At 69.0% G+C, this 115343-nt stretch carries 96 protein-coding genes, 1 tRNA gene, 3 pseudogenes and 1 riboswitch (1 of these 101 running past the window's edge); of the genes and pseudogenes, 63 read left to right on the top strand and 37 right to left on the bottom strand.

What is annotated here, in order from left to right:
- Nucleotides 1-165, top strand: partial view of a hypothetical protein gene (locus AC07DO_RS39045; RefSeq protein WP_479067141.1) — the 3' end only. 306 nt of this gene lie to the left of the window's left edge; 165 of the gene's 471 nt are visible here — the last part of the coding sequence; its start codon lies beyond the left edge, outside the window; the stop codon is at nucleotides 163-165.
- Nucleotides 166-280: 115 nt separating this feature from the next.
- Here the strand turns inward: AC07DO_RS39045 and AC07DO_RS39040 are convergent, their stop codons facing one another.
- A complete protein-coding gene (locus AC07DO_RS39040; protein ID WP_479067139.1) occupies nucleotides 281-691 on the bottom strand; it encodes a winged helix-turn-helix transcriptional regulator in 411 nt (136 codons plus the stop codon).
- Between the two features lie 100 nt (nucleotides 692-791).
- Here AC07DO_RS39040 and AC07DO_RS39035 point away from each other — a divergent pair, with 100 nt between their 5' ends.
- Nucleotides 792-1718 carry an alpha/beta fold hydrolase gene (locus tag AC07DO_RS39035; RefSeq protein ID WP_479067138.1) on the top strand — a complete coding sequence of 309 codons (927 nt, stop codon included), beginning with the start codon at nucleotides 792-794 and terminating at the stop codon, nucleotides 1716-1718.
- Nucleotides 1719-1772: 54 nt separating this feature from the next.
- Nucleotides 1773-2159, top strand: a complete 387-nt coding sequence (locus tag AC07DO_RS39030) for a nuclear transport factor 2 family protein (RefSeq protein ID WP_030552413.1) — start codon at nucleotides 1773-1775, stop codon at nucleotides 2157-2159.
- A gap of 57 nt (nucleotides 2160-2216) precedes the next feature.
- Here the strand turns inward: AC07DO_RS39030 and AC07DO_RS39025 are convergent, their stop codons facing one another.
- Together AC07DO_RS39025 and AC07DO_RS39020 are read right to left on the bottom strand one after the other, a co-directional pair.
- Nucleotides 2217-2618 carry a hypothetical protein gene (locus AC07DO_RS39025; protein ID WP_479067135.1) on the bottom strand — a complete coding sequence of 134 codons (402 nt, stop codon included), beginning with the start codon at nucleotides 2616-2618 and terminating at the stop codon, nucleotides 2217-2219.
- A gap of 86 nt (nucleotides 2619-2704) precedes the next feature.
- Entirely contained in the window at nucleotides 2705-2914 is a 210-nt protein-coding gene (locus AC07DO_RS39020; RefSeq protein WP_479067133.1) for a hypothetical protein, read from the bottom strand.
- 299 nt (nucleotides 2915-3213) lie between these two features.
- Here AC07DO_RS39020 and AC07DO_RS39015 point away from each other — a divergent pair, with 299 nt between their 5' ends.
- On the top strand, nucleotides 3214-5766 hold the full coding sequence (locus AC07DO_RS39015; protein WP_479067131.1) for a hypothetical protein: 2553 nt from the start codon (nucleotides 3214-3216) through the stop codon (nucleotides 5764-5766).
- A gap of 89 nt (nucleotides 5767-5855) precedes the next feature.
- Nucleotides 5856-6044, top strand: a complete 189-nt coding sequence (locus AC07DO_RS39010; RefSeq protein ID WP_479067130.1) for a hypothetical protein — start codon at nucleotides 5856-5858, stop codon at nucleotides 6042-6044.
- A gap of 4 nt (nucleotides 6045-6048) precedes the next feature.
- On the opposite strand, the gene AC07DO_RS39005 is transcribed toward AC07DO_RS39010, so the two are convergent.
- The gene (locus tag AC07DO_RS39005; RefSeq protein ID WP_479067128.1) at nucleotides 6049-8658 is read right to left on the bottom strand and encodes a GmrSD restriction endonuclease domain-containing protein; all 2610 of its coding nucleotides are present in this window, start codon (nucleotides 8656-8658) and stop codon (nucleotides 6049-6051) included.
- A gap of 805 nt (nucleotides 8659-9463) precedes the next feature.
- Nucleotides 9464-11650 (bottom strand): hypothetical protein, encoded by a 2187-nt coding sequence (locus tag AC07DO_RS39000; protein ID WP_479067126.1) that lies wholly within the window; start codon nucleotides 11648-11650, stop codon nucleotides 9464-9466.
- A gap of 290 nt (nucleotides 11651-11940) precedes the next feature.
- Here AC07DO_RS39000 and cutA point away from each other — a divergent pair, with 290 nt between their 5' ends.
- A complete protein-coding gene (gene cutA / locus AC07DO_RS38995; RefSeq protein ID WP_479067124.1) occupies nucleotides 11941-12267 on the top strand; it encodes a divalent-cation tolerance protein CutA in 327 nt (108 codons plus the stop codon).
- Between the two features lie 54 nt (nucleotides 12268-12321).
- On the opposite strand, the gene AC07DO_RS38990 is transcribed toward cutA, so the two are convergent.
- Nucleotides 12322-13566, bottom strand: a complete 1245-nt coding sequence (locus tag AC07DO_RS38990; RefSeq protein ID WP_479067122.1) for a helix-turn-helix domain-containing protein — start codon at nucleotides 13564-13566, stop codon at nucleotides 12322-12324.
- A gap of 128 nt (nucleotides 13567-13694) precedes the next feature.
- Here AC07DO_RS38990 and AC07DO_RS38985 point away from each other — a divergent pair, with 128 nt between their 5' ends.
- From AC07DO_RS38985 to AC07DO_RS38900, 18 genes are all read left to right on the top strand, one after another.
- Nucleotides 13695-14213, top strand: a complete 519-nt coding sequence (locus AC07DO_RS38985; protein WP_479067120.1) for an ATP-binding protein — start codon at nucleotides 13695-13697, stop codon at nucleotides 14211-14213.
- Entirely contained in the window at nucleotides 14171-14797 is a 627-nt protein-coding gene (locus AC07DO_RS38980; protein WP_479067118.1) for a hypothetical protein, read from the top strand. The genes AC07DO_RS38985 and AC07DO_RS38980 overlap by 43 nt, the downstream gene beginning before the upstream one ends.
- 121 nt (nucleotides 14798-14918) lie before the next feature.
- Complete coding sequence (locus AC07DO_RS38975) at nucleotides 14919-15386, top strand: hypothetical protein (protein WP_479067116.1); 468 nt, start codon at nucleotides 14919-14921, stop codon at nucleotides 15384-15386.
- 108 nt (nucleotides 15387-15494) lie between these two features.
- Entirely contained in the window at nucleotides 15495-16217 is a 723-nt protein-coding gene (locus AC07DO_RS38970) for an HAD family hydrolase (protein WP_479067114.1), read from the top strand.
- The gene (locus AC07DO_RS38965; protein WP_479067112.1) at nucleotides 16214-18070 is read left to right on the top strand and encodes a hypothetical protein; all 1857 of its coding nucleotides are present in this window, start codon (nucleotides 16214-16216) and stop codon (nucleotides 18068-18070) included. Before AC07DO_RS38970 ends, AC07DO_RS38965 begins: the two co-directional genes overlap by 4 nt.
- Nucleotides 18067-19017: a thymidylate synthase gene (locus AC07DO_RS38960; RefSeq protein ID WP_479067110.1), complete on the top strand. Its 951-nt coding sequence runs from the start codon at nucleotides 18067-18069 to the stop codon at nucleotides 19015-19017. The genes AC07DO_RS38965 and AC07DO_RS38960 overlap by 4 nt, the downstream gene beginning before the upstream one ends.
- Nucleotides 19018-19025: 8 nt before the next feature.
- On the top strand, nucleotides 19026-20483 hold the full coding sequence (locus tag AC07DO_RS38955; RefSeq protein WP_479067108.1) for a carbamoyltransferase family protein: 1458 nt from the start codon (nucleotides 19026-19028) through the stop codon (nucleotides 20481-20483).
- Complete coding sequence (locus AC07DO_RS38950) at nucleotides 20480-20746, top strand: carbamoyltransferase C-terminal domain-containing protein (protein WP_479067107.1); 267 nt, start codon at nucleotides 20480-20482, stop codon at nucleotides 20744-20746. The genes AC07DO_RS38955 and AC07DO_RS38950 overlap by 4 nt, the downstream gene beginning before the upstream one ends.
- The gene (locus AC07DO_RS38945) at nucleotides 20743-21795 is read left to right on the top strand and encodes a glycosyltransferase family protein (protein WP_479067105.1); all 1053 of its coding nucleotides are present in this window, start codon (nucleotides 20743-20745) and stop codon (nucleotides 21793-21795) included. The genes AC07DO_RS38950 and AC07DO_RS38945 overlap by 4 nt, the downstream gene beginning before the upstream one ends.
- A 96-nt stretch (nucleotides 21796-21891) precedes the next feature.
- Nucleotides 21892-22401, top strand: a complete 510-nt coding sequence (locus AC07DO_RS38940) for a P-loop NTPase family protein (protein ID WP_479067104.1) — start codon at nucleotides 21892-21894, stop codon at nucleotides 22399-22401.
- 31 nt (nucleotides 22402-22432) lie between these two features.
- Nucleotides 22433-23281 carry a class I SAM-dependent methyltransferase gene (locus tag AC07DO_RS38935; RefSeq protein ID WP_479067102.1) on the top strand — a complete coding sequence of 283 codons (849 nt, stop codon included), beginning with the start codon at nucleotides 22433-22435 and terminating at the stop codon, nucleotides 23279-23281.
- A complete protein-coding gene (locus AC07DO_RS38930) occupies nucleotides 23278-24039 on the top strand; it encodes a phosphotransferase (protein ID WP_479067100.1) in 762 nt (253 codons plus the stop codon). Before AC07DO_RS38935 ends, AC07DO_RS38930 begins: the two co-directional genes overlap by 4 nt.
- Complete coding sequence (locus AC07DO_RS38925) at nucleotides 24036-24692, top strand: histidine phosphatase family protein (protein ID WP_479067098.1); 657 nt, start codon at nucleotides 24036-24038, stop codon at nucleotides 24690-24692. Before AC07DO_RS38930 ends, AC07DO_RS38925 begins: the two co-directional genes overlap by 4 nt.
- Nucleotides 24689-25525 (top strand): aminoglycoside phosphotransferase/kinase family protein, encoded by an 837-nt coding sequence (locus AC07DO_RS38920; RefSeq protein ID WP_479067096.1) that lies wholly within the window; start codon nucleotides 24689-24691, stop codon nucleotides 25523-25525. The genes AC07DO_RS38925 and AC07DO_RS38920 overlap by 4 nt, the downstream gene beginning before the upstream one ends.
- A 37-nt stretch (nucleotides 25526-25562) precedes the next feature.
- Nucleotides 25563-26561: an NAD-dependent epimerase/dehydratase family protein gene (locus tag AC07DO_RS38915; RefSeq protein ID WP_479067094.1), complete on the top strand. Its 999-nt coding sequence runs from the start codon at nucleotides 25563-25565 to the stop codon at nucleotides 26559-26561.
- A gap of 31 nt (nucleotides 26562-26592) precedes the next feature.
- Nucleotides 26593-27714, top strand: a complete 1122-nt coding sequence (locus tag AC07DO_RS38910) for an adenosylhomocysteinase (RefSeq protein ID WP_479067092.1) — start codon at nucleotides 26593-26595, stop codon at nucleotides 27712-27714.
- Between the two features lie 5 nt (nucleotides 27715-27719).
- Nucleotides 27720-28271 (top strand): NUDIX hydrolase, encoded by a 552-nt coding sequence (locus tag AC07DO_RS38905; RefSeq protein WP_479067090.1) that lies wholly within the window; start codon nucleotides 27720-27722, stop codon nucleotides 28269-28271.
- A 34-nt stretch (nucleotides 28272-28305) separates the two neighbouring features.
- On the top strand, nucleotides 28306-29115 hold the full coding sequence (locus tag AC07DO_RS38900) for a 3-deoxy-manno-octulosonate cytidylyltransferase (RefSeq protein ID WP_479067088.1): 810 nt from the start codon (nucleotides 28306-28308) through the stop codon (nucleotides 29113-29115).
- A 300-nt stretch (nucleotides 29116-29415) separates the two neighbouring features.
- Here AC07DO_RS38900 and AC07DO_RS38895 read toward each other — a convergent pair whose 3' ends face one another.
- The 3 genes from AC07DO_RS38895 to AC07DO_RS38885 form a co-directional block, all read right to left on the bottom strand.
- Complete coding sequence (locus tag AC07DO_RS38895) at nucleotides 29416-30324, bottom strand: hypothetical protein (protein ID WP_479067087.1); 909 nt, start codon at nucleotides 30322-30324, stop codon at nucleotides 29416-29418.
- Nucleotides 30321-34892, bottom strand: coding sequence for an SNF2-related protein (locus tag AC07DO_RS38890; RefSeq protein ID WP_479067085.1), 4572 nt, complete (start codon nucleotides 34890-34892; stop codon nucleotides 30321-30323). Before AC07DO_RS38890 ends, AC07DO_RS38895 begins: the two co-directional genes overlap by 4 nt.
- 301 nt (nucleotides 34893-35193) lie before the next feature.
- Nucleotides 35194-35457, bottom strand: coding sequence for a zinc finger domain-containing protein (locus AC07DO_RS38885; RefSeq protein ID WP_479067083.1), 264 nt, complete (start codon nucleotides 35455-35457; stop codon nucleotides 35194-35196).
- Between the two features lie 1021 nt (nucleotides 35458-36478).
- Here AC07DO_RS38885 and AC07DO_RS38880 point away from each other — a divergent pair.
- Nucleotides 36479-36634 (top strand): hypothetical protein, encoded by a 156-nt coding sequence (locus tag AC07DO_RS38880; RefSeq protein WP_479067081.1) that lies wholly within the window; start codon nucleotides 36479-36481, stop codon nucleotides 36632-36634.
- A gap of 127 nt (nucleotides 36635-36761) precedes the next feature.
- Nucleotides 36762-37928 (top strand): hypothetical protein, encoded by a 1167-nt coding sequence (locus AC07DO_RS38875; protein ID WP_479067079.1) that lies wholly within the window; start codon nucleotides 36762-36764, stop codon nucleotides 37926-37928.
- 153 nt (nucleotides 37929-38081) lie between these two features.
- Here the strand turns inward: AC07DO_RS38875 and AC07DO_RS38870 are convergent, their stop codons facing one another.
- The 3 genes from AC07DO_RS38870 to AC07DO_RS38860 are packed head-to-tail and all read right to left on the bottom strand — an operon-like array spanning nucleotide 38082 to nucleotide 40223.
- The gene (locus AC07DO_RS38870) at nucleotides 38082-38687 is read right to left on the bottom strand and encodes a phosphatase PAP2 family protein (protein WP_479067077.1); all 606 of its coding nucleotides are present in this window, start codon (nucleotides 38685-38687) and stop codon (nucleotides 38082-38084) included.
- Nucleotides 38684-39913, bottom strand: a complete 1230-nt coding sequence (locus AC07DO_RS38865; protein WP_479067075.1) for an MAB_1171c family putative transporter — start codon at nucleotides 39911-39913, stop codon at nucleotides 38684-38686. The genes AC07DO_RS38870 and AC07DO_RS38865 overlap by 4 nt, the downstream gene beginning before the upstream one ends.
- Nucleotides 39876-40223 carry a hypothetical protein gene (locus tag AC07DO_RS38860; protein WP_479067152.1) on the bottom strand — a complete coding sequence of 116 codons (348 nt, stop codon included), beginning with the start codon at nucleotides 40221-40223 and terminating at the stop codon, nucleotides 39876-39878. The genes AC07DO_RS38865 and AC07DO_RS38860 overlap by 38 nt, the downstream gene beginning before the upstream one ends.
- Nucleotides 40224-40984: 761 nt before the next feature.
- Between AC07DO_RS38860 and AC07DO_RS38855 the strand changes: the two genes are divergently transcribed.
- The 22 genes and pseudogenes from AC07DO_RS38855 (at nucleotide 40985) to AC07DO_RS38750 (ending at nucleotide 69622) form a co-directional block, all read left to right on the top strand.
- Nucleotides 40985-44554: a LamG-like jellyroll fold domain-containing protein gene (locus tag AC07DO_RS38855; protein ID WP_479067073.1), complete on the top strand. Its 3570-nt coding sequence runs from the start codon at nucleotides 40985-40987 to the stop codon at nucleotides 44552-44554.
- Nucleotides 44555-44754: 200 nt separating this feature from the next.
- Complete coding sequence (locus AC07DO_RS38850) at nucleotides 44755-51165, top strand: RHS repeat domain-containing protein (RefSeq protein WP_479067071.1); 6411 nt, start codon at nucleotides 44755-44757, stop codon at nucleotides 51163-51165.
- Between the two features lie 121 nt (nucleotides 51166-51286).
- On the top strand, nucleotides 51287-51628 hold the full coding sequence (locus tag AC07DO_RS38845) for a hypothetical protein (protein ID WP_479067069.1): 342 nt from the start codon (nucleotides 51287-51289) through the stop codon (nucleotides 51626-51628).
- Nucleotides 51629-52172: 544 nt separating this feature from the next.
- The gene (gene istA / locus AC07DO_RS38840; protein ID WP_479067067.1) at nucleotides 52173-53822 is read left to right on the top strand and encodes an IS21 family transposase; all 1650 of its coding nucleotides are present in this window, start codon (nucleotides 52173-52175) and stop codon (nucleotides 53820-53822) included.
- A complete protein-coding gene (istB, locus tag AC07DO_RS38835; protein WP_479067151.1) occupies nucleotides 53816-54610 on the top strand; it encodes an IS21-like element helper ATPase IstB in 795 nt (264 codons plus the stop codon). The genes istA and istB overlap by 7 nt, the downstream gene beginning before the upstream one ends.
- A gap of 1104 nt (nucleotides 54611-55714) precedes the next feature.
- A protein-coding gene (locus AC07DO_RS38830; protein WP_479067065.1) for an IS5 family transposase occupies nucleotides 55715-56532 on the top strand; the annotation gives its coding sequence in 2 pieces (ribosomal slippage) (nucleotides 55715-56078 and nucleotides 56078-56532; 819 coding nt in all).
- Between the two features lie 70 nt (nucleotides 56533-56602).
- Nucleotides 56603-56788: pseudogene (locus AC07DO_RS38825) on the top strand (transposase); the annotation flags it as partial.
- 324 nt (nucleotides 56789-57112) lie between these two features.
- Nucleotides 57113-57730 (top strand): SMI1/KNR4 family protein, encoded by a 618-nt coding sequence (locus tag AC07DO_RS38820; protein WP_479067063.1) that lies wholly within the window; start codon nucleotides 57113-57115, stop codon nucleotides 57728-57730.
- A 308-nt stretch (nucleotides 57731-58038) separates the two neighbouring features.
- Nucleotides 58039-58605 (top strand): hypothetical protein, encoded by a 567-nt coding sequence (locus AC07DO_RS38815; protein WP_479067061.1) that lies wholly within the window; start codon nucleotides 58039-58041, stop codon nucleotides 58603-58605.
- Nucleotides 58606-59201: 596 nt separating this feature from the next.
- A complete protein-coding gene (fxsT, locus tag AC07DO_RS38810) occupies nucleotides 59202-61802 on the top strand; it encodes an FxSxx-COOH system tetratricopeptide repeat protein (RefSeq protein ID WP_479067059.1) in 2601 nt (866 codons plus the stop codon).
- 1068 nt (nucleotides 61803-62870) lie between these two features.
- Nucleotides 62871-63320 (top strand): hypothetical protein, encoded by a 450-nt coding sequence (locus tag AC07DO_RS38805; protein ID WP_479067057.1) that lies wholly within the window; start codon nucleotides 62871-62873, stop codon nucleotides 63318-63320.
- A 179-nt stretch (nucleotides 63321-63499) separates the two neighbouring features.
- Nucleotides 63500-63859: a hypothetical protein gene (locus AC07DO_RS38800; RefSeq protein WP_479067149.1), complete on the top strand. Its 360-nt coding sequence runs from the start codon at nucleotides 63500-63502 to the stop codon at nucleotides 63857-63859.
- Nucleotides 63856-64758, top strand: a complete 903-nt coding sequence (locus AC07DO_RS38795) for a hypothetical protein (protein WP_479067055.1) — start codon at nucleotides 63856-63858, stop codon at nucleotides 64756-64758. Before AC07DO_RS38800 ends, AC07DO_RS38795 begins: the two co-directional genes overlap by 4 nt.
- Before the next feature lie 22 nt (nucleotides 64759-64780).
- Complete coding sequence (locus tag AC07DO_RS38790; RefSeq protein WP_479067054.1) at nucleotides 64781-65488, top strand: hypothetical protein; 708 nt, start codon at nucleotides 64781-64783, stop codon at nucleotides 65486-65488.
- A gap of 17 nt (nucleotides 65489-65505) precedes the next feature.
- A complete protein-coding gene (locus AC07DO_RS38785; protein WP_479067052.1) occupies nucleotides 65506-66246 on the top strand; it encodes a hypothetical protein in 741 nt (246 codons plus the stop codon).
- 93 nt (nucleotides 66247-66339) lie between these two features.
- The gene (locus AC07DO_RS38780) at nucleotides 66340-66531 is read left to right on the top strand and encodes a hypothetical protein (RefSeq protein WP_479067050.1); all 192 of its coding nucleotides are present in this window, start codon (nucleotides 66340-66342) and stop codon (nucleotides 66529-66531) included.
- Between the two features lie 31 nt (nucleotides 66532-66562).
- On the top strand, nucleotides 66563-66976 hold the full coding sequence (locus AC07DO_RS38775) for a hypothetical protein (RefSeq protein ID WP_479067048.1): 414 nt from the start codon (nucleotides 66563-66565) through the stop codon (nucleotides 66974-66976).
- A gap of 25 nt (nucleotides 66977-67001) precedes the next feature.
- On the top strand, nucleotides 67002-67181 hold the full coding sequence (locus tag AC07DO_RS38770; RefSeq protein ID WP_479067046.1) for a hypothetical protein: 180 nt from the start codon (nucleotides 67002-67004) through the stop codon (nucleotides 67179-67181).
- A 12-nt stretch (nucleotides 67182-67193) separates the two neighbouring features.
- The gene (locus tag AC07DO_RS38765) at nucleotides 67194-67379 is read left to right on the top strand and encodes a hypothetical protein (RefSeq protein WP_479067044.1); all 186 of its coding nucleotides are present in this window, start codon (nucleotides 67194-67196) and stop codon (nucleotides 67377-67379) included.
- 274 nt (nucleotides 67380-67653) lie between these two features.
- Nucleotides 67654-68043 (top strand): hypothetical protein, encoded by a 390-nt coding sequence (locus AC07DO_RS38760; RefSeq protein WP_479067042.1) that lies wholly within the window; start codon nucleotides 67654-67656, stop codon nucleotides 68041-68043.
- Nucleotides 68040-68528, top strand: a pseudogene (locus AC07DO_RS38755) (SPDY domain-containing protein); the annotation flags it as partial. The gene AC07DO_RS38760 and the pseudogene AC07DO_RS38755, both read left to right, overlap by 4 nt.
- 71 nt (nucleotides 68529-68599) lie before the next feature.
- Nucleotides 68600-69622 (top strand): hypothetical protein, encoded by a 1023-nt coding sequence (locus tag AC07DO_RS38750; protein ID WP_479067040.1) that lies wholly within the window; start codon nucleotides 68600-68602, stop codon nucleotides 69620-69622.
- Here AC07DO_RS38750 and AC07DO_RS38745 read toward each other — a convergent pair.
- Nucleotides 69616-70702 (bottom strand): annotated as a pseudogene (locus AC07DO_RS38745) (IS630 family transposase). The gene AC07DO_RS38750 and the pseudogene AC07DO_RS38745 overlap by 7 nt on opposite strands.
- Nucleotides 70703-71611: 909 nt before the next feature.
- On the opposite strand from AC07DO_RS38745, the gene AC07DO_RS38740 reads away from it, so the two are divergent.
- A complete protein-coding gene (locus AC07DO_RS38740; protein ID WP_479067038.1) occupies nucleotides 71612-72001 on the top strand; it encodes a helix-turn-helix transcriptional regulator in 390 nt (129 codons plus the stop codon).
- Nucleotides 72001-73218, top strand: a complete 1218-nt coding sequence (locus AC07DO_RS38735; protein ID WP_479067036.1) for a site-specific integrase — start codon at nucleotides 72001-72003, stop codon at nucleotides 73216-73218. Before AC07DO_RS38740 ends, AC07DO_RS38735 begins: the two co-directional genes overlap by 1 nt.
- A 98-nt stretch (nucleotides 73219-73316) precedes the next feature.
- Here AC07DO_RS38735 and AC07DO_RS38730 read toward each other — a convergent pair.
- Nucleotides 73317-73390 (bottom strand) — tRNA-Pro (locus AC07DO_RS38730).
- Between the two features lie 97 nt (nucleotides 73391-73487).
- Between AC07DO_RS38730 and AC07DO_RS38725 the strand changes: the two genes are divergently transcribed.
- The 3 genes from AC07DO_RS38725 to AC07DO_RS38715 all read left to right on the top strand — a co-directional run bounded on the left by AC07DO_RS38725 (nucleotide 73488) and on the right by AC07DO_RS38715 (nucleotide 77261).
- Complete coding sequence (locus AC07DO_RS38725) at nucleotides 73488-74105, top strand: DUF309 domain-containing protein (RefSeq protein ID WP_479067034.1); 618 nt, start codon at nucleotides 73488-73490, stop codon at nucleotides 74103-74105.
- Between the two features lie 98 nt (nucleotides 74106-74203).
- A complete protein-coding gene (locus tag AC07DO_RS38720; protein ID WP_479067032.1) occupies nucleotides 74204-76294 on the top strand; it encodes an MDR family MFS transporter in 2091 nt (696 codons plus the stop codon).
- 97 nt (nucleotides 76295-76391) lie between these two features.
- The gene (locus tag AC07DO_RS38715; protein WP_479067030.1) at nucleotides 76392-77261 is read left to right on the top strand and encodes an alpha/beta fold hydrolase; all 870 of its coding nucleotides are present in this window, start codon (nucleotides 76392-76394) and stop codon (nucleotides 77259-77261) included.
- 89 nt (nucleotides 77262-77350) lie between these two features.
- On the opposite strand, the gene AC07DO_RS38710 is transcribed toward AC07DO_RS38715, so the two are convergent.
- The 6 genes from AC07DO_RS38710 to AC07DO_RS38685 all read right to left on the bottom strand — a co-directional run bounded on the left by AC07DO_RS38710 (nucleotide 77351) and on the right by AC07DO_RS38685 (nucleotide 85154).
- Nucleotides 77351-78868 carry a long-chain-fatty-acid--CoA ligase gene (locus tag AC07DO_RS38710; RefSeq protein WP_479067028.1) on the bottom strand — a complete coding sequence of 506 codons (1518 nt, stop codon included), beginning with the start codon at nucleotides 78866-78868 and terminating at the stop codon, nucleotides 77351-77353.
- A 182-nt stretch (nucleotides 78869-79050) separates the two neighbouring features.
- The gene (locus AC07DO_RS38705) at nucleotides 79051-80238 is read right to left on the bottom strand and encodes a thiolase family protein (protein ID WP_479067147.1); all 1188 of its coding nucleotides are present in this window, start codon (nucleotides 80236-80238) and stop codon (nucleotides 79051-79053) included.
- A gap of 240 nt (nucleotides 80239-80478) precedes the next feature.
- Nucleotides 80479-81699, bottom strand: coding sequence for an NAD(P)/FAD-dependent oxidoreductase (locus AC07DO_RS38700; RefSeq protein ID WP_479067026.1), 1221 nt, complete (start codon nucleotides 81697-81699; stop codon nucleotides 80479-80481).
- Entirely contained in the window at nucleotides 81696-83111 is a 1416-nt protein-coding gene (locus AC07DO_RS38695) for an FAD-dependent oxidoreductase (protein WP_479067024.1), read from the bottom strand. Before AC07DO_RS38695 ends, AC07DO_RS38700 begins: the two co-directional genes overlap by 4 nt.
- The gene (locus AC07DO_RS38690; RefSeq protein ID WP_479067022.1) at nucleotides 83111-84571 is read right to left on the bottom strand and encodes an FGGY family carbohydrate kinase; all 1461 of its coding nucleotides are present in this window, start codon (nucleotides 84569-84571) and stop codon (nucleotides 83111-83113) included. The genes AC07DO_RS38695 and AC07DO_RS38690 overlap by 1 nt, the downstream gene beginning before the upstream one ends.
- Nucleotides 84572-84659: 88 nt before the next feature.
- Complete coding sequence (locus AC07DO_RS38685) at nucleotides 84660-85154, bottom strand: MarR family winged helix-turn-helix transcriptional regulator (RefSeq protein ID WP_479067020.1); 495 nt, start codon at nucleotides 85152-85154, stop codon at nucleotides 84660-84662.
- 77 nt (nucleotides 85155-85231) lie between these two features.
- Here AC07DO_RS38685 and AC07DO_RS38680 point away from each other — a divergent pair, with 77 nt between their 5' ends.
- The gene (locus tag AC07DO_RS38680) at nucleotides 85232-85600 is read left to right on the top strand and encodes a VOC family protein (protein ID WP_479067018.1); all 369 of its coding nucleotides are present in this window, start codon (nucleotides 85232-85234) and stop codon (nucleotides 85598-85600) included.
- Here AC07DO_RS38680 and AC07DO_RS38675 read toward each other — a convergent pair.
- Complete coding sequence (locus AC07DO_RS38675) at nucleotides 85578-87008, bottom strand: MFS transporter (RefSeq protein ID WP_479067015.1); 1431 nt, start codon at nucleotides 87006-87008, stop codon at nucleotides 85578-85580. The genes AC07DO_RS38680 and AC07DO_RS38675 overlap by 23 nt on opposite strands.
- Nucleotides 87009-87217: 209 nt before the next feature.
- Complete coding sequence (locus AC07DO_RS38670; RefSeq protein ID WP_479067013.1) at nucleotides 87218-87988, bottom strand: GntR family transcriptional regulator; 771 nt, start codon at nucleotides 87986-87988, stop codon at nucleotides 87218-87220.
- Between the two features lie 591 nt (nucleotides 87989-88579).
- Between AC07DO_RS38670 and AC07DO_RS38665 the strand changes: the two genes are divergently transcribed.
- Nucleotides 88580-89908 (top strand): amidohydrolase family protein, encoded by a 1329-nt coding sequence (locus AC07DO_RS38665; RefSeq protein WP_479067145.1) that lies wholly within the window; start codon nucleotides 88580-88582, stop codon nucleotides 89906-89908.
- Between the two features lie 32 nt (nucleotides 89909-89940).
- Here the strand turns inward: AC07DO_RS38665 and AC07DO_RS38660 are convergent, their stop codons facing one another.
- The 13 genes from AC07DO_RS38660 to AC07DO_RS38600 form a co-directional block, all read right to left on the bottom strand.
- Nucleotides 89941-91443, bottom strand: a complete 1503-nt coding sequence (locus AC07DO_RS38660) for an FG-GAP and VCBS repeat-containing protein (RefSeq protein ID WP_479067011.1) — start codon at nucleotides 91441-91443, stop codon at nucleotides 89941-89943.
- A 113-nt stretch (nucleotides 91444-91556) separates the two neighbouring features.
- A complete protein-coding gene (locus AC07DO_RS38655) occupies nucleotides 91557-91829 on the bottom strand; it encodes a DUF3253 domain-containing protein (protein WP_479067009.1) in 273 nt (90 codons plus the stop codon).
- A 40-nt stretch (nucleotides 91830-91869) separates the two neighbouring features.
- Complete coding sequence (locus tag AC07DO_RS38650; RefSeq protein WP_479067007.1) at nucleotides 91870-92424, bottom strand: GNAT family N-acetyltransferase; 555 nt, start codon at nucleotides 92422-92424, stop codon at nucleotides 91870-91872.
- 33 nt (nucleotides 92425-92457) lie between these two features.
- Nucleotides 92458-93186 (bottom strand): SDR family oxidoreductase, encoded by a 729-nt coding sequence (locus AC07DO_RS38645; RefSeq protein ID WP_479067005.1) that lies wholly within the window; start codon nucleotides 93184-93186, stop codon nucleotides 92458-92460.
- Nucleotides 93187-93285: 99 nt separating this feature from the next.
- Complete coding sequence (locus AC07DO_RS38640) at nucleotides 93286-93579, bottom strand: hypothetical protein (protein ID WP_479067003.1); 294 nt, start codon at nucleotides 93577-93579, stop codon at nucleotides 93286-93288.
- A gap of 44 nt (nucleotides 93580-93623) precedes the next feature.
- Nucleotides 93624-93733, bottom strand: a riboswitch (SAM riboswitch).
- 22 nt (nucleotides 93734-93755) lie between these two features.
- Nucleotides 93756-95114, bottom strand: a complete 1359-nt coding sequence (locus AC07DO_RS38635; RefSeq protein ID WP_479067001.1) for a radical SAM protein — start codon at nucleotides 95112-95114, stop codon at nucleotides 93756-93758.
- 132 nt (nucleotides 95115-95246) lie between these two features.
- A complete protein-coding gene (locus tag AC07DO_RS38630; protein WP_479067000.1) occupies nucleotides 95247-96266 on the bottom strand; it encodes a Gfo/Idh/MocA family protein in 1020 nt (339 codons plus the stop codon).
- On the bottom strand, nucleotides 96263-97369 hold the full coding sequence (locus tag AC07DO_RS38625) for a Gfo/Idh/MocA family protein (RefSeq protein ID WP_479066998.1): 1107 nt from the start codon (nucleotides 97367-97369) through the stop codon (nucleotides 96263-96265). Before AC07DO_RS38625 ends, AC07DO_RS38630 begins: the two co-directional genes overlap by 4 nt.
- 38 nt (nucleotides 97370-97407) lie before the next feature.
- Nucleotides 97408-98271: a carbohydrate ABC transporter permease gene (locus tag AC07DO_RS38620; RefSeq protein ID WP_479066996.1), complete on the bottom strand. Its 864-nt coding sequence runs from the start codon at nucleotides 98269-98271 to the stop codon at nucleotides 97408-97410.
- Complete coding sequence (locus AC07DO_RS38615) at nucleotides 98264-99211, bottom strand: carbohydrate ABC transporter permease (protein ID WP_479066994.1); 948 nt, start codon at nucleotides 99209-99211, stop codon at nucleotides 98264-98266. Before AC07DO_RS38615 ends, AC07DO_RS38620 begins: the two co-directional genes overlap by 8 nt.
- The gene (locus tag AC07DO_RS38610; protein WP_479066992.1) at nucleotides 99208-100464 is read right to left on the bottom strand and encodes an ABC transporter substrate-binding protein; all 1257 of its coding nucleotides are present in this window, start codon (nucleotides 100462-100464) and stop codon (nucleotides 99208-99210) included. Before AC07DO_RS38610 ends, AC07DO_RS38615 begins: the two co-directional genes overlap by 4 nt.
- Before the next feature lie 66 nt (nucleotides 100465-100530).
- Nucleotides 100531-101673 (bottom strand): ROK family transcriptional regulator, encoded by a 1143-nt coding sequence (locus AC07DO_RS38605; RefSeq protein ID WP_479066990.1) that lies wholly within the window; start codon nucleotides 101671-101673, stop codon nucleotides 100531-100533.
- A 134-nt stretch (nucleotides 101674-101807) separates the two neighbouring features.
- Nucleotides 101808-102908, bottom strand: coding sequence for an amidinotransferase (locus AC07DO_RS38600; RefSeq protein ID WP_479066988.1), 1101 nt, complete (start codon nucleotides 102906-102908; stop codon nucleotides 101808-101810).
- 270 nt (nucleotides 102909-103178) lie between these two features.
- Here AC07DO_RS38600 and AC07DO_RS38595 point away from each other — a divergent pair, with 270 nt between their 5' ends.
- From AC07DO_RS38595 to AC07DO_RS38575, 5 genes are all read left to right on the top strand, one after another.
- Complete coding sequence (locus AC07DO_RS38595; RefSeq protein ID WP_479066986.1) at nucleotides 103179-104267, top strand: mechanosensitive ion channel family protein; 1089 nt, start codon at nucleotides 103179-103181, stop codon at nucleotides 104265-104267.
- 91 nt (nucleotides 104268-104358) lie between these two features.
- A complete protein-coding gene (locus AC07DO_RS38590; RefSeq protein WP_479066984.1) occupies nucleotides 104359-105285 on the top strand; it encodes a cation diffusion facilitator family transporter in 927 nt (308 codons plus the stop codon).
- Between the two features lie 177 nt (nucleotides 105286-105462).
- The gene (locus tag AC07DO_RS38585; protein ID WP_479066982.1) at nucleotides 105463-105900 is read left to right on the top strand and encodes a hypothetical protein; all 438 of its coding nucleotides are present in this window, start codon (nucleotides 105463-105465) and stop codon (nucleotides 105898-105900) included.
- Nucleotides 105901-106034: 134 nt separating this feature from the next.
- Nucleotides 106035-107171, top strand: a complete 1137-nt coding sequence (locus AC07DO_RS38580) for an aminotransferase class V-fold PLP-dependent enzyme (RefSeq protein WP_479066980.1) — start codon at nucleotides 106035-106037, stop codon at nucleotides 107169-107171.
- A gap of 138 nt (nucleotides 107172-107309) precedes the next feature.
- Complete coding sequence (locus AC07DO_RS38575) at nucleotides 107310-108305, top strand: esterase/lipase family protein (protein ID WP_479066978.1); 996 nt, start codon at nucleotides 107310-107312, stop codon at nucleotides 108303-108305.
- Nucleotides 108306-108319: 14 nt separating this feature from the next.
- Here AC07DO_RS38575 and AC07DO_RS38570 read toward each other — a convergent pair whose 3' ends face one another.
- Entirely contained in the window at nucleotides 108320-109693 is a 1374-nt protein-coding gene (locus AC07DO_RS38570) for a phenylacetate--CoA ligase family protein (protein WP_479066976.1), read from the bottom strand.
- 913 nt (nucleotides 109694-110606) lie between these two features.
- Here AC07DO_RS38570 and AC07DO_RS38565 point away from each other — a divergent pair.
- Nucleotides 110607-111410 carry a thioesterase II family protein gene (locus tag AC07DO_RS38565; protein ID WP_479066974.1) on the top strand — a complete coding sequence of 268 codons (804 nt, stop codon included), beginning with the start codon at nucleotides 110607-110609 and terminating at the stop codon, nucleotides 111408-111410.
- Nucleotides 111407-112207, top strand: coding sequence for an AfsR/SARP family transcriptional regulator (locus tag AC07DO_RS38560; RefSeq protein WP_479066972.1), 801 nt, complete (start codon nucleotides 111407-111409; stop codon nucleotides 112205-112207). The genes AC07DO_RS38565 and AC07DO_RS38560 overlap by 4 nt, the downstream gene beginning before the upstream one ends.
- A gap of 104 nt (nucleotides 112208-112311) precedes the next feature.
- Here AC07DO_RS38560 and AC07DO_RS38555 read toward each other — a convergent pair whose 3' ends face one another.
- Nucleotides 112312-113562, bottom strand: coding sequence for a cytochrome P450 (locus tag AC07DO_RS38555; protein WP_479066970.1), 1251 nt, complete (start codon nucleotides 113560-113562; stop codon nucleotides 112312-112314).
- Nucleotides 113563-113838: 276 nt separating this feature from the next.
- Between AC07DO_RS38555 and AC07DO_RS38550 the strand changes: the two genes are divergently transcribed.
- Nucleotides 113839-115343: type I polyketide synthase (locus AC07DO_RS38550; RefSeq protein ID WP_479066968.1), on the top strand; the 1505-nt coding region annotated here is incomplete at its 3' end.

Below are 115343 nucleotides of genomic sequence, written 5' to 3'. Positions count from 1 at the left end.
AGCACCTGGTGCAACCGATCCGGGCCGGTGAATTTTGACCTTGCGGCGAACGTCGTCGGCGGGTCCGACAACATCTGGGTCTACATGACCGACGAAAACCAGAACTACCTCAAAGGACAGACCTGCTACCGCAACATGAGCCACTGCGTCGACGGCCTGCACTGAAGCGCGTCGCACACACCGTGAACCGGTCGCGGACCGGGGCCGGTACCCCGGTTCCGGTCCGCGACCGCACGGACGGATGCCTCGGTGAAAGGCCGGCTCGTGCGGGCCGTCCCACCTATCCCCCGCCGTCCTCCCGATCGGCCGCTTCGTTGGCGCGGTCGATCTCGGTCATGTGCTCCTCCGCCCAGGTCCGCAGCCCCGCGAGCGCGACTTCCAGAGACTGCCCGAGCCCGGTGAGCCGGTAGAAGACCCGGGGCGGCACGGACGGTTCGACCCGGCGCACCACCAGCCCGTCGCGGGTCAGGCTGCGCAACGTCGTGGACAGCATCTTCTGCGAGATGCCGGGCATCCGGCGTCTCAGCTCCGCGAAGCGCACCTCCTCCGGTGCGGCATCGGCGAGCGTCTTCACGGCCATGGAGGTCCACTTCGTACCTATGCGGTCCAGCAACTGCCGCGTCGGACAGTGCGGATCGAACAGATCGCCGCGCGCCCCGCGACCGGCGGCCCGGGCTCCCTGGGCGGTCACCTGTGGCTCACCACCTTCCCTGAAAGTGCCGTCTAGGCATCGGTCGGACAGTTACCTACCGTTTGGTGGTCACCAAAGGTAACCACTCGGAGGAGCCGTCTTGCCCGTGACCACCACACACCGACTGCGCCGCATCACGACGAACGGGGTCGAACTCAACGTCGCGATCGCCGGGGCCGGACCCGCGGTTCTCCTGCTGCACGGCTTCCCGCACACCTGGCAGCTCTGGAGCGACGTCATGGGCCGACTGGCCGGACAGTACCGGGTCATCGCCCCGGACCTGCGAGGCTTCGGTGCCAGTACGCGAGCTGTCGAGGGGTACGACGCGGGCACCCTCGCCGCCGACGCCGAAGGGCTGCTCGACGCACTCGGCGAGCCGTCGGCAGCAGTGGTCGGCATCGACGCGGGCACCGCCCCCGCCGTCCTGCTCGCGCTGCGCCGCCCCGGCCGCGTCCGGCGCCTGGTCGTGATGGAGGCGCTGCTCGGCCGCCTGCCCGGAGCGGAACACGTCATCGCGGGCGGCGCCCCGTGGTGGTTCGGCTTCCACGCCGTCCCCGGCCTCGCCGAAACCGTCCTGGCCGGCAACGAGGCCGCGTACATCGACTGGTTCCTCGACTCGGGGACGCTCGGGCGAGGAGTACCCGACGACGTCCGTGCGGCCTTCGTCCAGGCGTACACGGGGAGCGAGGCCCTGCGCTGCGCGTTCTCGTACTACCGAGCCCTGCCCACCAGCGCGCAACAGATACAGGACGCCGGCGCGACGGCCCGGCTGACGATGCCCACCATGGCCGTCGGCTCTCACCCCGTCGGCACCGGACTCGAACGTCAACTCCGTCCCCTCGCCGATGACCTGGTAGGACACCAACTCCAGGACTGCGGCCACCTCATCCCCCTGGACCGCCCCGACGCGCTGTTCGCACTCCTTGCTCCCTTCCTCTCCGCCGACGCATGTTCTGGCCCCCTGCTCGACCGCGGTGTGGATGCCGTCGGGCAGGGAGGCGCCGAGCCCGCTACCCGCGATCAGTAGGCGAGGCCGTCGAGGGACGAGCGCGGTCCGCGAGGCGACTGGTATTACTGGTGCATGCAGGAAGAGCAGGAAGAGACCGCGCGGTCCGCGATCGACACGTTCATCTCCGCGTTCAACGCCTCGGACGACAGCTATGTGACTGCGCTGCTCTCCCAAGCGCTCACCTCGGACGTGGTCTTCTGGGGACCGTTGGGCCGCAGTGAGGGGATCGAGGCGGTCGAGCGGTTCGTGCTGGACATCCGCCGCCACCCAGCGGGGACCGGCACGATGGTGCGCTGTTCGGCGGTGGACATGCCGGACGAGTGGGCCCGGTACCAGTGGGTCTTCACGACGCCGGATGGAGGACCCCGCCTGGCGGGAACGGACGTCGTCCATCTGCGGCGGAGCCTCATCGACCAGGTCATCGTCTTCGCGGGGGAGATCGAGCCGTCCGCCTCCTGAGTCATGCTCCTCCGGCGCCGTCCTTCTCCTGAACCGGCCCCGTTCGGGGCTCCGGGCTTAACCCCAGCCGAGAGCAGCTTCACAACGCTTCGGTCGTGCGTGTTCGCGGCACCTTTCGCGCGGCGGTTGTCCCCCACACACATTCGGAGTGTTTCCGTTCGGCCCGGCCCGAGCCTGCGGTGGGCCGGATCCCGAGCGGGCCGGATCCCAAGTGGGCCGGATCCCAAGTGGGCCGAACTCGTCGAACGCGAAGACCCGGTCGGGGCAACGGTCCAGGACGTGCTCGATCTGGACGACGAATTCCTCGTCGGCCGCCACCAGCTGGGCGATCACCGGCACCCGATCCCCGCCGACCGAGGGCAGCAGCATCATCGCGCGCCGATAGCACACCGAGTTGATGCTGCCCCGGTGCACGATCTGCCGCAGCCGTTGCCCCTCTTGGTCGGTCAGTCCGCGCACGCGGACAGGCTCGGCCACCACGCCTCCAGCGGTCGGATCAAACGTCACCGCCTGTCCAACCGGTTACGACGACCAACCCGGCGAACCTATGCGGTCACACCTTCCTCGCTCGCTCCAGCGACCTTGCCGCCGACAAAGACCACGCCCAGCCCGAGTGCGGCTGCACCAGCAGCTGCCACCACCTTCATCCCCGCCCCCAGAAACTGCTTACTCTCGCTGTCTTGAGCCACCTTGTTCTTGGACAGGTTCCGCCCGTTCGGGGTACCCAACTTCCGCTTGATCGCTGCTTCGTTCACGTCGCCGATTCCCCGACTCCGTTCGTCGCGAGAGGCATCCCGATCTCGTATCTGGACATCCATGAGCTCGCAGGCTTCGGCAGTGCCCGCGAGCGGGATCCCCGCTATCAACGCCCACGATTTCGTCGGCAGTCCAGGTCCGCAAGCAGCTCACGCCGGGCTGGATCATAGGCGAACCGGGCCGCGCTAAGCTGCGCCCAGGTACCGGCCCGCCCCACCCTCCACCGGCCCGCGCCATCCCAACATCCCCCCACGCTCCCTAGTCCACCTGAGTAGCCCGCACCAGGAGCGTGCCGCCCTTGACCGCCTTCGACACCGATGACACCCGCAAGGTCCAGACCGCCGTACGCGGTGGCGAGCACGGCAGCATCCCTGTGTTCCTGCCGTACGAGCGGGACCTCGCCGACCGCCTACGCACGCAGCACGGACCGAACGCGTTCACCTGCGGCATCCTTCTCGGCGGCTGCGGTCGCGTCCTCACCCTGCGCGCCTGTGCCGACCGCAAGTCCCACTTCGCGCACCGCCCGCCGGTCGTCTGTCGCCGCCAGGCCACCGGCGCAGACAGTGCCGACCACCTCTACATCGGCGAAGCCGTGAGTGAGTGGCTGCGTGCCCAAGGCCATCAGAACGTCGCCCCGCAATACACCCAGCAGAAGAACCACCTTCCCGGCAGCGTGCAAGTCCGCTTCGGGTCCGGTCGGCAACGGCGCTGTCTCCACGTACAAATGGGCCGCCTCACGCATGCCCAATGGCAGAAGTCCTTCTTCCCACCGGCCGCTTCCACGGAGAGGGTGCCGGCCCTGCGTACCTACGGCCCCGACAGCGGCCTCTTCGAGTACGAACGTCAGGTCGCCGGATACGCACTGCGCTTCGCCTGCGAGACGGAGGGCAGCACACGAGTGGTCTACCTCGACACGATCCTTCCAGACCTGACCTGGGAGCGCGCGTCCCTCAGCCAATGCCGCATCACCGTCGCGGGTATCGTCACACCCTCGCTGATGCAGACCTCCGCCGGCATCACTCCCAAGCCGACCGCCTCAGCACCGGGATGCTCGACGTCTGCCCCGCCCCTCACCACCGATCACCGCCACCTGATCATTCCCGTACTGCCCGGCTCCATCGCCATCACCGGCGCACAAGTGCTCAGCACGGCGACAGCGCCGGGCAGACGCCTGTACGAAGCACAAGCCCAGGCTCGCGGATCCGCCGCATTCCCCGCCCGTATCGACGTACCCGACACAGAACTTGTGCCCGCCCTTGAACCTCACGCGATATACACGCTGACCGAGAGCACCGTGCTCATCGAGGCTCTCTCAGGGGCCACCGCACTCACACCAGGAACGGAACTTCGGACTCTGCGCGCAGACCGAGTCAAGAAGCTCTCAGCACAGCGGGCTGTTGCCTGGGATCTCCTCCAACCGTCAAACCCACCCGAGGACGCCCCAGAGCTCGAGCTCGTCCCACAGCCCGCAAAGAGCACACCATCCACCGATCACCATCGCGAAGCCGAACAAGCACCGGCAGCGCCGCACGTCTTCGCTCCCGACCCCGCACCCACCCCTGCCCAGCCGCCTGCATCCGCCGAACCAGCGGAGCTGGCCGAGCAGCTGACCGCGATACTCGTCCGAACGGCACGAGCAGCCACCACCATCCCGCTCGACGACCTCTTCGAACAGTGCGGGGCACAGGCCGCCGCCCTCGACGACTCTCAGCGCATTCGCTGTCTGACTGCCGTGGACAGCATCAACGCCCGCGAACACCGCCCCCTGCTCAGCTCACTCGTGACCGTTACGCCGGGCACGGACACGTTCCCCTCGCCCTCCGCCTTGTTCGCCCGCATTGCGACCGGCCTCGGCCTGATACCGAAGGCAACCCCGCAACGCGTCGCTCAGCTATGGAAAACACACCGCCTCGATCTCCACATTGCGCCCCCGTCACCTGGTCCGACTCAAGACGGCGTCAGCAAAGCCGGCTTGAAGACAGCAAAGAGAAAAGCCACTGCCAACCAAACCCAGCTCAAGGCCAAAGATGCCGCCGCCCAGGCGGAGCTCGACATGCTCACCGAGGAGTTCCACCAAGCCCGGGCCGCCAAAGACACCAAGAAGGCCACCGCAGCGCGTCGACGCATGCGGCCCATTGCCCTTCGCCTTGTCTCTGAACAGGCCCGCAGGTCCACGGCGGCGGTCATGGCCGAGGCCGCAAACTGGTGCCGCGCTCAGGACCCGGAGTGGTGGATCGACCCGGCCCTCAAAGAGATCAACACAATATTCGCCCGCCTGGACTCAAAGCGCGCCACTCTTACCAGCAGAGAGATTTCCAACGCCCTTGACACCGTCACACACCTGCGCGAACAACTCGATGCCCCCCTACCTCCGCGTGAGGAGAGCCGTCTACGCCGCTGGCTGTCGCACGCCACGTCCCTCCAGGAAGCAGAGCGCGCGGCTCAGGCAGAGCAGCTGACGCCGACACGTTCAGCACCCAGCGCCGCCGCTGCTCTCCCCGTAAAGGCAATCGATGCTCTCGCCCATGCCGTGCGACCCGTCCTCCAGAACGTCGCCCGGGACGGCACGACCATCACGTGGGGTGAACTACGCCGCCGCCTGGCCAACACGCTGCCCTGGCTCGACCACGACGGCCAGGTTGAACTCCTCGTCCGCGTAGACCACGACGCCCCCACCGACGAACCGCTGCTGTCAGTCCTGATCACCAGACGTGACCTGGCACTGCCAGAGACTTACGTACACGTACAACGTCGTCTGCATCGTCCGGAGGTTCCCACTTCAGCCCTGGAGATGCACTGGCGAATGGACGTCCTGAAGGCACAACAACACTGGCGACACAGTGCTCCGTGATCACTGGTCCCGTCCCGACTCTACGTCTGCCGAGAATGCCATCCATGCGACTCGGAAGCCTGGTCGATGGTGCGGCAGGATGAATACTCGTGCTGCTGCGTCTTGTCTACTCGACCGCCACCCACCAGTTCGGCGCGCTGCGAGTGCCTGGCATGAACGACCGTGACAAGGACGCGAAGATCCTCGCCCTACGCCACCAGCTCACCGCCCTTCAGCGAAAACCCGGACCGAACCGAACCAAGTTCGCTGCGGAGGGCTGGTCGTTGCCCACCACATAGGGTCTCAGGATTCGGGCGTCCACAGGCTGACGTCACGGCTGCCGATCTCAGTATCCACTGGCGTCGGCCGACATCCCTCGGTGAGGGCCACAGCATGGACGAACCACTCCAGCGCAGCACAGATCTCCTCGCTGTGTCCGGCGAAGACCTCCACGGGGAAGGACGGGCGCAGGTCCAGCTTCGCCTCGGCCAGGTCGATGCCTTCGATCTCGTTCAGCCGACCCATCAGCTCACGCCGCAGGGGTTCGTCGTCGAACGGGGGGCGCCGCTTCAGGTACTGGAAAACAACCTCGACCGTTCCGGTGACCGGGTAGATCGCGACGGGCCACAGTGTGCGCGAGCCCGATTGGCCGTTAGCCCTGAGAATCGGCGAGCAGCTGGTCTCGGCTGCCCTTCCGAACGCACGATGTCCGCCCTGCTGTTCCCAGAATCGCAGCGTGGCCAGAACGCCTTCTACGGTCTCGGGGGCCTGGTTCTCGCGCAACTGCGCCTCGAACCGGTTCTCCTCCGCTTCGTTGCCCCCGCCCTCGGTCGGGAGAGCCTCCTCCATAACATCTTTGCCCAGCAGAGTGGCCAGGTCGGTCGTGGTCAACCGCTGGGACCGTCGGGCCCGGTCCGCGCTGTCGAAGGCAACTCCCTCGGACTCGAGCAGCGTCCTCGGGTCTTCCATCCGCTGCCCGTCCGACCAGCGGAAGCCTGCCGAGATCCGGCCGTCGGCCGTCAGCACACGGTAGGCGCCGTGCACTCCGGCCTTGGACGCCAGGTGAGTGCCCACCGCGACAGCGTGGGTGCCGATCAGCGCGGCGACGTCACCATACGTCGTCCAGGTCCCGGCCGGCATCGCAAGGAGGGCCACGCGCAGTTCCTTCCAACCCGCCCATTCGTCGTCGGCGTGGACCAGCTCCTCGAGGGGACCGGGCCACAGACGCACAGCGCGGTCGGCCAGTTCGTCGGCGCGGACCAGAACCTCTGTTCTGCCCCACCGTTCCTGCGCCGCGATTGCCTGGTTCATGCGCAGAGCACTGGAGTCGAGGATCTCCTGCTTGCGGCGGAAAGGATGGTTCGACAACCGTGCATTGTCAGCGGAGAGCGTGAGGTTGCCCAGCGTGTGGACGACCAAGGCATGGACCTCGTCCGGGCTCTGACCGTCCTCGGCCTCTTCGGCGAGCAGGTCGAACCACTGGTGCGCCGGGCGCTGCGGCAGTACGTGCTCCACCGTGAGCTGCGCCTTGGCGTAGTCGACCGGCTCGCTGGCGCCGTAGCTCTCCTCCAGCCTGCGCAGCACCTGGAACCGTTGGTTGCTCCGCCCGAACTTGTAGAAGGGCCGGGTACGGATCGCCTCGCGGACAGCTTCGTCTCCGGGCCAGACGCGCGCTCCGGTCTTGTTCCGCGACAGGAAGCGGCGTACGGCCTCCGCCGGTGAGTCGCCCTCGCTCAGTTCCCGGGGCATCTCCATGAACACCCGGTTGCTGCCCGTCGTGGAGAGTCCGGCGAACAGACGCCGCACCATGTAACTCTCTGCATACGCCAGAGCCTCGGCTGCCTCAGCGGCGGTGGCGGCACCGACGTCGAGCCGGTCGAGCAGATGGAGCGCCAGAGGGTAGTGGGTCTGACCACCCCACCGGGACAACCGCTCCAGCACCTCACGCAGCTGCGCATCGGGCTCCCGCTCGGGGTGCAGGATGCGCATCAGGCGCTCGGCGCGTCCAGCCAGAGCCGCGATCTCCGCCTCCAGTGCCGTCTCGTCCGCGCTCAGCGGCTCCAAGCGCTTCTTCTGGTCGCGGTAGATCTCGCTCTGCTTGGCCCGGCTGCTCCCGGACACCACCAGATCGAGCCAGACCAGCAGTTCGAGGTTGGCCGGACCCAGCAGCTCCTGCATGGGTAGCCAGAGGTTGCGGTAAACCGCCTCCCCACGGGTCGGCAGACACATGAAGAGGTAGTTGCGCAGCAGGTCGCTCTGGCTCAGGCCGACACCGGTGTTGTTGATCGACTCGAAGATCCGGTAAACGTTGTCGCCCTCGGCGGCGGTGATCTCGACGATCGACAGCAGGCCGCCCAGTACCCTCTCCACCGCGTCCACCCACGCTTCGCCGCCACTCTCCTCACCTTCAGTGAGAGCACCCAGAAAGAATCTGTAGGCGGCGCCAATATTGCCCGCACCGCCCGCCCTGGGTGAGGTCTCGACACAGGCGGTGAAGGCGTCCCGGTCCGCCTGGGTCGGCAGCAGACGGTAGTGGTCCTCGCCGTCCCGGTACAAGTTGACCAGGAGCAAGTCGTGGATACGCGCGGCCTTCTTCTTGGCGCCGCGCGCCCGGTGCCTGTCCCGCAGTGCGGTGAAGGCGAGCATCAGCGTGGTGAGCCGCTGCTGGCCGTCGACGACCAGCCATCGCTGCATGCCACCCGCCGTGATCCGCCCGGGTGCCAGGACGACGGAACCAAGGAAGTGTGCCGGCGGAGGGCTTCCTTCCAACTGGTCCTCGACCAGCTCCAGCACGTCGTCCCACAACTGCTTCAACTCTGCCAGCTGCCAGCTGTATGTGCGCTGATAGAGCGGAACCTGGAACTGCTTCTCACCCTGGACGAGCTGACTGAACGTAGTCTCCTGAGCGTGCACTGGCGCCTCTCCCCAAGGTGTCCCGACCGGCTCACCATTCTTCCCCCATCGGAGTGCGGCGCTCAGGAGAACCGATCGACGCGCCCCTCCGTCGTCATGCAATGCCTACGTACGACCTGCGGTGGAAGGCGGCATTACCGAACGGACGGCGCTTCCACTCAGGTGCCCTGCCGCATCTCAGGTCGACCACCTCGGTTGTCGAAAGCCTCAGGCAGCAGCGACAGGCCCCACCTCTCCTGTCCCGCGACGTACAGCCACAGTGATGCCCAGCGCGATACCGCGACCAATCGGAGCATCCGCGTACCGCGCCCTACAGACGCGAGCGCCCACTTGCACCACGTCAAGGTGACCCACAGGAGCAGTCACACCGAGTGGACGTCCCCTCCGACCTGCACCGCACCTCGCCACAGGGTTCAGCCCCTGGATGACGTGTGCACCGAGGCACGGAGCCCTTTGCCTCGGACATCAGACCAGTCAGCGGAAATGCTCCCTGGGAGGATGGGGAGCCGCTTCCCGCTCCCGGAATTACACCCAAACACGAAGTAGGGGCCATCCGAAGATGGCCCCTACCTGCGACGTTTCCGTCGGGACGACAGGATTTGAACCTGCGACCCCTTGACCCCCAGGAGTGAGGACCATAGGAACTACCTGCACATATCAGGCAAGACTAGGACGCGGGACGTGCATCCCCGCGCACGCTGTTCAGGTGCGCGAGCACCGTGTGGTCCCCAACTGGTCCCCACGGCAATGACGCAGACCAGAGGGATTAACCTCTCGTGGAGGCTCCCAATCCCAACCCGACGTCTCAGGAGATCTCGTCCCGACGGGCCCTTTCGACCTTACGTTTGAGGTTCCTGATGGCCTCGTGCCACCGCCAGGAATCGCTGGTGTACCAGCCCTCTTCGTCGATCGGCTGCCAGTCCGCCAGTTCCTCCAGCTGTGAGAGCACCGTGTCGGCATCGTCGTGACTCCTGCCCCGGTCGAGTTGACCTGTGATGGCGTGGAGTCGGTGGGCGGCACGGTAGAAGGAGACCTGGCTGTCGGTCAGCCTGCGTACGGCGTAACCGCCACACTTGCCGCACCAGTCGAAGTCGTCTCTCACAAGCAAGTCAGTGACGGTCAGAAGATCGTCGTTGGCTGCGACACCGCGTTCCTTGGCGTGACGGCACAGTGGTGAGTGGCCCTTGCCTTCGGTCTGCGGATCCGCGTTCGTGGTGTAGATCTGGGCTACAGTCAAAGGCCCCAGAGGAAGACCGCTACCACGGTGCCACCGGTCAGCACCGGGTTGCCTGAAGGGCGCGAGGTCCAGCCGGTCGCTGGCGAGCGTCCCCTCCCACACGGCCAAGGGCAGCATCCGCTCGCTGCCTGCGTCGAGGGTTCGCAGATCGTGCACCCCTCGCGTCAAGGCGAGCAGGCGTAGGTTGCGTGCCCGATCGGCGTCGAAGTAGGTGTGGCGAACGGTCTGACGCGCGCCGTCGACGCCCCCGAACTCTTCGCCGAAGTGCAGATCGTGAGCGTCGCTGCAACCACCCGTCCAGTGACTCCCGCCCGCCTCGGGCTCGGAGCTGGCGGTCTGGGCCCATGCTCCGATCAGGCTCTCCGGAAGATCGGATGCACCTGCGACGAGAACTCCGCTCCACCCCTGCGCAAGCCGCCTCTCCACCACATCAAGGGGCAGGACTTCGACTCCCCCACTCACCGAAATGACAATGTAGAGCTGGTCAGAACTGCCAGTGAGGGTCCGCAGGGCGCGGATGTGTTCGGCGGTGACAGGTTGCCGGTCGAAGACCGGGGTGTCGTCGAAGATCCCGGGGCGGATTGAATTCGGCCGACCAGCTGGAATGCGACTCGGTTCGATCGCATCGGCCTCTTCGCGAGGCGGTTCGCACGCCACGTCGCTGGACGGGGCGTGCAGCCTTTCCGCGATGAGGGCAGGAACGTCAAGCGTGAGCGTACGGCGCCCCCAGTCCGCGCCCACGACCCACGTGGCCACAACACCCTGCGTCCACGAGTCCAGCCCTCCGAGCAGTCCTCCCCGCACCCCTCGCGCCGTCTCCTCAATGGCCTCGGGCAGGCGCACAGTGACGCGCTGCGTCGGCTTGCACTCAGTCGATGCAGCCAGAGCGCGAGCCTGGGCCTCCCAGGAGTCGATCAGACGTGCCGCCCCAGCCAGCGCATCGTCATGACCCTTCCGGTTGCTGCGGATGCCCTGCACAAGGTAGTGAGACATGTACGAGCGAGCTGGAGATCCCACCCAACTGCTCTCGGCCGCACTTTGCCACCGACACCACAGCGCGTTCAGCGCCGTGGAGATCTTGTCGCTGCTGCCCAGTACCGCGAAGGCCGGGTCCTCTCCGGAAAGCCGGGGCCGCTCCATCGTTGCCGCCGCCGCAGCCACGAGCAGTCCCGCCGGCTCGACGAACAGGGCCGCCTGAGAGCGCAAGGTCTCCAGGAACTCCGCCTTCGTCTCCAACGCCCGCTGCGCCCAGTCCTCAAGCCAGAGGAAGGAGGCGAGGATGGACTGAGCCCGGTGCAGGCTCTCCGCCGCCCCGTGCCAGTAGGAGAAGACCAGCCCCTGCAGGCGCTCCGCGTCCTCGCGCGCGTCCTCCCCGTCGTCATCCGTCGCCTCCGCATCCGAACGCAGTACTGCAGCGGCAGCTTCTACCTCTTCCTGTGCCCAGCACTCGTCCTCGTCAGGTTCGGTGTAGGACTGCAGCTGATGGAGCAGGCCCACTCCGCCGAGTGCCCGGAGGAACATCCCCAACGCGGTCGTCGGCCGTGCCCACGACCCCCACTCCGTGCAGCGAGAGCACAGCCGCCCCATCACCTCCGCGTCCAAAGCGACCTGTGCGGTCTTCACGTCTGACGTACGAAGCTGCCCGCACACTCTGGCAACGTGCAGTCTGGCGTTTTTCCCTCGGGCCGAGTACAGCGTGATCCGCGTGCCCTCAAACGGTCCGAGCGGCACATCAGCCAACAAGTATTCCTGCATGAACCTCCCCCAATCCTCCGCTTCGCCAGCTTAGAGCCGAGGACTGACGCACATCGCTGCATACGCGAGACTCGGCTCTCTCGCTGCCGAGGCCAAAGCCGCTGGTACTCAACTCGCTGCCTCCACAAGCGCGCAAGCGGCACGAACCTGCGTGCACGTGGCACCGGTCCCCAGGCGTGGTCCCCAAGTGATGGCACACGCAAGATAGGCAAGGCTGCGATGCGACCGACTGTCGGCGTGCACTGGTCGGCTGGATAGGGTCGCGGTACCCGAGCTGGAGAGGCAGTTGCATGGCCCACGAGATTGTGATCGCGCAGACAACCAGTGACGACGAGGACCAAGCGAAGGCGCTGGCCCGGGGCGCGGTCGAGAGCAAGCTGGCAGCGGGCGTTCACATTGATGCGCCGATCACCGCCTTCTACTGGTGGAAGGGGGAGGTCGAGACAGCGCAGGAGTGGCGGATCTCGTACATGACTACTACGGACCGTCTCCCGGCACTGGAGGCGTGGCTGCACGAGAAGCATCCGTATGACGTCCCCCAGTGGATCACGCTGCCCGTGACCGGAGGGTCGGAGGCGTACCTGTCCTGGGTGGTCGAGGAGGCTCATCCGCAGTAGGGCACGCCCCCCCCCCGGCACCTCACCGTCACCGAGCCTGCGCGCCATGATGGCTCACGACGCGAACGCCAGCAGGTGGCCAGCCAGGTCGCGCTCCGTGTCGGGGAGCCAGGCAGCGATGCTCTGCGCCCGCTGACGTCCCATGGTGTTCGGCTTTGACTCCGCTGCTGCTGCGAACTGGCGCGCGACGTAGACCCCGCGGTCTACGTCGCCGCCGCGCAGAAGCGCCGACGCCAGGTCCCCGAGCACCACGACTCCAGAGTCAGGCAGTTCCTTACCGAGGCGCTCGACCGCGGAGTCAGCTGTAACCGTCAGCTCTTGGCGCTTGAGCTCGCCGTATACCGAAAGCGCCAGTGAGTCCATCCGGTACGGCGTCACGAATCGGACCCAGGCCTGCTCACTCGTGTGATTCGCGAAATCATACGCGAATCTCGCCTGTTCCAAGGCCCGGAGAGCGCCAGCATCGTCCCCTGATTGAGCCGCTTCCTCCGCATACCGTCCCAATGCCCACGCCGCAGCGGTCGCGTTGCCATGCCCACGCACATCCTGAGCTGCCTGTGACAGCATCTCCAACGCCTTACCTGGGGTAGCGGCGCCGTAGCTCGCGTAGCCCAGCGCCAAGGCGCGCAAGGGTGGGTGCCCGGCCTCCTTCGCGCACTCCGAGGTCACCCGATAATAGGCAGCAGCCTTATCGTGTTCCCCCAGGTCCCAGGCGACCCATCCGGCAAGGGCTGCGGTTTCCCCCGCCGCAATGGTCAACGCTCGCTCGTGGCCGCCAGCGCGCGGAAGGGCCGCGGTGATCGCGTCCAAGTGTGACTCGACCCGGTTCTGCAGGCTGCGTGCACTTTCACTCAGCTCGTCCACATGCAACCCAGCCGCGTGATCGATGAGCACGGACGCGGACTCGGGGTCGATCCTGGCTCCCTTGCTGAGCGCGTAGGCGAGTCGACCCCAAGGCTCGGCAGCGGCAGCTGCGCCGACGACGGCGCCTCCCAGCAGCATTCGGCGCTTCACGTCGTCCAAGTCCTCCCCTTCAGCGTCGTCCTTCTTCCTCCGCCTGATCCGGGCGTCCTTCGCCTCCCGCAGGAGGGGCTCCAGCGGGACGCCGCAGGCCACAGCGATGTGCCCAAGCGTGTGGTTCGTAGGGATGTTCTCACCGTTCTCGTACCGACTGACCTCTCGGCGGCTCACCGTCGCCCGGCCCGAGGCCGTGTTAATCGCGTCCGCCTGCTCATCCTGCGATCGGTCCGCGTTGCGGCGCAGCTGACGGAGTAGTTCGGCGAACGGATCTACTGGCATGAGTGTGACCTCTGTCGGTGGGGGAATCCAATCCTGACCCCAACTCCCCCCAATTTTCCCCCCTTGACAAAGTTTTCCCCCTCAGGTTTCCCCTGTTCCGGATCGCGACACCACGGTGCGATGGGCGCATGACCACGCACCGGGCAGCAACGACTCCCCAACCTGGGATGGCTGACGGCGGACACACCGCCGCCAGCAGCGCACCGGCCGTGTCTCCGCTGACGTCCCGTGCCTTCGAGATGGTCATGGCGCCGGCGAGTATTCACGTCGCTCAGGCACGAGGCACCACAGCGGCCGTGCTGAGGCAGTGGGCTCTGTCGGACGCCCCGGCAGGAGATGCCCAGCTTGTCGTCTCAGAGCTGGTGACCAACGCGATCATTCACGGCTCTAGGGCTGTGGGGTTGCGGGTGCGGTACGGCAACCACCAGCTCCGTATCGAGGTCACCGACGGGAGCACCACCCCGGCCAAGCGACGACCCGCAGGGGCCAACGATCTGGGCGGGCGAGGGCTGCTCCTAGTCGCACGCCTGTCACATCGGTGGGGCGTGGCCGACAGCGGCCGGACCACATATGCGGTCATTCCCACTCTTACGGAGGCGCCCCCATGTCGCCGCACGCCGCAACCAACCTTGGATCCGACGTGTTGAGCCCTGTGGCCGACCGTGGTCTGGGTCTGGAGGTGCAGTCGTCCGGCAGCTGGCCGAATGCCGACAATGTCCGGACCCGGGGACGGCACAGCGGTCCAGACCCGTTTGAGCGCCAGTCCCGCAATGGGCAGCTCCAAAAGCTCCGCCAGCACTTCCATCGAGAGGCTGTCGGAAAGCGCGGTCGTCAAAGCAGCGACCAACAGCTTCGCGTCCTGGCATACAGCTTGGTGCCGAGTCCGGGGGCCAGCCCCGACGAGGACTGGAACACCCTCCATGCCGAGGCGGAGCAGCACGGCTACGCGATAGGAGCAAGGCTCCACGATGTTGCCGTACCCGTGCCCACGACGTACTTCCCCGGCTCGCGCGCGGGCCGGAGCGTCTACACGCCCCCCTGGCAGCGCCCTGGATGGAGGGAAGTCGAGCGACTGATCCGATGCGGATTCGCAGAGGGCGTGATCGTCCTCGACCGGCACAACATCAGCTCCGATGACGACGAGTACCACGCCGTGATCAAGCATCTGGGCGAGCGATACAAGGCGTTCGTACACCTCGTGATCCTCGAGGAGCCTACTGGGCCGACTTGAAGGCGTCCGCTGCGCTGGATGGACGAGAAGGGCTGGGGCTGGAGACAGATCAGCGCTCAGGTCCTCTTCATCGCTGCCGTGTTCGCCATCACCTACGACTTCACCTGATCAGGGGGCCACCATGACATTCGAGGGACACACCGACCGGGCGCCGCGGCTCCTGCCGCACCGCGAGCAGGGCGAGGCCCTCCTCGCCATCCAGGAGGCCGCCCCGGAACTGCCTAGCGAGGCCGGGATCGATCTCTTCGCCGTTCCCGCCGGCGAGGTGCAGCGTGGCGGCTTCGACCTCTCCCGCTTCCACCGGCTCTCCCGCCTGCCCACTTCGGAGGACGCAGCATCCCCGGATTCAACTGACCCCACGCGGTTCTTGGTCGACGCACGCCGTTGGTTGCGCCCTGGCGGGCAGGTGTACGTGCTTGCTCGTGTCTGGTCCGAGCGCGGCGGCGAACCGGACGAGAGGCCGTGGCAACGCGGCTTCGCCGAGGAACGAGTGCAAAACCTCCAGAGCGGGTGGGCCAAACAAGCACGTTGCTGGCTCGGCAGGCACACCGCACTGTTTCTCTCCGACCCGCGCCATCGGACCTTGTGACCGCCGGCACCAACGCGTCCACTCGTCAACCCGCGAACTCGAACCGGCCTCGGCCCTATGAGTCACGCCGCCTTGCTGCCCCTAGCCACCCTAATGAGGAGTACGACCATGCCCTTTCCCGCCCCAATACCACCGCCGACTCCGGCCGCGTCCGAAATCGCAGTCGGCGAGAGACGGCACGCCCACCGCGCGCAGCGGGCACTTCTCCTCGACCTCGACGGCGTCCTGCTCGACACCCGTCCGGTGATGCAGAAGGCGTGGCGGAGGGTCCAGGAGACCCACGGCATCACCCTTCCGTTCAGCGACTACGAGCGTCACCTGGGACGCGAGTTCGGCGACATCATGCAACGGCTGGGCCTCGCCGACATCGACGCAGTCCGCCGGACGTACGAGACGGAATCCGTCGCCGCCGCACACCTCGCACACGAATTCTCCGGCATTGTCGCAGTGCTCCATGCCTTCGTGGCCGCCGACTGGCGGCTGGGCGTGGTGACGTCCAAGCACGTCGACCGCGCCGCCCCGCTCCTGACACACCTCGGATGCCCCTTCGCCACCGTCCGCACCCCCGCTGGAGCGGGCCGGGCGAAGCCGGCCCCCGACCCCATCCTCCTGGCGCTGGTCGACCTCAGAATCGACCCCGCCGCGGCCGTGTACGTGGGGGACATGGCGGTCGACCAGGAATCGGCGGCCCGCGCCGGTGTCGCCTACGTCCACGCCGGGTGGGGATACGGGCAGCCCACCTCACCCGCACCCCAGGTCGTCGCTACACCGGAGGAGCTGCTGCAACTCCTAGGCACCGACAAGCCGTTCGTTGAGGGGAGCCTGGTGTGAGCACCCGCGCGATCGGTGGTCTGGGCCTGGTCCGCTCCGACTTCGCCGGCCAGCCCCGATGGGCTCTCGTCGGCAGCGGCGCCCTGGAACACGCGAAGACCGACCACATCCAGACCGGGGAACTGGAGACCATCCGCGTCGACCGGCAGGAGCTGCGCGCCCTCGTCGAGAAGGTCATGGACGCCTTGGAACGCTACAGCTCTGCGCTCGCCTCCACACCGGGTGGCGCTGGTTGGCTTCACGTCCAGCAGGTTCCCGTTCGGCGCTTCGTGGGCGAGATCGTGCGCAAGCTGCTGGCCCTGGATGCCTGGCAGCCGTTCGCGTCGGCTCCGGGGTCCCTGGCTCTTGCCCCGTACGAGGGACTCGTCGGACTTCGCACCAGCAGCTCGCGGGAGTACCTCGCGTACACCGTCACCTGGTCCGGCATCGCGTATCTGCTCGGGGCGGCGGCTCCGCACAACCCGATCCGCTCCGCTCAGTTACGCAACCGCTCCCCTGCCAGCACGGCGAACGCGGAGCCGAGCCCGCTCCCCTCCGGCCTGCAGCAGCGAGACGTCGTGGCGGTGTCCTGGACCTCCCGCCACGCTGCCACCCTGATGCCGGTTCTCGTCGAGCTGGAGCGCGACGGACGGACGAGCCTCCTGCTCGACCTCGCCACCGACCCGGCGGAGCGGTGCCTCGCACCGACGGCCACGGGCATCGATCTGCGCTCGGCGCCGAGTGGCCTCTTCACCCTCTCCGGCACCGCCGAGGGCCTGCACCTGCCCGACGACGGGCACCTCGTTCGCGTCAAGGTCCAAGGCCTCCAACTCGCCCGCCTCGTACGGCTCTTGTCCGTGCTCTTCGAAACCAGCGGCGGGTGCACCCAGCCGTCGTGGCAGACCCTCCTGCGAGCGGAGAGCTGGCTCGACGGCGTCCTGGCCGCGACCCGGCCGCACACCGTACTCCTGAGCAACGACACCAGCCCGCTGGGCGCACTGGCCGCACACGCGGCCGAGCGGCACGGCGCGAACACGGTCCACGCCCAGCACGGAGCGTGGACGGCAGAGTCGGTCGCCTGGCCGGCCCTGCACAGCCGCGACATCGTCGTCATGGGCGAACGCGACCTTCCCCTGGCACGAGCGTGGGTGCGCCACGCCGCCGCCGAGGTGCACGTGCTGGGACAGCCCCGCTTCGATGCGCTGGCCGGCCTCGGACGTGAGGCACAGCGGCGGTACCTGGAGAAGGTGCTGGTTCCTGGCAACCGCCGCGCCCCCGCCCGGATCGCGGTGTGGGCCTGCCAGCCGTTCAGCCCCGGGCATCTCAGGGCTCAGGCGGACCTCCTCCTGGACGGCCTGAGCGAAGCGGACGGCGACTGGGGCCTCGTCATCGCTCCGCACCCCGCTCAGGGCGCCGATGCCTTCGCCGCGCTGCTGAAGCGCGACGGCGGGCCGCTCGTGGCCGTAGCCGATCCGCGGGTCGGCGCGCGGGGTTGCCTCACCGGGGCCGACGCCCTTGCGAGTGCGTACTCGACGTGCGGGATCGAGGCCGCGCTGCTCGACGTCCCGGTCCTCGAAATCGGCACGCCGGGCGAACGCACGCTGGACCTGGCCGGCCACGGCCTCGCGACCCGGTGCCACAACGCCGTTGACGTCGCCGAAGCGCTCTCCGCCCTGCGTGAACCGGGTACGCCCACCGTCCCGAGGACGGCCCTGGACGCGGTGTGCCGGTGGCGCGGCGACAGCGCGGCCCAGGTCGCTCGCCTCATCACCCAGCGCGCCGAAGCCAGCGCCACATCATCCGAGCACGTCCACCACGATGCCTCCGGCGCGACCTCTGCGTCGCCGCAGGGCGAAGGAGTTCCTGCCCGATGACACACCTCACCGCCGACAGCATGGCCGAGCTGTTCTCCGGCGCCATCACGCTGGCCAAGTCCGGCGAGCGGGTCAGCCCTCGGGGCATGGCCACCCGGGAAGTCCGCGACGTCCACCTGCTGCTCACCCAGCCGCGCGCCCGGCTGCTCTACGCGCCCCCGGCCCGGATCGTGAACCCGGCCTTCGCGGTCGCCGAGACCGTCTGGCACCTCTCCGGCTCCGACGACCCGTGGATCTTCGACTACAACGCGCGGCTGCGACAGTACGCCGACAATGGCGTACTGCTCGGCGCGTACGGGCCCAGGATGCGGAACTGGGGCGGCAAGGTCGACCAGCTCGCCTGCGTCGTGGAGATCCTCAAGGAGGACCCCCACTCCCGGCGGGCCCTGATCCAGCTCTACGACCCGGCCCAGGACGCCGCTGGGCACAAGGACGTGCCCTGCACCCTCGGCTTCCGCTTCCACCTGCGCTCCGGCCGCCTGCACATGGCGACCATAATGCGCGGCCAGGACGTGTGGATCGGCATGCCGTACGACGTGTTCTTCTACACCGTGCTGCACGAGCTGGTCGCCGGGTGGCTCGACGCGGAGCTGGGTGAGTTTCACCTGCACGTAGGCTCGCTGCACATCTACGACAACCACGTCGAGCAGGCCGAGCAGCTGACCTCGCTCGCGGCGAGCCCGGTCATGCCCGACCTGAGAACGCCGTGGAAGGGTTTCGACGGCCTGCTCTACGAGGTCGAGGCCCGCGACGTGACCGGCCACCCCGGCTGGAACACGATGGCCGAGACGCTGCGCAGCTACCAGTTGTGGAAGAACGGACAGCGCAAGCAGGCGTGGCGGGCGGCCGACGGAATCGACGGTTCCCTTGGCCAGGCCCTTACCGCCTGGTACGGCGAGCTGGAACGTCGCTGGCCCAAGCCCTCCGCGACAGCCGGGGCGAGGTGACGTCCGCCATGAAGCGCACCCCTTCGGTCGTCCTCGGCCTGTGCTCGTACACCCACGACTCGTCGGCAGCCCTCCTGGTGGACGGCGAACTGATCGGCTTCGTCGAGGAGGAACGCCTCTCCGAGGAGAAGCACACCAAGCTCTACCCGGCTCGCGCCATCGAGTGGCTGCTCGGCCAGGCCAAGCTCACCGCCGCCGACGTGGACGCCGTCGCCTACAACTTCCAGCCCGCCCACTACCTCGCCGAATCGCCCGCCGCCCTGCGCCTGGCGCTCTCCCGGGCGACACGTGACCGGGCCCTGGCCCGAGCCCGCGGGTTCGCCCTGGTGGCCCTGCGCACCCAGCTCCGCCTGCACGTGATCGGCCGGCAGTTCCCCGCCGCCCGTGTCGTGCCGGTCCTGCACCACCGCACCCACCAGCTCACGGCCTTCGCCGCCTCGGGCTGGGACGAAGCCGCCGTGCTCGTGGTCGACAGCCTCGGCGAGCGGCAGACCACCACCATCGCCCACGGGCACACCTCGATCCGCCCGGTCACGCAGACCCTGGAAGCGATCAACGACCCGGCCTCGCTCGGCTACCTGTACGGCGCCGTCACCGAGCACCTGGGCTGGCTGCGGGGCGACGAGGAAGGCACCGTGATGGCGCTGGCCGCCCTCGGCGACCCCGCCCGCTTCCGCCACCTGTTCGCCAACGCCGTCCACACGACCGCGACAGGCTTCCACATCAACCCCGCCTACTTCCCCACGCGCACCCTCACCTCGGGATACGACCGCACGTCGCGCCGGTTCATCGCCGAGACCTGCCCCGAGCGGCACCCCAGCGAGCCCCCGGCCGAGGTCCACCAGGACCTGGCGGCGGCCCTCCAGGAGCGGACCGAGCAGGTCATGGTGCACCTGGCCCGCCGCGCCCGCGCTGTCACCGGCTCCTCGCGTCTGTGCGTGGGGGGCGGTGTCGCCACGAACTGCGTGAGCATCGGCAAGATCATCGAGGCGGGCATTTTCGACGAGGTGTTCGTGCCGCCCGCACCCGGTGACGCCGGTACCGCGATCGGCGCTGCCCTCGCCGTGCACGTCGACGTCCGCAGCCCGCGCCCGCTCGCCGGCATCGCCCGCACCTGCTACCTCGGTCCGTCCTACGAGGACCAGGCCCTCGACCTCACCCCCTGGCCCGGCCTCCACCAGAAGACCCTCGGCATCGAACCCGCAGAGTTCCTCGCCGACCAACTCGCCCACGGCACCATCGTCGGCCTGTTCCAGGGGGCCGTCGAAGCCGGGCCGCGCGCCCTGGGCAACCGCTCGATCCTCGCCTCCCCGCTGGAGCCCGGCGTCGTCGAGCGGCTCAACGCCACCGTGAAGTTCCGCGAACCGTTCCGGCCCTTCGCCCCCATGGTCCTGGCCGAGCGCGCCGACGAGTTCTTCACCCTCGGCCAGCAGGCGCCGTACATGTCCATGGCCTCCGGGGGGTGACGGACAAGACGCGCGAGCGCGTGCCAGCCATCGTGCACGCCAACGGCACCTCCCGCCTGCAGACCGTCACCAAGGCACAGAACCCGTTCATGCACGCCGTCCTGACCGCCTTCGGCCACCGGGCCGGGGTGCCCGTGCTGATCAACACGTCCCTCAACGTAAAGGGCAAGCCGATCTGCGGGACACCGGAGATGGCCCTGGACTGCCTGGCCAGCTCCCGGCTCGACGCCCTGTTCCTCGAAGGGCGGTGGATCACCAAGTGAGGATCGGATACAGCTTCTGGGGCTTCCTCGGCAACGGGGTCACCGACACCCCGGACGGGGGCCGCAGCCACCGCCGCCCCTTCATCGATGTTCTCATCGCCCGCGGTCACGACATCGTCTTCCTGCAGGCTGACCGCGACCGCCTCGAAGCCGGCGACGACCTCGGCGGCGCGTACACCTTCGACGACGGCCTTCCGGAACTCGACGCTCTGTTCCTGGAGTGGCGCTGGGCGATCACCGGCCGCAACACCACCGTGTGCGGGAGCGAGGGGCACAACTGCGACCTGCACCGCCAGGCCCAGCTCATCAACCACTACACCGTGCGGCACAGGGTGCCCACCGTGATCTGGGACAAGGACCGCACCCTGCGGGCCGAGAGCGTGTGGCGCCGCACGGCGCACACTCATGTCTGCGAGGCCGCCCTCGCACCGACCCAAGGCGCGCGCTCGTTGCTCTTCCCCGTCGCCGAGGGCCTCCTCGCTCAGGTGGACCCCGTGGCCCTCGCGGCACAGCGGCGGGACCTCGCGCTCGGCTACGTGGGCAATCAGTACGACCGCGACGAGTCCTTCGACCGCTTCTTCGCCCCGGCCGCCGCCGACGTCGAGCACCTGGTCGCCGGGAAGTGGACGAAGGCCGACCGCTGGCCGCACGTCCGCTTCGTGGGCCGGATTCCGTTCGAGGCCACCGCCGGCATCTACGGCCGGTCGCTGGCGACGGTGCTGATGCTGCCCGAGCGGTACGCCGCCGTCGGGCAGATGACCCAGCGTATCTTCGAGGCCGTGCTCGCAGGGTGCCTGCCGCTGGCCCCGGCGGACATCCGCTTCGCCGACCGGTTCGTCCCGCAGGAGCTGGTTGTGCGCTCCGGCAGAGACGTGATCGAACGTCTCTCCTACCTCCGCGAGATCGTCGGCACCCGGCAGCACGCCGACCTGATCGCCGCGTGCGTGGACCGCCTGCGTCTGTTCGGCCTGAGCAAGCAGGTCGACACCCTGGAATCCGTCCTGCACGGGCTCGTCCGGGCCACTGCGCCCGAGCAGGGAGTGGTCTGATGCAGACCACTCGGCAGGCCATAGCGCCTGGATCATCCGCACGTGTCCGGGAGGATGGCCCTGCCGGAAACCCGAACCTCTTTACGCTGGAGCACCATGAAGAAGGTCGCCATCGTCGGCTGCGGAGGCAGCGGCAAATCCCACGTGGCCCGCGAACTGGGCACGATCCTCGACGCCCCGGTCACGCACCTGGACGCCGCGTTCTACGACGACGAGTGGAACGCGCTGCCCATGGACAAGTTCACCGAGCTGCAACGCGAGCTGGTCTCGCAGCCGCGGTGGGTGATCGACGGCAACTACAACTCGACGCTGCAGGTGCGGCTCGAAGCTTGCGACACGGTGGTCCTGATGGACGTGTCGACCGTGGCGGCGCTCTATGGGATCTTCTCCCGGCAGATCCGGCACGGCGCGGGGCACAAGGGAAACGGGGTGCACAACCGCATCCACTGGGGCGTGATCAAATACGTCGCCACTTACCGGCGCAAGATGCGGCCCCGCGTGATGGCGAAGATCGAGGAGTTCGGCGACGGAGCAGAGGTGGTGCTGCTGGCCAACCGGCGCCAGACGCGCCGCTGGCTGCAGAGGGTAGCCGCCGAGCAGTCCTGAACGGCCCGCGCCCCCGGACAGGGGGTGCGGCATGAACGAGCCCAACCCGTTCCTGGACCCCGCCCGGCAGCAAGAGCTGTACGGGCGCGCCTCGCGGCTGGCCGGGCGGACGAGCGCCCTGATGCGTGCGAAGACCTCCGGCCACCCCGTGCCCGAGACGATCGTCAGCCTGGTGCAAACCCACCACGCCCAGCCGGATCGGCTCGGCGTAGTGCTCGACATCGGCTGCGGTCGCGGCACGAGCAGCCTTGTCATCGCCGAGCAGCTCCGGCCGCAGCGCGTCGTCAGCCTGGACGCCGCCCCCTCCCTGCTCGCCCAGGCCCGCGAGCGCACCAAGGAGCTGCCCGACACCACGGTGGACTTCGTCAAAGGCGACTTCCACGACCTCCCGCTGCCCGCCGGATCGTGCGACGTCGCCGTCGCCGCGTTCTGCCTCTACCACTCGCCGCAGCCCAAGGACGTCATCGCGCAGATCGCCAGGGTCCTCGCCCCCGGGGGCCTGGCCATGCTCGTCGCCAAGGGCCTCGACAGCTACCGAGAGATGGACCAGCTCATCGCCTTCTCCGGCCTCGACGCGCAGGCCGACAAGCACGAAAGCCTCTACACCGCCGCGCACAGCGACAACCTCGCCGACCTGGCCGCCTCCTCGCTCGACGTGATCGCCGTCCTGGACGAGGAGCACACCTTCACCTTCGACGGCCACGACCACACGGCGCAGTACCTGGCCACGAACCCCAAGTACGACCTCGCGCCCGGCCTATACGGCAACCCCGGGGCCCTGGCCGCGACCTTGCACGAATTCCTTCCGGACCAGCCGCTCACCACCAGATCCCTCATCACCTTCGTCGTCGCCCAGCCGAACGAAGGGCGACAGCCATGACCCTCCCGCCGTTCACCAAGCACTACGCGACACCGGAGCGCGCGGCGGGGGCGGTGCGCCACTACCGATGGATCAACGAACATGCGAAGCCGCTGCGGCAGCCGGCCCTCCACACCATCGGACCGGCCAGCCTGACGTTCGAACGGATCGAGGGCCGCTCCGTACGCCCCGTGGACCTCCCGCGCATGGCGGAACTGCTGGGCCACGCCCATGGCGCCGCCTGGGCCAGCGACCTGCAGTCCGTATCGCTGGGCACCCCGCACCGCTTCCAGGACGGCACGACGTTCGACGACTACCTCGGCCCCCGGGAGATCGCGCTCCGGCGACGCCACGAGCAGGGTTACCTGCCGAACCAGGTGGCCTTGTACGTGCTGCTCGGCCTGCTGGAAGAGACCGCCCAGGGGCCGTTCGCCTTCTACAAGGACAGCAACCCCCGGAATTTCATCATCACCAGCACCGGGGACATCGTCACTGTCGACACCGACGACCTGTCCATCGCCCCGATGGGATACGACCTCGCCAAGCTCATCGCGACGCTCCACCTGACGTACGGACCGCTAACGGACCAAGCCGTCAACGCCGCCCTGCTCGCGTACAACGCAGCGGCCGGAAGCTACGGCGCCCGGCTCGGCACCACGGACCGCGAACGGCTCGACGACTTCCTGGCCCTGCACGCCGTCCTGACCGCCCCGTACGTCGGGCACAACGGCTACCGCTACAGCTGGCCGCTCCGCTCCCATCTCCGAGGAACCTCATGATCACCACCGAACTCGTCTTCGTACGGCACGGCCAGGCCCAGTGCAACGCCGCCGGCCTCGTCGGGGGCCCGAACACCTGCACCGGACTGACCAACCTCGGGTACGCCCAGGCCGAACAGGCCGCGCGCCGCCTGGCTACCGAACACCTGAAGAAGCCCTTCGACATGGTCTACGCGGGCCCGCGGATTCGCCTCGTCCAGACCGGCGAGATCATCGCCCAGACGCTCCAGATTCCGCTGCGCTTTGACGACCGTCTCGACGGCCCAATCCACGGCGATGCCGACGGCAAACCTTGGGATGCGGTGAAGACAGCCGCTAACGGCGGCCCTCATGCGCATCCTGACACTCCCTGGGCCGCTGGCTCCGACACCTGGAACGGGTATCTGAAGCGCGCCAGCAAGAACCTGAGTCAGCTCATCGAGGAGAACGAGGGGAAGCGCGTCGTATTCGCCGCCCACGGAGAGACGGTGATCACCGCGCATACCCTGCTCCTAGGCATCCCGATCGGCTCGCCGGCAGGCTTCACGCACAACCACGCCTCCATCACCCGCTGGCAGCACCACCGCAACCGCCTGGGCCAGACCCGCTGGATGCTCGATCGGCACAACGACACCGAGCACCTCAGTCTCCTCACGCCGGAGCCGACCCCGTGATCGCGACGTCAAACGATCCCCGGATCCAACTGGCGCGCCGCCTCCTCGGCGCAGTCGAGATCACACCGGACCCTTTGCTCCCTCCCCGGGTCGTGCGCGTGGTGTCCGACGACGGGCATCACTTCGTCGCCAAGCAGCACGCCGAGACCGACCGGTACGCAGACGAACTCCACGCCTACCGGACATGGGGCACTCACCTGACCGGCCACGCACCGAAGTTGGTAGGCCGTGACGACGCCACCCGCACCCTTCTACTGACCGCGCTCGCAGGCGATCGGGCGGACACTGTGGCCCCTGACTCACCCGAAGAGGAACTCGCCCATCACGAGGCCGGCCACGTCCTCGGCAAGCTCCACCGGGCCACCTCCATGCCCCGGGGCGGCGCCGTCGGTGCAGCGCTCGCCGAGCGCCTCCAGAGCTGGATCGACCGGGCCGTTCACGCCGACCTGATCGACACGGTCGAGTGGAACTTGCTGAAACACCACGCGGCTATCCTGGGCAACAGCCTCATGGACGGCGCCGTCTGCCACCTCGACTACCAGCCGCGCAACTGGCTTCTCGGAGACGACTTCGGTGTCTGCGACTTCGAGCACATGCGACGCGACGCCCGCGTCCGCGACTTCGTGCGCCTCGAGTTCCGACGCTGGCAAGCCGCACCCCACCTCCGAACGGCATTCCTCGACGGATACGGGCGTCCGCTGACCGACGCCGAACGTCGCCTCCTGGAGTCCTTCGGCGCCATTGAGGCAGCCACCGCCCTGGTCAAGGGCCACAAGGAGAACGACCTCACTCTGAGCGCGCACGGCCGAACCGTCCTGTCCCGCCTCACCTGACCCCTTCCCCTTCGACCACGCCTCTCTGGAGATTCCCGTGCCGCAGCACGAGCAGCCCCCGACCCCCGGTGCCCCCCGCCGGGCCGTGGTGACCGGCTCCGCCGGATTCATCGGTTCCCACCTCGCGCACGTCCTCGTCCAGGCCGGCACCACCGTGATCGGCGTCGACCGTCGCGACCCGTCCACCGACCCCACGGCCGCCGCGAACCTCGCCGCCCTGCGGGGCCTTCCGGGATACCACCACGTCACCGCCGACCTCCTCCACTGCGCAATCGACCCTCTCCTGATCGACGCGGACACGGTCTTCCACCTCGCCGGAGTTCCCGGCGTACGGCCTTCCTGGGGTCCGCAGTTCGGCGACTACCTCGCGTCCAACGTGCTGGCCACCCACCGGTTGCTCGAAGCCTGCACCCGCATCGGCGTTCCGCGGCTGATCGTCGCCTCCTCGTCCAGCGTCTACGGGCCGACCGACGGCGGCGCGAGCGTCGAAGCCGACCGTCCGCAGCCGGCGTCACCGTACGCGGTGACCAAACTGGCCGAGGAACAGCTCTGCCTCGCCTACGCCGAGCGCCCCAGCGGTCCCAGCGTCGTCGCCCTGCGGTACTTCACCGTCTATGGCCCCCGCCAGCGCGCCGACATGTTCACCCATCGCGCCCTGCAGGCGGCACTGACCGCACAACCGCTGCGACTGTACGGAGACGGCCACCAGCGACGCGACTTCACCTACATCGACGACGTGGTCGCCGCCACGATCGCCGCTGCTATCGTGCCGACCGCGCAGGGCGCGATCAACGTGGGCGGCGGGTCGAACGCGTCGCTGTTGGAAGTGATCAACATCGCGACCAGCCTCATCGGCCGCGACATCCAGATCCAGCAGGACCACGCGCGCAGCGGCGACGTCCTCCTCACCCGCGCCGACCCCAGCCGTGCCCGAGAAGTCCTCGGCTGGCAGCCGCGAGTGGACCTCCACAACGGGCTGCGCGCTCACATGCAGGCTCTGGCCGCCCAGGTCCCCAACTACAGCCGAGCCGCATAGTTCCGCGCCCCGGAGCCCGAGAGGAGACGCAATGGAAAGTCCCGAGCGTGCACGGCTGGACGCCTTCTTCCGGCAGATCACCGCGCAGTTTCCCGCGAGCGGCGCGATCACGACACTGGTCATCACGCATCTGCTTCCCGAGCGGCCGGCGTTCCTGCGCGCCATGACCGCGGTGTCCACGGTCGGCGCCGTACTGCCCAAGCCCCGGTCGGTCCACCAGCCGACCCTCGACGCCATCCGCCGCACCCTCCCGGTCCACGACCTCACCCGGGAACGATTCACCGACGAGACCCAGGCTCTGGACTACTTGGAGGACACGGCCGGCGGCCGGGACGTCGTCCTGGTGGACATCGGCGGCTACTTCGCGGCGAGCCTTGACACCCTCGTGAGCAAGTTCTCCGGCCGCATCCTCGGCGTCGTCGAGGACACCGAGAACGGACACCAGCGGTACGCGGCGCTCGGCTCCCTGCCGTGCCCGGTGGTGTCCGTGGCCCGCTCCCCACTCAAGGACTGCGAAGACCACCTCGTTGGCCGGTCGATCGTGTTCTCCACCGACGCCCTCGTACGCGCCCGCGGGGACATCCTGACCAGCCGCAATGCCTGCGTCATCGGCTTCGGCAAGATCGGCCGGGCCATCGCCCAGACCCTGCGCGCCCAGGACCTGCGCGTCACCGTGTACGACAGCGATCCGATCAAGCGGGTGCAGGCGCACTCCCTTGGCTTCCGCACCAGCGCGTCCACCACCGAGGCGGTGCGCGACGCGGAACTCGTCCTGTGCGCCACCGGCAATCTCGCCCTGCGACAGGGAGACTTCACCGCATTGCGCAACGGCGCGTACCTCGGATCGGTGACCTCCTCCGAGGACGAACTCGAACTCGGCAGCCTCCACGACCTCTACCAACGCAGCACAGTCGAAGCCCAGTTGACGCGATACGAGGTCACCGGCCACTACTTCTACGTGCTCGCCGACGGCGGTGCCGTCAACTTCGTGCACGGCGCCGCCGTCGGCGCGTACATCCACCTCGTCCAGGCCGAGATACTCGCCGCCACCGCCGCGCTCAGCCACGCTCGCTTCCAGCCCGGACTGCACGAGATGCCGACGGTCGACCGCAGCGCCATCGCCAGAACCTGGCTCCACCACTTCGAAAGGTGACCCCAGTGGCCCCCTCCGTCCACCACATCCGCTCCGTCACCGAGTCATACCTCGCCCGCCATCCGGACGAGCGCGACTCCCTCATCCCGCTGTTCGCCGCGCTCGCCGCCACGGACGCCCCCACGAACCGCAAGACGTACCCCGCCCACGTGACCTGCAGCGCCATCCTCATAGACGGCGACCGGCACGTGCTGCACATCGTGCACAAGGCGTCCGGGAAAGTGCTGGCGCCCGGTGGCCACAACGAACCGGACGACCAGCACCTGCGCGATGCCGCCTTGCGCGAACTGCACGAGGAGGCCGGCATCCCGCCCAGTGCCGTCGTCCCCCTCTCCGGCTACGAGGACGTTCCCCTCGACATCGACGTGCACGCCATCGACGCGAACCCCTCAAAGGACGAGCCGGCCCACCACCACGTGGACTTCCGCTGGGCTTTCCACCTCGGCGCAGAGCACGTTGTGACGCTCCAAGAAGAGGAGGTCGACGGCTACGAATGGCGGCCGTTCACGAGCGCCACTTCAGCCAGCGTCCGCTCCAAGCTCGCTCTGCTGACCTGAAGTCCCACCCCTACCCGACCACCAGGAGGACGCCGTGGCCGCCACCACAGCCCAGCCGACCGGCGCCACACCGCGCCGACACATCGCCGTCATACCGTGCCGCTGGGGTGCTTCGCGCTTCCCCGGCAAACCACTGGCCCGCCTCGGCGACAAGCCGCTGCTCTGGCACGTCCACCAGCGGTGTCTGGAGGCCAAACGCCTCGACGGAGCCGTTGTGGCGACCGACGACGAACGCATCGAAGCGGCGTGCCGCCAACTGGGCATCGACTGCATCCGTACCGGAGAGCACCTCACAGGCACCGATCGCGTCGCGGAGGTCGCCGAGCGCCTGCAGGCCGATGCATACATCAACGTCCAGGGCGACGAGCCGTTCATCTCGCCAACCGCCATCGACGACATCTCCGAGGCCCTGGAGTACCTACCACCGGGCACGCTCACCGTGAACGCGTACACCGAGCTGATTGACGTCGGCGCCGTCCTGGACCACAACGTCGTCAAGGTCGTCGTCGCGGCACAGGCCGAGGCCCTGATGTTCTCGCGCCAGCCGATCCCCTACCCGAAGGGCGACCGACCGAAGTACCTCCGCCAGCTGGGCCTCTATGGCTTCACCGGCCCAGCTCTCCAATGCTTCCGACAGCTCCAGCAGGGGCCCCTGGAACGCGCCGAGGGAGTCGAGATGCTGCGGTTCGTCGAACACGGCCACGCCGTGCGGATGATCCCGGTCCTCGACGACGGTGTCGCGGTGAACACCCCAGAGGATCTGGCGCGAGCCGAGAGGCTCCTCGCCCAGTACGCCGCAGCGTGCCCCGCGCGTGGCTCGGCAGGGTGGTCCGCTGGCTCGTGATGCCAACGTCGGAGGAGAGCCGCTTTCCTCCGGTGGAGCAACTGACCGCCTCACGCCGCTCTCACCTACGTCGCCGACCGAGTCGTGGTGATGGGCAGGGGGGCGTGTCGTGTAGAACGGCACCTTCCACCAACTGATCTGATCAACCAGGCCAGTCTCATGAGGGACCTGTGGCGCCTGCAGCAGGACCGCGGGGAACGGCGAGCTGGACCGGCGCTATGCGATGCACGAGGCAAGGTTCGGGATGGCGGTGTCTGCGCTGGGTGCTCTTCACACCCAAGTCGTGCAGCAGGTACCTGTTTAGTGCCGCAGCGGCGTAGGCGTGTAGGCCGAGATCTGCTCTCGTAGATCGGGGATATCGATGCCTAGATGCTCGGCCGTCTCGGGAAGCCGGACTCCAGGGACCGCGGCCGCCAGGCGGAGTACATCCTCATGCAGTGAACACTCAAGCTGGGTGGCGTCGCGGAGGTGTGCCCGCGCTCGTGCTGCGGCGTCATGGATGAGTGCCTGGAGCTGCTCAGCCTGTGGTGCAGGTGCGGGGGGAGCCGGTCGCGCCGGGAGCCCCGACGCCGGCCCATCGGTCAACTTGGATGTGCACGTGGGCAGTAGGGGTGGTTGGACGCATTCGCGGTACCAGGCCCATGCGTGATGGGCAGGGATGTGGACCTTTCCTCCGGGTGTCGTGCGGGTGGTGGTGACGGGCTGGTCCGTGCTGGTGGCCGGGCGGTGTCGCGGGGGGTCTGCGGGGAGTCCGCGCAGCGTGGCGAAGTCGGCGGGGCAGGCGGTCAGGCGTGCGGTGACGGCGTGGGTGAGGGCGGCGATGTGGCGGCAGGGTGAGGTTCCGCAGTCGCAGCCGAAGGTGATCTCTTCGGGCGCGGGCTGGATGGGCACACCGCCGGTGTGAGCCGGATTAGCGAGGCATTCGGGGAGCTTGCCGGTGCGGATGGCCTGGTGGTGGCCGCAGGCCGGGGAGGCAGATTGCCAGGCCGAGGTCTGGGCGTCGGTGAGGACCGGCACGGTGATCACCGGCTGTGCTGGTGTGGTGTGGTGCCGGTCGGTAGCGGTGGCGCTGACGCAGCCGGGTTCGAGGGTGAGGTGGGTGAGGCCGCCCGCGGACAGGTCATTGTGGCCGGCGAGCCAGAGTGCTTCGTCGTTGACGGCGGCCCGCAGGATGGTCTCCCAGGAGTGGGCCCATGCATTTGGGGTCATCGCTGTGCTCCCAGCGCGATCAGGTCGATGATCTGGTCGTCGGTCAGTTCGGTGAGGGCGGAGTAGCCGTCGGCAAGCACGGCGTCGGCGAGGGCTCGTTTGTGGTTGAGGAGTTCGTCGACGCGGTCTTCCAGGGTGTTCTCTGTGATGAGGGGGTGCACGGTGACGGTGCGCTGCTGGCCCAGGCGGTGGGCGCGGTCGATGGCCTGGTTCTCCTTGGCGGGGTTCCAGGGGCGGTCGAAGAGCACGACGTGGCTGGCTTGGGTGAGGGTGAGGCCGGTGCCGCCGGCTTTGACCGTCATGACCATGAGCTGGCCCGGGCGGGTCTGGAAGGTGTCGATGATGCGCTGGCGTTCGCGGATGGAGGGGATGTCGCCGCTGTAGTAGAGCGGGTCGTGGCCGTGGCCGCGCAGATGCCGTACGAGGAGCTTGGCCATGGACCGGTACCGGGTGAAGATCAGCGTGGACTCGTCGGGGCCGGTCAATGCGGGCAGTAGGTCGTCGAGTGCGCCGATCTTGCCGGACCGGGATGCTGCCCGCTCGGGGTTGTAGTCGTCGTCCAGGGGGTCTTTGAGGTACTGGGCGGGTGAGTTGCAGATCTGCTGCAGTTTATTGAACAACTCCAGCAACAGGCCTTTGCGGTGGACGCCTTGGGCATCGCGGATCGCCTGGAGGGTGTCGTCGGCGGTCTGTTGGTAGAGCTGGATCTGTTCGTCGCTGAGGCTGACGATGCGCGGCCGGATGTCCTTGGGCGGCAGCTCGGTCAGGATGCCCGGGTCGCTCTTGCGGCGGCGCAGCATGAACGCGCTCATGAGACCGGACAGCCGTGTGGTGCGCTCGGTGTCGGCGATGTTGTCCTCGATGGGGCGGGCGAACTGGTCGCGGAAGACGCGCTGGCTGCCGAACAGGCCGGGGTTGAGCCAATCCATGAGGGCCCACGCCTCGGTGAGGTTGTTCTCCACCGGGGTGCCGGTCAGTGCCACCCGGGCGGTGGTCCGGACGCGGCGCAGGGCGCGGGCGGTGGCGGTGCGGTGATTCTTGACCATCTGGGCTTCGTCGGCGACGACCAGGTCGAAGGACAGCAGGTCCAGCAGGTCGACGTCGCGGCGGAACGTCTCGTAGCTGGTGATGACGATCGTGCGGGAGGTCGCGTCTTCGAGGGTGCGGTCGGCTCCCAGGTAGCGCAGGGTCGGCACCGTCGGGGCAAACCGGCGGACTTCCCTCTCCCAGTTGATGACGACGGAGGCCGGGCAAACGATCAGGGTCGGCCCGGTGGCACGGGTGGTGGTCTCCCGGCGATGCAGGTGCAGCGCCAGAGTGGTCAGGGTCTTGCCCAGGCCCATATCGTCGGCGAGCAGCGCGCCGAAGCCCGCGTCGGTGGTGTTCGCCAGCCAGGCCAGCCCCAGATGCTGGTAGTCGCGCAGTGTGGCCTGCAAGGCTCCCGGCGCGGCGACGGGGGTGGTGCGGGAGCCGGTGCGCAGGAAGTCCACGAGGTTGGCAAGCGCGGCCGCTGGCTCGCAGGGCATGTTCTGCCCGTCGACGTCGATATGCCCGGTCAAGGAGGCGCGCAGGGCCTGGTCCGAGGAGAGTGGGCCGATGCGGCGGTCGGTGGCACGCCGGGCGGTGTCCTTGTCGACCATCACCCACTGGCCCCGGACCTTGGCCAGTGGCCGTGGCGCCTGGGCGAGGTCGTCCATCTCCTGGTCGGAGAGGTCGGCGTCGCCGAGCGACATCTGCCATCTGCCGTCCAGCACGTCGTCGAGGGAGAACCTCGGCCGGGGCACGGCTGTGGACCCGTCGGGCCGTCCTCCGATCACTGCTCGGGTGCGCAGCAGGTCGGTCCACTGATGGTGCCAGTGCACGCTCAGGCCGGCCCGTTCCAGTTGATCCCGCGTGGTGCCCAGTAGCAGGACGGCCTCGCTGACGAGCAGCGTGAACCGGTCGGGCACGGGGCAGTCGAGGAGCCGCCCGGCCGGCTCCCACACCTCGGCGATACGTCGCAGCCGTCGGCGGATGTGCCCCATCACTGCCTCGTCGTCGGTTACTTGCGTAACCCGCTGGAATAGCTGCTGCTTGCGGCTCTCCGCGGTGGGCTGGGCGACCAGGAGTTCGGCCCACAGCAGTTCCGTGTCGTTGGGGCTGCCCTTCTTGGGGGCCTGGACGGACAGCTTCAGGTCCACGGCCGGTGTATCGGCGCGATCGTCCTCAGCGCGGTCGGCCCACTGGCGCAGAGCAAAACTGGTCTGCTGCTGCGGGATGGGGGTGGTAAACGGGGCATGCCCCAGGACCGCTGAGGTACCGGGGCCGCGCAGCATTCCCTCGGCGACCGCGTCGAGTCCGGCGCGGACCGCGACGCGCGGCGCCCACAGGAGGTAGGGCCGGGTGTCCGTGGCTGCCCCGCAGTGCGCGGGAGGCACCATGGCCTGGCGCAGATGCCGTGCGCGCTGGCGCTCGTGTTCGTTGAGCGGACCCAGGCGCCACACGTCGGCGCCGTTGCTGTCCAGGGTGGGATACACCCGGCCGTCGGCCACCACGCCCAGCCCGAGATGGATCATCTGATGCCACAGTTGAACGGACGGGGCGACCTTGTCGCCGTCACAGGTCCGGGCCATGGCGTTGGCCATGAGCCGCACGGGTAGCTGCCAGCATTCCACCGGTCGGGGGCCGACCGCAGCGCCCTGGCCGGGCAGGATGAGGTCGGCCGTGCAGCCTCTGATCGGTTTGTGGCAGGTGGCTTGCAACGGAAGCCCGTCGGCCTGGTAGAGCAGGAAGCGGCCGGTGCCGTCCTGCACATCGATGGTGATGTCCACGCCTTGCTGCAGCAGGTTGACGAGTGCGTCCTCGGCGGCTGCCGCCTCATCGCGATCCGCCAGGGGCCCGGCCGGATTTCGGTGCGCGCCTACGGCTACCGCACCGGCAGCTGCTGCAGCCGCCGGGGCGGCAGCTGTGGGAGCCTTCTCGTCTTGGCCCTGCCCCTTTACGGGTGTGGCCAGCAATTCGACCATAGCCTCAGCGGCTTGGCGTTGCGCTTCGCGCTTATTGGGCCCATGGCCGACGGCCTCCAGCCACTCCGAGTGTGCCTTGCAGGTGATCCGTGCGACGAATCCGGCGGCATCCTTCTCAGGGTCCTCGATGCGCAACTCGTTGATCTTGCCGTTCTGTTTGAGCTCGTTCAAAAGCATCAGCGGGTTTTTGCCGCCGAGCTCCGGCACTGGGATGCGGCCCAGGCGCAGTCCTCGGCCTGCCTTCATGGCCCGCTGGACGGTGAGCAGCAGTTGACGCGCGGCCAACAGGCGGGTGCTGGAGCGGCCTAGCCCCCGCTCGGTGGCGGTGAGCAGCTCACCGCGGTGTTCGCACGCGGCGACGGACACGAACAGCGGCTCCAGTCCTGTGATGCCGGGCGTGCCCTTGAAGACGAGCTCGCTGATCGCACCGGATTCGGCTAGGGCCTTCAGTTGCTCCCGTGGATCATCCTCCTGCGCGCGGTCGCTGCTCGTTGCCGGGAGCGGTCGGGCGCCCTCGAGGGGCAGCGGTGCTTGCACCGGCAGGCCGGCCAGCTGGGCCAGGAGCCGGTGTGCGGCTGTTCCGCGCGCCTGGCGTTTGTTGTTGCGCCATGGTCCGAGCTCGCTGATCTCCTGTCCGTCGATCGTGCAGGAGGCGCGCATGCGAAAGAGCGGTGGACCGGGCTCGCTCTTGCGTACCTCTTCTGTATAGGACGGCGTTGCCGCGTGGCGCAGTGACTGATGCAGGGTCAGCACAGCCACTGCGACGCTGGGGTCACCAGCCGCGGCCAGGGCCGCCTCGCGGGCGGGCAGCCACGCTGCCGCGCGGGCGGTGAACAGAACAGCGTGCAGGTCGCGTGGGATCAGTTCGCCTGCGTTGATCCGCAAGACGATCTCGGTCACTTCCGCCGGCGCGATCCGGGGGCGTTCCAGAGCCCGTTGAAGGCGGTCGGGGAAGGATGCATCCCGTGCCTGGGCTGGCGGCGAGGCCGATGAGAAGCGGCCGGCGGGTACCCACCCGGCCAGGTTGCTTTCCTGCTCGACGGGCTCGGTCCCGCAGAGGTGCCCGAGCAAGCTCACGGCAGCGCACTGGTGGGCGGCCTTGCGACTGGGACGCGTCACCACGGCGCCGTGGGTGCTCGAACCGGGCTCCCGCCACCCGGCCTGAGCGCTGAACAACATCGGGTTCGCACTGGGTACTTCGCGGATGACGAAGGCCGACGCGGCGCCGATGTCCTGGCAGTGCGTATGCAACACGGAAGTGGCCAGCTCGGGGCGTGCCGAGACGATCGCCCATGCGCCGGAGACAGCCGCCTGGGCGGAGGGGAGCGAGGCGGCCCTCATCAACAGCAGACGCAGATCTTTGATGCCCAGGCGTCCCGATCCCCCGCGTGCGGCGGCCTCCGCGGCGAGCTCATGAGGCAAGTGGCGGTTCGCCCACGCTGCCTCCAAGAGCCGGGAGAAAACATGCGGATCCACCGACTCCAGAGCAACACGGGATCCGGACGCGGGACGTGGCACACGGACGGTGGAATCCGGCGATACAGAGGCCATCGCAACCTTCACGGCTAAAACGTAGAAATAGGGATATAGCTAGCAAATCAGCAACTTGGTAGTCGGGGCTCCGCGAACACGACCTGCCAAGGTCGGCGACAGGGCGCCGTGGTCCAGGGATCTTGCGCGCGACGGCCCGTCAGGAGAACCCGAACGCGGCCACGGTGACCGACTCTTTCGGGGGACAAGAGAACGGGGCCGGATGGTTCACCTGCCAGGAGGATGGGCGCACGCCGCCTCCCCGCCCATGCCCTTGTTCCAGCAGGAGGTCAGAACGTGCGGGAGGGCCGCAGACGTCGCGGATCCCGCCCGCTCACATGCTCAGCCACTCGATCTCGCAGGACAGTTCCTCGTGCGTCTCCAGGCCCTTGCTGGCGCTGGCGCGGCTCTTGTGGAACGCGACTGCCCGCCCGCTCTTGCTGGTGCAGTTCTCGCCTGAGGCCGCGCCGCACTGACCGCAATCCAGGGTCAGCGGCAGTTGTTCGAGCTGGCTCTTGAAGACCGCGAGTTTCGCGTACCGGTGGTCCGGGCATGCGAAACCTCCCTCCGGAGCCGTACAGACGCCCTCTTCGTCCACAGGGTGACCGCACCGCTCGTCGGCGCGAGGATCGTGGTGAGCACACCGCTGACTTCCCGCTCGACGTTCGAACGGGCAGCGCAGTCCGCGGGAGTAGCGCACCCAGCGGGAATCCTTAAGTTCCTCGTCCAGCGTCACAGTGCACCGGTCCGGGAAGGGATCAGGGGCATCGGCGGGCAGCGGCCACTCGTGCTCGACGCAGCGCTCCCTGGGCGCGCGAACGAACGCCCCGCAGGGGCCCCAGGCCGGGTAGCTGGAGCAGGGCGCCGTGCGTGACGATGCCCAGTTGCACACCGGCTGGAGAACGGCGGCGAACTTGTCCCGCAGCTGACGGGCTTCGGGAGTTGGCACGTGCTGCAGCAGCCGGAGCGCTTCCTCCACCTCCTGGGCGGAGATCTCAACGCGCCGGGCAGCTCCGTTACGCCGACGTGCGATCACACGTGCCGACTTGGGAGGAGTGGGGGTGGTACTCGCCATGGAGGGGATTTGTACCGCAACGTGGCGATGCCGATGTGACGTACACGCCGACACCGCCCACGCTGCAAAGAATCAGCGCCGAAGCGCTGCACGCACAGCGTAGCCAAAATCCGCCTGAAAGTAGCGCAAGGCAGGGGCGCCGAGCTAACGGGCAGTCAGCCCTAGCATGGCCGGCTCTGCTGACACCGCGTCGTGAAAGACCTCGTGTTGATCCCGGAATACTGCCCGTTCCACTAGTCGAAAACGCCTGCGGGCCCATGGCCTGACTGCTGGAACAGGCCTACCTGCTCGCCCTGACCCGAACGCTCCAGCCCATCCCGGTCAGGAGGTGCCCGCCGTCGACGACTCGGCCTTCGGCATCCAATGACGGAGGTCTCGTTGCGGCGGATTGTCGTGCGGATCAACATCTGGAGTCTGAGCGCCCTCGACCTCACCATCCCCCCTCTCGACGTGACTCCGGGCGACGTGCGCTCAGCCACTACGCGCTACAGGCCCTGTACGAGACGGTCCAGGAGCAAGCCGGGTCGACCAGCAGTGGTGGCGGGTGAAGGACCGGCTGACTCAGGCACGTGCCGCCCCCACCCGCGTCGCGCTGGCCGATGCCGACGACGACCGGCTGTCCGCCTACCTGGCCGCCCTCCACGTCGACCGCGCCTACGCCGTCTGGCAGACGCAGATCAAGACGCAGCTCGGCTCCTGACCCTGACCGGCGATTCTGCCGATTGCCTACCCGTCCGTATCCGCCCGGTCCGGGGTGCCAGGCACGACGGTCCGCCCAGATGGCGCATGGAGCGTGACCCGGGTCCGGGGTACGCGTTGAACGCGCCGTGTCGCAGACTGCATCCAGTTTCAGCAAGGTCAGTACTTCCCCCGCCGGTGAGCCACCGCCGCCGCCATTTCTCTTGACCTCCACGCAAGGGGAAGCCGCACGCGCATTGTTGAGCTACGTGGCCTCATTGCCCCTGCCCGGGCCCGACGCTCAGTTGCTCGCTGCGGTGGTGGCCATTCGCGCTGCACGGGGCGGTTCGGCAAACCTCACCGGGCAAGATCTGTCCGCCTTGAAGCTGGGTGATCCGCATGGAGCGGTTGACACCCTGCGCGGCCTGGGCTGGCAGATGGACGACGAGCTCTTCGAAGGTGATCCGTCGACGCCGATCCGGGTCACCGTTCCGGCTCTGGCTCGGGAAAACCATCACCCTCTTCCCTTCGGAAAACAGACGCGCTCACGGGTGTCCGGATGGACCACACGGGCCTTGTCCGCAAAGCCAGTCAAGAAGTTGCCTCCCGCCGCGCGGCTGGCCAGCTTGTTCCTCGCTGCCCACAGCACCTCCAAACTCCTCGGACAGATCCCGCCGGACCTTCCCGCAGCCTGCCGAGCCTCCCTGCCAGACCTCCTGCAGAAGGGCTTCCTGGCCGAGTTGTCCGAGGACCGCTTCCTTCTCGCCCCCGTGGTTCAGCACCTGTCGGGACATCGCCACCCCACTGCGGAGGAACGGTCCACAAAGACCACAACTCCCGAGCCGCAGTTCGATGCTGCTGCCTGGGAGCACTGGAAAAACACGGCCACCCCTGCCCTGCGACGCCACGCCGAGGCAGTCGAGCTCTGCGCAGTGTGCGCCCTACCCGTGGAGCGAGTCGCGGAAGCCTTCACCAGCGCCGCCCACTCCCAGTTCTTCTCCCCGGCCGTCAAGACTGCCTACGGCGAGTGGAAAGACGCACACCTTGATCGCGGTCCACAGGCCGCCGAGTTCACCGTGGCCTTTCGGACCGAGCACGGACACGGCCCCTCGTACGCCCAGTTGTGCACGGGCCTGGGCTGGGGACTGAAAGGGCCGCTGCGTGGGTTTGTCGTAAAGCGTCTCCTAGCGAATGAGTGGCTGACGGACACCGGCACGGTGCCGTGGACACTCCGCCCGGGACAGGCTGCTCAAGCCCAGGGAATCGTGCTGCCCAAGGCACGGAGCGCGGCCGTCGCCGCACATGCTGGGGCGTAGTCCGGCAATCCATCAGTCGCTCGCGATTCCGCGTGGCATGATCTGTCGGCGTAAATATCGGTGCGACGACCGGTGTGTCTGCGGCGTCTGCGCCGGGCATCTCAGCTTGCTGAGGTGTCCCGGCTCAAGTCTGAGCATGTTCGGGGCTGTGTGCTAGCTCAGGGACGCGAATGTTGCCGCTGCGACCGCGGATCCGAGGACCGTGCCGACGATCACCTGGGCAGGTGTGTGGTCCCTCAGCTCGATCCGCGACCATCCGACGAGGGCCACGAGCGCGTAGCCGAGGAGGGCCCAGAGGCCGTAAGTCTGGGCAAGCATGGCGACGGCGCCCGCGGAGACGGCTTGGTGCACGGAGATCTTCCAGGCGAGCGTGATGAGTGCAAGTGCTGCCAGCGTGACCATCATGCTCGCGATGAGCGCGATGAGGATGCAGGGCGCCCCGAGACCCGCCATGAGGGCGAAGCAGGTCAGGACGGATGTCAAGATGACCGCCATGACCAGGAGGCGGGCTCGCTTGGCGCCGACGTTGCGGTCGCTCCATCGTCCCTTCTTGATGCCGTGGTCGATGAAGAGGATCGGGATGACGGCGGCAAAGAGCACTCCGATGAGGCTCCATGCCATTCCGGCCCACCCGTCGGTGTGCCACCCGATCAGCAGGCACACCACAACTATCCACGTTTTCGGGTGCAGGCGGTCGCTGATCGTCCGTGCAAGCGCCTGTTCACGGCTGGCGGTGCCGAAGATTTCCGTGGTGCTCATGGTGCTGATGGCTCCAAGTCGTCCTGTGTGCCCGCTCGGGCGGCTTCAGCCGTTGCGAAGGCGGCCACGGCCGAAGATCGGTCGTAGGCGGCGCTGACCCGGCGCAGCCAACGGAGCTCCGCGTCGGGGTCCTTTCCAACTCCGCCGAGTTCCGGGTGATCTCCTGCACATGGGCGGGACACCGCGGCGATCTCGGCGGCTGCTCTGAGCCAGCCGGCTTCAGCGATGGCGGCCTGGCACTCGCCTTTGGCTCCAGTGCTCGCCGCCATTGCCTCTGCTCTGGCTTGCATGTCAGCCGGCACGTACTCGCGCAGGGCGAGTGAGGCGTCGGCGATCTCAATGAGGCAGCGGTTCAGGCGCAGGCCCCAGCGCCCCTCGGCAATCTCGGTCTCCAAAACGACGGACGGGACTGCGGCGGTAAGACCGCACCAGAGGGGGTCGAGGGCGGCCAGCGCCCGGCGCTGGCCGGTCGTTTTCACCACCGGGGAGAGGGGCGGCAGGCAGCTGCCGACAGTGATGGTGATGATGGCCGCCACTTTCAGGACCGTGGAGGTGTGGGCGGCGCTGTGTGCCTGGGCTGCCGTCGGCTGACCGCTGGCCATGCTCCAGAGGTAGGCAGTGCGCTGTAGTGCGTACAGAAGGCCGATGGCGCAGCCGACACCTAGCAGGCCGTGGCCAGCGCGGACCCACCGGTCAGGGGTGTGGCGTGCGGCCTGGATGAACAGCCAGGCCGCTACGGCCATCGCGATGCCGATGTAGAGCGTGAAGACGCCCAGGTGCAGCAAGGCCCAGTTGGAGTTGCGCTGGTCGACGAGGAACCCTTCGGGGGCACGGCGGTCATGCGGCGCGAGCAGGAAGGTGACGGTCAGGAGGAAAAGGGCCGCAGCCCGGACCGCCCAGCGGGGGCGTGGCAGGAGGCCCTGGGGGCGGACCACCGCAATGACGAAGTCGAGGACAGCCGCTGCCGAAACGACACCGAGAAGGTGCTTCAGCAGGTAGGCAGTGCTGGGGGCGCCGGTCAGCGTGTCGGTCCATCGCTCGACGGGCACCACCTCGAACGTCATCGCGGCGGCCAGACTCACGAAGGCGACTTCGAGAGCACGCTGCTTACGCGAGTGGCTGAGAGAGGGGGGAGCCGCCACAAGGCCACCGTCCACAGCAGGATTGCTACGAGAAGCTGGTGCGTCATCAACGACGGTTCTCCCGTGGATATTTGAGCGCGTCATCGGCTCTCGCGACCAGGCTGTGCCACGAGCTGGACGTGTCGGCGGGCATGTTGTCGATGACCTCGTCGAGAACGGAAGCGGCGAGTTCAGCGTCGTGCTCTCGCTCAGCGCCCGCGAGTTCGGTGGGGAAGGAGTGTTCTCGTCGAACAGCTCGTGGTGCTGGAGGGTGTCGGCAGGCGCCCTCGATCGCGCCGGTGGCGATCGGCCAGCCCGCGACCAGGGCGATGTCGTAGCGGAGCTGGTCGATGTGGTCGGTCAGACAGCGATGGCAGGTGTTGACGGCTTCTCTGCCCGCTTTGTGCGCTCCCATTGGCAGTAGACATACGCCGGGCCGTCACTGGAGCGGTCCTTCCCGCTGCTGCTGTTCGTCTTCGCCCCGGCCCCGTGCCGCGCGGCCCCGGACACGAGGGAGGTCGCCTTCCACGACCGTGCCCGGCCGAACTGGTGGGTCACCGTGGCGACGATGACCCTACCCCGGTTCACCTGCGACGGGGCCGGCCGCCCGGTGCGGCGGGTCCTTGGCCACGGTGAGGGCCGGCGGGTGCTGACCACAGTGCCCAGGCCGCGGTGAGCAGCTCCTTACCGATGACAGCTCATGCGAGAACAGTGATGGTGAGGGTCTTCGGCAACTCTCCGGAGATGCTGATGCCGGCCTCGGCAGCCCAGGGATGCTGCGGCGGCGGGCTGTGCCCCCCCCCATGCCAGGGGCCACCCCGAGGGGCGTACCACGGCTCGAGGGATCTGTCGGGCGAGTTGTTCAGCCCTCACCCCAATCCAGTCGCTGGGCCAGTAGCGCCGAGAACTCGGTGACTCTCCCCTCCCTGCTCACCGATCGGCGTCAGTGAGATGTCACCGTTGCGACTTCGAGCTCAACTCCAGCGCAACCGTGATCCATGTCATATGCACGCGCCGGTCTCAAGGTGAAGTTTGCCTCTATCTGCCCGCAAGGTGACGTCTGGTCCAGACCGCAGCTTCCGGATACCTTCACATTCCGATCTGGATCTTCATTGAATTCTCAGAATGTGGTGGGACATGGAATGGCTGAGGTGCCGTTGGGGAGCGGCGCGGGGGGTGACAGCCGCGGCGTTGCTCGCACTGGCCGGGGTTACCTGCCAGGCAATGATGAGTCCGGCCTCGGCGGCAGGCGCCAGCGATGAGCGGGTGGAGGGTGCGGAGAATGCCTCACATGACCCGGCCGATGCCGCGCACCGCGGCAAGGCGTTCTGGGAAGACGATGGGCTTCCTGCCGAGTCCGAGGAGCAGAAGGCATCCCGCGCTGCTGTGTCCTCGGGTGAGCGTGCCGAGGTCAAGTCGCTGACGACGGCGACCAGCCAGATGTTCGCCAACCCGGACGGCACGTTCACGGTGGAGGCATCGGCGGAGCCTGAGCGCATTCGCAAGAGCGGCAAGTGGGTGCCCATTGACACCTCACTGGTGCAACGGCAGGACGGTTCGCTCGCGCCGCGAGCAGCTGAAGACATCGAGCTGTCCGGGGGCGGCAAGGACGAGCCACTGGCTCGCATCGCCGTCAATGGCAAGGAGTTTGCTGTCTCTTCACCGTGGAACCTGCCGGAGCCTACAGTTCAGGGTTCGACTGCGGTGTACGCATCTGTACTGCCGGACGTGGACCTCGCTGTGACGGCGAGTTCCGATGGCTTCACTTATCACCTGGTGTTGCACTCCCGCAAGGCGGCGGCCAATGCGGAACTGAAGTCCGTGAAATTCCCCGTGACGACAAAGGGCCTCTCCTCGCGAGCCACTTCGGAGGGCTCGGCCGCTTTCGTCGATGCCGGCGGCCGTCCCGTGGTCAACAGCGGCGCGGCACTGATGTGGGACTCGACTGCGCCGGCGCCCTCGCCAACTGCCAAGGCGGCGCGGTCCAGCGCGGTCAACCCCTTGGCTGATGCGCTGAGTGCTGGTGCGGGTTCCCGGACTGAGGTCATGGGCGTGACGATCGCGGACGACGCTCTCACGGTCGTTCCTGATCAGCAGTTCCTGACGGATGAGAAGCGTGTCTTCCCTGTTGTCCTGGACCCGCCGGCGGTCAAGGCGACTCTGACCAGTTGGACCACCGTGTGGTCGGATTCTCCGGGCACGAGCTTCTGGAAGACCTCGCACGCGCTGGGTGTTGGCTACGACGCCTATGTGGACAACAAGAAGGCACGCTCGCTGTTCCAGTTCGACACGCGCAAGGTAGCCGGAAAGAAGATCCTCAACGCCACGTTCACGGCGTACGAGATCTGGTCGGCGAATTGCGACAAGCGTGATGTCGAGCTGTGGCGTACGGGGCAGATCTATAGCACGACCACCTGGACGAAGCAGCCTTCGTGGAAGTCTGAGGTGGACACTGTATCCGCCGCTAAGGGATTCTCGTCTTCGTGTCGGGACGGGGACGTCGAGTTTGATGCCACACGTGCTGTTGCGTACACGGCCAAGGCGAAGGCCACACTGACCACGCTCGGGCTGCGGGCCAGCGAATCGGACCCGATCGCGTGGAAGCAGTTCATGTCGCCGACCGACAAAGACGCGACATCGACGAAGAAGCCGCGCCTGTCCATCACCTATGTGTCGGTGCCGAACGCCAAGCCTTCCTCGGTCAAGATGTCCGATCCCAAGGTGTCGTGCTCGGCGTCGAGTAGCCCCGCGCTGATCCGTGATGTGACACCGCGGCTGACGGCCACGCCGACATCGGCGGACAAGTCGAATGCGACGTTGCGGCCCAACTTCGAGTTGTACAGGGGCAGCAGTTCGACAGCAGCCGAACTCAAGCCCTCGACGTGGACGGCCAGTGGCACGGCCGGAACCGTAGTGACTTCCTCCCTGGCCGAGAACACGACCTATCGTTTCCGGGCCCGCACGGAGTACAAGTACACCTACGGCGGCAAGACCGACTCTCTCTACGGCCCTTGGTCCAGCAGTTGCTACTTCCGGGCTGATACGCATGGACCGGCCGCCCCAACGGTCACCTCGAGCACCTACACGGAGTGCGTGGGTGATACCTGCGAAGGTGACGCGCAGGACGGCAGCGTCGGTATGACGGGAACGTTCAGGATTACAGGGGCCAGCGATGTGCGGCGCTACGACTGGTGGCTGAACGGAGTCAAGGCAGGCAGCAAGACCTACGCCGTCAACATGCCCGTCACCACCATCGACGTGACGCCGGACAAGCGGCTCACCAACACTCTTCGCGTGCAGAGCTTCGACGCGGCAGGGAACGCCGGGAACACCACGGACTACTTGTTCAACGTCGCGAAGGCGGCCGATCCGGTCGGTGTGTGGAAGTTCGATGAGAACAGCGGCACCACTGCCGCCAACTCCGCTGCCGGCGGCAACGCCCTGCAGTTGAGCAAGGAGGCGTGGACGCCCAAGGCCCGCAGCGGCGGAGGCTTCAAGGCCAATGGCACCGCAGCTGCCGCCACCCCGGGCCCGGTGCTCGACACGACGAAGAGCTTCGCGGTCTCGGCATGGGCCAAGCTCGATACGAGGTCCCAGACAGCCACGGTCCTCAACCAGAACGGCACCAAGGTCGGCGCCTTCCAGCTGTACTACTCCAGCGCGTACGACCGGTGGGTCTTCAACCGCTACGACCAGGACTCGGACTCAGAGTCGACGGTCATCCACCGCGCCAAGTCCTCCAAGCCCGGGGTGGTGGGCGCCTGGACCCATCTGCTGGCTGTACAGGATCTGCAGAAGAAGGAATTGCGTCTGTACGTCAACGGCCACTTGGAAGGAACGACCAGCTTCACGAACGCCTGGGCGGGCAAGGGTCCCTTCGAGGTCGGGCAGTTCACGAGCGCCACGGGCTCCTCCAGCCCCTTCACCGGCGACATCGACCAGGTGCAGGCCTACAACCGCGTGGTCTTTCCTGATGAGCTCTGGTCGCTGGAAAACATCGAGAACCCGGACACGGGCCATCCGCAGGCAGAACTTTTGGCCAACTGGGCCCTGGACGAGACGACCGGTACCACCGGCGCCGACAGCTCAGGCCGCGGCAACCAGCTCAGTCTGAAACCGGGGGCTGCCTTCTCCGCCACCGACGATCCGGCCCATGGCAACGTCGTGGAACTGGACACGGTTCAGGAGGGACACACCACGGCGGGAGTCGAACTGGACAACTCCGGCAGCTTCACGGTCGCAGGCTGGGTGAACCTGGCCGCACAGTCCAAGCTTGAGGACACCAGCGTGGCGCACTCGCCGACGCTGTTCGCCCACCCCGGAGCCAAGCGCAACGCGTTTCGCCTGTGGTACCGGCAAGAGGCCGGCCAGAGCGTAGGCGACTGGAACTTCGGGCTCTTCGGTACGGACGCACTCGGCGGCCCCGCGTACGCGATGGCATCGGACGAAGTGAACCCGCCGGACGGCTGGGTCCATGTGGCCGGTGTCTACGACTCGGCCAGCCAGTCGGCCAAGCTCTACGTCACCGGCGAGCGTCAGGGTGATGAGGAGGGCGTCCTGGTCGAGGACACCTTCCAGCCGGCCGGACCGCTGATGATGGGGCGCGCCCGACGCCACGACACCGGTGAGTTCGGCAACCTCCTGCCCGGCCAGTTCGATGACCTGCGTGTGTATGCGGGTGTGCTGTCCGAGGCCGAGATCACCCAATTGGCCACCGTTGACGAGCCTCCGGTGCCGATCGAGTAACGGGCGGGTTCTTCGTCCCACCTTTCATGAAACCCCGCGGGGGTGCCGGGCAGCGGTCCGGCACCCCCGACTTCCAGATGCGGAGAATTCCCGTGGCCAGGCACCTCACCGTGCTGCATAAATGGGCATGGAGCAGAGCAAGCCGTCGTCGCATGGCGGCCGTCTCGCTTCCTGTCTCGGCGGCCATTGTCGCCACCCTCTTGGGATCGGCACCGGCCCATGCGTACGAACGCGAGCACAGCGCCCTGGAGAAGGCCGAGTACGGCAAGGCCAAGCCGTTCGCCTTCAAGGGCAAGAAGATCCACGACCCGACCCTCGCAGCCGCGCAGAAGTCCCGTAACCAGGCAGGACGCAAGGTCAACTGGCCTGATGCGGATGCCGTGACGGTCACCCTCCCGAAGGGTGCGAAGCGGCCGGCCCAGGCAGGCGATCTCCCGGTGCTGCTGGGACAATCGCGTGCGGTCAAGCCGGGCGTCAAGGCGTCGCCGACGTCAAAGGCGGCGCCAGGCAAGGCGAAGGTGAAGGTCCTGGACAGGACAGCCACACGCAAGCTTGGCCTGGACGGCCTGGTCATCAGCCTGGAACGCGCGGATGGCAAGACCGGGGCCGCGGACGTCAATGCCACCATTGACTACAGCGCCTTTGCTCACGCCTACGGCGGTAACTGGGGCTCGCGCCTGCGCGCCGTGCAGCTGCCGGCCTGTGCGATCACTACGCCGGAGAAGGACGCCTGCCGCCGGACGACCCCGGTGGCATCCTCCAACAACAGTGATGCGCAGACCGTCACCGCACAGGTGCGAACGCCGGCTGCCAAGGCCGCCGCACCCGCGGTGGCAGTGTTCGCTCTGGCCGCGGGTGCGGGTTCGGATCAGGGAAGCTACGAGGCGACTCCGCTTTCGGCCTCGGCGACCTGGGCGGCCGGTGGCTCCAACGGTGACTTCACGTGGAACTACCCGCTCGATGTGCCACCCGCTCCGGCTGGGCCCTCGCCGAATCTGTCTTTCGGCTACTCGGCTCAGAGCGTGGACGGGCACACCTCGTCCACCAGCTCACAGCCCTCGTGGATCGGCGACGGTTTCGACCTGCCCGTCTCCTACATCGAGCGCTCGTACGGCAGTTGCGACGACGACGGCCAGGACAAGAAGTACGACCAATGCTGGAAGGAGGACAACGCCTCGATCGTCCTCAACGGCAAGGCGACCGCTCTGGTCAAGGACGAGAAGACCGGCGAGTGGCACACCAAGAGCGACGACGGCGAGCGCGTGGTGCGCTCCACCGGTGCCAGCAACGGTGATGACGGCGACGCTGACGACAAGGGCGAGTACTGGACGGTCACCTCGACCGACGGCACTCAGTACGTCTTCGGCAAGGACAGGCTGCCCGGCTGGACCAGCGGCAAGCCAGAGACCAACTCCGTGTGGACCGTGCCCGTCTTCGGTGACGACTCCGGTGAGCCGGGCTACTCCAGCGGCGACTCCTTCAGCTCGCGCGCCAAGACTCAGGCATGGCGATGGAACCTCGACTACGTCGTGGACCCGCACGGCAACGTCATGACCTACTGGTACGGCAAGGAGACGAACTACTACGCCAAGAACGGCACGACCGGCAACGGCACGGCCTACACCCGCGGCGGCTACCTCAAGCGAGTCGACTACGGGCAGCGGACCGACACTATCTTCTCGACCACGCAGCCTGCCGCCGCGCGGGTTAAATTCGCGACCGCCGAGCGCTGTATCCCCGTCTCCGGCGGTGAGGACTGCTCATCGTTGGGCAAGTCCAACCGTGCTGCCTGGCCGGACGTTCCCTTCGACCTGATCTGCAAGGCCGACACCCCCTGCACCGACCAGCACTCGCCGTCCTTCTTCTCCCGCAAGCGGCTGACCGACGTCACCACGCAGGTCTACAAGGGCAGCGGAACCGGTGCCGACACCGACTACCGGGACGTCAACAACTGGCATCTGGAACAGTCCTTCCCCGACCCGGGTGATGGTTCCGATCCTGGGCTGTGGCTCAAGTCCATCCAGCACACCGGCAAGTCGGGCACCGACATTGCGCTGCCCGCGGTCAAGTTCAGTGGTGTCCAGCTGCACAACCGCGTCGACAGGACTGGCGACGACGTTGCACCGTACATCAAGTGGCGCGTGCGCACCGTCACCTCAGAGACCGGGTCGGTCCTGACCGTCAACTACTCCAAGGAGGACTGCGTCGCAGGCTCGGACGTCCCCTCCAAGCTCGACGACAACACCAGGCGCTGCTTCCCGGTGAAGTGGGTCCCGCCGTCCAATCCCACACCGGGCACCGATCCCAAACCGCGCACCGACTGGTTCCACAAATACGTCGTCACCCAGGTCACCGAGTCCGACCCGACCGGCGGCGCACCGCTGAAGCAGACCGACTACAGCTACCACGGCGGCGGCGCCTGGGCCTGGGACGACGAAGCGCCCATCACCCCTGCCAAGTACCGCACGTGGGGCATCTGGCGCGGTTACCAGAAGGTCACCACCACCACCGGCGAGGCGTCCGGGATCCGCTCCAAGACCACCGCCCTCTACTACCGGGGCATGGACGGCGATAAACAGTCCGACGGCACGACCCGCAAGGAAACGGTCACGGACTCAAAGAACACGGCCAAGCCCGACTCCGAGCAGTTCGCCGGCCAGGTACGCGAGCAGATCACGTACAACGGGACCGACGGCGCCGAAGTATCGGGAACCATCAACACCCCCTGGTCGCAGACCACCGCGACCGACAAACACTCCTATGGCACCGTCCGCGCCTACATGGTGCGCAGCGCCACCTCGGTGAGCCGCACCGCCATACCCGGCGCGGCGGACATGACGCTCGTCAAGAAGACGACGTACGACCCCACCAGCGGCCTGGCCCTCAAGGTGGAATCGGACGCCGGTGGCAAGAAGGACTGCACGGTCACCGAATACGCCACCAACACCAAGGAATGGATCCTCTCCCTGCCCAAACGCGAGGAAAAGATCGCCGTCGGCTGCGACGTAACTCCTCAGCGCACCAACGACCCCAAGACCACCGACGTCGTCTCCGAGGCCCGCGTCTCCTACGACGGCCAGGCCTGGGGCAAGGCACCCACCAAGGGCGCCGCCACCCGGACCGAGCGCGTCACCGGCTACAACTCCGACGGCACCGCCAAGCTGCAGACCGTCAGCACCGCCAAGTACGACACTCTGGGCCGGCCGACCGACGCCTATGACACCAAGGGCACCCGCACCAAGCACACCGACTACACCCCGGCCGACGGCGGTCCGCTGACCAAAACCGTCGAAAAGAACGCCCTCGACCACACCGTCACCACCGAGCTCAACCCCGACTGGGGCGTCAACGTCGCCAGCACCGACCCCAACGGCAACCGCACCGAACTCGCCTACGACGGCCTGGGCCGGCTCACCGACGTCTGGCTCGCCGACCGCGACCGCGCCGCCGGCAAGACCCCCAGCAAGAAATTCGAGTACAAGGTCCAGGACACCGCCGCCTCCTGGGTGGCCACCAAGTCCCTCAACAACGACGGCAGCACCTACCAGACCTCGTATGCGCTCTACGACGCGCTGCTGCGCCCTCGCCAGAGCCAGGCTCCAGCCGCAACCGGCAACGGCCGCGTGATCACCGAGAAGAAGTACGACACCCGCGGCCTCGAAGTCTCCACATCGGCCGACTACATCGACACCACCGCGCCGGGGAGCACGCTCGCCACCCTCCTCACGTCCCCGCCCGCCGGAACCGAAACGACCTACGACGGCGCCGGCCGGCCGATCGTGGAGAAGACCCTCGCCCTCGGCAAGGAATTCTCCCGCACTAAGACCACCTACAAGGGCAGCTCCACCACCGTCGAACCGCCTAAGGGAGCGTCCGCGGTCACGGAGACCGCCGACGCGCACGGACGCGTGGTGCAGAAGCAGGAGCACGAAGGCAACTCCGCCGAGAGCCCGTCCACCAAGCTCGACTACAGCTACGACCAGGCCGACCGGCTGACCAAGGTCACCGACGACGACGGCAACACCTGGAAGTACTCCTACGACTTCCTGGGCCGCAAAACCGACATCCACGACCCCGACTCCGGCCACAGCACCACGACCTACAACGACCTCGACCAGGTCGAATCCACCACCGATGCCCGCGGCAAGACCCTCGGGTTCACCTACGACCTGATCGGACGACCCACCGGGCGCCTGGACGGCGCCGTGCCCACCGTCGACGGCAAGCCGGCCCCCGAGGACTCCAAGTACCTGGCCCGCTGGTCCTACGACTCCATCGCCAAGGGACACCTGACGTCGGCGATCCGCTACGTCGGCGGCAAGAGCGGTGACGTCTACGCCACCACCAACGCGTCGTATGACAAGCTGTACCGCCCGCTCAAGGAGCAGTACACGATCCCCAAGAGCGAGGGCGCGCTCGCAGCTACCGGCACTTACACCATCAGTAACGCCTACAACCTCGACGGCACACTCCAAAAGCGCACCATCCCCGCGATGGGCGGACTGGATGCCGAAGTCCTGGACTACGGCTACACCGAGCAGCGCCTGCCGGACACCCTCAAGGGATCGACCGGCATCGTCCAGAACACCGACTACCTGCCCGCCGGCGAACAGATCCGCACCACGCTCGGCACCTCCTCCACCGCCAAGTGGACGGAGATCAACACCTCGTACGAGGACGGCACCAAGCGACTGGCCCGTCAGACCGTCAAGTCCGAGTCCAACCCGGGCACCGACTCCGACGTCTTCTACCAGTACGACCCAGCGGGCAACCCTCTCCAGATCGAGGACAAGGCCACTAGCCCCGGCGACAAGCAGTGCTTCCGCTATGACAGCCACCGCCGTCTGAAGGAAGCCTGGACCGCGACCGGCGACTGCTCCGCGGACCCCACCACGAGCACCACCGGGGGCTCGGCCCCGTACTGGCAGTCGTTCACCTACGACAGTGCCGGCAACCGTAAGGCGGCCACCGACCACCTCGCCTCCGGAGGCGCAGCCACCACTGACTACGCATACAAGACCGACGACCAGCCGCGCCCCCACGCGGTCGCGTCGACCGAGACGAAGACCGACGGCAAGACGGTCACCAACCGCTACACCTACGACGCCGCCGGAAATACGGAGACCCGCACCCTCGACGGCAAGAAGCAAACCCTGGACTGGAACACCGAGGGCAGCCTCGCCAAGGTCACCGCGGCCGACGACAGCACCACCGAGTTCCTCAACGACGCCGACGGAACCCGCCTCATCCGCCGGGACAAGAGCGGCACCACTCTCTACCTCGGTGAAACCGAACTCCGTCTGGCCAAGGACACCGGCAAGGTCGAGGCAACCCGCTACTACAGCCACGGCGGCAAGATCGTCGCCCTACGCACCCCGTCCGCTTTGACCTGGGTAACCAGCGACCACAACGGCACAGCTAGCCTCCAAGTCAACGCCTCAACCCAGGCCGTCACTCGCCGCCAGATGACTCCCTTCGGGGAGCAGCGCGGCAACGAGCCGAAATCCTGGGCAGGTGACAAGGGTTTTGTCGGCGGCACGCAAGACCCCACCGGCCTGACCCATCTCGGAGCCCGCGACTACGACGCATCCACCGGACGATTCATCAGCGTCGACCCCATCGCGGACCTCAAAGACCCGCAACAGATCAACGGCTACGCCTACAGCAACAACAACCCCGTCTCCTTCTCCGACCCCGACGGCAAGTTCCTGTGGGGTCTCATCGGCCTCGTTGGCATCATCACGTCCGTCGTCATCCCTGTGATCAACATGGTGTTCGGCGGCGGTGGCGGAGGCGGTGGCTCGGGTGGCATGAGCACCATGGGCAGCGCCAACTACGGCGGAGGCGGCGGCTACGGCAGCAGCAGCGGTGGCGGCGGACCCGACTGCAGCTCCACCTACCCTGCCTACAAGCCCGGCTGCAACACCAACGTGGAACCCGCCGATCCGCGCGCCCAAGGAAGCTACAAGGACTTCGCCAAGGGCGCGATCCGGGGCGGAGGAAATGTCCTCAGCGACTCGCTCGATCTCGGCGTCAAGCTCCACCCGTCCTGCTGGATGTTCGGTGACTGTAGCCCCGCTCGGGACGCGTGGGACGACTTCGTCAAGGGGCACGGGCTCGACGGCGACAACAAGGCTAATGACGCAGGCGAAGCCGCCGTTGAGATCGGCAGCGTATTCGCAGGGATTACCGGCCTCTTTCGCGGCATAGGCAAGAAGATACTCAAGGGGGCGGCAGAGGGAGGTTCCAAGAGGGGTGCAAAAAAGGCACCTAAGGAAACGCCTAAGAAAATACCAGGGCCGCCCCTGTCCGGCGCAGACGGTAAGCAGCTGGGTAAAAAGTGGGGGAAGCATGCGACTGACTACGGGAAGAGTCCCGGCGACTCGGCTGCACGTCAGTGGTATGGGGAGCGTATCCATGAAGTCCGGCACGCGCCTGATTCGGTAAGGCAAGGACCTTACCGCCCCGGACAAGGCGGGGCCGATGACTACTGGTTCTACAAGAAGGACAATGATCTCCTCATCACCAAGGGCGACGGAGAGTTCGTCAGCATGTTCCCCCTGAGTGGGCCGAACAAGTGGCATGAGGGGGCGAGGGAAATGCAGGATTGACAACTGAGAGTGGCGGGGTGCGATATGCTCCCACCCCGCCACCCGTGAGGTGAACTCGCAACTGTAGAGGTGTACTCGAATGTCAGTTGATAACCCCATCAGTCGTTTGAGGGAAGAAGGGGTGCGCGAGTTGTACGAGCTCGTGCATTTTGATGGTGAAGTCGTAGCACTCATAGTGAAGTTCGGTGATGAGAGGGGGGTGCTCTTCACGGACTGGACCGATTGGACGCTACGCACGGACCCGCTACAAGAGTTCAAGGTGCCCGAGTACTTCTGGCCACCAAGCGACTACTCCTTCCGCCTGGTGGAAGCACGCGAAGCTGGCTGCCGCATCGAGTCGATCGAGGAGGAGCGCGACGAGATGGGTGATGTCATCGGCATGAAGTTCGGCTCTCCCGCCCTGGGCGGGTTCTGGGTCAGAGCCTCTGGGGGCAGCTTCGTTTGGGGGCGCTGGCCAGCATAGGCGCAGTGTCTCCGCAATCACCTCCGCGTCCTCTCGCGTGCGGGCGGAGTGGCTGATGCGCAGATAGTCCGGCTACCAATGGCTTGGGCAGAAGTGGCACCCCTTTATGCAAGCAGCGCCGCCCCAGATGGGGGGAGAGGCGGCAGCGGGGAAGCGCTCGCGCGTTGTACTGCGACCTGGCTGGCGAGGGCCTTCCGATCCTGACGACACCCCGAGCTCACCGAACGCCGGACCGCCGGGCCCCTGAGGATCAGCCATGACATCCCTGGGGCCCGGTTGGGCTCACGCTGACCAATGACCGCGCGCCCCTGCCGTTACGTCGCCGCCAGCTCCGGTACTTCGAGAACTTCGGCCACCCGACGGGCCAACTTCGCAGCCTGCGGCGGCAAGTAGCTGTCCAGTGGCTATGAACGTCAGTTGGGGAGTCGTTTCGCGATGAGTGCGGATGTCGCGTTCTGACCGACATTGCGATGACGGTTTGTTTTGACGTCAGGTGGGGGCTTGCGGTGGGACTGTGGGGTGTGCTTCTGCCGCTGGGGGCCTGATGGGTAACTCGCAGTCGAAGGTCGAGCTGTACACGGCAATCCGCAAGGATCACCTGCTGGGGATGTCGATGCGGTCGTTGCAGCAGGTCCACAACGTCACGTGGCGGACGGTACGGCGGGCTCTGGATGGGAAGTGGCCGGAGCCACGGAAGAAGCCGCGGCGCAAGGAGTCACGGCTCGATCCCTACAAGGCGTTGATCGACGCCATGCTGAAGGCAGATCTGGATGCGCCGCCCAAGCAGCGGCACACCGCTCAGCGGATCTTCGACCGGCTGGTCGAGGGGCACCAGGCCCGTGACATCTCGTACTGCATGGTCCGGCTCTATGTGAAGGACCGGCGCAAGGAGATCCGCCGCAAGGCCGGGGTGGGCCCGGAGGCGATGTTCATCCCGCAGAGACATCTGCCCGGGCTGGAGGCGGAAGTCGACTTCGGGGACGTGCACATCGTGCTCGCCGGGGTGCCGACCAGGGTCTACCTGTTCTCGCTGCGGCTGTCCTACTCCGGCAAGGCGGTGCACCGGGTGTTCGCCTCCTGCGGGCAGGAAGCCTTCCTCGAAGGACATGAGCACGCGTTCCGGCGACTGGGCGGCATCCCGCGCGGGAAGATCCGCTACGACAACCTGCGGGCCGCGGTCGAGCGGGTGCTGGGGCTGGGGCGGGCCCGGGTGGAGTCCGACCGGTGGACCGCCTTCCGCTCGCACTGGGGCATCGAGGCGTTCTACTGCCGACCGGGCATCGAGGGCGCCCACGAGAAGGGCGGCGTCGAGGGGCAGATCGGCTACTTCCGCCGCAACCACTTCGTCCCGGTCCCCGAGGTCGCGTCGCTGGCGGAGCTGAACGAGCTGGTGGACCGGTGGGACCTTCAGGACGAGGGCCGCCGACTGCGCTCGCGGACCCGCACGATCGGCGAGGCTTTCGCCCACGAGCAGCCGTTGCTGAGACCGCTGCCCACGGAGGTGTTCGAGACGGGACGGTGGTTCACCCCGCGCGTCAACCGCTTCGGCCAGATCACCGTGCGCTCCAACAGCTACTCGGTGCCGGTCCGTTTCATCGGCCGGCAGCTGCGCGTCCTGCTGCACGCCAACGACCTGGTGGTCTATGAGGGACGAACCGAGGTCGCCCGCCACGAACGGCTCAGTGGCCGGGGCGGCTCCCGGCTCGTGCTCGATCACTACCTGGAGGCGCTGTTGCGCAAGCCGGGTGCTTTTCCGGGCTCGACTCCACTGGAACAGGCCCGCTCCGCAGGCCGGTTCACCCCGGTCCACGACCGGTGGTGGACAGCTGCCTGCGCGGCGCACGGGGATGCGGCCGGCACCCGGGCTTTGATCGAGGTCCTGCTGCTGGCCCGGCACATGGAACACGAACACGTCGTCGCTGGCCTTGCCGCTGCGATCAGGGCGGGCGCGCTGACGGCGGACGCGGTCGCGCTGGAGGCCCGCAAGGCCGCCGAGGGCGACACCGGGGAACTGCCCGCACCGGCCCCCGGCACCGATCAGACGGAAGGGCCCGCGGCGACGGTGACGTCTCTGACGGACTGGAGGCTGTCCCATCTGCCGCCTGACAACCGGCCGCTGCCGTCGGTGGCCCAGTACGACCAGCTGTTGAATCGCCGCGGCCGCAGGGCCGGAATCGAGAAAGAAGGATCATGAGCCCACGCAAGCGCGGACTGACCGAAGAAGCCGCCGCCGCCTCGATCGACCAGGCATGCCGGATGCTGCGGCTGCCCTCCATCCGCCAGCAGTTCGGTGACCTGGCCGATGCCGCGGCACGTGATCAGATGTCGTATCGGGCCTTTCTGGCCGAGCTGCTGATGACCGAGTGCGACGACCGGGCCCGGCGCCGCTCCGAGCACCGCATCAAGGCGGCCGCGTTCCCGCGGGAGAAATCGTTGCGGGCCTTCGACTTCGAGGCCAACCCGAACGTCGACCCGGCCACCGTCAACACCCTCGCGACCTGCGACTGGGTCAAGAAGAGCGAGCCACTCTGCCTGATCGGGGACTCGGGCACCGGTAAGTCCCACCTCCTGATCGCGCTGGGCACCGAGGCCGCACTGCATGGCTTTAGGGTCCGCTACGTGCTGGCGACCAAGCTCGTCAACGAGCTGGTCGAGGCCGCTGATGAAAAGCAGCTGTCCAAGACCATCGCACGCTACGGGCGCGTCGATCTTTTATGTATTGACGAGCTCGGCTACATGGAACTCGACCGCCGTGGCGCGGAGTTGCTGTTCCAGGTGCTGACAGAACGCGAGGAGAAGAACAGCGTCGCGATCGCCTCGAACGAGTCGTTCTCGGGGTGGACGAAAACCTTCACCGATCCCCGGCTCTGCGCGGCCATCGTCGACCGGCTCACCTTCAACGGCGCCATCATCGAGACCGGCACCGACTCCTACCGCCTCGCCCACACCAAGGCCCAGGGCGCACAGGACAAGGTCGGCTGAGCAGCTCCCATCGCGCCCGTTCCCCGCTTCCGCTCAGCCCCGGTTGCCTTCTACCCTCAGAGCAGGTGAAGTTGGGCTTCGTCCCGCACCGCAGGCTCCCAGCCCCCGAGCCGTGACTATCGAGGCCGGCTGGAGCCGCATCGCCGACTACACGGCTCCAGCCTCCGCTCTCCACGCGTGACCGGTCGGCGGGGCAACTCCCGCTCGCCCCCACGCCAGGAGGGCACCTCGCGCGAGGACCAAGGGGGAGCCAGGGTCCCGCGCAGGGTCCGGTCGCCGCCCCATCTGCGGCGCGGCGACCGGGCATCTTCCAGCTTCCCACCGCAAGAACGAGATGTCCGCCCTACGGCCCATTACTTCGCATTCCAGTGGCTTCGCGACTGACTGGCCACGGTCCCGGGCCGATCGCACCCAGGGTAGTGAACGGGCGGCGGCCGCCGTTGCGAACGGCGGCCGCGTGCCCCGTCCTGGTGGCCGCTCCCCGACCACTGGAGCACTCCCTCCAGGCAGCCGGGGGCGTGGTCCAGCCCGGCCTCAAAGGTGCCCCGAGGGACTGGCCGGACTGTCGGCGACTTCCGCGGGAGAGGAAGGCAAGCCCGGCGCTTGTGGGATGCGCCGCAGGCTCACTCTGCTGCGGGATAGGCCCTCGCGGGTGCGTCAGAAAGACGATCGAGGACTGCTTTCAGCCTAGACCGCCACCGCGACTCCTGACCGCCGCAAACGTGAACTGTTACGCGAAACGGGCATCGGGTGCGCAGCGACCCACACCTAGGCTGCCGGTTGTGACATCAAAAGCCATCGCGATTGATCATGTCGAGACGTGCTCAGTGACTCCCCAACACATCGCGAAACGACTCCCGTTCAGACCTCCACAGCCAGTCCAGCGAGTTAACGTCGTCACACAACTTCTTATTCAGCCAGTGCAGGCACGCCTCGGTGAACAGCTTGCCCAGGTCGTCCTCGGAGCGCTGCGCCTGCTCGGCCTGCCGCTGGCCCCGGTGATACCGCATCCGGTTCGTCGGAGCCCGCATCGCCTCGTATAAGAGGTCCTAACAGAAGCTGTCGATCATATGACTGTCGGCCTGATTGCTCGTTGGTTTGGTCGTGGGGAAGAGACAGTCGCGGCCGTGGATCGTGTCGGGTGAACTATGGGTGCTGATCGAGTCGTTGCTGCCGAAGCCGGCACCGAAGCTGGTCGAGGGCCGACCTCGGGTGCCGGACCGGCAGGCGTTGTGCGGGATTCTGTTCGTGCTGCTTACCGGCATCCAGTGGGAGTACCTGCCCCAGGAGCTGGGCTTCGGTTCGGGCATGACCTGCTGGCGGCGCCTGGCCGCCTGGAACGAGGCCGGTGTGTGGGACGAGCTGTACCTGGTGCTGCTGACGAAGCTGCGGACCGCGAAGAAGCTGGACTGGTCCCGGGCGGTGATCGACTCCTCCCATGTCCGGGCGGCCCGACGCGGCCCGAAAGCGGGCCCAGCCCGGTCGACCGCGCACGGCCCGGCAGCAAGCACCATGTCCTCACCGACGGGCAGGGCATCCCACTCGCGGTGTCGCTGACCGGCGGAAACCGCAACGACGTAACCCAGTTGCTGCCTTTGCTGGAGAAGGTCCCGGCCGTGGCCGGCGCCGTCGGCCGGCCCAGACGCCGACCCGACGCGATCCTCGCCGACCGCGGCTACGACCACGACAAGTACCGGCGCCTGCTGTGGCAGCGCGGCATCCGCCCGGTCATCGCCGAACGAGGCCAACCACATGGCTCTGGCCTGGGCATTTTCCGCTACGTGGTCGAACGCACCATCGCCTGGCTGCACGGCTTCCGCCGCCTGCGGATTCGGTGGGAACGACGCGACGACATCCACGAAGCCTTCCTCGGCCTCGCCACCTGCCTGATCACCCACCGTCACGTCCAACGCCTTTGTTAGGACCTCTTACTGGCTCTAACAAAAGCTGCTGATCATGAGTCTGTCGGCGGTTCTGTCCGTAGGTCTGGGTATGGGAAAGCATGAGTCGCGGCCGTGGATCGTCTCAGATGAACTGTGGTCGCTGATCGAGCCGTTGCTGCCCGTGCCGGGGCCGAAGCTGGTGCAGGGCAGACCGCGAGTGCCGGACCGCCAGGCCCTGTGCGGCATCCTCTTCGTCCTGCACACCGGCATCCAGTGGGAGTACCTGCCCCAGAAGCAGGTGGACACACAGTCCAGAGCCTCGGTCAGGTGGCCCATCGCATCTCGCAGGTGTGAGGTCTTCACCCCCGGGATGGCCTCGCGGTCCGATCTGCCATGCCTCGTCCTTCAGCGCGCCGCCCAGCACCAGAACTCTGTCGGCCATAGTGGCCTCCCCTCACTGGTGCACGGGATGGCGGTGTTTCGTACTGGATGTGGGCCCGTCATCGTCATGAATCGTGCGGCCTGACAGGCGAGACGCCACCGGCTGGCTCTGGCATCTGCCGTTCAGTGACGTCACGATCAGCCCAAGTCTGCGTCGACGAAAGTGAGGAGCGACCACATGCCGGTTGAACAGTCGTGGGAGAGGATCGAACGCTGGCTGGCCGAACACGCGCCGAACGAGGAGCCCTTACCCGGTCCGTGCACCGAGGCCGAGTTGCAGAGGCTGTATGAGCGAATCGGGGTCCGGCTCCCGCCGGATGTCGAGGAGTCGCCACTACGGCATGACGGCTCAGGTCTGATCACGGTGATTCCCATCGGGTGGACCCTGCACAGCTGCGACAAGATCGCCGAGAGGTACGCGGAGTGGGCCAGGGACGCCCGCAGATTTGAGCCGCAGGTGGGGCCGTTCATACCCATCGGGGAGATCGGCGGGAACTTGCAGCTGCTCACCGACCCGCGCACGGGTCGCATAGGCGACTGGGACCGTGTGCAGGGTCACTCATGGGAAGAGGGCCACTTGTGGAGTTCTTTTGCCAGCGTTCTGGAATTCACCGGAAACGTCTTGGCCTCAACGCGCCCCTGGATCGCGATGCTACCCGGCGACGAGGAGTGGGAAGCTACGGACCAGGACCGAGCCTTTCCCGGAACTCTGTCCTGGACCGAGGACCTGCCGCACGACGTCGAGTGGGACATGGAGCAGCTGAACCGCGAGTACGGATTTACCGACGACCGGTGAAGACGCAGGGTGCAGGGAACGGTCCGCGCGTCGCCGGTGCCACCACCGCCGACGACAACGGCCTCCTCCGTGGGCATCCGCCGCCAGGGCCACTGGTCATCCAACTCCAAAGTCGCCGACGGCTACAACCGCCCCCGCCATGAATGGCGCGGCAACATCAAGACCAGGGCCCCCGCGTCCCGGAATTCTGAAAGGGCCGGTTGCAGGGGGCAGAAGCCTTGAGAGTCGGCGGCGGTGCCCTCCCCAATCGCCTACTGAGGGGGCCAGGGCCTCCAGATGTTGAACAGAAGGACTTGCCAGGGAACGCGATGAACGTCTGGGCCGTCGCCCTTGCCGAGGATCTCGGGATGGACCTGTTGTCCGGGCTCATCTCGGCCGCGCTGTCCATCGGCAGCCTCGTCGGCGGCTTCCTCTACGGGAAGCGCACCTGGCCGGGCGCCATCACCGGGCAACTCCGCTTCTCCGCGTTGCTGTTCGCGGCCGGATGGCTTCCGCTGATGGCGGCCACCGGCCCCGTCGCCGCGGTCGCGCTGACGGCTGTGCCGGGTCTGCTGCTCACCGCCGTGATCACCTCCGCGTTCCTGACCGTGGACGCCCTCGCTCCGGTCGGCACCACGGCCGAGGCGTACGCCTGGCTGATCGCCGCGGTGGGCACCGGCCAGGCCGCCGGGACCGCCCTGTCCGGCGCGCTCGCCGAGCACCCACCGATCGGTGCGGCTCTTCCCTCGGCCGTCGCCGCCCTCACCCTCACCGTCCTACTCGCCGCCCACAGGCATCTCACCGTCCCCGGCGCCGGCACCGCCACACATCGACTCACGCCTCGCGCTGAGCACCCTCAACGCACAACGAAATTCGCCAATGGCTGTCGCTGGTAAGCCGGGCTATCCGAAGGTGTGGAATGACGCTGGACGGGTCTACGCGCTTCCGTTGTCAGTACGATGCGCTCCGCTGTCCGCCACCAACCTGGACAGCACCACCAAGCGGGCAACGGCCCTACCGGACCGCAAGTTCGTCGTGCCAGCCCCAGAACCGGTGCTGGGTCGCCGACTTCACCCACGCGACCACCTCGTCGGGAGTCGTCGACGTAGCTTTCGCCATGGACACGTTCCCGCCAATTGTGGGCTGGTCCGCTGCGACATCGCTGCCGCTGGTCCACGTCCACGTCAGTGGCCTGACCGGTCGCGGCGCGGCCGTCGCCGCAACCGCCGCTGAGCTAGCGAGCACGACACGTAGAAGCCAGCAGCCGCGGTCAAGAACTCCAGTAGCGTCGTGACCTGCGGAAGCGCCATCCAGATTGACGCTGGCCAGGCAGTGATCGTCGTGAACGACATCGCGAGCTCCTTCGCTCAGGGAACCGATGCCTTTACGGTGAGCGTCGAAGCGGTCACTTTCGACTAACGTGGAAATTTGGCCGTTGGACACTCAACGACGTCTCTCAATCGCGCGACCGCCTCCGGGGGAGGGAAGACGGATGCTCGACGACCTGAAGCGGCTGCACACTCTGGTCGGGTCCCCATCGCTGGAGACCCTCGCCCGGCACGCTCAGGCCGAAGGATCAGCGACATCGAAGTCCTCCTTCGGTAATCTGCTGAACGGCAGACCCATACGACTTGAGACGGTGGAGGCGTTCATCCGGGCCTGCGCCCGGCATGCCCGTACCCGCCGTCCCCCCATCACCCTCGACCCCCAGGAAGCCCACCTCGACACCTGGCGCAACCGCTACGCCAACAGCCACCGCTCCCGGGGCACACGCCGTTCCTCGGTCGCACCGCGCTGGGTTGAGGTCATCCCCGGCGCACCACACCAGCCGCAACCGTGGCCACACCAGGTGGGAGTGCTGCCTTTGCTGGCCGACTGCCGCCAAGAGCGCCCCGCCGACCACGACCTCGACGCGTTCATGGCTACCGGCAGCGGCACCGCCGTGGTGTGGCAGGTGTTGTCGGGGATGGGGGGCGTCGGCAAGACGCAGCTCGCCGCCGCCCTCGCTCACCGCACCTGGCGGGCGGGGCAAGTCGACCTGCTGATCTGGGTGACCGCTGCATCCCGCGACGCCGTAGTCATCGCCTACGCGCAGGCCGCTGCCGACATCACTGGACTGCAGGACGACGACCCTGAGCAGGGCGCGGCGCGCTTCCTCGCCTGGCTGTCCAAACCACATCGCCGACGGTGGCTGATCGTGCTGGACGACCTGCAGAACCCTGCTGACCTCAACGGGCTCTGGCCTCCCACTGCCCCCTCCGGCCGGGCGGTGGTCACCACCCGCCGCCGTGATGCTGCCTTAACGAGTGGGCGGTACCTCGTGGAGGTTGGCCTATTCACACCCGGGCAGTCAATGGCCTACCTGAACGCCCGGCTGGGCGGCGACGGCGATCTGCTCACCGATGACGACCAGCTCGCCGAGGATCTCGGACACCTGCCGCTGGCACTGGCCCAGGCAGGTGCCTACATCCTCGATCGGGGCTTGTCCTGCGCCGAGTACCGGTGCCGCCTGAACGACGCCCGCAGGCGCCTGGCGGACCTCACCCCCGAGCCCGGAGCTCTACCGGATGAGCACCGAGCCACCGTCGCGGCCACGTGGTCGTTGTCCATCGACCACGCCGACACCTTGACCCCGCGAGGGTTGGGCCGCCCCGTCCTGGAGCTGGCAGCGCTGCTCGACCCCAACGCGATCCCCGCCGAGTTGTTTACCACGAGCGTGGCCACCGCTTACCTCCGCGGCCGCCGCAGTCCCCAGGAGTCCGTCGAAGCCGACGACGTGCGCGACGTCCTGCACAGCCTGCACCGTCTCAGCCTGCTCACGCTCAATCCGGTCGGCCCGACCATCCGGGTGCACGCCCTGATCCAGCGTGCGGTCCGCGAGTCTGCGTACCCGGAACACGCCAACGCGCTGGCGACGACCGTGGCCGACGCCCTGGTAGCGATCTGGCCGGACATCGAGTGCAACCCTTCCCGCGGGCAAGTGCTGCGGGCCAACACAGCGGCCCTGCGGGCCGCTGCAGGCTCGGCCATGTGGAATACCCAATCAGGTGCCCATCGCGTCTTGTTCACCGCTGGCATCAGTCTGGGCGAGTCTGGTCAGGTCTCGGCGGCCGCTGCATACTACGATGACCTGGGCTCCACTGCAGCGCAGCGGCTCGGCACCGAACATCTCCACACCCTCGCCATCCGCGCCGGCCACGCGCGCTGGCGAGGCGAGGCTGGGGACGCCTCCGGCGCTTTCGCAGCCACCGAAGCCCTGCTGGCGGACCGGCTGCGAGTGCTGGGACCCGATCACCTCGACACCCTCACCACCCGGCACAACCTGGCCTACTGGCAGGGCGAGTCCGGTGATCCCGCCGGGGCGGCGACCGCCTTCGACGCCCTGCTGCACGACATGGTGCGGCTGCTAGGCCCCGATCACCCTGACACGCTCACGACCCGCAACGACCTGGCCTGGTGGCAGGGAAAGGCGGGTGACGCGGCTGGGGCGGCTGCGGCGCTGCGAGCGTTACTCGGTGACCGACAGCGGGTACTGGGGCCCGACCACCCGCACTCGTTGATCACCAGGAACGACCTGGCGTGGTGGCAAGGGCTCGCCGGTGACCCCAGCGGCGCCGTCGACGCGTTCAGGGTCCTCCTCCCCGACCTCGTGCGGGTGCTGGGCCCCGACCACCCACGCACCCTGACCACCCGGAACAACCTCGCCTGGTGGCTGGGCGCAGCCGGGGATCCACCCCGTGCCCTGGCAGCCCTGCGGGAGGTCTACGCCGACCGCCTTCGGGTGCTCGGCCCGGACCACCCCCACACCATGATCACCCGAGGCAGCCTCGCCTACTGGAAGGCGATGGCGGGTGACCCGGACGGTGCGGTCACGGAGTTCGAGGCACTCTTGACCGATCGACTGCGAGTGCTCGGCCCCGACCACCCGCACACACGCACCAACCGCCGTCAGATCGCCTATTGGAGCGGCTCCCCGGGCGACCAGACCACCGCCGGAACCCTGCTGACCGACATGGTGCAGGTGCTCGGCCCCGACCATCCCGACACACTCACCGTGTGGAGCCACAACCCCACTCACGCCTCGCCAACCTGAGCCGGTCCTGAAATCCCGACGGCCTACGGCATGGGACCGGTGGCCAAAGGGGGCTCATGTCGTCTCGCGACACACCGTCCGAGCTCATCGACCGGTGCCACGGATTCGGTGAGCGGCATAGGGGCGTCATCGCCGCCGCTTTCCGCCATCCAGTTCGCGGCGGTCTGCTCGCTGAAGCCGAGAAGGCGGCTGAAGGCGAGCGCGGAAAGTTCGGCGGCGAGGTCCTTGAGAGGGGCATTTCTGGCCGGCCGCGGACAGATGCCGAGCGCCTTGAGTCTGCGGGACAGGCTGACCGCTTGGGGACCGTCGTGTCCAGGTACGCCCCCAGCGCGCCTTGCGGCCCAGCCGCACCGCCCGCTCGATCTGGTCGTCTGCGTAGTCGAAGAACGTCTGCAGGTGGGCCCGCGTCACCGATGCCCTTGCTGCCGGCCTTCGCACTCCATCACATGCGCCACGGCGTTCCACTAATGGCAGCTCTGCATCGGGTGCGTTCCGAACCGCTCTTTGCACGCGGCAGGCCACGGATAGTGCGGCGAGGTGACGTAGTCGCAGAACAGCCGGACCGCCCCCGGTCGCTGCGGTTCGTCGACTCTGCCCGCCGCACCACCCCTATGAGTTGCGTCATCCAGTCGTCGAGGTCCGACGCCGTCCGCTGCCACGGGTAGGCGTTGGTGAACTCCGAGAACCGCTCCACGCCTCTGAGCCGGCCACCGATCGTCTTCGGCTGGAGACGCTACCCACCACGCTGCTGACGCGCCCGCCCCTCCAGCATCACCTTGAAGACCGCGTCCTCGGGAGCAGCAGGTAGACCCCTGCAGCAGCACCAAGCACGCGGAAGCGTCCCCAGGACCACCACCAAGCACTCCCGACCGCCTTCGTCCGCCGCGTGCATCGTGCATCCAATGCACGACGCGCCGCAACAACGCAGGCCATCATCCCAACCCCCACAGAAAGGTTCTCGAATTGAAGCCGCAGGCCAACCGCCCCACCTCGAATGTAATGCCCGTTAAAAGGAGTTACCCGGGAGTCCGTACCTCCTTCGAAGTTGTCCACACCTGTGGGCACACCGTGACCCGCGATCTGTCCGACCGCCCCGCCGACAAGCGCGCGTCCTTCGCCCGCTGGCTCGCCTCCAAGGACTGCACCGACTGCTGGAAGGCCGCCCGCGACAATGACAGCGCCAGCAAGGAGGAGTGGCTCGCCGCCAAGCGCGCCGCCGAACAGCAGGCCGCCGCCGACTGGGCCGCCCAGTTCGATATGCCGCCGCTCGAAGGCCCCGAGCGGGCCCTGGACTGGGGTGGACGCTCCCGCCACCAGTTGGTCACCGCCGCGTACAGCGCGCTGGTGAGCGAAGGCACCTGGGACGAGGCGGACTGGGCGGCACTCGAAGAGAAGATTCGCACGATCACCCGCGCCGGGTGGTGGATCGACCAGCGGGACGCTGAAGGCGCTGATCTTCCCGAGCTTCTCGACGCCGCCACGGAGGCCGATCGCGGCTCAGAGAACCCCTTCCGCTAGTTGGGCATGGCGGGCGCGGGGATGCCGTATACCCGACGATCCCCGGTTAGCGAAACCGGGGATCCTCCGGACCATTGTCCTTCCACCGCCGCCCGTGCCGTTCGTGGAAGGACCCCGTTGTGCCCCAGGCCGCCCGCCCGCCGTACGTTCCCGACGACATCCTCACGCCCAAGAGGGACATGACCCATGGCCACTTCCGGCCCGGCGACCAAGTCGTCGTCCTCAAGGGTGTGGCCGGCGGGGAGTTGTGGGGGGATGCCATGACGGTGGTGACTCCGTCCTGGCACACGCCCACCGACGAGGACGGCTGGCGGCTGCGCGACCCCAACGGTGGGCAGCAGACCTTCGTCACCGCCCACCCCCGCTATCTGGTCCACCTCTCGCGGCGCTGCCCTGACTGCCTCATCTACCTGCGCGCCCTGGAGGACTACCTGATCCCGAAGTTCGCCGACGCGGGCAGCGTGATCGACTGCGGCTGGTACTCCACCACCTCGCTGAACCAGCTCGTGCACATCGCCGACGCCCGAGGCGACCGATGATCCCGCTCATCTGCGAGTCGCAGTTCTTCCCCTCCATCTCGGTCTCCGCCGCCCTGGGCCGTCCGATCGCCGAACAGGACGTTCTGGGTGGTCTCGTGGTGGCATGCGCGCCTGTGGACTCCAGCATCGCCGAGGGCGGCCCCAAGGAGTGGATGTTCGCCGACTGGGAGGAGTACCTCCTCGCACCGCAGTTCCTCCACCCCTACGCGGCCGGGCTGAACGCCAACGCTCCCGAGATCTTCCACATGGCGGTCCGCCTGCACCCCGCTGACCGGGAACTGAGCCCGCCGGAGTGGGCGGAGATCGCCGAGCGGCTGACCCGCGTCACCGGCTTCGCACCCGCCGCAGAGGAACACGCGTGCCGCTGGGTCGTCCTGCAGGCCCGCCCCGGCCGACTCGATGTGATCGCCAACCCCATCCGCGAAGACGGCACCCGGGCTCGACAGCCGTGGCCCGTGCACGAGGTTCTCCGCAACGAGTGCCGCCTGATCGAAGTCGACCTGGGCCTTGTCCCCGCCCAGCCTCGTGGCGGGCGCCCGCTGACCGCGCATTTCCCGGGCCAACGCCCCTCCCTGCCACAGCCGGTGACAGAACAGTCCCCGCCCGCGGTGGCCGCGCAGCTCGCCACGCTGATGCGTCAGCTCACCGACGAGACCCATGGGCCGATCGCCTCGGTGCGTGGCCTGGTCGAGCAGGCCGCCTACCGGCTGGAGGAGCTGCCCCACTCCTACGGTCCCGCAGCGGGGCACCGGCTGGAGTTGATCGCCCGGCGCCTGTACGGCATCCAGCAGGACTTGAAGGCCGCCGCCGCAGATCTGCCCGGAGCCAACGAGCGCGCCGCCCGGCCCACCCGCGTGCCTGCCGCACCGCACCCCGCGCCCGCGCGCCGTTCCCGCTGAACACTCCGAGAGAGCACTGCCCTTGGCCATTGCCGACCGTTATCTGACCCTGCAACGCGACGTGCACTCGGGCGAAGTCCTCGCCCGCGGCGGGGACCCGGAAGCGCACAGCATCTTGGAGCGCACCGGCTTCATCCCCGTCGTCCGCGTGCACGAGTACTACCACCGGCTGCCCACCGGTCTTGACGAAGCTGAGGAGGAACGTCTCGCCACCCGGGCCGTGGCACGGCTGCGCGCCGTCCGGTACCACGTCGCCTGCGACGCGGCGTTCGAGACCGAACTGCGCGAGGCCCACTACCTCCCCCTCGGTGCTTCCGTCGCCCACCAGGGCGAACGCATCCGCCAGGCGACCACCACCGAGGAGGTCGCGGATGCCCTGACCGAACTCACCGCCGCCCACGACGGCGTCCTGGCTGCCCTCGACGATGTCCTCGCGGCAACGATCGAGTTCCATCTGAGCCTTGGCGGACCATCTGACATCGCTACCGCCGGGCGGCTGCGCTACCTCTCCGAAGGCCACCTGGACGTCATCCGAGCCGATCTGGCCGCCATCCGCGCCGAACTCGCCGACCGGCACAAGCCTCACCCACAGCGCAGCGTATGCAGCGCCGAAGTCGGCCCGAACGAGCGCGAAGCCTCCGCCGTCTGCGGCTGCCCGCCCCCGCCCCTGCCCACCACCGCCTCCAGCCCGCCGCCCACTGCCCCGGCCCCTGCCGGGCGACGGCGCTGACCCATCCCGAGGAAGCCATGCACGACCCCACCCCTGATCTCGCGTCTTTTGCCATCGCCCTCGCCGACGAGCTCCCCGGCAACTGGACCAGCGAGCACCACACCCATGCGCAGTACCCCGACCAGTTCGCCCGCGCCGAACACCTCTGGGACATGAACCTGGTCGCCCACGCCATCGCCGAGCACGTCCTGGACCAGGACGCGGTCCTCACCCGCGACGACGGCACCCGCCTGTACGTCATCCCGCGCCCCCGCAGCGGCGAGGAGTTCCTCGTCGGCGCCATCGCCCCGGCCGACATCCCTGCGGAAGCCTTCCGTACCGTGCGCGAGCCCGACGGCATCACCGCCCCCGACGACCCGGCCCAGGCCGCCGCGGACATCACGACCACCCTCCTGCCCCGCTACGACAAAGCCCTCGCCAAAGTCCGCGACAACGCCGCCCGCCTCGCCCCGGCGCTGCCCCCGGAACTCGTGGTGATCACGTTGAGCGGCCGGGACTTCCACGTCACCAAGCCCGACCGGGCCGATGCCGCCCAGATCCTCACCGACAACGGCTGCGTGTACGACAAGGACCATGACGCCTTCGTGCTGCCCGGCGAGGACACCGCAGCCCAGGCCCAGGCCATCCAGCGGGCAGCAGCTCAGCTCGTCCAGCTCGGCATCGGCATCAGCGTGCGACTCCCGCAGGCCAAGCCCGCCCTGGACACCGCCCCGGTCGCGGCCCCGACCCCAGCGGCCCCTGCGGCGCGGACTCGGTGAACAGGTCGACGGAGGACGAGCCGCCGTTCGTCGTCCTCGACTACGTGACCATCCCGCGGGATTCGAAGACCCAGTTGGTCCTCGCGGTCGGCGGTGACGAACGCGCCAAGGGAAATCCTGCAGACCGTCGGCAGCTTCATCTCCACCGCCGGACCCCGCGGCCCCTACCAGCGCCAGCCGCACACCATGCCCGTCGAGCAGCAGCGCCAAGGCGCGCGCACCAGTGCACCCGCACTGCCCACCACACCGGCAACCACCCCGGCCAAGTCGCCTGCCCGGCGGTGATAGCCCCTCAGAAGATCGGAGGAGCCCGCTCGTGGGCAACAGAGCCGACGTCGAAGGCAGCGACGTCGAGATCTACCGCAATCCCCTGACCGACACGATCCACGCCGACACCCCCACTGGTGCACCCGAGCAGCTCCTGGCCCTGCTCGACGCCCTCGGGCTGGAACGCAAAACCGAGGTCACGGCCGGCCCCGTCTACGTCTGGCACGAAGTCCCCAGCCACCTCAGCGAACAGGAGAAGAAGAAGGTCGCCACCCTTGCCGTGCCTTCTCTCCTGCTGGCCGGATACGTGGTCAACATCCCCGACGATCTCTTCGACCCCGTGGCCTACCAGGAAGCGGTCGCCGACATCCGCAACCACCGCCACCCGGCCGCCGCGCCCTCGGCCGGAACCCGGCCCGCGCCCAAGGCCCCCAGCCGCACCGCTCCAGCCGCCCGGCGGTGAACCTCAACACCCCGGAGCCTCACCCATGACGCTCGCCGACGAGCACGACGTCGACGTACTGGTCTACCACCGCGACGGCACCATCTACGTCGACAGCCGCACCAGCGCCCCCGAACACCTCCTCGAACTGCTCGATGGCCTCGGCCTCGACCGGCACTGCATGCCCGAGGAAGCCGACACCTCGCACCAAGTCCCCGAGCACTGAGGCGAGATGGCCATGAAACAGATGGCCGAACGCGCCACCCCCCTGCTGACCGGCGCCGGGTACCGCATCGCCATCGACACCGTCTTCGGCGGCACCGCCCACCAGGCCGCCCGTGCCGCCGCGCAACCGTCGCCACCGGTCACGGCCCCTGCGACACCACCTGACGCAGGCAGCCACCGCTCCCGCCGCCCCCTGTAACCGTCCCCGGCCAGCTCCCGCCGCGGAGGCCGGCCCCCGCCACCCGAGAGATGCCGCACATCCCCGCGCCCGACCGCACGCCCCCGCCCATCACCGCCAGCCGAAGCCCGCGCCTGGCCGCAGCTCTGTTCCGCCACTACCTGCGCGCCGTCGCTGTCGGCAGCTGCGAACGGTCCATCCCTGTGGCCGTCGCCCGGCCAGAGGCCGTCCTCAGCGAAGCCCGCCGCCTCGGCCGACGCAGCTGATTGCCCCGTTCATTCGCCCCAGGAGGCCCATGACCGACCTGTCGTCCTATCCCGTACGCCTCGCCGAGGACATCGCCAGCCTGATCAAGACCCTGGACGATCACCTCGACCAGGCCACCCCGCGCCAAGCGGCCGAAATCCTCGCCAAAGTCCTCGACACCCAGGAGGGCGTCCTGACCCGGGTCACCGATCTGGTCGGCACCGGATCCCGGTTCGCCCAGAACCAGGCCCACCGCGGGATGCTCCCGCCCGAGGTCTGGCTGGCCATGGGCCGGGCCTCCCACGAACTGCACAGCGTCGGCCTGGATCTTGACGAGCACGCCGACGCCATCAAGCAGCTCGGGACACCGCCCACCACGGCAAGCACCCTGCCGCCCCAGCCCGTCGCCTCCGCCATGGTCGTCAGGAGGAGCCGGTGAAACAGCAGCAGTGGGCTTGCTGGGCCCCCGGCGCCCAGCAAGCCGAACAGCACTACCTGATCGAGCCCCGCTACCTCGCCGGCGGCGGCGACATCCGCTTCGTCAGCGAGTTCCTGCGCGCCTCCGGCTGGAACGACAAGTCCAAGACCGGCGGGCCACTGGTCTTCGACAGCCCGGACAAGTCCGTGCGCATCGGATATGACCCCTTCACCCAGCCCGGCGGGTGGACGATCTCCGGGAAGGCCGCCCGCGGCCAGGAAGCCTGGCACGCGACCTTCACTCGCCAGGTACCCGTGGAGATCGTCGCCGGATTCACCGACGCGCTCACTCGCCCCCGTTCCGCGCACGCCCCCAACGTGTGGGCGCCGCTGCAGGAGCAGCGCTGGAAGACCGAGCAGGGTCAGCACTTCACCGCGATGAGCCCCGACGGTGGCGCCTGGATGCAGTTCCACCAGTCCAAGCCCGGCGAGGCGCTGTGGTGGGCTAAGGATGGTTGCGCCGCACGGATGGCCGCATCATAGGAGAGCCTCCGGTCCGGGCGGGGGATCCCATTAACATGGTCGGATACACCACCATCGAGCTCACACCCCTGCCTACCAAACCCCGCGTCACAGCTATCAACCAAGCCTGGCGCTACTTGAAAGCCGCCCACGAAACCGTCCAAGGCGTGTTCGACGGTTTGGCTGTGATCCGCGAAGCCGAGAAGGCGGCCTCCGGCAAGGACGTCCGCGGACGCCTTCGCCACGATGAGGCGAATCTCCTGCGTGCCGCCATCGTCTTCACCTCCAGCGGCCTGGACGCCTGCTGTAAACGACTACTTCGCGACACGCTGCACTTGCTCGTGGACGGCAACGTAGACGCTGCCCGCAAGTTCGACGACTTCCTGAAGAACGAGCTCTCAGGACCCCCCTCGGACAAACTGTCCGACGCCATCCGGGGCACAAACCCACGCGAGGAGATGATCCGTCTCTACGTCAAGGCGCGCACGAAAGCGAGCCTCCAGGGAAGCAGCGATGTGAAGTCACGTGTCCGTGACACGCTCGGCATTTCCAACGCGCGGTTGCCTCTGGCCCGGCTCACCCAGCTCAATGGGTTCTTCACGGCGCGCACCGAAATCGTGCACGATCTGGACTACAAGTCCCCCACTGGCCAGGGCGTGGCGCGGCACCCCCGGACGCAGGACTGGGTGCGGGACCAATGCGACACCGCCCTCGCCCTGGTTGCCGAGATCATCAACGAGGCAGCAGCTAACATTCGTGCCCTGCCTCCGGCCCCTCAGCTCTGGCCGTCATACATTCACGACGGCGCACCGACTCCTGCGGAGGAGCGCCTCGCCGCTGCGTATGCATCAGTGCTGATCCGTATTTCTGCGTGCGCCCAGGCCGTCGAGGATGGCAGCTGGGGCTTCTTGGAGACCAGGGCGGACGAAGTGGCGACTGCCGCGACTGCTCTGCAAGCCGCGGCCAAGCTGATCACGGGCGGAACCGGTGCGGCCGACTCCCGCACGGTTTTGGCCGAGGTGATGCGGCGGGCGGGCGCCGACTTCGCCGTGCAGGCGCTCCACTTGCCGGACTACTGAGCCTGAACTCGTGAAGTCGCCTGGGTGATGGATAAGCCGGTTCCGGCGAGGCATCCGTCGATGAGGTCACTGCGGTATTGGATCGTGCGCAGGCCGCGCCTGACGGTCTGGACCAGGTGGTCAGGGCTGGTGTAGGCGACATTGCTGAGCCAGCCGCGCCGCAGTAGGGACCAGATGCCCTCGACGGGGTTGAGATCCGGGGCGTAGGAGGGCAGTTGGTGGACGGTCAGCCACTCCCGGTCGGCGATCCAGGTGCGCATCCTGGCATCCAGATGCACGTTCAGGTTGTCCCAGATGAGCACGATCGGCCCATCGAGTTGCTGGTGGGCGACCTGGAGCAGGTCACGGTAGTCGGTCCAGGCGAAGCTCTTTCGTCTATTGCGCCGGCCGTCGTCGCGGCGGGGCCGGTAGATCAGGCGGGAGCGTTCACCCGGTTTGTAGCAGGTCAGGGCAGCGATGGAGATGCGGCGCCGCGAGCGGCCGCGGACCCGGATGACGGGCGTGTGCCCGCGACGGGCCCAGGTGCGGGCGAACGGCGGCGTCATCGAGAACCCGGACTCGTCCTCGAAGACGATCCAGGCGCCGAGCGCCGCCGCGGTCCTTCCACCAGCGGCCAGGTCTCCCTCACCCAGCCAGTGATCGCCTCATCGTCACGCTCGACGGCCCGTCTGGCCGGGATCTGGCAGGAGAAACCGTGCCGGGTCAGGAGCTTGTGCACGCCCTGGATGGTGTAGCTCTTGTGGAAGCGACGCCCGATCACGGTCTTGACCCGTGTCAGGGTCCACCACTGGTCCGGCCAGCCGTGGACCATGGGTCCTCTAGCCAACTCTGCGTCCAGCTGGACGAATTGGTCCTCGCTCAGTCGCGGTGGGGAGGCCGAGCCGGTCGAGCGCAAGGCCCGCGGGCCGCCCTTGGTCCACGACTTCCGCCAGCGTTGCACCGACCGGACGCTGACCCGCAGATCCTTCGCGATCGCCGAGCTCGCTCGTCGCGGGCGAACCGCTCGGCCGCCGAACGCCGGATGCCCTCGCGGAACTCCCGCCGCTCGTCCGTCAGACCGCCGCCCTGCGCGTACCTCATGACAATGGCGTACCGCGACGATCAAGACCTGTCAGCAGCTACGACACCACGAGTTCAGGCTCAGTAACCAACGAGGCCGTCCCGGCACACGTGCACTCCCTTGTCGGACTGCTCTGCGAGGGCAACGTAACGCTGGACGACGCTCTCGCGTTGAACGCGGGAGACGTCATCCCCACCAGGCGTGAAATTCCTGTCAGCGAGCAGGCGCTCCGGCTCCTGCGAGAGGCCGTCGGTGACCGTGAGCAAGGCCCCGTGTTCGCCATGCCCTCAACCCAGCGGGTGAGCCGCGGGGCCATCCCACCTCAGGTGCCGAGTACCCCTCGGCACAGCACCCACGACGTGCGGGTCGGCCGACACCCTGACCGCCACAACGGTCCGCGCCGAAGCTCTCGCTGAACACATGAAAGCCGCCCCTGCCTCCCAGATGAACTGGGTAGCAGGGGCGGCTTTCATGCTCCTGACGCCTCATCAGAAACTGCTGCGAACGTGCGCCATACGTGCGTCACGTGCGTCGCCCGTGCGTCAAGATATCGCCCGTAACGCACACAACGCCCATAATGCACACCAGGCGAAACCGCAGGTCAGCGGCCCTTCTCGGCAGGCTCAAGGATCGCCACGCACTCCACATGATGGGTCATCGGGAAACATGGAAGCAGCGTGCCGACGCGCTCCGTCGAAACACCCGCAGCTCCATCGCCGCCCTGGTCTCCAGTCACATCCGGAGCGCTGCGCACGAGATGCCAAGGTCCGCACGTCCCTACATAACATGGAATCACCGGTTAGGAAAACCGGTGATTCCAGGAACCATTGGGTTACCTCGTCCACCGTGGAGCATTCACGGATCCGTTCCGGGAGGGTAGCCGAACGGGCAGCATAGAACCCGTATGTGACACGTTCTCCGTTGGAGAAATGTGCTGCCCGTCTCTGGACTCTTGCGGCGATCCGTTTAGTGTTCCGTACTCCCGGAAACGCCTGCCCTTGCCTACCAACCCCTCACCCGCCGCCAAGCACGCCGCAGCATGTCCCGATATGGAGGTCACAGCGCACCCCGCACCGCACTGTCACGAAGGTGATCCGACAGGCAGCCGCCCGTCCCTCCTCGCCAGCACGTGGTACTCGACCAAGGACCTTGCCACTCGCCTCCGCATAGACGCTTCGACCCTGCGTCGATGGCGAACCGCCCAACCGCCCCAAGGCCCTCCGTTCGTCTCGGTCTCCGAGCGCGTTGTGATGTACAGCGCGGCCGACGTCGAAGAATGGCTGCACAGCCGCCGCACCACCCCCAATTTGGCGGCTTGATGGCGCATATAGAAACCGTCCCGACCGGCGTACGCCTCTCCACGGACGTCGAATACAGGCCCAACAGGCCGACCCCGTACCGCGCCCGCGTCCGCTGGTTCGACCCCACGACCAAGCGCAGAAAATCCCTGTCTGAGGGCAAAGACAGCGAAGAAGAAGCGCAGGCGTGGATCCAGAGTATCGTCGAGGCCGCAGAAGCCGGCCTTGCCCCCTCGGTGGCCACCATGAAGCTCGCCGAATACGGCGAGGTGAATATGTGCCTCGCCCTGCGAGGGCTCGAATTGAAAACGCGCGATCCTTATCTCGCAGGCTGGCGAGTGCGGGTCGTCCCGGCCCTGGGGCATCTGCCCGTCCGGATGATCACCAACGGTGCCGTCGACCGCACCGTCCAGAACTGGATCGCCGACGAACAGAGCCGTTCGACCGTCAAGAACACCCTCGCCGTCTTGGTCCGCGTCATGGAGCAGGCGGTCCGAGACGGCATCATCAAGGTCAACCCAGCCCGCGTGACGGGGTGGCAGAAGCTCTACAAGCAGGCCGAGGATGAGCTCCTCAACCCACGAGCGCTGGCCCTTCCCGACTGGGAGACGCTCGTCGAGCTTGCTGACGCACTCGTGGCTGCCTCCTACGGCCAGTACCGCGGTTGGGGAGAGGTCGTCCTCTTCGCCGCGTGTACTGCCGCCCGCATCGGCGAGGTGTCCGGCTGCCGCGTCGGGGACATCGACACCACGAACTGGATCTGGACCGTACGGCGCCAGACCACCCCCGCCCCCGGTGGCCTCGTCGACAAGGGCACCAAGGGCAAGCGGGCTCGCCAGGTCCCGATCATCGAGGAGATCCGGCCGCTCGTCGCCCAGCGCGTTCTGGCCGCCGGTCCCGATCCTGGGGCTCGCTTGTTCACCGGGCCCCGTGGCGGCCGTATCTCCACTGCGGTCCTGCGTGACGCCACCCACTGGGACGACGTCGTCCTCAAGCTCGGGTACGAGCACTTGCGCCGCCACGACCTCCGGCATACGGGACTCACCTGGTTCGCCGATGCCGGAGTCCAGGTGCACGTCCTGCGCAAGATCGCCGGGCACGGCTCGCTGACCACCACCCAGAGGTATCTGCACCCCGACGTGCACAAGATCACCGCTGCGGGTACCGCTCTCTCGGCCCACCTCACCGCACTGCGCGCCCCGCGCTCCCTGCCGAGCCCGATCGTGGTCACCCGCTGACACGGTCAAGGGACCTGGTCCCCATCTGGTCCCCAAAAACGATCAAGGGGCCGTTTCAGATTACTCTGAAACGGCCCCTGACCTGCGACTCTTACGAGTCGGGACGACAGGATTTGAACCTGCGACCCCTTGACCCCCAGTCAAGTGCGCTACCAAGCTGCGCCACGTCCCGGTGTGTGTTCCGCGTGATCACAGGTAGAACTCTACCCCACGTCGAAGGGTGCTCCGTCCTGCGGTGACCGCCGTCAGGGACGCGCGACAATCGGCGTATGAGCTCTGCACCTGGACCGTACGACAGTGGCCGTGAGCGCGACCGTGACGAGGAAGGGCGGGCCCGCAACCAGCGGCCCCGCGACGGGCTCGGGCGGCCGTTGCCCTATGGGGCCGACGGTGTGCCGAGGCAGCCGGAGGGGGTCGTGCGGGCGCCCGAGGAGTCCGTGGCCGAGGCGCAGGCGCTGTTGGACGCCGGGCGGCCCTTTCACGCGCACGAGGTGTTCGAGGACGCCTGGAAGTCGGGGCCCGAGGGCGAGCGCGGTCTCTGGCAGGGGCTGGCGCAGCTTGCCGTCGGTCTCACGCACTCGGGCCGCGGCAATACCAAGGGCGGAGCGCGGCTGTTGTTGCGCGGGGCCGGGGCGATCGCCGATTGGAGCACGCGGGCCGGGCAGCAGCGGCCGTACGGAATCGGCATCGCCGAGTTGGTGGCGTGGGCGGAGGCGTTGGTGGAGGTTCTGGAGCGTGAGGCAGTGCCGGTGGACGCGGCGGCCCATGCGCCGCGGCTGCGAGGGGTACGGCCGGACAGCGTGGGGTCGGGCGATGCGGGGTCCCCGGGTGATCGGGGGTTCCCGGGTGGTGCGGGGTCCCCGGGTGGTGCGGGGTTCGGGGTGTAGGGAGTCAGTCGGCGGCCCCGGGGGGCTCGGGTGGGCGCCGTCACCGAACCGGACTCGCCCCACATGCACACCCCTCCCCCCGGTGTGAGGCTGGCCGTGTGACCACCACCGATCAGTCGGCCGTGCCCGCGTCCGCCCCCGCCGAGGCCCAGGCCCCGCCCGTTCTCGACCGGCGGCGACGCAACGTCGTCTTCGTGACGATCATGCTGGGGATGCTGCTCGCCGCCCTCGACCAGACCATCGTCGGCACCGCGCTGCCGACGATCGTGTCGGATCTGGGCGGGGCGGAACACATGTCGTGGGTCGTCACCTCGTATCTGCTGGCGGAGACCGTCGCCACGGTGCTCGTCGGCAAGTTCGGTGACCTGTTCGGGCGAAAGGTCGTCTTTCAGGTTTCGGCGGTCATCTTCATCACCGGTTCCTTCCTGTGCGGCCTGTCCACGAACATGACGCTGCTCATCGCCTGGCGTGCGATGCAGGGCATCGGCGCGGGCGGCCTGATGGTGACGTCCATGGCGTTGATCGCCGACGTCATCCCGTTGCGCGAGCGCGGCAAGTACCAAGGTGCCATCGGTGCCGTCTTCGGCGTGTCCACCGTGATCGGGCCGTTGTTGGGCGGGCTGTTCACTGATCATCTGAGCTGGCGGTGGGCCTTTTACGTCAACGTGCCCATCGCGATCGTCGTGGTGCTTGCGGCCGCGCGGACCATTCCCGTCGTGAAGTCGGCGGTGCGGCCCGTCATCGACTACCTCGGCATCGCGCTCGTCGCCGTGGGCGCGAGCGCGCTGATCCTCGCGACGAGTTGGGGCGGCAACCAGTACGCGTGGGGATCGCCGACGATCATCGGGCTCTTCGTCGGCGGCCTCGTCGCGCTGGCGCTGTTCTGCGTCGTCGAGACGCGGGCCGCCGAACCGATGCTGCCGATGCGGCTGTTCGGCAATCCGGTCTTCACCGTCTGCTCGATCCTCAGCTTCATCGTGGGCTTCGCGATGCTCGGCGCGATGACGTTCCTGCCGACCTATCTGCAATACGTCGACGGGGACTCCGCCACCATCTCGGGCGTGCGGACCCTGCCCATGGTGATCGGGCTGCTCATCGCTTCCGTCTTCAGCGGCAACGTCGTCAGCAAGACCGGGACGTATCGGATTTTCCCCATCGTCGGGGCGCTCGTGATGGCGCTCGGGCTGTATCTGCTGTCGCTGATGGGGAGCGCCACCAGTACGTGGCTGGAGTCGCTGTACATGTTCGTGCTCGGCACCGGCATCGGGCTGTGCATGCAGGTCCTGACGATCGCCGTGCAGAACACCGTCGCGTACGCGGATCTGGGCACGGCGACGTCCGGCGTCACGTTCTTCCGTACGCTGGGCAGCTCGTTCGGCACGGCGGTGTTCGGCACGATCTACGCGAACACGCTGACGCCGAACCTGAAGGACGGGGTCGCGGCGGCCTCGCGGGCGAGCGGTGGCGATCCGGTCGCCATCGGCAAGGCCGCGCAGAGTCCGGACGGGCTGCACGAACTGCCGGCGGCTGCCGCCGCGCCCGTCGTCAAGGCCTATGCGGACAGCCTGCACACCGTCTTCCTGTGGACGGTCCCGGTCGCGCTCCTCGGGTTCCTGGTGGCGCTGTTCCTCAAGCAGGTTGAGCTGCGCGACAGCGCGCGCATGGGCGCCCCCGACATGGGCGAGGGCTTCGCGCAGCCTTCCAGCGGGGACCCCGGGCACGTACTGGAGCGGAGCGTCGCCGCCATCATCCGCGACGTCGGCATGACCACCGCGCGCGGGATCATCAGGGACTCCGACACCCGCCTGGACATCGCGGGCGCCTGGGCGGTCATGCAGGTGTCGCTGTTCACGCGGATGGTCGGGCACGCGAGCCTGGGGCTGATCGCCGCACGGCGCAGGATTCCGCCGGAGGTTCTGGTGCCCGTCTTCGACCGCATGGTCGAGGAGGGGTATCTGACGCGTACGGGGACGTACTTCTCGCACACGCCCGCCGGGGAGCGCGAGGCGGAGGTGATCTCCAAGGCGTGGGCGTCCTGGCTGGGCGAGGAGATCCAGAAGGACATCGGCCGGCCCGCGGACAAGGAGCTCGCCGCGGCGGTCGACGTGATCGCCAAACGGCTGCTCGCGGAGGATCTTGAGCAGGGGCTCTCTCCGGAGACGGCGGGCGCCACGGTCGCCGGACGCTGAGCAGTCGGAGCGACGCGGCACGGGTGCCGCGCCCGAGCCCGCGCGGGTCATATCGCCCCGCCGATGAGTTTCCGGGGCGGGGCGAGTCTGCACGGGTATGGAGACGCACACACTCGCAACAGCCGGCGCAGACCTCGTGTACGACGTTCGGGGGCCGCTGCCGACCGCCGACGGACGTCCGCCGTTGCTCATGATCGGGCAGCCCATGGACGCCACCGGTTTCGCCACGCTCGCCGCGCGCTTCCCGGAGCGGACCGTGGTCACCTATGACCCGCGCGGGCTCGGTCGCAGCATCCGTAAGGACGGGCGGGTCGACCACACGCCGCAGACGCAGGCCGACGACGTGCACGCCGTCATCGGGGCGCTCGGGGCCGGGCCGGTCGAGATGTTCGCCAGCAGTGGTGGAGCGGTCACGGCGCTCGCGGTCGTGGCACGGCATCCGGCGGACGTGACCACTCTGGTCGCGCACGAGCCGCCGCTCGTCACCCTCACGCCGGACGGCCCGGCGGCCGTGCGGGCGCGGGCCGGGGTCCGGGATGCGTACGAGAAGCGCGGGTGGGGGGCCGGGATGGCCGCGTTCGTGGCCATGACCTCGTGGGAGGGTGAGTTCACCGACGCGTACTTCGCCCAGCCGGAGGCCGATCCCGCCGCGTTCGGGATGCCCACGGAGGACGACGGCTCACGTGACGATCCGCTGCTGTCCGACCGGTCGTGGGCGGTCAGCGGCTACCGGCCCGAGGTCGAGGCGATCGCCGCCGCGCCGACCCGCGTCGTGATCGCCGTGGGCGAGGAGTCCGAGAACCTGCTGACCGGACGCACCGCTGTCGCGACCGCGGAACTGCTCGGGCAGCGGGTGAGCGTGTTCCCGAGCCATCACGGCGGGTTCTGCGGCGGGGAGTTCGGCTATCCGGGGAAGCCGGACGAGTTCGCGCTTCGGCTGCGGCAGGTCCTCGACGGCGCCTCGTAGGGGAACGGTAGCCGCCGAGTACGCCGCACACCCGCCATGAGCCGGATGAGCCGGATGACGCCGCCCGCGATCAGGACAGAGGCGCGTTCCTACGCGCTGTAGTGGGCCCGCAGCTCCCGCTTGAGTACCTTCATGCTCGGGCCGAGCGGGAGTTCGTCGGTGAATTCCACCAGGCGCGGGTACTTGTGGCGGCCCAGGTGCTCCTTGGACCACTCGATGATCGTCTCGGCCAGCCCGGGTGTGGCGTCGGCGGCCGCGACGACGACCGCGCAGATCTCCTCGCCGTGCACCGGGTCGGGCAGTCCGATCACGGCGGCCTGGCCGACGGCCGGGTGACGCATCAGGACCTCTTCGACCTCGCGCGGGTAGACGTTGAATCCGCCGCGGATGATGACGTCCTTCTTGCGGTCGACGATGGAGAGGAAGCCGTCGGCGTCCTTGGTGCCGAGGTCTCCGCTGCGGAACCAGCCGTCGACCAGGGCTTCGGCGGTCGCCTCGGGGCGTCCGAGGTAGCCGGAGAAGACGTTGTGGCCGCGGATGACGACCTCGCCGAGTTCACCGGCGGGCAGCAGTTCGACGCGGTCGTCGATGTCGGCGCGGGCGATCTCGACGTCGACGCCCCAGAGGGGGTGCCCGATGGTGCCGGGCCTGGTGCCGAAGTCGGGCTGGTTGACGGATGCCGTGGGCGAGGTCTCGGAGAGCCCGTAGCCCTCGTACACGGGCGTGCCGAAGGCCTTCTCGAAGCGTTCGAGCACGGCGACGGGGAGCGAGGCGCCCCCGGAGATGCAGATCCGGAGCTCGGGCAGTTTCTCCGCGGCCTCGGCGGCGGCCACCAGGCCCACATACATGGTGGGGACGCCGTGGAAGGTGTTGACGTTCTCCGCGACCATCAGCTCGATGGCCCGCGCGGCGTCGAAGCGCGGCAGCAGGACGAGGGTGGCGCCCGCCCGCCACGTCGAGTTCATGGAGACGGTCTGCCCGAAGGCGTGGAAGAGGGGGAGCGCGCCGAGTGCGGTGTCGTCGGGGCGTATGTCGTTGGCGTCGAAGGCGTTGACGGTCGCGTTCATCACCAGGTTGAAGTGGCTGAGCACGGCGCCCTTGGGGACGCCCGTGGTGCCGCTGGTGTAGAAGACGACGGCGGGGTCGTCGGCGTCGCGCGTGGCGTAGGTGGTGAGGGGTTCGGTGGCGCCCGCCAGGGCCTCCAGTTCGCCGTCGCAGCCGAGCCGCACCATGCGTACGTCGGTGGCTTCGGCGGCCGCCCCGCCGGTCGCCGCCTGGGCGGGGTGGCAGAGGAGCAGGGTCGCGCCGCTGTCCCGGAGGACGTGCTCGACCTCTTCGGCGGAGAGCAGCAGGTGTACGGGGACGACGACTCCGCCCGCGGCGAGGATGGCGTAGTACGCCTTGGGGAACTCGGCGGTGTTGGGCGCCATGAGGGCCACGCGGTCCCCCGGTCGCACACCGAGCTTCGCGAGGGCTGCGCCCTGGGCACGGGCCTCCTGCCACAACTCCTTGAAGGTGAGGCGCAGTTCGCCCTCGACGAGTGCGGTGCGGTCCGGGTGGCGGCGGGCGGGCTCGGCGAGAATCGCGGCGAGGGAGAGCGTGGCCATGAGGGTGGAGGCTCCGTTTCCGAGGGACTTGCGGCGTGCGGCTTGCGGCTTGCGGCGTGCCGTTTCCGACTTGCGGCCGTGGGGCTGTTGTCGACGGCGGTGCACGGCACCCGCCTTCCGCGTTGAGACAGCTCGCAGAGGGCGGGGGCTCGCGCCGGATCGGCCGCCGTCAGGCGGGGTCCTCAATCGCGCTCGACCAGGAGCGCGCTGCCCTGCCCGACACCGACGCACATGGTGGCGAGGCCGCGCGTGGCACCCGTGCGGCGCATCCGGTGCAGCAGGGTGGTGAGGATGCGGGCGCCGGAGCAGCCGAGCGGGTGGCCGAGGGCGATGGCTCCGCCGGACGGGTTGACGAGCTCCGGGTCGATGCCGAGGGCGTCGACGCAGGCGAGCGCCTGAGCGGCGAACGCCTCGTTGAACTCGGCCTCCTGAAGGTCGTCGACGTTCCAGCCCACGCGGGCGAGCACCTTCTGTGTGGCGGGGACGGGCCCGATGCCCATGACGTCGGGGTGGACGCCCGCCGAGGCACCGGCCGCGTACCGTCCGAGGGATTCGAGGCCGAGGTCGTTCAGGGCCTCCTCGCTGACGATCAGGAGTCCGGCCGCGCCGTCGTTCATCGGCGACGCGTTGCCCGCGGTGACGGTGCCGTCCTTGCGGAAGACGGGGCGCAGGCCGCTGAGTTTCTCGTACGAGGTGTCCTCGCGCACGCATTCGTCCGTGTCGACGACGGTGCCGTCCGGTCGTGCGACGGGGAGGAGTTCGTCGTCGAAGTGGCCGTTCTTGCGGGCGGCGGCCGCGTACTGGTGGCTGCGGAGCGCGAAGGCGTCCTGGCGTTCGCGCGAGACGCCGTACCGCCCCGCGACTTCCTCGGCGGTCTCGCCCATCGCGAGGACACCGTGCAGGTCCTTCATCTTCGGGTTCGTGAGGCGCCAGCCGAGGCGGGTGTCGGCGGTCTCCATGCGGTGCGGCAGCGCCTCGTCGGGGCGGGGCAGCACGAAGGGGGCGCGGCTCATCGATTCGGAGCCGCCCGCGAGGACGATGTCCGCGTCGCCCGCGGCGACGGTGCGCGCGGCGGTCGTGACGGCTTCGAGGCCGGAGGCGCAGAGCCGGTTGACGGTGGCGCCGGGCACGGATTCGGGGAGCCCCGCGAGGAGGGCGGCCATCCTCGCGACGTTGCGGTTGTCCTCCCCCGCCTGGTTGGCGGCGCCCCAGTAGATGTCGTCGATCCGGGCGGGATCGAGCTGGGGGATGTCGGCGAGGAGTCCCCTCACGACGGCCGCCGCGAGGTCGTCGGGGCGTACGGAGGAGAGGGCGCCGCGGAGTTTGCCGATGGGGGTGCGGCGGGCGGCGGCGAAGTGGACGGTGCGCACGATACGGCTCCGGATCGTTCTGCGGGTCACGCTGCTTCGGTTGTGCGGGTCACGCTGTGTAGCTCAACGCTCATACGTACGTAAATTAGCGCTGCTAGTTTTGGAGTCTATGCGGGAGGCGGGGCTCAGGGGAAGAGGCCCCTGCGCCTCGCCCTCCTCGGCCCCGGCTCGGGCTGGCTCCGGCCCTGGCTCCGCCCGGCAACCCGCGACATCGCTTCCGTGCCGGACGTCGTAAGCGTGTCAGGCGAGCGCGATCCGGACCGCGCCACCCCTGGCGTCCACCCGTCCCGTCCAGTCCCCCGCGACCTGGAAGGGCCGGTTCGGGACGGCCGGGCGGCGCGAACGCGCGCGGTGCAGGGTTCTGCCGTCCTGGGTGATCACCAGCTTCGGACGCGCGACGAACTCGGTCGTGCGAAGGGTGAACGCGCCGGTCGGGTCGTCCGGCGTGAGGCGGTTCGGGGCGATCCAGGCGAGCGGCGCCGCGACCCGCAGCCGTACCGATGCGGAGGGCCAGTCGCCGTCGGAGAGGTAGCGCCGCACGGCCTCCGCCGCCAGCGTTCCCTCGCGCGCCACCGCGCGTGCCGGTTCGGCGGCGTGCAGCACGTTGCCGACCGCGAAGACCCCGCGTCCGTCCGTACGGAAGGCCCCGTCGACCGCCGGGCCGCGCGTGCCGGGGTCCAGCAACAGGCCCGCACGGCGCGCCAGTTCGTGGTCAGGGACGAAGTCGCCGGTGAAGACGACGGTGTCGCAGGAGACGTGCGCCGTCCTGCCGTCCCGGTGGCGGAGTCCGACCCCGGAGAGCCGGCCGCGGCCGACCAGTTCGACCACGGTGGCGTCGGTCAGCAGGGGCACGCCGTGCCGCAGCCGCGCGTCGAGGGCGCGGGCCGGTCGTGCCTGGTGGCGCGGGTGCTCGGTGACGAGCGCGGCGACGGCGACGCCTGCCCGTCGCAGGGTGTCCAGGGCGGTGAAGCTCACCGGTTCCGCGCCGACCACGACGGCGCGCGTCCCGATCCGCTGCCGGTGGAGGTCGGCGGCCTGCTGGAGCTCGCCCGTGGTGTACACCCCGGCGGGCCGGGTGCCGGGGACCAGGCGGGCGGCGCGGGGCCGTTCGCGGGCGCCGGTGGCGAGGACGACCGCGCGGGCGGTGATGCGCTCCAGGCCGCGGGGGCTCGTGGTGTCGACGGTGAGCGGCGCCGCCCACGCCGTCACGCTGACGCCGGTCCGCAGGACGGCGCCGGTGCCCACGGCCGCCGCCACGCAGCGCTCCGCGTACTGCGGCCCCGTCATCCCGAGCCGTCCGAAGCCGCCGTGCAGGCAGTGCCGCGGGATGCCGCCGGCCTGCCGCTCCCGGTCCACCACCTCGACCTCGCCGACGCCCGACGCGGCGAGCCCGGCCGCCGTGGCGAGACCCGCGGGCCCCGCGCCGACGACCAGGACGTCGACGATGCGCTCGCGCCTCATCCGGTACCCATTTCCGCACCCCGTTCGTAGAGTTCCCGCACCTTGGCACCGCAGTAGAAGCCCTGGCAGCGTCCGCTCCGCGCCCGCGTGCGGCGCCGCAGGCCGTCCTGCGATCCCGGCGGGACCGTGGCCGCGAGGGCGTCCCGGATCTCGCCGCGCGTCACGCGCTCGCAGTGGCAGACGATCTCGCCGTACGCCGGGTCGGCCGCGACGAGGTCGGCGCACTGGTAGGGGCGCGGGAAGGCCTCGCCGAGGTTGGGCATGCGGACCGGTTCCAGATCGCGGGGTTCGGAGAGGCCCAGGCCCGTGCCTGCGAGGAGTTCCGTGACGTGGGCGGCGATGGCCATGGAGGCGGTGAGGCCGGTGGAGCGGATGCCGCCGACGGTGACGTAGCGCTGTTCCTTGTGGGCGCTGATGCGGTAGTCGTCCTGATCGGTGGCGGCGCGCAGTCCCGCGTAGACCGCGGTCACCTCCTCGTCGAGCAGCTCGGGGAGGATCCGGTGGCCCTTTTCGCGCAGTGCGGCGATGCCCTCGGCCGTCGTGCCGGTGGCGTTCTTGTCGTCCAACTCATCGGTGGTGGGCCCGAGAAGAACGTTTCCGTACACGGTCGGTGCCACGAGGACGCCCTTGCCGAGCGCGGTGGGGACGGGCAGCAGGATGTGCCGCACGAGGTCGCGGGCGAGCTTGTCGTAGACGATGAGCTGGCCCCGGCGCGGGGTGACGGTGAAGGTGTCGTGGCCGAGCAGCCGGTCGACGGTGTCGGCGTGCAGGCCGGCGGCGTTGACGAGGTACCGGGTGCGCACGGTGCCGCGGCCCGTGGTCATCAGGTGCGACTCCCCCGCGGAACCGACACCGCCCACAGGGCAGTTGAGGAGGAGGTCCACGCCCGCGCGCACGGCCTGCGTGGCGTAGGCGAGGGTGGTGGTCCAGGGGCAGATGATGCTTTCGCCCGGGACGTCGAGCGCGCCGAGGGCGCCGGGACCGAGGTGCGGCTCGCGGGCCCGGACGTCGGCGGGCCCGAGGAGGCGTGCCGCGTGGTAGCCGTTGCGTTCCGCTTTCGTCAACAGCTCTGGCAGCGCGGCGAGTTGTTCGGTGTTCCAGGCGATCAGGAGTGCGCCGACCGGCTCGACGGGGATCCCGGACTCGGCGGCGTACGCGGCGAGCATCCCGTGCCCCTCACGGACCAGCCGGGACTCCAGGGACCCGGGCACCGTGTCGAAGCCGGTGTGCAGGATCGCCGTGTTCGCCTTCGACGTGCCGTCGCCGACGTCGTCGGCGGCCTCGACGAGGGCGATGCGCAGCCCGGGGTGGCGGGCCAGCTCGCGCGCGATGGCCGCGCCGACGACTCCGGCGCCGATGACGGTCACGTCGTACGTCACGTCCGGCGGCGCGCCGCGCCTGGTCACCGCCATCAGGGCGTACGTTCCACGAGCGCCGACACCGCCGAGCGGAACCCGGCGAGACGTTCGGCGGCGAGGCCCGCGTCGATGCGCGGTTCGTAGACGGCGGCGGGCCGCCACTCCGGCACGGCCTCGGCGACCGTGAGGGTGGGATCGACGCCGATGCGGGCGACGGCGGCGGCACCGAGCGCGGTGACGTCGGCCAACTCCGCCACCTCTACGGGGAGTTGAAGCAGGTCCGCCTGGGTCTGCATGAGAAGGGCCGACCGGGTCAGACCGCCGTCGACGCGGAGGCTTGTCAACGGCTCCCCCATGTCCGCGGCCACGGCGTCGGCGAGCGCGACGACCTGCGCGGCGATGCCTTCGCACAGGGCACGCACCAGGTGTCCCGCGGTGGTGTCGAGGCCAAGACCGCTCATCGACCCGCGCAGGTCGCCGCGCCACCAGGGCGCCGCGAGCCCGGCGAGCGCCGGCACGAAGGTGACGCCGCCCGCGTCGGGGACGGCCGACCCGACGGGGTCGATGTCCTCGGCGCCCGCGATCACGCCGAGGTCGGTGAGCCAGCGGACGGCGGACGCGGCGGTGTACACCTGGCCGTCGAGGCAGTAGCTGCTCCGGCCCGCGAGGCGCCAGGCGACGCAGCTGACGAGTCCGGAGTCGCCTCGGCGCAGGCGCGCGCCGGTCTGGGCGAGCAGGAACGCCCCTGTTCCGTAGGTACACTTGGCGCTGCCCGGTGCGGTCACGTCCTGGGCGAGGAGGGCGGCCTGCTGGTCGACGAGGAGGCCGGTGAGGGGGATCTCGGGGCCGAAGGCGATGGTGGTGCCGAACTCCCCCGCCGCGTCGACGACGCGGGGCAGGTGCTCGTCGCCGAGCCCGTAGAGTTCGAGGGCCCGTGGGGACCACTCGACGGTGTCGAGGTCGAGGAGCTGGGTGCGGCCGGCGGTCGCGGCGTCGGTGACGAAGGCACCGGTGAGCCGGTGGACGAGCCAGACGTCGCTGGTCGTGACGGCACCCTGCCGGGTGCGGTGGCGACGTAGCCACGCCATCTTCGGGGCGGCGAAGTAAGGGTCGAGCGGCAGCCCGGTGAGTTCCCTCAACTCGTCCTTGTGGTCGACGAGTTCCGCACAGACCGACTCGGCCCTGCGGTCCTGCCACACGAGGGCGTCGGTCAGGGGCTCGCCGGTCTCCGGGTCCCAGGCGAGAACGGTTTCGCCCTGATTGGCGAGGCCGACGGCGGCAACCGGCTCCCCCGCGTCCGCGAGCGCCGCACGCCCTGCCGCGATGACGGACGACAACAGCTCGGCGGGGTCGACCTCGACGAGCCCACCGGGGAGGAACCTGGGCCGCACGGGCGCGGCGCCCGTCCCGATCACACCACGTTCCGGACAGACCACAAGCGCCTTGGTCCCGGACGTGCCCTGGTCCACGGCGAGCACGGGCCGTCGCGCCGGATGCCGCTCATGAGTGATCACCGCGGCAGCGTGCTACAGCGGCCAGGAGGGCGTCAAGGGACCGAAACGACAAGGGCGGTGCGCCAGGAGGGCACCGGACCGGGACGAGCTATGCGCCGCCACCGTCATCACCGTGGCCCTGGCCGGCGCCGTCGCCGTCGCCGTCGCGCAGAGAACGCACCATGCTCCGCAGGCTCCGGAACGCGGCCTCCTGCTCGGCCCCGGTCATGCCCGCCAGCATCCTGACCTCGACGGACCGGACCGCCGCGGTCGCCTTCTCCAGGCTCTGCCGGCCGCTCGGCGTGAGCCGCGCGGGCAGCGCCTTCCCGACGGGCGCCTCCGCGGGCCTGGTCACGTAGCCGTCTCGTTCCAGGGTCTGGAGCAGCACGTTCATCGTCTGCCGTGTCACGAACGCGCCGCGCGCGAGCTCGGAGTTCGACAGCCCCGGCCGTTGGGCCAGCAGTTCGAGGCAGGAGTAGTGCGTCACGCTCATCCCGAGCGGCCGCAGCACCTCCTCCATGGCTGCGCGCAGCGCGCTCGAAGCCTCTTTCAGCAGGTAACCCAGTGATGTGGCCAGGTCGATGCCGGTACCCCTTTGACTCATGTCAGGATTCTGACATAGCTTGCCCGTGTCAGTAATCTGACACGCAGAGATCTGGCACGAAGAGAAGGAGCATCGCCATGCCCGTCACCGGTCCCGACTTCATCTCCCTCCAGGCGCGCGACCTCGCCGCGTCGCAGGCGTTCTACGAGCAGTACCTCGGTCTCGTCCGCTCGCAGGCCGGGCCTCCGCACGCCGTCGTCTTCGAGACAGAGCCGATCGCGTTCGCCCTCCGCGACATCGTTCCCGGCACCGATCTCTCCTCCGTCGCCCAGCCCGGCATCGGTGCCGCCATCTGGCTCCACGCCACCGGTGTGCAGGCCATCCACGACGCTCTCGTCGCCGACGGCCACACCATCGTGTCCGCGCCGATCGACGGCCCCTTCGGCCGGACGTTCACCTTCGCCGACCCCGACGGCTACCACGTCACCCTCCACGACCGCGCCTGACCGGATACCACGCGACGACCAGCGCGCCGACCGCCACCACCAGCACGGCAAGCACCCGCATCGCGGTGTCGAGGGCGGTGGTGAAGTCGGCGACGACTGAGGCTCGCAGGCCGGGCGATGCCAACTCCTTTACCGCCAGGGCCCGTTCCGCGGCGGGGACGGTTGTCGGCGCGTCGGGGCCCCGCAGCGGGACCGGGAGGCCCGCGGTGAACACCTGGGTCACCACGCTGCCGCCGACGGCCACGCCCAGCGCGCTGCCCAGCTCCCGCGCCAGACTCTGCAGCCCCGAGCCGACCCCGGCCCTGTGCGCGGGCAGCGCGGACATCATGCCGTGCGACAGCAGCGGCGTCGCCAGGCCGCAGCCGGTCGCGGTGAGGGTCGCCCCGAGCGCGTAGAAGGGGTACGGAGTGTTCGGGCCGACCAGCGACACCGCACCGAGACCGGCCGCAAGCACCGCGAGCCCCGACCCGAGCGTCAGCCGCGGGCCGACACGCCGCTCCAGCGCCACCGCGCAGCGCGGCGCGAGCAGCAGCGCCCCCGCCATCGGCAGCAGTCGCACCCCGGCCCCCAGCGGCGAGTAACCCTTGGCGTACTGCAGGTACTGCCCGTTGACGTAGAACAGACCGAACATCCCCAGGAACACCAGCGCCATGCCGACCGCGCCCGCCCGCACCACGGGCACGGCGAACAGCCTGGGGTCCAGCATCGGGTGCTCGCGCCGCAGCTCCCGGACCGCCCATACCGCCAGCAGAACCACCGCCGCCGCGAACCCGGCCAGCACCCGCGCGCTGCCCCACCCCGCCTCCGGGCCGGAGACGATGCCCGACAGGAGGGCCAGGAATCCGGCCGTCAGGAGGCCGGCCGACACCACGGACAGCGGACGGTCGTACCGCGGAGGCGCCGGGGAGAACGCCAGCACCAGGACGAGCGCCACCACGGACAGCGGCACCACGCACCAGAACAGCGCGCGCCACGACCCGAGTTGCAGCGCCGCGCCGCCGCCCACGTTGCCCAGGACGGCCGCCAGGCCCGTCATCGAGGCCCACACCGCCACCAGCCGCGGCCGACGGTGCGTCGGCGCACCGCCCACCATCAGGGCGAGCGTCGTCGGCAGCACCGCGGCGGCTCCCGCGCCGCTCACCACCCGGCCCGCGATCACCGTGCCGACGCCCGGCGCCACGGCGCACAGCACGCATCCGGCAGTGAACAGCCCCATGCCGGCCGACAACACCCCTTTGCGGCCCAGCCGGTCGGCGAGCGCGCCGCCCGGAATGAGCAGACAGGCGAAGACCACGACGTAGCCGTCGACCATCCACATCACGGACTCCGCCGACGGGCGCAGGGCGCTGCGCGACAGCGCGGGGACGGCGAGATTCACGGCGGAGACCATGCCGACCACCAAGGTCACGCACAGGCACATCACCGCGACGGTCAGCGGACCGGGGCTTTCGGACTCGAGCCCTTCAGACTCCCGGTCTTGGGGCTCCCGGCCTTGGGGCTCACGGTCTCGGGGCTCACGGTCTCGGGGCTCACGGTCTCGGGGCTCTCGGTCTTGGGGCTCACGGTCTTGGGGCTCGATCGCCGGGGTTTCGGAGGTTCGGGTCCTGTGAGGGAGCCTCATCGTGCGCCTCCTCCCGCGCGGACCAGTTCGGCCCTGAAGGCCAGCCGGTCGCCGCGGATGCGCAGGAACTCCAGGTCCACCGGCCGACCGTCCGGCATCCTCGTCAAGCGTTCGACGGTGAACAGCGCCGAACCGGCGGGGATGTCGAGGAGCGCGCACGTGTGCGGGTCGCCGCCCACCGCGTGCATGGTGACGCTCGCGGAGCCGAGCCGGCCGCCGATGGACTGCTCGATGAGTCCGAACAGGTCCCGGCCCGCCAGATCGGCGGTGAGCAGCGGCTCCCCGACGTCCGCGGCCAGGTAGGTCAGGTCGAGGGAGAGCGGCACGCCGTCCAGCAGTCGCAGCCGTTCGATGTGGACCACCCGGCCGCCGTCGGGGACGTTCAGCTTGCGCGCCACCTCGCCGGGCGGGCGCACCAGGCCCGCGACCCGCACCTGATTGACCACCTCGCCGTGCGTGCCCAGCGTTTCCGCGAGGCCGGTCAGTTGCTCCAGGGTGTGTTCGTAGGGCCGCCGTACGATCACGGTGCCGACGCCCTGGCGCCGCTCGACCACGCCTTCGCCGCGCAGTACGCCCAGCGCCTCGCGAACGGTGTTGCGCGAGACCGCGAAGTCGGCGATCAGCGTCCGCTCGTCCGGCAGCATGCCCGACGCGAACGCGCCCGAAGCGATCTGACGGCGCAGCACCTCGGCGACCTGCCGGGCCCGGTCCGCCCGGGTCCGCTGCCGGCTTCGCGGTGGCCGCTCGGTGGGCGGGACGACGTTCATGGAACCTCCGCTGCACGTGTACGTCTTTGCGCGGTCGGCCGGACAGGAGCCCCCGTGCGGCACCCGTCGAAACTAGGGCGCCAACATTTCCTGGACGTTACGCCACCTACTCTGACCTGCGACGACGGTCGTGGCCTGCGGCGGGGCGGGGTGTACGGACCAGTTACGCCACCTCGGCCGCCGCCCCGAACCCCTCCTTCCCTTTCCGTTTGCCGAAACCCTTGTTCCGCCTGACGGACTCGCCTAAGGTCAGCCGCCACGGCCCGGCCGCCCCGTGCGGCCGGGCTTTCCCTGTGCGAAACGCCAAAGGAGCGTGCGGTGGAGAACGAGTACGCGGACGAGGGCCGCGACATCGGCGTCGGTGACAGCGGCAGCGGGCGCGGCAGTGGCAGCAGCGACGGGGCGTACGGCGTAGGACGTCGCAGTTTCGTCGTCGGCGCCGGGCTGGCCGGCACCGGCGGCCTCCTCGGCCCCACCGGCGCGGCACCCGCGGCCGCCGCCGAACACGACGGACACGGCTCCGGTCACGGGAGCCGCGACGGGCACGGCGACCGCGGCACCTTCGGCCCCGACGACTTCCGCGCCAGGCACCTGCTGCTCGTACCCGATGTCGTCCTGCTCCCCGAGGGCCCCGTCAAGGACCGCGCGGTGCTCGTCCAGGACGGCACCTTTCGGGCCGTCGGGCCGGTCCGCAGGCTCACCCAGGCGCACCGGAACGCCGAACTCGTGCGCCTCAAGGGCCACTTGCTGATGCCGGGGTTCGTGGACGCGCACCACCACCTGACGCAGAGCTTCGGCAAGGCCCAGGCGTTCGGTCAGCCGTCGGAGATCTTCAAGACCGTCTGGGAACCCCTGGAACACGCGCTGGACGAGGAGACCGCGTACCTCTCCGCGAAGCTCGCCGCGCTGGAGGCGCTGCGCGGCGGGTTCACCACCGCCGCCGACGCCGGCACCCGCGCGCCCGTCGACGTGGGCGTCATCGCCAAGGCCGCCGAGGAGGCCGGGCTGCGCTGCGTGCTGTCGAAGGTCGTCTCCAACGGCAAGGGCGGCAAGGAACATGTGGAGCGCTTCCAGGACTCCCGGCTGATCCATCCCTCACTGGCGATACCCGTCCCCGAGGACGCCACCGCGGAGGTGCTGAAGAAGACCGCCGACCTGTGCGCGGACGCCGACGTAGTTTTCCAGGTCCACGTCAACGAGCACCTGGCCTCCGTCGAACGCTCCCTCAAGAGCGTGGGCCGACGCCCGTTGTCGTACCTGCACCACATCGGAGCCCTCAACGCGCACACCCTCGGATCCCACGCCACCCTGCTCACCCCCGACGAGATGCGCATGCTCGCCGACACGGGCGCCGCGGTCAGCTACAACCCGGTGGCCAGCGCCTGGAAGGGCAACGCCGTCGCGCACGCGCTCATGTGGCACACCATGGGCATCCGCTTCGGCACCGGCACCGACGGCACGCGCGGCAACGGGTTCCGCCTGGTGGACGCCGCGGAGAGCGCCCAGCGGCTGTCCTACGGCCTGATGTCCGGCGACTCCTCGTGCGGCGCGGGCCGCGTGTGGCTCACCCACGCCACCTCACTGAGCGCCGACGCCGTCGGGCTCGGCAGGGTGACGGGCGAGATCGCGGTCGGCAAGGCGGCCGACTTCCTGCTCGTCGACCTCCAAGTGCCCGAGCTCACACCGTCGTACGACCTGTCGTGGGAGCTGGTACGGATGGCCGACCGCGACCAGATCAGCGCGGTCTTCGTGGACGGCAGACTGCGCCTGTGGCACGGCTGGCCCACCGACTGGGACGGGCGTGCGCTGGTCCGCCAGGCCGCCGAGACAGGGCCGGAGGTCGTGCGGCGCGCCCGGATCCAGCGGGTGGACCCGGACCCGGACCGCGCCGCGCGCCGCCCGGGGCGCGCACGCTCCTGACCGACGCCACGGCGGCCGGAACCGGAGTCCCCTCAGGGGATCACCGTTCCGGGGCCGTTGTCCCCGCTCAGGTTCAAGCCGAACAGCGCCTTCGCCGCCGGTGCACCGATGTCCGTCGGGTTCTGCGCGGACGACTGCGAGGCCGTCAGGCCGGCGGCGGCGCCGCGCAGCAGCCACACCGCGCCGCCGTTCTTGACGGCACCCAGGTCCTCGCCCGGCGCACCCGCGACCAGGTCCGCCCTGCCGTCACCGATCACGTCGAGGAGCCGGACCGACCCGCCGAAGACGTCGCCGGACTCCGCGGTGCCCGGGACGCCCGTCGTGTCCTGGTGGAACGCCTGCGCGCCCTTGCCGGTGAGCCCGTCCCCGCCACCCTTGAGCAGCACCACGGCGCCGGCCTTCGCCTTCGAGCCGATCGCCTCACCGGGGACGCCGACGGCCAGGTCGGGGTATCCGTCGCCGTTCGCGTCGCCGGCGCCCAGGCGGCCGCCGAACTGGTCACCCTTCTCGCTCGCCCCGGGCACGCCCGCGGTGTCCTGGGTGATCGTCTGCGTACGGGTCCGGCCGGGACCGGACGACGAGCCGTAGTAGATCTTGACGGTGCCGGGGTCCTCCTCGGTGCCCTCGGTGTCGCCGTTCGGGAAGATCCGGGTGGCGAGGTCGGCGTCGCCGTCCTGGTCGAAGTCGGCGACCGCGGTTCCGGCCGACGAGCCGAGGGGCTGCGGGGCGGTGGACAGGCCCGTCCTGGTGCCGAGCCACAGCTTGCCGCCCTCGGCGTGGTTCTCGTAGACGTAGAACGTCGCCAGGTCCTCGATGCCGTCGCCGTTGAAGTCGCCCGCGGCGGTCGCGTTGATGAAGTTGTCCGTGCTGTACACCTTCACCGACTGCCCGCGTGCAGGGGCTCCGTCACGCCGGAAGGGGCCGTAGAGCACGTCGTGGTAGTCACGGTCCTCGCCGTTGCCCATGAACAGGTCCGCGTGCCCGTCACCGTCGAAGTCACCCGCGGTGATGTCCTCGCCGACCTGGGCGTTCGCCGGGGCGGGAAGGCGCACGGCGTCCTGGCCGGAGATTCCGGTTTTCCGGCCCCACAGGACGGTCACCGATCCGCCGACGTTGTTCTCGGGCCGGTACTCGCGGCTCACCACCGCCAGGTCGGTCAGGCCGTCGCCGTCCAGGTCGCGGGAGACCAACGCGTAGCCGAAGCCCTGGTTGTCGCCGGGGGCGCCGGGCACGCCGGGGCTGTTCTGGTCGATGACCGTGGTGCGGGCGGGGTCGGGGCCGTGCGCGGAGCCGTACCTGAGGGTGATGTAGCCGGCCCAGGCGTGCCCGCCGACGGTGGCGCCGGGCGCGGCCACGGCGACGTCCTGGTAGCCGTCGCCGTCGAAGTCCTCTCGTACGGTGGCGGCGGCGCCCTTCTCGGACGCGGTCCTCGCGGACGCGGTGCCCGCCAGGACCGGCACGCCGAGCGAACCGATCAGGGCCGCGGCCACGGCGGTCGAGGTGGCGGTCGACAGGGCGGGTCGGCGGATGCCCACGGTTCCTCCTTGGGCGCGCACGTGGTCGAAAGGCGTGCACGCGGACGTGACTCACCTCGGAGACACGCGGAAACAGCCGATGGTTGTGCGCGGCACAGCGGGTGAACGGAGTCCTACCGGATCCGGCGGATGCGGATGGGGCCGCGGGCTTCCGCCGGGTCGACCCGCTCGCCGCTCTGCGTGATCTCCACCTTGCCGGCCTCGACCAGGCTCCGGGCCGCGCGCCGGGCGGGCTCCATCAGTGCGCGCCACCCGTCGTCGTCCCCGTCGTGGGCCGCCCGCGCGGCGTCCGAGGGACAGATCGTGGCGTCCGGGGCCCGGCGGTCCAGCAGCTCCAGGATGGTCTCTTCCAGGCGCCGCTCGGTCTTCCGCTCGCTCTGTGTCACCGGACCAGTCTCGCACCGGCGAGCACAGAACGGCCTTCGCTCACAGCGGGCGGTCGTTGAGGATCTTCTGGAAGAGCCGGTGGTCGCGCCAGGCGCCGTTGATGTAGAGGAAGGAGGGCGCGACCCCGTACTCCTCGAAGCCGCACTTCCTGAGCACGCGCTGCGACGCGGTGTTGTGCATCAGGGTGCCCGCCTCGACGCGGTGCAGGCCTAGTTGGGTGTCGGCCGCCGCGCAGGCGTGCCGCGCGGCGGCGGAGGCGAGACCGCGGCCCACGTGTTCGGCGTCGATCCAGTAGCCGAGGTTTCCGCTGCGGGCCGGGCCGAGCACGATGTTCGAGACGGCCGCGTGGCCGACGATCTCGGCGCCGCTGACCAGCACCCAGTGCGCGGACCGGCCCGCACGGCCGTCCGCGAGCTGCACACGGACCCGCTCGGCCTGCCCCTCCGGGGTGTAGAAGGCGGCGGGACGGTCCGGTTCCCAGGGGCCGAGGTGGTCGCGGTTGCGCCGGTAGGCGCGGGCCAGGGCCGCCGCGTCGTCGAGGGCGAGGGGCCGGATGAGGACGCCTTGCACGAGGTCGACCGCTCCACTGATCATGCGCTCATCGTACGAGCGGCCGACCGGGACGCGTCAGCGTCCGCCCGCGACCCGCAGCACGGTGCCGGTGGCGTACGAGGCTTCGTCCGAGAGCAGCCAGGCGACGGCCGCCGCGATCTCGGAGGGCTGACCGGAGCGCCCGAGGGGGATGCCCGCGGCGAGCTTGGCGGGACGCTCGGGGTCGGCGTGGAACTCGGTCCAGATGACGCCGGGGGCGACGGCGTTGACCCGGATGCCGTCCCCGGCGACCTCCTTGGACAGGCCGACCGTCATGGTGTCGACGGCGCCCTTGGCGGCGGCGTAGTGGACGTACTCGCCGGGGGCACCCAGGGTGGCGGCGGCCGACGAGACGTTCACGATGGCGCCGCCGCCGTTGGCCTTCATGTCCCGTACCGCGCGCCGGGCGCAGAGCAGATAGCCGAGTACGTTCACTTCGAGCGCCCGGCGCATGTCCTCGGCGTCGGCGTCGGCGAGGAGCCCGACGGGGCCGCTGACCCCGGCGTTGTTGACCAGTCCTGTGACAGGGCCGAGCCCTGCGGCGGCGTCGAAGAGGCGGTCGACGTCGGTCTCGTCGGCGGTGTCGACCTCGACGGTGACGCTGCGGCGGCCTGCGGCGCGGACCGCGTCGGCGGCCTTCTCGGCGGCGGCCGCGTTGGAGCGGTAGCCGATGACGACGTCGTGGCCGTCCTCGGCGAGACGGGCGCTGACAGCGGCGCCGATACCGCGGCTTCCGCCGGTGACGACGGTGACGGGGTGCTGCACGGGGACCTCCGGCTCTGGGTGGCTGACTGTCGCGCCGCCCGGGCGCGGGGATCGCCCGCACCCGGATCACGCCGTCATCCTACGAACCGGTGATCTTGGTCAGCCGCGAGGGGCCTCGTGGCCGGTCCCGCCGGCCACGCCGACCAGCGTCGCGCCGGCCCTGTCGCACCGCAGCTTCAGCACGTTCCGGTGGGGCTGCCACTGGGCGAGGCCCTTGTGCTCGCGCAGCAGGCGGCGCAGGTGCTGCGGGTCGCGCGTCCACAGGGCCGCGGGGACGCCCCTGGTCGGGCCGAGCACGTGGAGAGCGATGCGGCCGTCGTCCGCGACGTCGTACGAGGACAGGAGCACGTCGACCGAGGTGTCACGGGTGTCGTGCGCGGGGGAATGCGTCATGGGGTGCCTCCGAGGTCGTGGACCCCGGGTTTCGCCGACCCGGTGATCCGCCGTTCCCCGTGCGCGTCGCACGGGGCGGGTCGTCACCCGGGGCACCCGCGACGGAGCGGGGTGCCGTCCAGCGAGCCGGGGCTTGACACTGGAACTCGTGACCCGCCCCGACCGTAACACTTCGCCTAGCGGGACGTCGCGGGAGTAATCGCGTCCTCCGGTGCGGCCGCTTCCGCGGGCAGGCTGTCCATGAAGGAGCTGACCGAGAAGACCGCGTTGCCGGGGCCCGCGGGGCCGTAGCCGGGCGGCGAGGAGAGGCCGTTGGCCTCCATCGTCGCGCGGTACGCCTCCAGGAGCCGCACGTGGTACTCCAGCGGCGCGCCCTGCGGGTTCGCCTTGCCGAGCGGCGTCGTGGGCTCCGGGCACCAGGTCGTGAAGCGGGGCGTGATGCCGCGCGACATGAAGTACTGCAGGCCCTCGACGGTGGAGTCGATGGCCTCGTCGACCGTCTTGAAGCCGAACGGCTCGGCCATCTCGACGCCCGCGACGAAGTTCGGGATCACGTTGCGCGGTCCGAACACCTCCGCGGAGTCCAGGATGCGGCGGTGCCACTCGTCACGGCCGACGTACCGCTCCTTGCCGGGGCAGTACCGCTCGAACAGGTACGGGTCCCAGACCTCGTAGTTCGGATGGTAGATCCGCACTCCGTAGTCGTGGAAGCGCTGCACGTCCTCCTTGGGCAGCGCCTGGGCGACGACCTTGCCGATCCAACGGCCCGGGAAGCGCTCCTCGATGGCCTTCGCGTACTGCCCGTAGAAGTCGGCCTCGTCCTTGCCCTGGAGCCGCGTGGTGATGGCGCCGCCGGTGAGCGTGTACGCGGTGGAGGACTTGTTCGTGTCGTACTTGTCGATGATGGCGAGGGCTTCGAGGACCTCGTCCATCGGCTTCACGCCGGTGTAGGGGCGGCCCGCCGCCTTCTGCTGGCGCCAGTTGTGGTTGATGTCGCAGTACTGGCACTCCTCCTTGGCGCCGAAGTACTGGCAGACCCGGAAGACCGTCAGGTAGATGAGGTAGCCCCATTGAATGGTGGGCGCCACCTCCATCACCGACTTGCCGTTCTCCAGCGTGTGCCGGTAGTAGTCCGGCATCGGGGGCAGGCCGACGTCGGAGATCCGCGCCCCGTCCAGGTACAGGCCGAGCACGCCGTGGTCGTCGGCGGCGACCCGGTAGGGCGAGGACGGGTTGACGCGCACCGAGACGACGGTGCGGCGCAGCCCGTACGGGCCGCCGGTGAGGACGATCTCCTCCGGCGGGCGGCGCAGGGCGGCGGCGCCCAGCTCGGGCAGCGTGCCGTGGTCGAAGGAGAAGATGAAGTACGACTTCGGCTTGACCTCGCCGTTCTCGTTGTCGCTGAGCGCCGACTCGTCGAAGGCGATGCCGCCGCGCAGCAGATCCTCCTTGATCACGGCTTCCCGCGGCACGTGCGGGAACCGCTCCATGAGTGACTCGATGAGCTGGGTACGGCTCTCGCTGCGGCTTGGCATGGGCCGGGCACCTCGGATCCTGTTCGGTCGATCTGTCCCGTCCACGCTAATACCCGCCCGATCCGTTCCGGATCCGACTCCGGTCTCAGTGCGTCTCCACCGCAGGTCTATCCTGCGAGGTCCGGGGCTCCCTCAGTCCCCGTCGAGCATGACAGGGACGCCGCTGCGGGCCGACGCGTAGCCGGCCTCCACCACGCGCAGAGTGCGCAGGCCGCCCTCGCCGTCCGCGACCGTCATGGCGCCCTCCTCAGCCCCGTACAGGAACGCCCTCAGCATCAGCTCGTCCAGGTCGGCGCCGAAGGGCACCTCGGTGCCGCTGCCCCTGCGCTCGCTGAAGCCGTGCACCTTCTGGTCGAAGGCGTCCATCTCCAGGGTGGCCCGTTCGCCGACGACGGTGAGTTCCAGGCCGCCCCACGAGTGGTGGGAGCGGGGGTGCGACCAGCTGCAGTCGATGGTGGCCACGGCGCCGTTGGAGTAGGTGACGCTGACCAGGCCGCCGGTCTCGGCGGCGACCTCGTCGGCGTACAGGAGGTTGTTGGTCTGTGCGTACACCTCGACGGGCCTGGCCTCTGCGAAGAGGTCGTCCAGCAGGTCGGCGATGTGCACGGTGTGGTCCATGAGGGCGCCGCCGCCGGAGAGCGCGGGCTCGGCGAACCAGCGGCGGGCGCGGGTCGGCATGGCGCCGTTGTTCGCGCCGGACACGGCGAGGACCCGGCCCGCGTCGCCCGCCGCGACGGCCGCTTTCACGGCCGCGTAGGCCGGGCTGAACCGCACCGGGTAGGCGACCGCGAGCCGCACTCCCGCGGCCCGGCAGGCGGCGACCATCGCCTCCCCGTCCTCGACCGTGGCGGCGAGGGGTTTCTCGCACAGGACGGGCACGCCGTGTGCCGCGGCACGTTCGACCAGGGGCCGGTGCCGTGCGTTCTCGGAGCAGACGATCACGGCGTCGGGGCCCCAGGCGAAGGCTTCGTCGTACGTGTCCGCGTACGCGACGTGCGCCGCGTCGGCGACCGCGCGGCCCCGCACCTCACCGGGCGCCGCGAGGTCCGTGTCGGGGTCGCTGCCGAGGACGTCGACGCCCGGCATGCGGGAGAGCAGACGCAGGTAGGACGCCGCGTGGACGTGGGCGAACGACAGGACGGCGACCTTCATCGCGTGGCCTCCTCGGCGCCGGTGGCCGCGTTGACCGCGGTGTTCTTGGTGGTCTCGGTGGGCTTGGTGGGCTCGGTGGGCTTGGTGTTCTCGGTGGGCTCGGATATTTCGATGACGCGGCCGGTGCGGCTGGATTCCACGGCGGCCTCGGCGATCCGTACGGCCTCGATGCCGTCGCGGGTGCTCACCCTCGGTTCGGGCCCGCCGTCCTGCCAGGACGCGGCGAACTCGCGGAGTTCGGTGAGGAAGGGGCTCTCGGTCATGGGGCTGGTGGGGATGCCTTCGTTGGCGGCGCGCACGCCTTGGGCGGTGATGCGGAAACCGGGTACGGCGGTGGAGTCGTGGTGCAGGAGGCCGTCGGCTCCCGCGACGCGGAACGTCGTGCGGAACTGCTGGTCGGGCAGGCCCCACAGGCCGTTGATGTGGCTGACGGCGCCCGAGGCGTGGGTGAGCACGGCCGACGCGGTGACGACCTCGGGCGGCGTGCCGGTGGCGTGCTCGACGCCGCGGGTCCGCGCGTGCACACGGACCACGTCGCCCGCGAGCCACCGGGCGATGTCGATGTCGTGCACCATCAGGTCCATGATGACGCCGCCGGACTTGCCGGGGTCGCCGAACCAAGGTGCCCACTGGGGCCTCGCGCCGCCGCGCGTGAAGCGCAGCACGGCGAGTTCGCCGAGATCGCCGCGGGTCACGGCCTTGTGCAGGGCCGCGTACGCGGGGAAGTAGCGCACCACGTGGGCGGGGTGCAGCCGTACGCCCGCCGCGTCGGCGGCGGCCCCGATCTCCTCGGCGTCGCGGGCGGTGAGGGCGAGGGGCTTCTCGCAGACGACGTGGCGGCCCGCGGCGACGGCGGCGAGGGCGAGCTCCTTGTGAGTGGGGGTGGGGGTGCAGACGTCGACGGCGCTCGCTTCGGTGAGGAGGGTGTCGAGGTGGTCGACGGCCCGGACGTCGTGCCCGCGCTCGGCGTACTCGGACGCGAGCTTCTCCGCGGAGCCGTCGATGGTGTACACGCTCACCCGGGCGCCAAGGGCCAGCCAGCCGGGCAGATGTGCGCGGGCGATGCCGCCGGCGCCGAGCAGGCCGATGTGGAGCGATCGCATGGGGCCTCGCATGGGGGGATGCTGCCTTTCCGTCGGGGTCAGCTCTTGGAGCCGGAGAGGGCGACGCTCTGGACGAAGTGCCGTTGGAGGAGGAGGTAGACGACGAGCATCGGCAGGCTGGCGATCAGCGAACCGGCCATCATCACCGGGTAGTTGGTCTCGTACTGCCCCTCGAGCGAGGTCAGCCCCGCGCTGATCGGCATCTTCTCCGGGTCGGTGTTGACGATCAGCGGCCACAGCAGGTCGTTCCAGGACCACATGGCGGTGATGACGGCGAGCGCGGCCAGCGCGGGCCGGATCAGCGGCAGCATGATCGACCAGAAGATGCGGAAGGACCCGGCGCCGTCGATGCGCGCGGCCTCCTCCAGTTCCCTGGGGAGCGTGAGGAAGAACTGGCGGAGCATGAACGTGCCGAAGGCGCTGAACATGCCGGGCAGGAAGAGCGCGGGCGCGGAGTTGAGCAGTCCGAGGGACTGGATGATGTCGTACTGCGGCAGGACGAGCAGGGAGCTCGGCACCATCAGGACGGACAGGAAGAGCGCGAACAGGACGTTGCGGCCGCGGAATTGCATGCGCGCGAACGCGTAGGCGGCGAGCGAGCAGAACACGAGCTGGCCGAGGGTGCGCCCGACGGTGTTGATCAGGCTGTTGGTGAGCATCTCGCGGAACGGCAGCGCGGTGAAGACCTCTTCGAAACTCGCCCAATTCCAGTCCTTGGGCAGGAACGTGGGCGGCACCTGCGAGGTTTCCGCGAGGGTCTTGAGGGCGGTGAGCAGCTGCCACAGGAACGGGAAGACCATCACGAGGGCGCCGAGGGAGAGCACGGCGTGGGTGGCGACGGATCCGGAGTTGAAGCGCTTTCGGGTGGTGGGGGCGGCAGGTGTGCCGGACGTGTCAGGCATAGTGCACCCACCTCTTCTGGATCCGGAACTGGAGATACGTCAGGGCGGCGATGACCAGCATCAGCAGGAAGGCGAGCGCGGCGGCGGCGCCCTGCGCGTTCTCGATGAACGCCCATTTGTAGAAGAGGCCGACGACGGACTGCGTATCGCCGATCGCGGGGTTCTTCTCGGCCATCATGATGTAGATCAGGTCGAAGGTCTGCAGTGAATTGATCATGCAGATGACGGAGGCGAAGAAGATGGTCGGGCTGAGCAGCGGGAGCGTGATGGTGAAGAACCGGCGTATCGGTCCCGCTCCGTCGAGTTCCGCGGCTTCGTAGTAGTCCTGCGGTATTCCTTTGACGCCCGCCATGAAGATGACGAGGTAGTAGCCGGTGGTGGACCAGACCATCACCGTGCCGATCGCGTAGACGGCGGTGGACGGGTCGGAGACCCAGTAGTTCCGGTCGACGCCGAACCAGCTCAGGATTTCGTTGACGAGCCCGAAGTCGCCGTTGTAGAGCCAGTTCCAGACGAGACCCACGGCGACGGGCAGCGTCACGAACGGGATGAAGTACAGGGCGCGGTAGACCGATACGCCGCGCAGCCCGCGCCGGTTCAGGAGCGATGCGACGACGATGGCGATCGGCAGCGCCGTCAGCCCGATGACGCAGTAGATGAGCGTGTTTCCGAGGGCCTGCCAGACGGTGACGTCCTTGACGACGCGTAGGTAGTTGTCGGTGCCTGTGAAGGTGTGGCCGCCGAACGCCCCGAATTCGGTGAAGCTGAAGTACAGGGTCTGCAGGAGCGGCCAGAAGTAGAAGACGGCGAAGCCGAGGCCGAGGGGTGCGATGAACCAGTAGGCGGACCGCTGGTTGCGGGATCCGGGGCGCGCGCCGGACGTCGATGTCCGGCCGCGCCCGGCCGCCTCCGCGGCGGCCGTCGCGGGAAAGACACTCATGAGTCGCGTTCCTCCTTCAGGGCCCGGTCCATCTGTTCGCCCAGCGTGCGGGCGGCGCTCTCGATGCCGCCCTTGCCACTGAACGCGGCGCCGAGCAGCGGGTATTGGAGGTTCTCCCAGACGGCGGTGTTCTTGGAGCTCGGGTAGGGAACCGCGTACTCCTGCATCTCGAGGAAGTGCTCGAGATCGAATTCGGGCATCGACTTGAGCCAGGCGTCCTGCGTCCCTTCGTACGAGGAGATGGTGACGCCCGCCTTGGCCTGGATCTCGGCGGCTTCACGGCCCGCCATGAAGTGCACGAGCTTCCAGGCGGCCGCCTTCTTGTCGCTCTTGGCGGAGATGGCGTTGGCGAGGCCGTGGATGACGGTGGCCCTGCGCTTCCCCTTGGGCAGGACGGCGATGCCGCCGTGGTCCTTGAGCGCGGGCACGGCGTACATCTGGCCGGCCATCGCGGAGAGGTCGTAGTTCATGGCGACCTTCTCCGACCAGTAGCGCACGCGCCCGACGGACTCGACCATCGCGCTCTGCGGGGGTGACCAGCCCCGGTCGATCATGTCGGTCAGGAAGCGCATCCCCTCGATGGACCGTTCGTCGCCGAAGCCCGAGCGGCCGTTCTCCAGTACGTAGCCGTCGGCCGCGCAGATGGCCGGGTAGATCTTGATCTGCCGGTCCATCTCGGCGGCGAAGCCGTGCACGCGCCGGCGCGGATCGGTGAGTTCGGCGGCCGCGTCGCGCACGTCGTCCCAGGTCCAGCTCGCGTCCGGGTACCTGATGCCCGCCTTGTCGAAGAGTTGCTTGTTGTACCAGAGGCCGATGGTGTCGAAGTCCTTCGGCAGGGCGTACTGCGTGCCGCGGTAGGCGTAGAGCTTCACGAGGGCTTTCGGGTGGCGGTCCACGGGGGTGGCATCCGCCTTGATGTGCCCGGAGAGCGGTTCGAGGACGCCGTTGGCCGCGTACAGCTGGAAGTTGACGGCGTTCATCCAGAACACGTCGGGTGCGGTGCCGCCGCGCATGGACGTCTTCAGGGTCGTCCAGTAGCTCGCCCAGGGCGTCAGCTGGATCCGCACGGATATCTGCGGATTCCGTTTCTGGAACGCGGCGATGATCTTCTCCATGCCCGGCACCTGCGCCGGGTCCCACATCCCGTACGAGAGCGTGGTCCTGCCACCGCTGTCCGTGCCGCCGCCCCCTCCGGAGCAGGCGGCGAGCAAGGGGGCCGCCACCGCCCCGCCGAGCAGAGTCCTTCTGCGCATGTGCGCCTTCGCCTCCCGATGAGTCGCCGGACGCCCCACGGCCCGCCCGCACAGGGCTGTCTGCCGCTACGGCGCCTTGTCCGCGAGCAGGTCCTCCTCCACCCGGTCGAGCGCCTTGCGCACGGCGCCGATGGCCACGCCCCGCTCGCCGAGCGTGCTCAGGGCGATGCGCGGGACGTGCAGGGTCATGGGGTGCAGCCGCTCCTCGAGCAGCGGCACCAGGTGGTGGCCGACGGGGGTCGCCCCGCCGGTCAGCACGATCAGTTCCGGGTCGACGGCGAGGGCGAGCGCCGCGACGCCCGGGGCGAGGCGGTCGGCGAAGTCCGCGACGGCGGCCAGCGCCCGCGGGTCCGCGCCGTCGGCCGCGCGGGCCAGCGCGGCGACCTCGGACTCGCCGGGGCGCCGCCCATCGGGGCCCTCGTGCCACTTCAGGGCCTCCTGCGCGGTGTTCATGCCGAGCAGGGGCAGCATGCCGAGTTCGCCGGCGCCGCCGCGCCTGCCCCGGTGCAGCCGCCCGCCGATGGTGAGGCTGCACGAGACGCGGTGCCCGGTCAGGACACAGACGACGTCGTCCGCGAGGGTGGCGGCGCCCTGCCAGCGCTCGGCGAGCACCGCGAGGTTCACGTCGTTCTCGACGAGGGTGTGGCCCGGTTCGCCGTCCCGGAGCAGCCGTCCGAGGTCGACGCCGGACCACTCGGGCACCACCACGGAGGTGACGACGCCGCCCTTGTCGACGACGCCCGGCACGCCCACGCAGCGGGCGAGGACGGCGGCGCGGCCCGGGACGTGGGTGTCGAGGAACGTCTCCGTGCCGTGGCGCAGCAGGTCGAGGCGGGCGCTGCCGCCGAGCTCCGGGTCGATGTCGCTGCGGTGGGCGGCCAGGACGGTGCCGCCCAGGTCGGCGAGGAGCAGCACCATTTTGTGCAGCCCTATGTCGACGCCGAGGACGTGTCCGGCTTCGGTGCGGAAGCGGAAGCGGCGTGCGGGCCTGCCCGGCGCGCGCTCCCCCGCTTCCTCCGCGGACTCGCCGACGAGCCCCCGTTCGGTCAGCTCCTCGACGGCCGCTTCCACGGTGGGCCGGGAGAGTCCGGTGCTCGTGGCGAGTTCGGCGAGGGTGCGCGGACTGCGGTGGTGCAGGGCGCGCAGCACGACGGTGGTGTTCAGCCGCCGGAGGGCGATCAGATCGTGCCCTCGTGCCCCGTTTCGCATCAGTCCTCACCCTCGGTACCGTGCGGCGGCAGCCCGGCTGACGGGCCACGACGTCCGACGCCGCAAGGGGATTAGTGAGGAGACTTGCATAACCGTCGCGTCCGGGGAACCCCTCCGGCAGCGGTCGGTCGAACTCAGTCGAAGTACGTTTCGAGCGTGCCCCGTCGCCGTACGTCGAGGGTCGCGCAGTGGAACGAGCCGCCGAACGGCGCGTAGTGGAGCAGGTCGCACGGGATCGGCTCGAACCCCCACGCTTCGAGCGCGCGCAGCATGCCCGTGTGGTGGCGCTCCGCGATCACCCGCTTCTCGTCGATCATCAGCACGTTCATGCTGAGCCACTTGCCGCACATCGAGGTCGTCTTCAGCAGGCGCTCGTCGATCGGCTCGGGCTCCGGGGCGACCAGGACGTCCCACGAGCTCAGCACGTCGGGCAGGCGGTCGACATCGACGTACTCGGGATTGATGAGTACCTTCCCGGGCGCGAGCAGGACGAACGTGGTGTCGATGTGCATGGGTGTACGGCAGCGGCTCTCGACCTGGTGGACGCGGTACTCGGGCCCGAGATGGCGGCGCAGCCATTCGATGCCCATCAGGTTGGTGACGTTGCTGCGCGTCACGAACAGGTCGCGGCCCGCGCGCATGAAGTCCGCGGCGTCGAAGACCGGCTCGAACTCGGTGAGGACGTACCGCATGGGCTCGCCGTCCCCCGGCGGACGGAAGCCTTCCTCGAAGAGGGCGTCGGTCAGCTGCGGCTTCGGCGCGGACGTCCAGCGCGCGCCGCGCCGGAAGTAGTCCTTGAGGAGTTCGCGGTAGGAGTACGTCTCGAAGTACCGGCACGGCCAGGCCATCGGCGTCTCGATGATCTCGTCGCCGACGACGAGCATGCCGTCCCGGGGACAGGCGTTGCAGAAGCCGCGTGACTCCCAGTCAGGGGTGGCGAAGGCGCGCTTGTGCTCGACGGCGGCCGGGCGGGTGACGGTGACGCCGAGGGACTCCAGGAGTTCGACGAATCCGTCGAGTTCGGCCTGCGCCGGTTCGATCAGGCGCTTCGGGTACGTGTGGCCCGCGGCGAGACCTTGCAGGCGGGCCGCCCAGGGCGGGATGTTGCAGGCCACGACCGGATGGCTGGACGGGATCGTCGCGCCGTCGAGGCGACCGACGACGACTTCTTCCAGCGGATCCCACTCATTGTGCGAACTGACGGGCGATACGGGCGTTTTGTGCACTTGGGCCATGGTTCATGCTCTACCACGCGTTCCGCGTCCGACTCGACAGACGTGGCCGATCTGTGAAGATCCAGGCAGGGGTACGCGCGCCTGTTGTGCCCGGATGGGGCAGGATGACGTGCGCGCCGGGTCGAGCTCCTGGAGTCAGCTGTCGTGGCTCCCGCCCCCGGTGTGACCGCACTCCCCGAATCGAGCAGGTACCCACGTGACGACACATCACATACGCCGCACCCAGGCGCGTATGCAGGCGCACTCCCCCCGTACGACGGGAGCGAACCGATGAACCGTGCGCTCACACTGCACGACTGGATCGCGGCCGGCATCGCGGTGGCCGCGGGCGTCGCCGCCGCACTTCTGCTCCGCGCCCTGCTGCGGTGGCTGGGCGAGCGGGCCAGCAGGACCCGGTGGAACGGCGACGACGTCATCGTCGACGCCCTGCGCACCCTCGTCCCCTGCGCGGCCATCACCGCCGGGCTCGCCGCCGCGGCGGGTGCGCTGCCCCTCACGCCGCGCACCGGACGCAACGTGACCACGGCGCTCACCGCACTGCTCATCGTGGCGGCCACGCTGACGGCGGCCCGGATCGTCACCGGCCTGGTCAGGAGCGTGGCGCAGTCCCGCTCCGGCGTGGCGGGCTCGGCCACCATCTTCGTGAACATCACGCGGGTCGTCGTGCTCGCGATCGGCTTCCTCGTCGTCCTGCAGACCCTCGGCATCTCCATAGCCCCGCTGCTCACCGCGCTCGGCGTCGGCGGCCTCGCGGTCGCCCTCGCCCTTCAGGACACGCTCGCCAACCTCTTCGCGGGTGTGCACATCCTCGCCGCCAAGACCGTGCAGCCGGGCGACTACATCCAGCTGAGCAGCGGCGAGGAGGGCTACGTCGTCGACATCAACTGGCGCAACACGACGGTGCGTCAGCTCTCCAACAACCTCGTCATCATCCCCAACGCCAAGCTGGCGAGCACCAACATGACGAACTACAGCCGCCCCGAGCAGGAGCTGTCGATCACGGTGCAGGTCGGAGTGAGTTACGACAGTGACCTGGAGCAGGTCGAGAAGGTCACGACCGAGGTCGTGGACGAGGTGATGACCGACATCACGGGCGCGGTGCCCGACCACGAGGCGGCCATCCGCTTCCACACCTTCGGCGACTCGCGGATCAGCTTCACGGTGATCCTCGGCGTCGGGGAGTTCAGCGACCAGTACCGCATCAAGCACGAGTTCATCAAGCGCCTGCATCAGCGCTACCGCGCGGAGGGCATCCGGGTGCCCGCTCCGGCGCGCACGGTGACGGTCCAGCAGGGAGAGCTGCCGCCACCGCTGGGGATTCCGCACCAGCGGGACGCGTCGATCTCGGCGCTGCACTGAGAGGTCGTACGCATCCGCCGCCGGCTCCGGGTCGGCCGAGTGGCCGACCGCTCGGTGGCGGGTGTCCGGCACCCGTGTTCCACTCGCGGGCATGGGGCACGACCACGGTCCGTCCGCGGTGACGGCGGGCGGCACGCTCAGCGGCACGTACCGCAGCCGTCTGCTGTGGACCATCGGCATCAGCGCGTCGATCACCGTCATCCAGGTGGTCGGCGCCCTGCTGTCCGGCAGCCTCGCGCTGCTCGCGGACGCCGCGCACAGCCTGACCGACGCGGTCGGCGTGTCGCTCGCGCTCGGCGCGGTCACCCTCGCCCAGCGCGCGCCGACACCGCGCCGCACCTTCGGCTTCTACCGGGTGGAGATCTTCTCCGCGGTCCTGAACGCGCTCCTCCTCGTCGCCATCTTCGTCTGGGTGCTGTGGTCGGCGATCGGCCGGTTCAGCGAGCCGGTGGAGGTCAAGGGCGGCCTGATGTTCGTGGTCGCGGTGGGCGGGCTCCTCGCGAACCTGGTGGGCCTGTGGCTGCTGCGGGACGCCAAGGACAAGAGCCTCAACCTGCGCGGCGCGTATCTGGAGGTCCTCGGGGACGCGCTCGGCTCGGTCGCGGTGATCGTGGGCGGCCTGATCATCCTGCTGACCGGGTGGCAGGCCGCCGACCCCGTCGCTTCCATCGTCATCGGCCTGCTGATCGTGCCGCGCGCGTACGGGCTGCTGCGGGACTCCGTGCACGTCCTGCTGGAGGCGACCCCGCAGGACGTCGACCTCGACGAGGTGCGGCGGCATCTGCTGGCGGAGCGGGGCGTGGTCGCCGTGCACGACCTGCACGGCTGGACCGTCACGTCCGGGATGCCGGTGCTCACCGCGCACGTCGTGGTCACGGACGCGGCACTGGCGGACGGGTACGGGGAGCTGCTGAGCCGGTTGCAACGCTGCGTCGGGAGCCACTTCGACGTGGCGCACTCGACGCTGCAACTGGAGCCGGAAGGGCATGTCGAGGAGGGCTCGGCGCTGCACACGTGAGGTCCGTCCCGTACCGCCCCACGCCCTCCCGGCGTGCACACGCACCCGCACGTCGACGACTGGCGCCGACCCACCCACCGGCCTGCGGATTCCCTGCTTCCAGCGCGTCGATTCGCGTATGTCCGAGGCCCGTTTCCTATGTTGATCCGCAACAGAACGAACAGGCGACACCTGGACATGGAAGCCACATTGAAGTCGACGTCGAAGCACCTCAAGCACGCCTCGGCCCTCACCGGAGCCGCCGCCGCCCTCCTGCTCCTGACGACCGTCCCGGCCACCGCGGCCCCGGCATCCACGCCGTACGTCCCGCGCCCGACGCTCACCGCGCAGGCCTCGGCGAGCAGCGTGCGGATCTCGGAGGAGTTCCGCGTCTCCGGCGAGAGCCACGACCTCCCGGCCGGCACACCCGTCACCCTCCAGCAGAGGCAGGGCGCGCAGTGGGTGCCGCTCCCCGCCTCGGTGAACACCACTTCGCGAGGGACGTACAAGATGCGGGTCGTGCTGGGCCTCGAAGGGCGCAACGCACTGCGCGTGACGGGCGGCGAGGCGGTCTCACCGGTGGTGCACGTGACGGTGCGGCCCCAGGACGATGGCGCGCTGCGCCCGGCGTCCTGACGCAGGCCCTGTCACCTCGCAGCGCCCGTGAGTCGCGGCGAGTCGTCGGGCGGTCCGACGCGGTGTGGGAGCGGCCGTCCTGAACGTACGACGACGGCAAGGGTGCCTGGTCCTCGGGCTGGCACCCTTTGCGCATGGGACTACATGAGCGGTACGGGCTGACGCGGGTCATCAACGCCAGGGGGACGTACACCCCGCTCGGCGTCTCGCGCAGCGACAGCGAGGTTGCGGGTGTCGTCGCCGAGGCGCTCGGTGAGTACTTCGTCATGGCGGAGCTGCAGGACCTCGCTGGCCGGGTCGTCGCCGAGGCGACGGGGGCCGAGGCCGCGGCCGTCGTGCACTGCACCTCCTCCGGCATCACCTTGGCCGTCGCGGCGTCGATGACGGGGGACTCCCCCGAGCGCGTCGCGGCGCTGCCGGACAGCAGTGGGATGCCCTCGCGCGTCGTGCTTCCCGCCGGGCACGCCGTCGACTACGGCCACCCCCTGACGCAGGGCATCCGGCTGGCCGGTGCCACTCCCGTGCCGGCGGGGACCGTCGACGCGTGCTCCGTCGCGGATCTGGAGGCGGCCCTCGCCCACCCGGACACCGCCTGTCTCCTTCTCGTGTCGTCCCGGCTCGTCCGGGGCGCGGAGGTCCCGCTCGCCGAAGCCGTCGCCGCCGCGCACCGCCGCAGCGTGCCCGCCGTCATCGACGGTGCCGCGCAGGATCTGCGGGTCGGGGCACTCCTCGCCACGGGTGCCGATCTCGTGCTGGTGAGCGGGCAGAAGTACCTCGGGTCCCCCACGGCCGGGCTCGTGATGGGGCGCGCCGCGCTGGTGCGTGCCGTGCGGGCTCAGGAGAAGGGCATCGGGCGCGCGATGAAGGCCACCAAGGAGGGCGTCCTCGGTGTCCTCGCCGCCCTGGAGCGGAGAAAGGGGGTGGACTTGGCTGCCTGGCGGCGCGCCCAGAACGACAAAGCCCTGCGGTTCGCGGAGGCAGCGCGCGGCCTGCCGGGAGTCCGAGCGACGCTCGTTCCCGATCCGACCGGCCTTCCCTTCTCCCGCGTGCGGCTCTGCGTCGGCCCCTCGCCCGCGGGTCACGACGGCGCCGCTCTCGCCCGGGCCCTGCAAGCCGGGTCCCCGCAGATCTGGGTCATGACCGAGGAGCGGACGGATGCGGCGGGCGGGCCCGTTCTCGACCTGGTTCTCGAACTCGTTCCGCTCAGTGAGGCGGAGGTGGAAGCTGTTCTGGGGCGGTTGGAGGTACTGCTGGGGGCTGGTGCCGAATGAGATCCGTTCACGCCAACTCCTGTTATCTCTGGGGTTGTTGAGGTCCCCGCGCCTGTTGACGTGTGCGTGACCGCGCTTCAGGATGGAGGGCTCCCTTCCCAGGGAGTCAGGGAGCCCCCACACCCCGCGGAGACCTCAGTGCGCTTGTCCTCATGGCTCGGCGGCCTCGCGGCCACCGCGCTCGCCCTCACCGTCCTTCCCGTCTCCGCCGCCCGCGCGGACGCCGCCGATCCCTCGCCGCCCCTGGAGATCCCCGTCGCCCGGCTCGCGGAGGCCCTGCACTGCGGGACGGACCTGGGCGACCTGCGCGATGCCAGTGACAAGCCGACCGTCCTCTTCGTTCCTGGCACCGGCCTCAAGGGCGAGGAGAACTACGCCTGGAACTACATGGCCGAGCTCAAGAAGGAGGGCTTCCAGTCCTGTTGGGTGGACTCCCCCGGGCGCGGGCTCAGAGACATGCAGGAGTCCGTCGAGTACGTGGTGTACGCCACGCGCGTCATCCACGAGGCCACCGGCCGAAAGGTCGACCTCGTCGGACACAGCCAGGGCGGGCTCCTGACGGCCTGGGCCCTGCGGTTCTGGCCGGATCTGCCGGGGCGGGTGGACGACATGGTGACGTTGGGCTCCCCGTTCCAGGGGACCCGGCTCGCCAGCCCCTGCCGGCCGATCGCCGAGGTCGCGGGCTGCCCCGCGTCGGTGTTGCAGTTCGCCCGTGACTCGAACTGGTCGAAGGCCCTCGGCGCCGACGGCACGCCCATGCCGGCAGGCCCCTCGTACACCACGGTCTTCTCGTACGCCGACGAGTCCGTGATCGCCGACGGGCAGCCCCCGTCGCTGCCGGGCGCGCACCGCGTCGGTGTCCAGGACATCTGCCCCGGGCGGCCGTGGCCGGAGCACATCACCATGGTCGTGGACCAGGTCAGCTACGACCTCGTCGCCGACGCGGTCGAACACCCCGGCCCCGCCGACGCCGGCCGCGTCGACCGCGCGCACTGCGCCAAGCCGATCATGCCGCTCAACAGCGAGGAAGCCGTCAACGCGCTGCCCGGTCTGCTGAACTACCCGATCGAGCTGCTGATCCACAGTCAGCCGTGGGTGAAGGAAGAGCCCGCCCTTCGTGAGTACGCGCGCTAGGGGTTCCTGGCCCCTCAGGCCGGCAGCGGGATGATCGTCCGGTACTTTCCGCCCGAGGCCTGCTTCGGCGGCTCCTCCGCCCGCTCCACGGTGACGTTGTCGAGCTTGTTGTCGGCGAGCAGGTGCGTCAGGCCGTCATGGGCCTTGCGCCACACGTGGTCCGCGTCGGCGCCGGGCGCCTTGACCATGCGGACCCGCAGCGTCGCCGGAGCGGTCTGCTCGATCTGGAAGAGCTCCACGCCCGGCATGCGGTCGAACAGGCTGCTGAACGCGAGCGGAGTGAGGCGGACGTCGTCGCCGCGGCCGGACGGGAACGTGAGGATGTCACCGGCGCGGCCCTGGACGCGGATCGCGGGGGACGACGTGCCGCAGGGGCAGGGGTCGGGGCGGAGCATGACGCTGTCGCCGAGGTCGTAGCGGAGGAACGGCTGTACGCGGTTGGCGAGGTTCGAGATCAGGACCGTGTGCGAGAACTCGCCCGGCGGGGTGGGCCGGTGGTCCTCGTCGACGGGTTCGAGCACGGCCCAGTCGTCGTTGACGTGGTACCAGCCCTCTGCGCAGCCGTGGCTGAGATAGGTGCACTCCGTCGCGCTGTACATCGTGCGCACCTTGGCGCCGAAGGCCCGCGCGATCCGGTCGGTGTCACTGTCGGTCATCGTCTCGCCCGCGGGTTCCACCAGCACCGGGTCGATGTGCAGGCGGCCGGCCTCCTGCTCGGCGGTGAGCAGCATGATCGTGCTCGCGTAGCCGATGACGAAGGCCGGGCGGTACTCGTTGAGCCGGTCGACGAGGTGCGGCAGCGGTTCGTGCACGGAGAACGCCCGGAGCAGCTTGCTGCGGCCGCCGCCCTCCTGGGACATGCGGGAGTATCCGGCGAAGCCCACGTAGTGCCCCTCGGTGGCGACGAGTTGGGCGAAGCGGCCGCCGTGGACCACGGCGCGGGCGATGCCGAGCGGACCGAGCCAGGAGGCGAGCACCCGGGAGGAGACGGCGGAGGACACGTTCATGTACCGGTCGTCGAGCACGAACAGGCCGCGCCTGCCACTGGTCCCCGAGGTGGTGGCGACGAGATACCGGCCGAGGAAACGGCGGCCGATCAGGTCGGGGTCGTCCGTGAACGCGCGGACCTTCTCAAAGGTGATGTCCCGGTCCGTCGCCCAGTCGTCGAAGCGGTCCATCAGCTTCTTCTTGTCCGTGACCGGCAACAGCGTCGGATCGTCGACCCGCTCGGGCAGACCGCGGTAGAGCTCTCGGTAGTACGGCGACGCGGAGCGGGCGCAGGCCACCAGGTCCGCCAGCCGGTCGCCTCGGCGCCGCGCGACCTCGGCCGGTCCCTGCTTGCGGGCCTTGCGGATGTCCCGCGTCAGCCACGCCGTGCTCTCGCTCATCGTCCTGTGCTCCTTCGGTGGCAGCTCCGGCCCGCGGCCGGCTTGCCGGGGGCAGCGGGCACCCATGCCTCGACCTTCGCGGATGGGCCGCGGAACAGCACACCTTGAACAAGGCATAGTCACCCCAAAAGGTGACAACCCTGTCCCGCGGGGCCCGCGATGGCGCGATGGCGGCCCCGAACCCGCGGCAGCCCGCAAGCACGTCCGTACTGATCGGGTGGCCAACTGCCGCCGGTTCACACGGGGCTGGTTCCGGCCACTCGACGCCCGCCCACAGGCCCCCGATCACCCCCGCACCGATGCCCCCACGTGGGACGCAGGCGCTTCGGAGACCAAATCAAGACCGATCCCGTCGGGTCGAGGCGGCAAGAAAACAACAAGCCAGAATCGGGGCACCGATCATTGGACACGACCGTCCGGCAGGGGAAACCGACCGTTTCCAGTTCATTGCGATAAGGGGAAGAATTAGCGCAGGCCAGCGAGGGGCGGAGGGGTCAAACCAATGGAGCGTAAGGATCCCGCAAAAGTTGACGCCGCGGCGGTCGAGCCCGTTTCCAGCGAAGCTTGACCGGATCCGGAGCACCGGCGCCGTCGGCGCCTTCCGTCACCGCACCGCCCTGACCTGCTCATGCATCCGGACCGTTGCGGCAACGCCCGCCCACGTCGAGGTCCGAGGCCGATCGCGGACGGACTTCGGCCGGTACGTTGTTAAGCATTCATATTGAAATTTACCCTAAACTTGCGCCCGATATTTGATCACACAAGAATCCCTGCATAAAGCATGGGGAATGTCTCATTCCGCCCTGGTGCCGATATCTCGACGTTGCCCTTTAAACTTTGAGCTGCGCATGATCAGGAGCGGCTGCGCTATGCGGCGACACCGTTGTCAGCGCTCCTGGAGAAGGGATTGATCTTGTCAGCCTCCCCCCCACCCCATCCGTCGGACCCATGGATACGTCGTTTCCGGCCCCGGCCTGAAGCCGACGTACGCCTGGTCTGCTTCCCCCACGCGGGCGGCTCCGCCTCCTACTTCCACCCCCTCGCGCAATCCCCCACCCTGTTGCCCGACACCGAGATCCTCGCGGTGCAGTACCCCGGACGGCAGGACCGGCGCAGAGAGCGACTCCTGGACGGCATCACCGAGATGGCCGATCGGATCACCGAGGCGCTCACCCCGTTCGACGACCGCCCGCTGGCGTTCTTCGGGCACAGCATGGGCGCGGTGCTCGCCTTCGAGGTCGCGCAGCGGCTGCGGGAGGGTGCGCTCGGCGAGCCCCGCGCGCTGCTCGTCTCGGGCCGCCGGGCTCCGTCCCTCTACCGCCGCGACACCGTCCACCTCCTGAACGACGCCGACTTGGTCGGTGAGCTGCGCAGGGCCGGCGGCACGGACCCGCGGTTCCTCGACGACGAGGAGCTGCTCGCGGAGATCATCCCGGTCGTCCGCAGCGACTACCGCGCGGTCGAGCTGTACCGATGGACACCGACGCCCCCGCTGACCTGTCCGATCACCGCCCTGGTGGGCGACCGCGACCCGAAGGCCCCGCTCGACGACATGGAGGCCTGGCGGCAGCACACCGAGGGACCGTTCGATCTCCAGGTCTTCTCCGGCGGGCACTTCTACCTCAACACGCATCAGCGAGGCGTCGCGGACGTCATCTCCAAGGCCCTCGCCGACAGTGCGCGACGGTCCGCGGCGGCAAGGGGGGACGCTCGGTGAGGTACGAGATGCTGGGCCCGCTCCGGATCAAGGACGGCGCCGACTACGCCACCATCAACGCGCAGAAAGTGGAGATCGTCCTCACGGTCCTCCTCATCCGCGCCGACCGACTGGTCTCCCTGGAGCAGCTGATGCGGGAGATCTGGGGCGAGGACCTGCCCCGGCGCGCGACCGCGGGGCTACACGTGTACATATCCCAGCTGCGCAAGTTCCTGAAGGTGCCGGGCGTGGCCGGCAACCCGGTCGAGACGCGCGCGCCGGGCTATGTGCTGCACAAGAGCCCCGAGGACCGGATAGACGCCCAGGACTTCCCCGAACTGGTGGACACGGGGCGGTCGTTGCTCAGGGAAAAGCGCTACGCCGAAGCGGCCTCCTGTTTCGGGCAGGCGCTCACTCTGTGGCGCGGACCGATCCTCGGGCAGGGCGGGAACGGCCCGGCCGCCAACGGCCCCATCGTCGACGGGTTCTCGACCTGGCTGACCGAGATCCGGCTGGAGTGCCAGGAGATGCTGGTCGAGTGCCAGCTCCAGCTCGGCCGGCACCGGGAGGCCGTGGGCATGCTGTACGCCCTCACCGCGGAGAATCCGATGTGCGAGGCGTTCTACCGCCAGCTCATGCTGGCTCTCTACCGCTCCGAGCGGCAGGCGGACGCGCTGAAGGTGTACCAGTCGGTGCGCAAGACGCTCAACGACGAGCTGGGTCTTGAGCCCGGGCGCCCGCTCCAGGATCTGCAGCGGGCCATCCTCTCGGGTGACATGCACCTGATGAGTCCACCGCTCGCGATGTCCGGCCACTGACGGGTGGGGGCGCCCGGCGAGTCGTACGTATGCGGAGGAGACGTACGTGTTCGGAGGGCGCACCCTTCAATGCCCCAGAAGGCCCATGGAACTCGGTACGGGACTCAGAAGGCGCATTGAAGGTGCTTGATGCCCTCGATGAAGCTGGAGTCCAGCCTGCGGGGCTGCCCCACGGCACGTATGTGGGGCAGCGCCGCGAGCAACTCCCGGTACAGGACGGTGATCTCCATCCGGGCGAGGTGGGCGCCGAGGCAGACGTGCGGGCCGACCGCGCCGAAGGTGACGTGGTTGTTCGTGCCGCGCGTGATGTCGAAGCGGTACGGGTCCGGGAAGGTGCCCTCGTCCCGGTTGCCCGACCAGTAGAACAGGAAGACGCGGTCGCCCCTGCGGAAGCGGTGGCCGTTCATGTCGCAGTCGCGGGTGGCGACGCGGCGCATCCAGTTGATGGGCGTGGAGACCCGGAGGATCTCCTCGACGGCGTCCTTCGCGTACGTGTCGAAGTCCGAGACCAGCAGCTGCTTCTGCTCGGGGTGCTCGGTCAGCAGCACCAGGGCGTGCGAGATGGCGTTGCGGGTGGTCTCCATCCCGGCGATGACGAGCAGGATGAAGAACGACACGAGTTCCTGGCGCGTCAACTGCTCGCCGTCCGCCCGCACTTGGACGAGCTTGGTGATCAGGTCGTCGCCGGGCGCGGCGAGCCGCTCCTCGCGGAGTCCCGCGATGTAGTCGCCGAGTTCGCGGGATGCCTCGATCACCGCGCGCTCGGAGTCGGCGCGGTCGGGCACGTAGTCCGGGTCGAGCGGACCCACGATCGTGTTGGACCGGTCGAAGAGGAAGTCGTGGTCCGACTCCGGGATCCCCATCATTTCGCTCAGCACGGCGATGGGCATCTCCGCGGCGACGGGCCTGATGAAGTCACCGGGACCGCGCGCGACGAGGCCGGCGATGATGCGCCGCGCGGTGCGCGTCGCGACGGCCTCGAACTCGGGGATCATGTTGCGGCCGAACGAGCGTGACACGATGCGGCGCAGCCGGGAGTGCTCCGGGTTGTCCATGTTGATCATCGAGCCGTAGTACTCGTCCAGCTCGGGCGGCAGACCGATGATCGTGGTCGCGCCGTTGGAGGAGAAGTCCTGCGGCCTGCGGCTCACCTCCGCGATGTCCGCGTACTTCACCAGCGCGTGATACCCGAAGGCGAAGGGCACTCCGGGCATGCTCTGCTGGATGAACGCCGGGTGCGGCAGCCCGCGCATCTCCTCGAACAGCGCCACGCGTTCCTCGTACGGCCGCGCCCAGAACGACGGGTCGACCAGGTCGGGGAAGGTGGCGGCCGGCTTGTTATCCGTGATGGGCACGATGCCTCGCTTCGCGTTGTCCGGACCGACACCGGCACCTTGGCAGGGGGGTCTTAAGCGTTCCTAAGAACCACGCTCTCCACTCCGGCCTCGGCGAGCGCACGTCCTGGTACCGGCCGTGCGGAAAAGCAGAGTATTAGGAGGGCTTTAGCGTCGTCGACGAGTCTGCGGTCCGGCGGGGGCCCGCCTGCCCGATGCTCATGCCGGTCGCCCGGCTGACCGGTCATCGAGTCAGGGGCCCTGCCGTTCTCGCGGAGAGGGGCGGTTGTCACCGGGATGGCGCACACCGAAGAGAAGCTTCTTGAATACCTCAAGCGTGTCACTGCTGACCTGCGTCAGACCGAACGCCGGTTGCAGGACGTCGAGTCGGCGGGCCACGAGCCGATCGCCGTCATCGGCATGGCGTGCAGGCTGCCGGGCGGGGTCCGGTCTCCCGAAGAGTTCTGGGAGCTGATCTCCACGGGCGGGGACGCCGTCGCCCCGCTGCCCGGCAACCGCAACTGGGACCTCGACGCCCTCTACGACCCGGATCCGGAGAGCACCGGCACCAGTTACGTCCGCGAGGGCGGCTTCGTCTACGACGCGGGCGACTTCGACCCGACCTTCTTCGGCATCGGCCCCAGCGAGGCCCTGGCCATGGCGCCGCAGCAGCGACTCGCCCTGGAGACGGCCTGGGAGGCCGTCGAGCGCGCCGGCATCGACCCGCTGAGCCTGCGCGCCAGCGCCACCAGCACCTTCATCGGCTGCGACGGCCTCGACTACGCCCTCGGCGCCTCCGAGGTGCCCGAGGGCACAGCGGGATACTTCACCATCGGAAACTCAGGCAGCGTCACCTCGGGCCGCGTCGCCTACACCCTGGGCCTCGAGGGCCCGGCGGTGACGGTCGACACCGCGTGCTCCTCGTCGCTGGTCTCCCTCCACCTCGCCGCGCAGGCCCTGCGCACGCAGGAGTGCTCACTGGCCCTCGCCGGTGGTACGTACGTGATGTCGTCGCCCGCCCCGCTGATCGGCTTCAGCGAGCTGCGCGGCCTGGCCCCCGACGGACGGTGCAAGCCCTTCTCGGCCGGCAGCGACGGCATGGGCATGGCGGAGGGCACCGGGGTGGTGCTCCTGGAGCGCCTCTCCGACGCGCGCCGCAACGGCCACAAGGTCCTCGCGGTGATACGCGGTTCGGCGGTGAACCAGGACGGCGCGAGCAACGGCTTGACCGCACCGAACGGCCCCTCGCAGGAACGCGTCATCCGCGCCGCCCTCGCCAACGCCCGCCTCACCGCCGAGGACATCGACGCCGTGGAGGCCCACGGCACGGGCACCACGCTCGGCGACCCCATCGAGGCCGGTGCCCTCATCTCCGCGTACGGGCAGGAACGCCCCGAGGACCGGCCGCTGTGGGTCGGCGCCGTGAAGTCCAACATCGGGCACACCCAGATCGCCGCGGGCGTGGCGGGCGTCATCAAGATGGTCATGGCCCTCCAGAACGACCTGCTGCCCGCCATCCTCCACGTCGACGCCCCCTCACCCCACGTGGAGTGGGACGGCAGCGGGCTGCGGCTGCTCACCGAGCCGGTGAAGTGGCCCCGCGGCGAACGCGCGCGCCGGGCGGGGGTGTCCTCGTTCGGCTTCTCCGGGACGAATGCGCATCTGATTCTGGAGGAGGCGCCGGAGGACGGCTCGGCGACGCCTGTGTCGTCGGTGCCGGATGGTGTGGTGGTGCCGTGGGTGGTGTCCGGTCGGACGCCTGATGCGTTGCGTGAGCAGGCGCGGCGTCTTGGCGAGTTCGT

The organism is Streptomyces sp. NPDC045678, from assembly GCF_056432085.1.
Note: the sequence above shows the minus strand (reverse complement) of the source record. Positions and strands in the feature narration are given on the sequence as shown.

Coding starts and splice junctions, on each gene's coding strand:
- AC07DO_RS38760 (WP_479067042.1), top strand. CDS start 67,654: ATGACCGACCTGTCGTCCTATCCCGTACGCCTCGCCGAGGACATCGCC.
- AC07DO_RS38870 (WP_479067077.1), bottom strand. CDS start 38,687: ATGAGCACCACGGAAATCTTCGGCACCGCCAGCCGTGAACAGGCGCTT.
- AC07DO_RS38985 (WP_479067120.1), top strand. CDS start 13,695: ATGACCACGCACCGGGCAGCAACGACTCCCCAACCTGGGATGGCTGAC.
- AC07DO_RS38750 (WP_479067040.1), top strand. CDS start 68,600: ATGGTCGGATACACCACCATCGAGCTCACACCCCTGCCTACCAAACCC.
- AC07DO_RS38710 (WP_479067028.1), bottom strand. CDS start 78,868: ATGGCCACGCTCTCCCTCGCCGCGATTCTCGCCGAGCCCGCCCGCCGC.
- AC07DO_RS38815 (WP_479067061.1), top strand. CDS start 58,039: ATGAACGTCTGGGCCGTCGCCCTTGCCGAGGATCTCGGGATGGACCTG.
- AC07DO_RS38785 (WP_479067052.1), top strand. CDS start 65,506: ATGCACGACCCCACCCCTGATCTCGCGTCTTTTGCCATCGCCCTCGCC.
- fxsT (WP_479067059.1), top strand. CDS start 59,202: ATGCTCGACGACCTGAAGCGGCTGCACACTCTGGTCGGGTCCCCATCG.
- AC07DO_RS38795 (WP_479067055.1), top strand. CDS start 63,856: ATGATCCCGCTCATCTGCGAGTCGCAGTTCTTCCCCTCCATCTCGGTC.
- AC07DO_RS38865 (WP_479067075.1), bottom strand. CDS start 39,913: ATGACGCGCTCAAATATCCACGGGAGAACCGTCGTTGATGACGCACCA.
- AC07DO_RS38650 (WP_479067007.1), bottom strand. CDS start 92,424: ATGATCAGTGGAGCGGTCGACCTCGTGCAAGGCGTCCTCATCCGGCCC.
- AC07DO_RS38685 (WP_479067020.1), bottom strand. CDS start 85,154: ATGAGTCAAAGGGGTACCGGCATCGACCTGGCCACATCACTGGGTTAC.
- AC07DO_RS39000 (WP_479067126.1), bottom strand. CDS start 11,650: ATGCAGGAATACTTGTTGGCTGATGTGCCGCTCGGACCGTTTGAGGGC.
- AC07DO_RS38615 (WP_479066994.1), bottom strand. CDS start 99,211: ATGAGTGTCTTTCCCGCGACGGCCGCCGCGGAGGCGGCCGGGCGCGGC.
- AC07DO_RS38990 (WP_479067122.1), bottom strand. CDS start 13,566: ATGCCAGTAGATCCGTTCGCCGAACTACTCCGTCAGCTGCGCCGCAAC.
- istA (WP_479067067.1), top strand. CDS start 52,173: ATGGGTAACTCGCAGTCGAAGGTCGAGCTGTACACGGCAATCCGCAAG.
- AC07DO_RS38605 (WP_479066990.1), bottom strand. CDS start 101,673: ATGCGAAACGGGGCACGAGGGCACGATCTGATCGCCCTCCGGCGGCTG.
- AC07DO_RS38580 (WP_479066980.1), top strand. CDS start 106,035: ATGGGACTACATGAGCGGTACGGGCTGACGCGGGTCATCAACGCCAGG.
- AC07DO_RS38625 (WP_479066998.1), bottom strand. CDS start 97,369: ATGCGATCGCTCCACATCGGCCTGCTCGGCGCCGGCGGCATCGCCCGC.
- AC07DO_RS38925 (WP_479067098.1), top strand. CDS start 24,036: ATGATCACCACCGAACTCGTCTTCGTACGGCACGGCCAGGCCCAGTGC.
- AC07DO_RS38600 (WP_479066988.1), bottom strand. CDS start 102,908: ATGGCCCAAGTGCACAAAACGCCCGTATCGCCCGTCAGTTCGCACAAT.
- AC07DO_RS38590 (WP_479066984.1), top strand. CDS start 104,359: ATGGGGCACGACCACGGTCCGTCCGCGGTGACGGCGGGCGGCACGCTC.
- AC07DO_RS38930 (WP_479067100.1), top strand. CDS start 23,278: ATGACCCTCCCGCCGTTCACCAAGCACTACGCGACACCGGAGCGCGCG.
- AC07DO_RS38955 (WP_479067108.1), top strand. CDS start 19,026: ATGAAGCGCACCCCTTCGGTCGTCCTCGGCCTGTGCTCGTACACCCAC.
- AC07DO_RS38725 (WP_479067034.1), top strand. CDS start 73,488: ATGAGCTCTGCACCTGGACCGTACGACAGTGGCCGTGAGCGCGACCGT.
- AC07DO_RS38670 (WP_479067013.1), bottom strand. CDS start 87,988: ATGAACGTCGTCCCGCCCACCGAGCGGCCACCGCGAAGCCGGCAGCGG.
- AC07DO_RS38585 (WP_479066982.1), top strand. CDS start 105,463: ATGGAAGCCACATTGAAGTCGACGTCGAAGCACCTCAAGCACGCCTCG.
- AC07DO_RS38595 (WP_479066986.1), top strand. CDS start 103,179: ATGAACCGTGCGCTCACACTGCACGACTGGATCGCGGCCGGCATCGCG.
- AC07DO_RS38975 (WP_479067116.1), top strand. CDS start 14,919: ATGACATTCGAGGGACACACCGACCGGGCGCCGCGGCTCCTGCCGCAC.
- cutA (WP_479067124.1), top strand. CDS start 11,941: ATGGCCCACGAGATTGTGATCGCGCAGACAACCAGTGACGACGAGGAC.
- AC07DO_RS38960 (WP_479067110.1), top strand. CDS start 18,067: ATGACACACCTCACCGCCGACAGCATGGCCGAGCTGTTCTCCGGCGCC.
- AC07DO_RS38740 (WP_479067038.1), top strand. CDS start 71,612: ATGTGCTGCCCGTCTCTGGACTCTTGCGGCGATCCGTTTAGTGTTCCG.
- AC07DO_RS38910 (WP_479067092.1), top strand. CDS start 26,593: ATGGAAAGTCCCGAGCGTGCACGGCTGGACGCCTTCTTCCGGCAGATC.
- AC07DO_RS38895 (WP_479067087.1), bottom strand. CDS start 30,324: ATGACCCCAAATGCATGGGCCCACTCCTGGGAGACCATCCTGCGGGCC.
- AC07DO_RS38640 (WP_479067003.1), bottom strand. CDS start 93,579: ATGACGCATTCCCCCGCGCACGACACCCGTGACACCTCGGTCGACGTG.
- AC07DO_RS38970 (WP_479067114.1), top strand. CDS start 15,495: ATGCCCTTTCCCGCCCCAATACCACCGCCGACTCCGGCCGCGTCCGAA.
- AC07DO_RS38700 (WP_479067026.1), bottom strand. CDS start 81,699: ATGAGGCGCGAGCGCATCGTCGACGTCCTGGTCGTCGGCGCGGGGCCC.
- AC07DO_RS38635 (WP_479067001.1), bottom strand. CDS start 95,114: ATGCCAAGCCGCAGCGAGAGCCGTACCCAGCTCATCGAGTCACTCATG.
- AC07DO_RS38935 (WP_479067102.1), top strand. CDS start 22,433: ATGAACGAGCCCAACCCGTTCCTGGACCCCGCCCGGCAGCAAGAGCTG.
- AC07DO_RS38800 (WP_479067149.1), top strand. CDS start 63,500: ATGACCCATGGCCACTTCCGGCCCGGCGACCAAGTCGTCGTCCTCAAG.
- AC07DO_RS38860 (WP_479067152.1), bottom strand. CDS start 40,223: ATGGGAGCGCACAAAGCGGGCAGAGAAGCCGTCAACACCTGCCATCGC.
- AC07DO_RS38680 (WP_479067018.1), top strand. CDS start 85,232: ATGCCCGTCACCGGTCCCGACTTCATCTCCCTCCAGGCGCGCGACCTC.
- AC07DO_RS38770 (WP_479067046.1), top strand. CDS start 67,002: ATGACGCTCGCCGACGAGCACGACGTCGACGTACTGGTCTACCACCGC.
- AC07DO_RS38570 (WP_479066976.1), bottom strand. CDS start 109,693: ATGAGCGAGAGCACGGCGTGGCTGACGCGGGACATCCGCAAGGCCCGC.
- AC07DO_RS38940 (WP_479067104.1), top strand. CDS start 21,892: ATGAAGAAGGTCGCCATCGTCGGCTGCGGAGGCAGCGGCAAATCCCAC.
- AC07DO_RS38820 (WP_479067063.1), top strand. CDS start 57,113: ATGCCGGTTGAACAGTCGTGGGAGAGGATCGAACGCTGGCTGGCCGAA.
- AC07DO_RS38765 (WP_479067044.1), top strand. CDS start 67,194: ATGAAACAGATGGCCGAACGCGCCACCCCCCTGCTGACCGGCGCCGGG.
- AC07DO_RS38980 (WP_479067118.1), top strand. CDS start 14,171: ATGTCGCCGCACGCCGCAACCAACCTTGGATCCGACGTGTTGAGCCCT.
- AC07DO_RS38695 (WP_479067024.1), bottom strand. CDS start 83,111: ATGGCGGTGACCAGGCGCGGCGCGCCGCCGGACGTGACGTACGACGTG.
- AC07DO_RS38610 (WP_479066992.1), bottom strand. CDS start 100,464: ATGCGCAGAAGGACTCTGCTCGGCGGGGCGGTGGCGGCCCCCTTGCTC.
- AC07DO_RS39030 (WP_030552413.1), top strand. CDS start 1,773: ATGCAGGAAGAGCAGGAAGAGACCGCGCGGTCCGCGATCGACACGTTC.
- AC07DO_RS38620 (WP_479066996.1), bottom strand. CDS start 98,271: ATGCCTGACACGTCCGGCACACCTGCCGCCCCCACCACCCGAAAGCGC.
- AC07DO_RS38630 (WP_479067000.1), bottom strand. CDS start 96,266: ATGAAGGTCGCCGTCCTGTCGTTCGCCCACGTCCACGCGGCGTCCTAC.
- AC07DO_RS38715 (WP_479067030.1), top strand. CDS start 76,392: ATGGAGACGCACACACTCGCAACAGCCGGCGCAGACCTCGTGTACGAC.
- AC07DO_RS38735 (WP_479067036.1), top strand. CDS start 72,001: ATGGCGCATATAGAAACCGTCCCGACCGGCGTACGCCTCTCCACGGAC.